The organism is Fenollaria sp. C0166D3, assembly GCF_056590255.1.
Genome location: NZ_JBWPVU010000007.1, coordinates 1 through 115343, shown reverse-complemented (window position 1 = coordinate 115343; position 115343 = coordinate 1). Strand labels below are relative to the sequence as shown.

The following is a 115343-nucleotide window of genomic DNA, read 5'->3' as shown; positions in this document are numbered from 1 at the left end:
CTATATAATAAGTATAGTCATTGATGACTACAAAAAGTATGGAGACATGATTAATGAACTATAGAAATTTTTTAAATGAAGTAAAAATGAATAATGTAAGCGGCGCTTATCTTTTCAAGGGCATAGAGTGCTACCTCATGGACAAGACCTTGGACGCGCTGATAAATACTTATCTTGACAGCAATCAAAAGCTTATGAACCTTGCAGATCTCAAGTACTCAGAGAATTTGATTAAAGATATTAAAAGTAATATCACTATGCTTCCTCTTATGGCTGAGAAAAAAATCACAGTTGTAAGAAAAGCAAATGAGAGTATCAAAGCGCTTAACGATGACGACTTACTTGGGGAGCTTGGGAAAATGCCAGAGACGAGCATAATCATATTTATGGATGAGGACGATAGTATAAAAAAGACGCTTAAATTTTACAAGCACTTCAAGAAAAATGACCACATAGTGAGCTTTGACAAGGAAAAGATAGAGGACCTTGTCAAGTGGACGGCGCGCAAATTTAACGAGCTGGGCGTAGAAGCGGGCTTTGCTGAAGCAAGATTTTTGATCGATAGACTCGGCTTTTATAGCGACGAGAGCGTTAATATGTATAGCCTTGAATCAGAAGTTGAGAAGCTTTCAAGCTACATAGGTAAGGGCAGACTCACTCGAGGTGCAATAGAAAAAGTTGTTAAGGAAAATACCATTGACAATATCTTTGCCATGATAGACGCGATAAATAAGAAAAATACAAAGGCGGCACTAAATGAGTATGAGAAGCTTCTTGCAAATGGCGAAGCAGATATAAAGACATCGTATATGATATTTAGAAATCTTAGACTTCTTTTAGAACTAAAAATTTGCGATATAGAGAAAAAAAGCGAAGTAGAGAAAAAAGATCTCTTGAAGATATCACCATACGAGTACAAAAAGCTATCAAGCCTAGCGTATTCATATGATTATAAGTTTTTGCTGAAGTTTATGAACGAGCTTAAAGATTTAGACATAAGTTTGAAAAACACAAGCAAAGATAGTACTATGATGATAAAAAATTTAATATATAAGATGACAGAATAAACTGTTTTATAAAGAGGGCTTAGGCTCTCTTTTTTTATAAGCCTTCTCTATAGTAAAGACATTATATATAGAATTTTATAAATTTACTATAAAAAAGTACGAAATCATTTGACATTAATAAATTTAAGGTATATACTTAAATTAAGTATAGTATTAAAATAGAAAGAATGATAAGGAGTGAGTATTAAATGAAAGAAAAGAACAATGCGGCTTGGGAAAGCCATGAAAAAAGACTTAACGATAAGATTTTTTTGATAGTATTAATTATAGTTTCACTAGCATTTGCATATAGAGTTTTTGTGTATGATCAATACTTCAATCCAGATACTTTATTTTTAAAAGCTGACAAAGTCATGTCTAATACCGATGCTATTAAGATTGATGATAAGATAATTAAGTTTAATATAGCATCAAGGATAATAGAAACGGAAAGAGCTGAAGATGAGTACAGTGATACAAAAGAAGTATTACTACTTAATGATGCTGGTAGAAAGATTGGAAAAGCAAAACTTTCTAAATTTAATGGCGAGGATGTAATTAGAGTCTTTAAAAATGAATTTAAAGTTGAATTATTAAATGAAAGTGCTAAACTTAATTTCTTATTACTTAAGGAAGCAATTTAGCATCAAATAAATTTAATATATATAAAAGTTAATAAGCCCATAGATATTAATGACTAGTGTAAAAGCTAGTCATTTTTCTTTTGCAATATTTTTAATAGCTCAAAAAATACTACTAAAGTAGTATTTTTTAGACATTTGTGTAACATGATTGTAATATTACTAGTAAAATGTATGAAAATGGTTTAAAATGGTTGTAAAGAAGCTAGAAATGGTTCGAAATGGTTATTAATGTTTAGAATAGCATTAAGAAGGTGTTATCAATGTTCATGGGTTTATTTAAACATAGTATTGATTCAAACGGGAGGGTTATCATACCCTCTAAAATGCGTGATGAACTTGGTAAAGACTTCATAATTACTAGGGGATACGACAGATGTATCTACATTTATAACCGTGAAACTTATGAGAAAAAGCTTGAGCAATTCGATGATTTACCTGATACTGTTCTAGAAAACAGAAAATTTGAACGTGAGATGTTCCTTTACATGAACGAAGCTAACATGGACAAGAACGGCCGTGTTATGCTGCCTGAGATGCTTAGAGATATGATGGATATAAAGGGCGACGTTTACATAATTGGCGTTAGAAAGAGAATTGAAATTTGGGATACAGAAGTTTATAAGAACTACAAAGCAACTGTTGCACCTCTTGAAGAGCTTGCAAATAACATAAAGAGAGATTAGTTATGGAGTTTAAGCACATACCTATCATGCTTTCTGAAGTGATAGACGGACTCGACATAAAGCCAAATGGCATCTACCTAGACGGTACCATTGGCGGAGCGGGCCACTCGCAAGAGATTCTTAAGAAACTTAATGAAGACGGCCTACTAATAGGTGTCGATAGGGACAGAGAAGCTCTTAATAAAGCAAACGAAGTTCTATCAAGCGTTGGCGGCAATTTTAAATTAGTTCACGACAACTATAGAAATGTCAAAGCCATTTGCCAAAATTTAGGCGTTGATCACTTAGATGGCATACTTCTTGATATAGGCGTATCGTCTTATCAGCTTGACAACAAGGATAGAGGCTTTTCATACAGGATGGACGCGAAGCTTGATATGCGCATGGACCAAGAGAGCGGCAAATCTGCTTACGACATCGTTAATACATATACTAAGGAAGAATTAGAAGAAGTAATTTATAAATATTCGCAAGAGAGATGGGCTAGACGGATAGCTGAATTTATCTGTGAATATAGGGCAGAAAAACCGATAGAGACTACATTTGAACTGACTGACGTAATTAAGAGGGCAATACCAAAAAAGGCGAGGGAGAACAAACATCCATCTAAAAAGACTTTTCAAGCCTTAAGGATAGAGGTAAATGATGAGCTTGGCGCATTAAACGCTGCCTTGCAAGACGCTATCGACATTTTAAACCCAGATGGAAGGATAGCGGTAATAACATTTCATTCGATGGAAGACAAAATCGTAAAAGATATATTTAAATTTAACACACTTGATTGCATTTGCCCACCAGAGAGCATTATCTGCACATGCAATCACAAGAGAAAGTTAAAGCTTGTGAACAATAAGCCACTTGTAGCAAGCGAAGAAGAATTAAAAGCTAATCCGAGAAGCGAAAGCGCTAAGCTTAGGATAGCTCAAAGAGTATAGGGGAGGTACACTATGTCATCTGCAGCGAGAAAATTATATGATAGTCCAGTTTATTCGCAAGAAAGGACAGTAAGCAAACCACTTGTAAAAAAGAACGTTAAGCATAAAGCCAAAGCAAAGGAGAGAGTCGTTAATGTTTTCTTCGTGAGAACTGTTTTGTGCGCTATAGCCATCGGTCTTGTATTTACTATGCTTGTTTTTTGTGCTGACAGAATCACTAGAGTGCAAAACTCCATTAACCATAGCAACGCTGAGATCAATAGGCTTAAGACTACTCTTATAGACGAGACTGCAAAGCTTGAAAGTCTTAAGAATGCTGGTGCGATTGAGTTCGAAGCTAGGACTAAGCTTGGAATGATCTACCCTAATGAAGCGCAAATACTAAATATAAACACAAACAGTAAAGAAGAAAGAGAGATTGACGATAAAGTTATTGTTAGTCTTGATTCAGACATTGACCAAAGTATAGAAGAAAGTGAAAGAAAATGAAAACGCCGACAAGCGATAGACATAGAAAGAAAAAGACAGGCAAATCTAAAATTCCTAACAAGTACAATAGGATTTTGGTTGTTCTGGCTTTTTTTGGATTTATAATTGCATTATTTTTAGTACAGCTATTTAAAGTTCAAATATTGGATGCAAAAGGCTATAAGGAGTACGCTGTAGGCCAATGGACTAAGGCGGTCAGCCTTGGTAATCAAAGAGGTTTTATATACGACAGGAACAACAAGCCCTTAGCAGTTAACAAAAACATAGTGACTTTCTGGAGCGTTCCATTCAAAGAAGAGGAAAATGAAAAGGAAGAAGCTAGATATAAAAGAGAAAAAAAATACAAAGAGATAGCTGAAGAGGTCGCTTCAAAGATAGCTGAAATGACTGGGGAAGACTCAAGAGACGTCTACGACAAGATTACATATGAGAGCAGAATCAGAGTAGTTGAAGAGATGGAGCTTGATGATTACAAAAAATTCAAGGAAGAGATGGGCAAAGTTAAGTTCAGAACAGTACTTGAAGTAGAAGAGAAGGCAAAGAGATACTATCCATTCAATGACCTTGCATCTCAGCTCATAGGCTTTAACAATATTGACAACGTCGGTATCAATGGTCTTGAAGTTAAGCTAAATGAAGCACTTGAAGGAAGAGAATCAAAAAAGGTTCAACAGCTTGAAGCCAATATGGTTAATGCGCTTCCTAATCAAGAAGAAAGAATTATTGAAGGCAAAAAAAGTGTCAACGTAGTTTTGACTATAGATGAAAAACTTCAAAGAGAAGTCGAAAAGATAGCGGATGAAGCAAGAGAAAAACAAAATGCTGAGTCAGTATCCATCATAGTTATGGATCCACGCGACTCATCGATACTTGCTCTAGCAAATACCGGTAGATACAATCTAAATGAGCCGAGAAAGAAGCCAGATGATGTTGATGAGAACGTTTGGGACGAAGCAAGTGATGAAGACAGAAACCAAATCCTCTTTGATAAGTGGCGTAATAATGCCATCAGTGACTCATACGAGCCCGGTTCCGTATACAAGGTAATTAACTTAGCAGCAGGACTTGAGGAGGGCAAGCTTAATGACAATATGAGCTTTTCATGCTCAGGCTCAATTGATGTTTATGGAAGAACCTTATCATGCGCAGATCACACTGCTCACGGCACTCAAGACATCTCTAAGGCACTTAACAACTCATGTAACGTTGCCTTCGTTCAAATAGGTAATATCTTAGGTAAAAACGATATACTTAGATATGCTAAAGCCTTTGGCTTTGGCGAAAAGAGTGGAGTCGATTTGCCAGGCGAAAGTTTAGGTATACTTCCGACAAATATTAACGCTATAGGTCCAGTTGAACTTGCGACTATGTCTTATGGTCATGGACTTGCAGTTACACCTATACAGATGGCGAACGCAATATGCGCGGTTGTTAATGGCGGAACGCTTTATAAACCAAAATTAGTTTTAAAAACTGTTGATGACTTTGGCAACGTTGTTGACACGCCAAAGAGCGTTGTCAGAAGAAGAGTTATTTCAGAAGAAACAAGTGAGCACATGAAGAAGCTTCTTGAAAGCGTTGTTAGAGATGGTTACATCAAAAGATCAAGGATAGATGGCTACAGAATAGGCGGTAAGACTGGTACAGCACAAAAAATTGTTGACGGCAAGTACAAGAAGAACGCTTATATATCTTCCTTCGTCGGAGCATTTCCAATTGATAAGCCGGAATTTGTTGTTTTAGCAATTGTCGATGAGCCAAGAAGCGGTGTAGCATATGGATCTTTGGTAGCGGCACCTATTTTCCAAGACGTAGCAAAATTCATAATCGACTACTACAAGATACCGCCAGCAAGTGCGGTTAGTGAAGTACAAAATGAAAAGGTACAAGTGCCAGACTTAAAGAACAAAACTATGGGCGAGGCAGGACTTGAGCTTGCGGACCTATCTTTAAGCTTTGACACTAAATATACAGAGTATACAGATGAGTCTTTAATCATTTCGCAAAGCATTAATCCTGGCGTCTTTGTTGATAAGGGCACGGTTATAACGCTTGACGTTGAAGCGAAGAAGGATGACATCATACTAACGCCTGACTTTAAGGGCATGACTAGAGACGAAGCCTTTGGTCTTGCTGAAAAAGTTGGACTTAAGCTAAAAATTGAGGGTGATGGCCTTGTTAAAGAGCAAAGACCTGAGCCGGACAAAGAAGTGAAGAAAAATTCTATAGTAGAGTTAAAATTGGGGGACTAAGATGTTTAAAAACATAAGTGCATATAGCGTAATCATTATATTACTAAGCTTTGCTTTAGTATGTTTACTTGCAAAGATAATTATACCTAAGCTTAGAAAGTACAAGCTTGGACAAAATATTAGGCAAGAAGGACCTAAGTCTCACTTAAAAAAGGCCGGCACACCTACTATGGGTGGCGTACTATTCATAATAAGTTCATTAATTGCAGTACTTGTATCGAGCCTAGCAGGTTTTGTCTTTACAAACGAAATCATCTTATTAGCCCTAGGCAGCACTGCCTTTGGCTTAGTAGGCTTTTTAGACGACTATATTAAATTTTTTAAACATAGAAATTTAGGTTTAAGAGCTTATCAAAAATTAGTTTTGCAAATGCTTTTCTCAGCTCTTATAGCATACTTCGCATATAAACTTGCGGGTACTATGGTCTATATACCATTCTATAAAGAAGTGGATTTAGGTAAGTGGGTAATCTTACTTAACTTCTTTATATTAGTAGCAAGTACTAACGCAGTCAACTTAACTGATGGACTTGATGGCCTTGCAACAGGCGTTATGTCTATCATATTACTCACACTTGCGATATACTCATTAAAGATCTCAAACATGACTACTTATGCTTACTCGATAATTATGTTTGCATCGCTACTTGGCTTTTTAATCTTTAATAAGTACCCAGCACAAATATTTATGGGAGACACTGGATCATTATTCTTAGGAGGCGTCCTAGCTATAATCACAATACTATTGGGGCTGCACTTCTATATGATTATATATGCACTTGTATTGATTATGGAAACGCTTTCAGTAATTATACAAGTAGCAGTATTTAAAAAGACAGGCAAAAGAGTTTTTCTTATGAGCCCACTTCACCATCACTTTGAGATGAAAGGCATGAAAGAGACTAAGGTTGTCGTGATGTTTTGCGCATGGACACTCATCTTATGCGCTGCATCGCTAGTAATATTTTTGAGGTGATATTATGGACTACAAGGACAAAAATATTCTAATTTTAGGATATGGAATATCTGGTTACGGAGCTTCTTTATATTTTATAAGTAAAGGGGCTAATGTTTATGTCTACGATGACAATATGGATCAAATCTTAAAGGACAGAGCAAATGAAAACCTTGATGATGTAAAGTTTTTAACAAGGACTGAGCTTGATGCAATCGATTTCGCTTTTGTATTAAAGAGCCCTGGAATAAAGCCTTCATCAGATATAATTCGCTACCTTGTAGACAAAAATGTCGAGATAGTCTCTGACATAGAAATCTTGTATAGAGATTTTAAAGATCATAAATTTATAGTTATCACCGGAACTAATGGAAAGACAACTACAACTACTTTTATCGGCGAAGTGCTTAAAGACCTTGGCTACAATGTCAATGTCATTGGTAACATCGGCGTTTCGCCTCTACTTGAAGCGGCGAACTACGATACACACGTGATTGAAGCATCAAGCTTCCAATTAGAGTACACAAAAGATTTTAAGCCGAACATCGCCATCATACTAAACATAACACCAGACCACTTGGATTGGCACGGCTCGTTCAAGGCATATGAAGAGGCAAAGAAGAAAATTTATCAAAATATGGACAAATCTTCATATTTGATACTTAATTATGACGATATTGCCTTAAATAAAGTTGATCAAGACACAAATATACTATATTTCACTTCAAAAGAAAAAGAGCTAAAGGACATGAGCTACATCGCTCCAAACATCGTTGATAAAGAGGGCGAAGTAGTGATTAATAAGGACGATATATTTATAAAGGGTCGCCATAATTATGAAAATCTCATGGCAGCGACACTTGCATTAGAAGTTTTTGGCGTAAAAAGAGAAAATATAGTTAAAGAGATAAAAGCTTTTAAGGGTGTTGAACATAGGATTGAGTTCGTTAGGGAGCTTGATGGGGTTGACTACTACAATGACTCCAAGGGAACTAATCCAGATGCGTCGCTTAAAGCGGTTGAAGCCTTTGATAGAAGCATAGTGCTTATAGCGGGCGGCTATGACAAGAACATACCGTTCGAGGACTTTGCATCTAAGACAAAGAACAAAATTAGGAGCCTAATACTATTTGGACAAACAAAAGATAAAATTAAAGAAGCCTTCACCAATATTGGTTATGAAAATATAACTATTGTTAACAATATGAGTGAAGCAGTAAAAGCAGCTAAATTAGATGCGCAAAAAGGCGATGTAGTCTTACTATCACCATTATGCGCGAGCTGGGGAATATACAAAAACTATAAAGAACGCGGACTTGAATTTAAAAAATTAGTAAATGAGTTGAAGTAAATGAACAAGAGTAAAAGTAATGCACCTGATTATCACATCTTAATATCTGTAGTATGCCTAATAATTTTAGGCATCATACTTGTGTATACGAGCTCTTATCCTTATAGCTACAGGCTTGAAGGGGGTAAATATGGCGGCGTATACTTCCTTACAAGGCACTTAGTCTTTGTATTAGCAGGGGCGATACTGTCTTTATTTGCATACAAAATCGATTATAAAAAGTATGATTCGAAATTTTTCATAGGCCTTATGATTGTATCGAGCATCGTCTTGGTTTTATTACTAAAGTTTACTTCATTAGGAACAGACTTCGGTAAAGGCTCAAGAAGATGGATAAATGTTGGCGGCTTTTCATTCATGCCGTCTGATATAATCAAGGTTGCGGCAGTTTTCTGCATGGCCTCATACATGAGCAAAATTAATTTGCGCAGGAGAAATTTTCAAAACATTGTTTTAGTTCCTGCAGCTATTATACTTTTCTTCACATTTTTAATATACATACAAAAGGACTTAGGTACAGCTGTTACAGTTGCTGGAGCACTATCAATCATGTACTTCATCGGAGGCGCGCCACTAACTGTGATACCGCCAGCCATTGGAGCTGCAATACTTGGCATATACCTAGCCATATATAGAAATGAATATAGAAGAAACAGGTTCTTTGCCTATAAAGACCCAATTAAAAACATCAGAGACACAGGTTGGCAGCCAGCGCAAAGCTTATTTGCTTATGCCAATGGCGGTCTATCGGGCGTAGGCATTGGTCACAGCACTCAAAAGTTTTTCTATATACCAGAAGTGTATAATGACTATATACTCGCTGTATGCGGAGAAGAATTAGGATTTTTAGGAATGATTTGCATTGTTGCCCTATTTTCTGTTATAATTATAAAAGGATACTTAACAGCTGCTAGGGCGAAGGATAGATATGGTCTTATGCTAGCAAGTGGCATCAGCTCCTTGATAGCTATACAATTTTGGATCAATGCAGCAGTATCAGTAAACTTGGTTCCTTCGAAAGGAATCACACTGCCGTTCATTAGTTATGGTGGTACATCCTTAATCATTTACATGATACTAACAGCGGTACTGTTAAATATATCTAAGAGTGCAAATTCAGAGGTGAAATAATGCGATTTATCGTAACTGGTGGTGGCACTGGTGGGCATATATACCCAGCCATGACCATAGCAAAGAAATTGATTGAAAATAATCACGAAGTTATATACGTCGGCAGGAATGGAAGTCTTGAGGAAAGGCTTGTTGCCAAAGAAGATATCGAGTTTAAAGGCATAGACATAGTTAAAATACCAAAGAAGAACCCGAAGGATGCTTTTAAGTTTTTGAGACTACTTTTTAAATCGCTTGACGAGTGCAAAAAGATAATCAAAGACTTTAAGCCTGATCTAGTAATAGGAACAGGTGGCTACGTTTCAGGCCCACTTGTTTATGCGGCTCAAAAGAAAAAAATCAAGTCGATGATCTTCGAGCTAAATGTTCATGCGGGTATAACTACAAGGCTTTTAAAGAAAAGAGCAACTAGGATATTAGTTACTAATGAAAATACAAAGAAGCTTCTTAAGAGAGAAGATATTACGGATATAGTTGGCATACCGATTAGAGAAGAGTTTGACGGTATTCATGACAAGGCTAGCCATGAGCCTTACTACGACTTTAACAATGGCAAAAAAGTTGTTTTATCATTTGGCGGAAGCGGTGGACAAAAGTCCATCAATGAAAATGTTCTTGCCATGATTAAGAAACATTATAAAGACATGGACTTCAACATCTTCCACGTGAGCGGAACTTATTCATACAATTGGTTTAAGGAAGAGCTCGACAAAGACGGTATTGATTATACAAAAAATAATGTTCGTGTAGGCGAGTACCTATATGACATGCCAAAGGCTTTGATAGATGCTGACATGGTTATCACAAGTGCTGGCGCGCTTACTCTTAATGAGGTTTCATGTGTAGCCAAGCCAGTTATAATCATACCAAAGGCTTATGTAGTTGAGAACCATCAAGAGTACAATGCACGCTATTTTGAGAATATGGGCGCTGCTAAGATGATACTTGAAAAGGACCTTAACGAAGAGCTACTATATGATGAGGTCAATAATATACTTCATAATGAAGATATTTACAAGTCTATGCAAAAGGGACTTAAGAATATATTTGTCAAGAATGCAATTGATGAAATATATGATATAATTATTAAAACTATTTAAAGGTGAAATTATGGAACCAATGAGTAAACAGGATATAAGGAGAAAAAGAATACAAAGAGAAAGGCAAAGAAGGAGAAGTCTTTTGAGATTCTTCGTAATCACTGTAATTGTTTTTGCGTTCATACTATTTATATTCAATACAAAGCTCTTTGGTCTAAAGCATATAAATGTTAGCGGCAACAAAAACTTATCTACTGATGATATAATAAAGGCGAGCGAACTTGAAATAGGTGAGAACATTCTTAAGCAAAGCCTTACTGAAGCAAAGGCTAAGATTAAGATGAATCCATATGTTGAGGACGCACATCTAAGTAGATCGTCAAAGGATACTGTAACGATTGAAATTAAGGAAAGATTAATCGCGGCAGAATTTTTTAGCGACTCAAAATACATTTACATAGACGAGAAAGGCACTGTCCTCGAGAACAGCAGTTCATATAAGGAAGGCTACCCGCTTATAAAGAATTTTGACAAGACTCATCTTGAACAAGGCGAAAATTTTTACAATACTGAGGTTGGTGCTTCACTTGAAGAGCTAATAACTGAGATAAGCGCGAATAATTTAGTGAAAGAAATCAAGACTATAGAGAAGAATCAGGACTTAGAAGTTTCTCTAAACTATAGGAGCGGCCTTGTCGTTCAGCTTGGTGAGCTTAAGGACGTTAGATACAAGATGAAGGTCTTAAATGCGACCATGACTAAGCTTAAGGAAAAAGGACAAGTACCTAGGATGATTATGTTTAATAAGGGCAAGGCGCCTGTTGTAGTTTTAGATACGGGTGAATAGATGAAAATTGATAAGAAAAAAATATTGCTATTCATAGCTAGTGTAATTATAGGTCTTTCGATAACGATGCAGCTTAAAACAGTGAAGAAAACTGTTGGCAACCCTCTAAATGTAAAGAGGGGGCAAGAGCTTGCTCAAAGAGTAAAATCATTAGAAGAAGAGAGAGACGGCTTATTGCAAAGGCTTGATGAGACAGAAGAAAAGCTTAGAGAGTATGAAAAACCTGGCTCGAGCAATAATGAGATAGCAAAAAAATTATACGAAGAAACTGAAAAATATAAGATGATAGCTGGCTACACAGATCTAAAGGGCAAGGGCATCATACTAACTATAGATGAACCAAAACTTGCCGATGGCGAAGTGAGCTTTGGCATACAAAACGATATAGATCTAATTCTTAGCGCCATTAGCGTTTTAAATAGCGCTGGAGCTGAGGCTATATCTATAAATGAAGAGAGATACACATCATTTACTGAGATAGTAAGTGCAGGTAAACATATAGAAGTTGGCGGAGTAAGTACATCTGCGCCCATAGTTATAAAGGCTATAGGCGACGCTGACACAATGCAATCGGCTATTGAGTTTAAAGGCGGAATTAAAGATGAGCTGCAAAACTATAACTACCAAGTCATTTTAACTGTAAGAGACGATATACTTATACCGAGATACAAAAAGAGCATCGACTTTCTATACGCAAAGCCTGCTAATGACGTGCAAGAATGAAGCATAAGATTAAACGCGTTGTGCTTGTTATAATTTATATACTTGTAGGAATTTTCCTTGGCTTATACTTAAAGACAGACAGAGAATTCTACGAGCCTTTAAGCATAAACAAGATGAAAGAGACAAGCATCAAGGTAAAGAATTTAAAAGCAGAAATCAAGAGCATTAATGAAGAGCTCGACAAGCAAGAGAAAAAGCTTGAGACTTTGGATAATCTAGTCAAGAACGATAGTGATTTTTTAGCATTTTTAAATGAAGAAAAATTATTTTATCAGATGATATCAGGAGACGTTGATCTTGAAGGCCCAGGCATAGTACTTACCATAAGTGAGGAAGCTGTCGATAGGCCGGTCAAGAGGACTGACGTGGTTCACGATAGCGACTTACTAAGGATAATTAACGACTTAAGGGATTCAGGCGCCGAAGCCATCAGCATAAACGATTTAAGAGTTTATTCAAGGACTGGCGTTAAGTGCAATGGACCAGTTGTTAGGCTCAACGGAAGAACTAAGGGAGCGCCATTTGTAATAAAGGCGATAGGCAACAGTGACAAGCTTTATTCAGCGATTAAGTCACCGGGTACTTTTGCTAGTATCTTAGAGACCATAAACCCAATTAAGCTTGATATAGAGCAAAGTGAAAATGTTCTTGTTAAGAAAAAGATAGACGAGGACAAGATTATATATTCAGAAAAATTGACGGGAGAGGATAAAAAATGATTATTGCACTCATTGGTATAATAATCGGAATAATAATCGGCTATGTACTGCCATATAGTTACAATCCATATTATTCCTTGTATATATCCATGGCGCTACTAGCTGCGATTGACTCAGTTTTTGGTGGTATTAACGCACACATGGACAACAATTTTAACAATAAGCTTTTTTTATCGGGTCTTATTGGTAACTCCTTAATCGCGGCGCTGCTTACTTGGCTAGGCGATATTCTTAGCATACCTTTATATTATGCGGCGATTTTCGTCTTCGGAGGAAGAATTTTTAACAATTTTGCGACAATTAGAAGAAAAATACTAAACAAAATGTAGATTTTGTGGTAGAATATAAGTAATAGAGTAAATAATTAAATACTTAGTATAAAAGGAGGATTCGTAAATGATTGATTTTGATGTAGAAATTGACCAATTTGCCAAAATTAAAGTTATAGGTGTTGGCGGAGCAGGTAACAACGCCGTTAACAGAATGGTTGATGCAGGCGTAAAGGGTGTTGAATTTATTGCAGTTAACACAGATAGACAAGCACTTGCATCATCAAAGGCACAAAACAAAATTCAAATAGGAGATAAGGTTACAAAAGGTTTAGGCGCTGGAGCTAACCCAGAAGTTGGTTCACAAGCAGCTCTTGAAGATAAAGAAGGCATCACTGAAATGCTTAAAGGCACTGACATGGTATTTATCACAGCCGGTATGGGCGGTGGAACAGGTACTGGTGCTGCACCTATCATTGCGCAATTAGCAAAGGAACAAGGCATACTAACTGTAGGCGTTGTAACTAGACCATTTGGCTTTGAAGGTATGAAGAGAGCTAAGAATGCATCTCAAGGAATTAGCCAATTACTTGAAGTAGTTGATACTCTAGTAACTATTCCGAACGACAGACTTCTTCAAATAGCTGACAAGAAAACATCATTAAAAGATGCTTTCATTATGGCTGACGAAGTACTTAAACAAGGTATACAAGGTATATCTGATCTAATCAGTGTACCGAACCTAATCAACCTAGACTTTGCTGACGTTAAGACTATCATGGAACAAAAGGGTATTGCTCACATGGGTATAGGCTTTGCTCAAGGAGACAACAGAGCTACTGACGCAGCGAAACTTGCTATCAAGTCACCACTACTTGAAACATCCATAGAAGGATCTAAGTCCGTTCTATTAAATATCACAGGTGGTACAGACCTTGGTATGTTCGAAGTAAATGAAGCCGCAGACTTAATCAGACAATCAGTTGCTGACGATGCAAACATCATCTTCGGTGCTGGTATCGATGAAAGCCTTGGCGATTCTATCAAGATAACTGTTATCGCTACAGAATTTGAAGATGGATCTAAACCTGCTAAAAAAGATTCAAATAAGGATTCTGATGTAGAAGAAGAAAAGTACGAAGAAAAGAGAAGTGAACCTACTTCAAGCTTCGACGATTCTTTATTAGTACCTGATTTTTTAAAGAATAATTAATTATGAAGTGTCCTTTTTGTTCTTACGAAGATTCAAAAGTACTAGATTCAAGACCTACTAATGAGGGTACTGCGATTAGGAGACGTAGAGAGTGTCTTCGCTGTAAAAAAAGATTTACAACATATGAAAAAATTGAAGAAACACCTTTAATAGTTGTCAAGAAAAACGGAGACAGAGAGACATTTGACAGAAGTAAGATATTAAAGGGCGTAATCAAATCTTGCGAGAAAAGACCTGTTAGCCTAAGTCAAATTGAAGGCTTGGCAGATAGTGTCGAAGAAAAGCTTATGAGCACGATGAAGAAAGAAGTTTCATCTACCGAAGTAGGCGAACTTATTATGCAAGGCCTTAAGGAGATAGACCAAGTAGCTTATGTAAGATTTGCTTCAGTATACAGAGAGTTTAAAGATACTCAATCATTTATGAAAGAGCTCCAAAAGATAATAGACGAACAAAACAATTAGTATAAGAAATGCCTTTCTTGTTTTACAGGAAAGGCATTTTTGTGATTTATTCAATACGATTAATATATAGAGGCTAGTCTTTATTTGACTAGCCTCTTTGTATCATTATTTCTTTTTGCTTACTTGTTTTTTATAAACATTGTCATACCACGCTTGCTTTGAAACTATTAATGTCTCTAAAGAAGCATTCTTGCTCTTATAAAGCTTTTCGTGAAGTGCTTGACAATCTCTCAAGTCATTTAATGTTAAATCTGGATAATCTTTAAGGCCATAAGTACCATTAACAAAGATGGCGTATTCAAGATCGCCGTTCTTTTTAATCCAGCTATTGCAAGTCGCTTCAACGCCATTTAGCATCTTCTTTATAAACTCAGTATTTACAGGCTTTTCTTTAAGAAGGTCTTCGTACATAAGAGCCTTTAAGCCCATTAGGTGATGGTTTAGTGAAGAGTGCGTCATGCCGATGTAGTACTCAGCGCCGTAGTCCATAACTAGGCAGGCATCTTCTTTATAAGGAATTTTGATTGCGTTTTGATTAGCGTATTTTTTGTAATAAGTCAAGACCTTATCGGCAAGCTCTAAATATTTTTCATCTTGAAACTTTTCATACATTCTTAAGCAGATGTAGGCGTAATCAAGATTCCACCTTGTATCGAAGTAGCCTTTCTCAATGTTGTAGTCAGCCTTTAGCCACTCACTTCTATATGGAATAGGATAGTAGCCTTCGTCATTAAGCTTCTTCGCTGTATCGTCTATAAGCTTTGCTGTCATTACTTGTGAAAATTTGCTGTCAATCGTATCTAGGTGAGTGTTTGCAATATATATAGCGCCTTGCAAAAAGAAGTAGCTCTCCTTATATGGCACCGAGCGCGGATTCATTTGATAGTAGTAGCCATCAGGAATGATACAGTGCTTATCAAGTCTGTACTTCATGTCGACAAGTTTAAACGCTTCTTGCGTTTGGAATGGTTTTTCATCCATGCTCGCGTAGCAAATGCTGTATTTAATGTCTTTATTCGTGTCTTTGATATCTTTTAGTCTTAATTTTATCTTTAGTTTTGTCTTGTCATAAGTAATTTCGCTCTCAATGTTCACCTTGTCAATAATATTGTCTTGAACATCTTTGTAAGCGTTGATGGCTGTGATCACGTAGTATTTTTCGCCGCTATGCAAAATGACTATGTTTGGATTTTTAATATTGAATTCTTTTTTCTCTATGCTAATAATTTTCGCAGCCTCATCAATGTATTCGCAGCTCGCATCTTTCATTTTTATAGGAAAATCAATATCTAAACTGTCCTTGCCATCAAAACTTCCCGTGATAAACTTAAGCTTGGCGCCTTTAAACTCAAAGCCATCTTCCTTAGCTTCCTCAGCTTCTTTGCCTTTTTCATCTTCTTTATTTTCTTTCGTTTCCTCAGCTTCTTTAGTCTCCGTAGTTTCCTCAGTTTTTTCAGTTTCCTTAGCAGCTTCCTCGGCATAAGCTGTATTTTTTGTGCTTAACACGAGTAAAAATACACTCAGCGTTATTAGCAAGACAAATATATTAAATTTTATTTTTATTTTATTTATTTTCATTACTTTCTCCTATAATTATAGTTTCTTAACTCTTAGCACTATAATTATACATTAAAAGACTTCGATTTACAAGAAATTTAACAGCTTTGTAAAGAAAAAAATCCTGGTCACATAAGTGATCAGGATTTGTGATGGGAATATTAGACTTATTCGATGATGATAGGTCCATTGCTTGTCTTTATATCACCGAATAGAGTAAGGTCTGAATCGTTATTAAGTACTGCTGTACTTAATTCGTCACCGTCTTCATCAAGCTTAAATCTGCTGTCGTCGAAGATGGCTGGGCATGTGTATTTACTTAGACCTCTTAGATTAAACTTGACATTTCTGCTAACGCTTTCTAATTCAACTGTGACAGGTCCATTACTATTAGTTATAATAATGTTTTCAGCGCAGTTGAAGACGTCTTTAACATCAACATAAGCGTTTGTTGTGTGAGCTTCTAGATTAACAAATGGTGTGTTATGCATAGTTATTTCAGCGTTTGTTGTATTTATAAGAAGGTCAGTGAACTTCGCGTCCTTTATCTTAACTGAATCGTTAGTAGTTTTAAGTTCTGATTTGCCAATGATTGAGTCTTCAATCTTGATCTTGTCATTGCTTGTTGTTAAGTATAGCTCGTCACAATTGACTGAGTCAAGAATTATCTTGTCATTGCTTGTCTTAACATCAACTTTAGCAAAGTTTAAAGCAGGTACTAAAACCTTTAGGCTAACTGCAAAATCTTTTTTAGTAAAACTTTCGTAGTTTGGCTCGATAAGTATTTCTTTATCATCGATAAAGCAGTTTATGAACTCATAATCGCCAGGAATAGTTTTTTTATCTGTGTAATAGATTTTGCCAAAGATTTCAATTTGATCTGAGCTCGATGGAAGTATCTCTACTTTTTCATTAGTATTATTTATTATTAAATCATATTTTTTATTCTTGTCTACATCAAGTTTAAGTGTTGCGAACTTTTTGTTTTTGAATCTATCATCAAAGCTGTAGCTTGCGTATATATGGCCGTCTCTCATGCCTTTCTCAGCAGTTTCTAATGACTTACTAACTATCTTGTTAACAAAGTTTGAGATTTTGTTAGCAAACTTATCTGACGCGTCAAAGACGTCAAAGTCGTCGCCTTCAATATGGATTTCATTTCTCTTTTTATTTGGCTTATAAGTTTTTTCGCCTTTCTTTTCACCAACAGCGTTAAGAAGTTTTAGCGCCTCTTCTTCATCAATCTTGCCGTCCTTTAACATTTTAAGGATCATAATTTTTTCTTCAGACATTTTAAACCTCCTTTAGTTCTAAAAGCATTTTTTCTGCTTCACTACTTGTTATTGTACCGCTATTTAAGAGCTCAAGTATTTCTTTTTCGCTAGTTGAACTCTTTTGATCAGAGATAATCTCGTTGATTTGATCAAGCTTTTTAATTACAGTGGGGTAGGATATACCCAAAGCTCTTTCAATCTCTTTAATATTGCCTCTTTTTAATAGAAAAGTCTTAATAAAGTCAATCTGCTCGCTATTAAGCTTGTAGAATGAGTTATTCTCGAATCTTCCTTCTATAGTCGTGTTGCAATTGTCGCAAACTAACCTTTCTATGTATAGTTTTGAACCGCAAACAGGACATTCATTTAATGCTTTATTAATCATAGCGTCCTCCTTTATTAAGATTATACATCTATTAATTAAATATGTCAATATATTTTTGAAAATATTTTAAATATATTTATTTTTTAATTAAATTTATTAATATTAAAATAATAAAAATTAATGTTGGACATCTTGCAGCTTATTTGATATAATAAAAAAGGTGAGAAAATGAATTTGTTTGACATGGAAAGAGAAAAAAATTTAAAATTATCTCAAAATTTAGCTGAACGCTTTAGACCAAAGAGCCTCGATGACTACATTGGTCAAGAGAAGGTACTTAATAAGAACTCTTTTCTATACAAGGCGATCAAGGCCGACAGACTTCCTTCGCTTATACTATATGGCCCAGCAGGCACTGGTAAGACTTCACTTGCAAACGTTATTGCTAACACTAGTAAGTCGAATTTCATAAAGATTAGTGCCGTGGGTAGCGGCGTAAGCGACTTAAAGAAGGCGGTAGAGGAGGCCAAAAGGCTTTTGGAAGAGAATAAAAAGACCATACTCTTCGTAGACGAGATACATAGGTTTAACAAGGCTCAGCAAGATTTTCTGCTTCCATACGTTGAAGATTCGACCGTTACGCTCATAGGTGCAACGACAGAAAATCCATATTTCGAGGTCAATAGCGCACTTATATCGAGATGCTTCATAATAAGGCTTGAAAAGATGAGTGAGGAAGACTTAACCCAGCTTGCGAAGAAAGCCTTAGCAAATGAGGTCAATGGACTTGCTTCACTAAAGGCGAGCATCGATGACGACGCACTTGAGTATCTAGTTAGAATTTCTAATGGCGACGCGAGAAATATGCTAAACTTTTTAGAGATAGCTGTTTTAAGTCAAGATCCAGAAGCTGATATGACTCGCCATATTAAGTACGAGGACGTCAAGGGACTTGTCTTTGAAAGAGCACACTCCTACGACAAGAGCTCGACTATGCATTACGACACAATCTCAGCTTTCATCAAGAGTATGAGAGGCTCGGATCCAGACGCAACAGTCTTTTACTTAGCTCACATGCTAAATAATGGCGAGGACCCATTATTCATAGCGAGACGTATAGTGATATTTGCTTCAGAAGACATTGGTCTAGCTGACCCAAACGCGCAAACGCTTGCGACGTCAGCCTTTTATGCGGTCAAAGCCATCGGCATGCCAGAAGCACGCATAATCTTGAGTAACGCAGCCATTTACATGGCGCTTGCAGATAAGAATAACTCGACCTATGTCGCCATTAACAAGGCGATGGCGGATGTCGATAAGATCAAAGAATTTCAAATTCCTCTGCACATAAGGGACGCTCACAACAATGACAAGAAGGTCTTTGGTGATCACGCGGACTACAAGTATCCGCACAATTATAAGGACAAAAAACCTGAGCAAAATTATTTGCCCGAGGGTTTAGAAGATAAAAAGTATTTTAATAATAATTAAGGAGGTCAACAAATGAAAGTTGGTATTAATGGTTTTGGTAGAATTGGTAGAGATGTAGCTAGGATTCTAGTTGAAGAGAACAATGGCCTAGAATTAGCTCACATCAATGCTTCAGGTGATTTAAAGACACTTGCGCATCTATTTAGAAATGATTCTCTATATGGTAGATTATCAGTTTCTTGTGAAGCTTGTGAAGATGGCTTCATGATCGATGGCAAGAAGGTTACAAACACTCAATTTAGAGATCCGGCAGAAATTCCTTGGAAGGACTATGGCGTAGACATCGTTATCGACTCAACTGGAGCATTTAAAAACAACGAAACTCTTTACAAACACATCGACAAGGGCGGCGCAAAGAAAGTTATTTTAACTGCACCTGCAAAGGGCGAAATCGATAAAACTATCGTTATGGGTGTAAACGAAAAAGAATACGACAAGACTAAACACAATGTTATCAGTAACGCATCTTGTACAACTAACTGTCTTGCACCATTAACAAAGGTTATTGAAGATAATTTCGGCATCAAGAGAGGCCTTATGACAACTATCCACGCTTACACTTCTGACCAAGTTTTACTTGACCACAAGCACAAAGACATCAGAAGAGCAAGAGCGGCAGCTATGTCTATGGTTCCTACAACAACAGGAGCAGCAAAGGCAGTTGCACTAGTTATCCCTTCACTAAAGGATAAATTAACTGGATACGCAGTTAGAGTGCCAGTTCCAACAGTTTCACTTACAGACGTTGTATTTGAATTAAATAAAAATGTAACTAAAGAAGAAATTAACGAAGCTGTTAAAAAAGCAAGTGAAAATGAATTAAAGGGCGTATTAAAATATGCTGACGAAGAGCTTGTTTCTGTTGACTACGTTGGTGACAGACACTCATCAATCTTCGATCCATTCTTAACTTTAGTTATAGAAGGCAACTTAGTTAAAGTAGTTTCTTGGTATGATAACGAATATGGCTATAGCCACAGAGTAGTTGACCTAGCAAAATACATTGCTGATCAAGAATAATTATTATAATATAAAAGGAAAAGATAATGAAAAAAACATTAAAAGATTATAATTTTGATGATAAAACAGTTTTATTGAGATGTGATTTTAACGTGCCAATGAAGGACGGCGTTATCACTGACAATAAACGTATATATGAGTCACTTCCTACTATCAAGCACCTTCTTGATAATGGTGCAAAAGTGATTATGATGAGCCACTTGGGTAGACCAAAGGGCGAATACAACTTAAAATTCACGCTAGAGCCAGTTAAGGAAGAGATAAAAAAGCTTCTTGGAAGAGATGTAAAGTTTATCTCTTGCCCTGAAGTAGTTAATGATGAAGTTAAAGATGCGGCTAAAAATCTTAAAAAAGGAGAAGTTCTTTTACTAGAAAATACTAGATTTAGAAAAGAAGAAGAAAAATGCGATGAAGACTTCTCTAAAGAGCTAGCAGAGCTTGCAGATATCTATGTTAATGACGCTTTCGGTACTTCACACAGAGCTCACGCATCAAACGTTGGCGTAAGCAAATTTTTACCATCGGCACTAGGCTTCTTAGTTGAAAAAGAAATGAATATCATGGCGAAAGAGCTTGACGAACCTAATCATCCATTCATAGCTATACTTGGTGGATCAAAGGTTTCTGATAAGATAGGCGTAATTGAAAATCTATTAAATAAGGCTGATAAGATACTTATAGGCGGCGCTATGGCATATACATTCTTAAAGGCAAAGGGCATAAATGTAGGCAAGAGCTTAGTTGAAGACGACAAGTTAGAGCTAGCACTTGAACTATTAAAAAAGGCTGATGCAAAGAAAGTTGATTTGGTTCTACCAGTTGACGCTCTATGCGCTAAAGAAATAAAAGAAGACGCTGAAGCTGAATGCTTTGAAGTAAATCATATACCAGAAGACATGATGGGTCTTGACATTGGACCAGAAACTATTGACGTATTTACTAAAAAGTTATTAGGCGCAAAGACTATTGTTTGGAACGGACCTATGGGCGTTTTTGAAATGGATAAATTTAAGAACGGCACTAACGCCATTGCCAAGGCACTTGCAAATTCTGATGCGACAACTATTGTCGGTGGAGGAGATAGTGCGAGCGCTGTTCAAAAAGCTGGCTATGAAGAAAAGATCACACACGTTTCAACTGGTGGCGGCGCTTCACTTGAACTAATGGAAGGAAAGGTACTTCCTGGCATAGCTGCTATAAATGATAAATAAGGAGACAAATTTGAGAAAATTTTTACTTGCTGCAAATTGGAAGATGAATATGGACGTAATGGAGACTGAAGGCTTCTTCAAGGACTTGAGTCTAAAGCCTAATGACTCGTGTGACGTTTATATCGCAGTTCCATTTACAGATATTTATTTAGCAAATAAAACTAAAAAGTTTAATGAGATTAAGATAGGTGCTCAAAACATCTACTTTGAAGACAAAGGCGCCTTTACTGGCGAGATTAGCACTTCTATGATTAAGTCATGTGGAGCGGATTTTGTTATCATTGGTCACTCTGAAAGAAGAGAGATCTTCGGCGAGTACGATGAGATGATTAACAAAAAAGTTCTTAAGGCGATTGAAGACGATGTTGAAGTAATTCTATGCGTCGGCGAGACTTTGTCAGAAAGAGAAGAGGAAAAGCACTTTGATAAGATCGAAAAACAATTAAAGGCTGACCTTGTGGACGTAGACGCAGCTAAATTAAATAGCTTCGCCATCGCTTACGAGCCAATCTGGGCTATAGGCACTGGCAAGAGCGCATCTAAGGAAGACGCTGAAGAAATGTGCCGTTTTGTTAGAGAAAAAGTTAAGGCGATGAACCCTAACCTTGAAGCAAAGCTTAGAGTACTTTATGGCGGCAGTGTTAAAGAGGCAAATGCAGCTGAATTAGCTAAAGAAGAAAACATTGACGGCTTCTTAATTGGTGGCGCTTCACTTAAGACTGAGTCTTTTGAAGCCATTGCTAAGGAGATATAATATGTCAAAGGCTATATTAATAATATTAGATGGCTTTGGAATAGGCAAGGATAACGACGCAAACGCTGTATATAGAGCCAAGACGCCGACAATAGATAAGTTATTTAATGACTGCCCTCACGCAAAACTTCAGGCGAGCGGCGAATATGTTGGATTGCCAGCGGGACAGATGGGTAACTCTGAAGTCGGTCACTTAAATATAGGCTCGGGAAGAGTTGTTTATCAAGACCTATCACTTATCAATAGAGATATAAAGACTGGAGATTTCTTTAAAAAAGAAGAATTTCTTAAGGCGATAGAGCACGCAAAGAAAAATAATACAAATCTTCATCTGATGGGTCTACTAAGCTATGGCGGTGTTCACTCGCACATTGATCACATCAAGGCACTTTTAGACCTTTGTAAAAAAGAGGGCATTGGTGAAAAAACATATCTACACGCAATTCTAGATGGAAGAGATGTTGATATACACTCAGGCGAGAGCGATGTGAGTGAAATTATTGCTTACATGAAAAACAATTCATGCGGTCAGCTTGCCTCCATCAGCGGTAGGTACTATGCTATGGATAGGGACAAGCGCTATGACAGAACTGAAAAATATTACAAAACTGTCACATCTAAGACGCCTGAACTTGTTTCAGACGATGCAATAGACACGATTAAAAAATCTTATGAAGAAGACGTCACTGATGAATTTATCTTACCATGCGCTATAAGAAATGATGGTAAAGTCACTGAAATAAAGTCTGGTGACAGCATTATCTTTATCAATTTTAGGCCGGATAGAGCAAGACAAATCACAGATGCTTTCACTAACAAAGACTTTGCTGGCTTTGATAGAAAGTTTTTAGATGACATATATTACGTGTGCATGACTAATTACGACTCAAGCTTTAAAAACGTTCACATTGCTTATGGTGATGAAACGATAGTCAATACACTTGGTGAAGTAATTTCAAAACACGGACTAAAACAGCTTCGTATAGCTGAAACAGAAAAGTACGCTCATGTAACATACTTTTTCAATGGCGGCCGTGAAGAAAAATTCTCTGGTGAAGATAGAATTTTAATCAATTCACCGAAGGTAGCGACATACGATTTACAGCCTGAGATGAGCGCTTATGAGCTAACAGATAAGCTAGTCAGCGTCATGGGTGACTATGATCTAATCATATTAAACTACGCAAACACTGACATGGTCGGACACACAGGAGTAGTTCCAGCCATAATCAAAGCCGTAGAAACAGTTGACACTTGCCTTGCAAAGCTATTAGCAAAGGCAAAGGAATGTGGCTTCACAGCCATAATCACAGCGGATCACGGTAACTGCGAGGCAATGTTTGATGATGAGGGTAAGCCAATCACATCGCATACGACAAACCCAGTCCCTGTAATACTTTATAACGACGGAAAGCATAAGCTTAAAGATGGCGTGCTAGCTGATTTAGCACCATCACTATTAGATATATTAAATATAGAAAAGCCAAAAGAAATGACAGGCGAGAGCCTATTGGTATCGGAGGAATAAAATGAGTAGAATTATTGATGTATTTGCTATGGAAGTCTTAGATTCAAGATCTAACCCAACTGTAGAAGTAACAGTTTTAGCTGAATCAGGAGCAATCGGATCAGCTATAGTCCCATCAGGAGCATCTACTGGCGAACACGAAGCCGTAGAACTTAGAGATGGAGACCCAAAGAGATACGCTAAGAAAGGCGTGTTGAAGGCAGTTGACAACGTAAATAATGTTATCGCACCAGAAATTTTTGATATGGAAGTAACAGATCAAGTATCAATTGATAAATTGATGATAAACCTTGATGGAACAGAAAATAAAGGCAAACTTGGTGCAAACGCTATGCTTGGCGTGTCACTAGCAGTTGCTAAATGTGCTGCAAATGAACTAAACATGCCACTTTATAGATACATTGGCGGAACTAATGCAAAAGTTTTACCAGTACCTATGATGAATATTTTAAATGGCGGTAAACACGCTGATAACAACGTAGACATACAAGAGTTTATGATTATGCCAATAGGCGCAGAAACATTTAGAGACGCGCTTAGAATGGGCTCAGAAGTTTATCATAGCTTAAAGAATGTTCTTAAAGAAAGAAAATTAGCTACAGGTGTTGGCGACGAAGGCGGTTATGCACCAGACCTATCAAGCAATGAAGAAGCTATAGAAACTATAATCGAAGCTATAGAAAAAGCTGGATACGAAGCAGGCAAGGACATCTACCTAGCTCTTGACGTTGCTGCGAGCGAACTATATAACGCTGATACTAAGAAATATTATCTAAAGAGCGATAACGCAGAGCTTACAGACGAAGAAATGATTGACTACTATGAAAAATTAGTTGACAAGTATCCACTTTACTCAATTGAAGACGGTTTAGACGAAAACGATTGGGACGGATGGAAGAAATTAACTGAAAGACTAGGAGATAAGATTCAATTAGTTGGTGACGACTTATACGTTACAAACACAAAGAGAATCAAAAAAGGTATTGAAACTCACACAGCAAACTCAGTTTTAATTAAGCTTAACCAAATCGGTACTTTAACTGAAACTATCGAAGCTATCGAAATGGCTCACAGAAATCATTACACAGCAGTTATTTCACACAGATCAGGTGAAACAGAAGATACAACTATCGCAGACCTATCAGTTGCACTAAACACTGGACAAATCAAAACAGGTGCACCAGCAAGATCTGAAAGAGTTGCGAAATACAATCAACTACTTAGAATTGAGTACATGCTTGACGATACAGCAGTTTACGCTGGTAAGAGCATACTAAGAAAATAATTTTAAAAAAATCTATATGGGATGGGCCCCGTGCTCATCCTTTTTTTGTGTCTGAAGAAGGCCATTGACTTAGTGGCAAGACTATATTAATAGCAAGGCAAAAACGATTTTTACAAAAGCCGATTTACGCGCAAATCGATATTTGCACTTCCATAAACATGGCCCAAAATGAATTACGCATAAATCGAAGTAAATGAGAAAAAATCATTGCAAAATAAATGTTCTTGTGGTAAAATAGATATGTTATAAGAGAGAATGGAGGTGTGTGTATGACTTACGTATTGTATGCACTAGTTGCAATTTCAGCTTTAGTATTAACTATATCAGTAGCAGCTACTGAGGGAGACGATCAAGGCTTACAAGCATTGGGCGGAGCTGAAAGCATTTGGGGTTCTAAAAATCCTACAAGAAATGTTCTTTTAAAAAGAATAACTACAGTTTCATCGGTTGTGTTTATGGTAACAACTTTGATATTAGCGGCTTTATAATAATAAAATAGGAGGAAGAAATGGACAAAATTTTAATCATAGCTCCTATAGTTGGAGCTGTAGCACTATTATTTGCTTTAGTAAAAGCTATGTATGTTTCTAAGCAAGATGCTGGAAACGACAGAATGAAGGAGATAGCTGGCTACATTCAAGAAGGTGCACTTGCATTTTTAACTAGAGAATACAAATATTTAGCAATATTCATTGTTGTATTATTTGCAATTCTAGCTCTATCAATCAACATCGGTACTGCCGTTTGTTATTTAATAGGTGCGGTATTCTCAATTTGTGCTGGATACATCGGTATGACAGTAGCTACTAAGGCTAACGTAAGAACTGCAAACGCAGCTAAGGAAAGCGGTATGGGCAAGGCTCTAAACGTTGCTTTCTCAGGCGGTACTGTTATGGGTATGTGCGTTGTAGGTCTAGGTTTACTAGGTACTAGCATTGTTTGGATGATATTCAAAGATGCTAACATCGTTACAGGCTTCGGTCTAGGTGCTTCATCAATCGCTTTATTCGCAAGAGTTGGTGGCGGTATCTATACAAAGGCTGCAGACGTTGGTGCTGACTTAGTTGGTAAGGTTGAAGCTGGTATTCCAGAAGACGACCCAAGAAACCCAGCTGTTATCGCTGATAACGTTGGTGATAACGTTGGTGACGTTGCTGGTATGGGAGCTGACTTATTTGAATCATATGTTGGAGCTATAATCTCAGCTATCACTTTAGGTGCATTAGCATTTAGCGACAACGGTATTGCATTTGCACTAGCTCTATGCTCAGTTGGTATTGTATCATCAATTATCGGTACATTATTTGTAAAAGGCGATAAGAACCCTCAAAAAGCACTTGATATGGCTACTTGGGGAAGCTCAATAATCACTATAATCGCTTCTTACTTCTTATCTACAAAGATATTAGGCTCAATCCAACCATTCTATGCTATAGTAGCAGGTGTTATTGTAGGATTAATCATAGCAAAAGTTACAGAATATTATACAGCTGCTGAATATAAACCAGTTCAAAAAGTTGCTGAAGAATCAGAAACAGGTGCTTCAACAAACATCATCGCTGGTCTATCAGTTGGTATGATGTCAACAGCTATCCCAATGATAGTTATTTCAATAGGTATATTAGCTGCATTCTTCTTAGCAGGTGGAGCAGCAAGCCCAGTAAATGGTCTTTACGGAATTTCACTTGCAGCAATAGGTCTACTAGCAACAGCTGCTACAACTATTGCAGTTGACGCATATGGACCAGTTGCTGATAACGCTGGTGGTATCGCTGAAATGTGCGGACTTCCAGAAAATGTAAGAGATATTACAGATAAGCTAGACTCAGTTGGTAACACAACAGCAGCAGTTGGTAAAGGTTTTGCCATCGCTTCAGCTGCACTTACAGCTCTAGCACTATTCGCTTCATATACACAAGCAGTTGGACTTGAAAAGATCGACTTAACAAATCCATTAACTATAGCAGGTGTCTTCATTGGTGGTATGCTACCATTCTTATTCTCATCATTAACTATGGATGCAGTTGGTAAAGCTGCTAACCAAATGATCGAAGAAGTTAGAAGACAATTTAAATCCATCCCTGGTATCATGGAAGGAACTGCAAAACCTGATTACGGCAAATGCGTAGACATTTCTACTAAGGCAGCTCTTAAGGAAATGGTTATCCCAGGACTTCTAGCTGTTGTATGCCCAGTACTTGTTGGTATACTTCTAGGAACAGAAGCTTTAGGTGGTCTACTTGCTGGTTCATTAGTAACAGGCGTTCTAATGGCGATCTTCATGTCAAACGCAGGTGGAGCTTGGGACAATGCTAAAAAGTATATTGAATCAGGTGTTCATGGTGGAAAGGGTTCAGATGCTCACAAAGCAGCAGTAACAGGAGATACTGTTGGTGACCCATTCAAGGATACATCAGGACCATCTCTAAATATACTAATTAAATTAATGACAATAGTAGCATTAGTATTTGCACAAGTATTTGTTAGCTACGGTGGACTTATTATAAAATAAGATAAAATTGTAATTGGACTCCCCTTGATTTTAATCAGCGATGCTATTAAATAAGGGGAGCTTCATTTATAATATGGGTGATTTTATGGAAATAACGATTGACAATATTAAAATAAATTACATAATAGAAGGCGATTCAGAAAAGCCAGTTCTTATACTTCATGGCTGGGGCGCTTCTATCGAAGCAGTCATGGGTATAGTGAACGCTTTGAAGGATACAAGAAAAGTTATTGCCATAGATTTGCCAGGCCACGGCAAGTCGTCTGAACCAGATAGAGTTTTTGGTGGAGAGGACTATGCAAATATTGTCAAGGCCTTTGTAAAGGAGCTCGGCATTGAGAAATTTGACGCGATCGGTCATAGCTTTGGCGGCAAAACTTTAATACAAATTGCTTCTGAAGGCTATGAAAGACTAGATAAGATGGTACTTATCGATGCATCAGGCATACTTCCTAAGAGAAGTCTTTCATACTACTTAAAAGTTTATACATATAAATTCTTTAAAAAGCTTTACAGGTTAATCTTTTTTTACAAGAGTGAAGAGGAGCTTATGAAGAAGCTTTCAAAGAAATTTGGCTCTGATGACTACAAAAACACAAGTGGCATCATGAGGAAGACCTTCGTTAAGGTCGTTAATGAGTCTCTTCTTGATAGGCTAGGGCTTATTAAGAATGATACTCTAATACTCTGGGGTAAAAATGACGATACAACTCCATTATATATGGGTAAAATAATGAATGAGAAGATAAAAAACTCTGCTCTGGTTGAGCTTGAGGGCGGACATTTCTCATATGCAGATGATTATCAAACATTCACACGCGTAATTAGATCTTATCTTAGTAAGGAGGAACTATGATAGCTATATTTATATTCTTGCCAATATTATTAACAGTTTTAATATATATACATTCTTTGGCGTATTTCCAAATTATGCAATTAAATATGTATATCTCAAGTGAGTACGAAGCTTGGCTTAAAAATTTTGGCTGGCTTAAAAATTCATTAAAGAAAATAAAACCGGGAGATAAAAAGCCGCTTGTTTTTACTGATAGGATGAAGAGAATGATGAAGATATTTGCTTTATTTAACACTCTTATCATGTTTACTTCAATCATCGCTTATTTATTATTCGGTGAAAAAATTGCTCTAGCATATTTATTGGTACTTGCTTTTATTTTGTACATCATAAGAGCAAGGAGCGTTAAATGCGCAAATATATTAGCACTACCGATTGAAAATAAAATCAATCACGGTTTTTATGTTGAGGCGCAAAATAAAATTAAAAAAGAAAAAGAAAATAAATTAAAAGTAGTTGGAATAACTGGCAGCTACGGCAAAACATCTACAAAACTTGTTTTAAATGATATAGTGAAAAATAATCTTAAGACATATGCAACACCAAGCTCATTCAACACACCTATGGGTATATCAAAGGTAATCAACAATGAGCTTGAGAGCGGAACTGAAGTTTTCATCTCTGAGCTTGGGGCTAGATATGTAGGCGAGATTAAGGAAGTGGCTGAACTAGTTATGCCTGACATAGCCATAATCACAAACATCGGTCCATGTCACATAGAAACCTTTGGCTCTATGGAAAACATTGTCAAGACTAAGTTTGAGCTGATTGATTCGCTTAAAGAAGGCGGCCTTGCAATATTTAATTACGACAATCCATACATCAAAGAAAAGGCTGCTGAAGTCAAGACTAGAAAGGTTTACATCTCACTTGAAGATGACGCTTGCGATTACTTTGCTAAAGATATAAGCGTTGGTGAGTTTGGTACTGAATTTACTCTTATATACAAAAATAAAGAGTACAAGCTAAAGACAAAATTACTTGGTAAGCACAATATTTACAATGTACTTTTATCTGTGGCTGCGGCTCATGAGCTAGGCATGTCCATGGAAGAGATAGTTAAAGCAGTTCTTGATGTTAATCAAGTTGAGCATAGACTTTCTCTAGTAGAAAATCCAAATAATCTCATCATCATAGACGACGCATTTAACAGTAACCCAAGCGGTGCACAAGCGGCTCTTGATGTTGTCGCTGAGTTTAAAGAGGGAAAGAAGATCGTTATCTCACCGGGTATGGTTGAGCTAGGAGATTTACAATACGATGAAAATAAAAACTTCGGTAAGAATGCTGCAGCTCTTGTAGATCACTTCATCATAGTTTCAGAAGTGAATAAAAAAGCAATCAGAGATGGTCTCGTTGAAGGCGGACTTGAGGAAGCAAAGATACATGAAGCGGCAAGTTTAGAGGATGCACAATTAATTTTACAAAAAATATGTCAAGCAGGCGACGTGATTTTATTTGAAAACGATTTGCCTGATAATTATTAGGAGTTGATAGAATGCTAAAAGTAGGCGTTATATTTGGCGGAAGAAGCGTTGAACATGAAGTATCAGTTATTACAGGTATGCAAGTGATTGAGAACATGGATAAAGAAAAGTTCCTTCCAATCCCAATCTATATTACAAAAGAAGGCAAGTGGCTAAGCTCTGAAGCCTTCAAAAATTTTAAGACATTTAAAGATGGTGACTTTAGCTCAGCTAAGAACGTTATGCTTGGCTGTGATTATGGCGATTTTAATCTGTATATAAATCCAGAGACAAAATCCATGTTCGATAAAAAAGTTTATGAAACATTAGATTTGGTTTTCTTTGCGCTTCACGGAACCAATGGTGAAGACGGCTCATGCCAAGGACTTGTAGAAACAGTTGGCCTTCCATATACAGGTACTAACGTTTTAAGCTCCTCAGTTGGTATGGACAAGGTTATAATGAAGGACGTTTACAGAGCCAATGGTCTTCCTGTAGTTAATTACAGATATTATTACAGAAGTAAGTGGAGAAGCTCTAAAGAAGAAGTCATGGCAGATATTGAAAAGAATTTAAAATATCCATTATTTATAAAGCCATCAAACCTTGGCTCATCTATCGGTATATCTAAGGTTAAGAACAAGGACAATCTTGAAGAAGCTTTGATGATAGCCTTTAGTTATGACAAAAAAGTCATAGTTGAAGAATCAGTTGAAAACGCTAGAGAAATTAACTGCGCTGTCATGGGCTACGAAGAAAATGTAGAAACATCAGAGCTAGAAGAGCCACTAGATTTCAAAGAACTATTAACATTTGACGATAAATACGTATCAAATAAAAAGACTCCTGGAACAAAAACAATGAGAAATTTACTTAAGAAGGACGAGCCGCTAAGAGATGAGCTAGAGAGCTTAGCTACAAAGGCGTTTACATCCATTGATGCGGCAGGTAATGCCAGAGTCGATTTACTTGTATCTAAGGATACTGGCAAAATCTATATCAATGAGATAAATACAATACCTGGTTCAGTTGCTTTCTACTTATGGGAGCCTAAAGGATATTCGTTTAAAGATCTTATAACAAAGATGCTCGAGATAGCTCAAGCAGTTGACACTATGAGAAAAGAAACTGTTTACTCATATGACGCTGAACTCTTTAAACGTATTCAATACGGAAAGAAATTATAGGTGATAAGATGAAAATTAGGGAACTTGTAATGAATTATTTTAATAGTGAGGATTATCTTCCTCAAAGCAAGAAGGAATTATTAAGAACTTTTAAGATTAATAAAAAAGATAAGAGGATGTTTGAAAAACTACTTAAGTCATTAGAGAAGGATAAAAAGATTATTTGCAGCAACAATAAATATTACACTTACAATAGTTCCCATATTATTACAGGAAAGTATGAGGCTAATAAGCGCGGCTTTGGCTTTGTTATCGGCGAAGACTTTGATGTCTTCATTAGATTTGAAAATTCGATGTACGCGATGGATTCTGATGAGGTCTGCGCTGTCATCACAGATAAGAAGCCTGATGGCAACTACGAAGGCAAAATCATTAAGATACTTAATAGAGCAACGAAGAGAGTCGTTGGTACTTATCAAGACAATGACAGCTTCGGCTTTATCACTTGTGACGATGTCAAGATAGTCTACGACGTCTTTGTTAACAAAAGCGCTTCTAAAGGTGCAAAGCATGGTGACAAGGTCGTTGCAGAGATTATTAAGTATCCAGACAAAAATAAAAATCCTGAGGGAAGGGTCGTTGAAATCATTGGTAAGATTGATGATCCAGGCATAGACATCACTTCGATAATCAAGTCATATGAGCTTAGAGAATATTTTCCAAATAGAGTTAAAGATGAATTAGAAGAGATAAATTATGATATAGATTCTGAGGAGATAGCCCGCAGAGTCGACTACAGAGACTTACTTACGATAACTATAGACGGCGTTGACTCAAAAGACTTGGACGACGCCATCAGCGTAGTGAAAGATGATGATAAATACACATTATATGTACACATCGCTGACGTAGCGCACTATGTTAGGGAGCACACTTACTTAGATAAGGAAGCTTATTTAAGAGGCAACTCTTACTATCTGCTTGATAGAGTGCTTCCAATGCTACCAAAGGAGCTATCGAATGGTATTTGCTCACTTAATCCAAATGAGGACAGATTAACTCTTTCAGTCAGGATGGACATAGATAAAAACGGTGAGGTACTTAGCCATAAGATATCTGAAGCAATAATTAATTCTGATCATAGGCTTAACTACCCACAAGTTTCTGACTTTTTAGAAGGAAAGAAGAAGGCTGAAGAGCTTGGACTTGAAGGCTTAGAAGAAACTTTAAAGAATATGGAAGAGCTAATGCATATTCTTAATGAAAAGAGAAATAAAAGAGGCAATATTGACTTTGATATAGTTGAGACAAAAGTCGTTTTGGATGAAAAAGGCAAAGTTGTCGACATAAGGCCAGATGAAAGGCGCGTCGCTAACAAGATCATAGAAGAGTTTATGATAGCTGCGAATGAAACTGTGGCTAAAGATTATTTTATGAAGGACATACCTTTCGTCTATAGAGTGCATGAGAAGCCAAAGAGGGAAAAGATGTTCTACCTTTCTGAGTTTTTGAAGCGCTTCGAGCTATACATCAATCCAGACAATGTCACTTCGGCTGATATAGCAAATGTACTTAATGAGCTTAAGGGCAAGAAAGAGTCAGAGCTCATCTCAAACATCATTCTTAGAACTATGCAAAAGGCGAGATACACATACGAAGAGCTCGGTCACTTTGGCCTTGCATCAAAGTATTATTCACATTTCACATCGCCAATCAGAAGATACTCAGACCTTATAATTCACAGAATTATTAAAGATTTTATGAATGGCAGACTTAAGGAAAGCAAAATTGTCTACTACGAAAAGAATCTTGACCAAATCACAAAACACATTTCTGAGACAGAGCTAGTTCAAGAAAAGGCAGAGCGCGATATAGTTCAAATGAAGTGCGCTGAGTACATGCAAGACAAGATTGGAAATGTTTATGTCGGAAAAGTTTCTTCACTAACATCCTTTGGTATATACGTTATGCTTTCGAACACTATAGAGGGACTTTGTCACTTCTCAAATATGGACGACGACTTCTATTACTTTGACGAAACAGAATACAAAGTCATTGGCAAAGACTCACTAAATGAATACAAGATAGGCATGAAGGTCAGAGTGGCAGTACTTGACGCATCGAAAGAGACGAGAACTATAGATTTTAAAATTCTTGGAGTGGTTGAATGAAAGATGAAGATATAAAACTTGTAGCCAATAATAAAAAGGCGAGACATGATTATTTTATAGAAAAGATATATGAAGCAGGCTTGGTGCTTAAGGGAACTGAAGTTAAATCCATAAGACAGGGCAGAGTGAACCTAAAGGAGAGCTACGTCATCGTGAAAGATGGCGAGGTCTTCGTCTTTGGTATGCATATAAGTCCTTATAAAGAAGGCAACATTTTTAACGAAGACCCATTAAGAACGAGAAAGCTATTATTAAATAAAAATGAAATTAGAAAGATTTCTCAGGACGTGAAGCTAGCAGGATCTACTGTAGTTCCCTTAAGACTATACTTTAAGAATGGCAGAGCCAAGCTAGAGATAGCACTTGCAAAAGGTAAAAAGCTTTATGACAAGAGAGAGAGTCAAAGAGAAAGAGATATTAAGAGAAGTCTTGATAGGAAGTATAAAATTTAGGAGGTAAGCGATGAAGATCGGCGAGTCAAGAGAAAATTATTTAGAGATGATATTGATGCTACAAAACAAAGGCATAAAAGTTAGAAGCACAGACGTTGCTAAAGCCCTTGATTTTTCTAAGCCAAGTGTAAGTAGAGCAGTTGGTATATTGAAAGAAGACGGATACATCGAGGTTCAAGACGACGGTGAGCTAACATTTACAAAAGAGGGCGAGAAGCTAGCAAAACTTGTATATGACAGACACTGCACACTTAGAGCGTTCTTTGAAAGCATTGGTGTTGACCCAGAGACAGCAAATGATGATGCTTGTAGAGTCGAACACGTTATTAGTCAAGTTACATTTGACAAGATAAAGGAATTAGTCAATAAAGATAATGAATAACATACTAGATAGATTAAACACGAGACAGAGGGAAGCTGTTTTATATAACAGCGGTCCCTTATTAATCATGGCCGGAGCTGGATCAGGTAAGACAAGAGTAGTTACTTACAAGATTGCCTTTCTTATTGAGAATGGTCTTGCGAGCGAAAACGAAATACTTGCTATAACATTTACGAACAAGGCGGCTAAAGAGATGAAAGACAGAGTAGCGTCCTTCTTAAATAAAGACGTAAGCCCAATGTGGATAGGCACCTTTCACTCGATAGCGCTTAGACTGCTTAGGAGACACGCAAACCTTGTCGGATACACAAACAGCTTCACCATATATGATAGAGACAATCAAATAACACTTATTAAGGACATACTAAAGGAGCTTGAATTAGATCCAAAGACCTATGTCCCATCATACTTTATTGCATTAATATCAAATTTAAAAATGCAAAATATGGACGCTGACGAATATGAAAGCATTTCTGATAGTTATAGAAAGAAAACTGATGCTGAGGTTTATAGACGCTATCAAAAGAAGATGCTTGAGTATGATGCGATGGATTTTGATGATATGATAGTAAATTGCGTAAGACTTTTAGAAGAAAGTGAAGACGTAAGGCAAATCTATCAAGAGAGATTTAAGTACGTTTTTGTCGATGAGTATCAAGATACAAACTACATGCAATATAAGATGGCAAAGCTATTCTCAGATATGTACAAAAACATCTGCGTGGTTGGTGACGCTGACCAAAGTATATATGGCTGGAGAGGCGCTGACATTAGAAACATCTTAAACTTCGAAAAAGATTATAAAAATGTCAAGACCATACTTCTTGAGCAAAACTATAGATCAACAAAAAATATATTAAAGGCAGCGAACAATATTATCAAGAACAATGACGAGAGAAAAGATAAGAATCTTTGGACGGATAATCAAGACGGAGACGATATATACTGCTACATAACACAAAGCAATGTCGAAGAGAGTTACTTTGTAGCGCAAAAGATAAAAGAGCTATTAGATGAGGGTTATAATGAGAGCGACATCGCCATTCTTTATAGAACGAACGCTCAATCAAGATCCTTTGAAGATATGTTTTTGAAATTTGGAATTAAATATAATATAGTTGGCGGAGTAAAGTTCTATGACAGAAAAGAGATCAAGGACATACTTGCCTACTTTAAATTTTTAGATAACACAAACGATTTTATTTCACTTAAGAGAATTATCAATACTCCTAGACGAGGTATTGGAGATAAAAGCGTTGAGAGCATCACTAGTGATATGATTAGTAAAAATATTAGCCTTTACGATGCTCTATCCATTAGCACGAATAAAAAGATAAAAGAATTTTACGAGACGATTGAATCAATCAGAAAGCTTAAAGACAATGTGACTCTGTCAGAGCTATACGATTTAGTTCTTGATAGGACTGATTATTTAAACGCACTTGAGAGAGAAAATACTGTTGAAGCAAGAACTAGGATAGAAAACTTAGATGAGTTCAGAAACCTTTTACTTGACTATGAAGATAATTATGATAATATCACTCTTAAGGACTTTTTAGGAGAAATATCACTTTTAACTGACCTTGATAAGACTGAGGACAAGAGCGGGGATGCTGTAACTATGATTACTATGCATAGTGCTAAGGGCCTTGAATATAACATAGTCTTCGTAGTTGGCATGGAAGATGGTCTCTTCCCGAGCGAAAGAGCCATAGAAGAAGGGAGCCTCGAAGAGGAGAGAAGACTTTGCTACGTAGCTCTAACAAGGGCAATGAAAAAATTATTCTTAAGTTTAGCAAAGGAAAGAAGAGTTTACGGACAAAGCATAATCTCAAAGCCATCGAGGTTCATTGATGAGGCAGAGGAAGCAATCAAAGTAGTTAACTATAGATCAGATAAGTTTGATGAGAGACCTATACTTGAAAACACTAGCATCAATAAGAGTATTCACCAAAACCACGGCTTTGACAAAACTGTTTCACGTTTTAAATCATATACGGGTAATGACGGCACTTCAAGTGACAAAAAAGACATCAAGGCAGGCGACAAGATTAAGCACAAAGCCTTTGGCGAAGGTATGGTTGTCTCTGTCAATGGCAAGAATCTTACTATAAGTTTTCCAAATAAAGGTATTAAAATTTTAAATATTGATTTTGCACCAATAAAAAGGATAGATTGATATGAATAGAATGGAAGAATTAATCAAGAAGCTTGAGGAATACAACTACCACTACTATGTTCTCGACGACCCAATAGTTTCTGATAAAGAATATGACAAGCTATATGACGAGCTAGTGAAGCTTGAGAATGAGACAGGCGTTCACTTGCCGTACTCACCAACTCAAAGGGTCGGCGACGCAATACTTGATAAGTTTGTTAAGCACACTCATCTTGGAAGGCTTTGGAGCCTTGATAAAGCTCAAAGCTTTGACGCGCTTAGAGACTGGCACGCGAGAAACCTTCGTTTTATAGATACTTACAATAGCACTCATAGTGAGAAACTGCCAAGTCCTGAGTATATACTTGAATATAAGTTCGATGGCCTTACCATTAACCTAACATACGATGAAGGCATTTTGCAAATGGGGGCAACAAGGGGCAATGGTGAAGTCGGCGAAGAGATTTACGAGCAAGTCCTAACGATAAAGTCGATACCCTTAAGAGTTAATTACAAGGGCAAATTTGAGGTACAAGGCGAGGGACTTATGCCGCTTTCAAAGCTTGATGAGTACAATGAAAAGAACGAAACACAGCTAAAGAACGCGAGAAACGCGGCGGCTGGCGCACTTCGTAACCTTGATGTCAAAGAGACTGAAAAGAGGCACTTAATCACTTATCTATATAATATTGCTTACATAGAAGGCAAAGAATTTAAAACGCAAGAAGAGATAGTCGCTTTTATAAAAGATAATGCACTGCCAGTTTCAAAATATCACAAGAAGTTTACGGATATAGAAGAGCTTTTAAAAGAGATAGACGCGCAAAAAGAAGAAAGACTTAAAGAGGACTTCCTTACAGATGGCATGGTTATCAAGATAAACGACGTTAAAACACAAAAGCTGATGGGCTACACAAACAAGTTCCCGCGCTTTGCGATTGCATATAAGTTCGAGGCGCTTGAAACATCTACTAGAATCATAGGTGTTGAGTGGAACGTCGGCAGAAGCGCAAAAGTTACGCCAACTGCACTACTTGAGCCAGTTGACATAGGCGGCGTTACTATAAAGAGGGCGACACTTAATAATTTGGATGACATAAAGAGAAAGAACGTTCATTTAAACGAGAGAGTTTTGATTAGAAGATCAAATGACGTTATCCCTGAGATTATGGGGCCACTAAAAACAGATGAAGAAGTTTATGACATAGAGCAGCCAGAGTTTTGCCCGTACTGTCACAGCAAACTTTATAAAGAGGGCGTTCATTATTTTTGCCCAAATACCTTGGGATGTAAACCGCAGCTAGTCAAAACAATCGTTCACTTCGCTTCGAAAGAGGCCATGAACATAGATGGCTTCAGTGAAAAAACTGCAGAACTATTCCTAGAAAAGCTAAATATTGACCAAGTATCAATGCTTTACGACCTAAAGGAAGAGGACCTACTTAAGCTAGAAGGCTTTAAAGAGAAAAAAGCAAGTAATATAATAAGTTCTATACAAAATTCAAAGACGGTAGAGCTTAAAAATTTTATTTACGCTTTGTCCATTGCCAATGTTGGCGTTAAGACAAGCAGGGATCTTGCTGAGCACTACAAAACCGTAGATAATTTCTTAAATGCGAGCTTTGATGATTTAGTAGCCATCGAGGACGTAGGCGAGATAACTGCTAATGAAATAGTTTCATTTTTAACAGACGAAACAAGTAAAAAATCTATACAAAGTCTATTTGACCATGGAATAAAAGTTTTAGATGTAGAAGATAGCGGCGATAAGTCACTCGAGGGACTTAAGTTTGTTTTGACAGGAACCTTAGAAAATTATACGCGTGATGAGCTTAAAAACATTCTTGAAGATAAGGGCGCCAAGGTACAAGGCTCTGTCTCATCAAAGACAGACTACGTAGTTGTTGGCGAAAACCCTGGTTCAAAATTTGATAAAGCAAAGACTTTAAATATAAAGATACTATACGAAAATGATTTGAAGGAGTTGATATGATGGAGAAGAAGGACATCGAAAATCTATGTTACACAGCTAGACTTGCCATCGACGAGTCGGACATGGATGCATTCACCAAAAAATTTAACGATATAATCAAAATGATATCTGTTGTTAACGAGCTTGATGATAAGGATATTCCAAAGACTTATCAAGTTAATGAGTACAAGGAGAGCTTATTAAGCAAGGACGAAGTCGACAGTGAATACTCATTATCAAAAGAAGACGCGCTTAAGAATGCGCCTGAAGAAAAATTTGGCTTCTTCAAACTAAAGAGAGTAGTAGAAGGGTAGTTATAGGTGTTATTTATGGATATTACGAATTTAAAAGCATGGCAGCTAAAAGAAAAAATCGCTAATAAAGAGCTAAAAGTTTCAGAGATAACAGAAGCCTTTATCAATAGAAGCAAAGATATAGACAAAGATATCAATTCATTCATATCAGATGACTATGAAGGAGCGCTAGCAAAGGCAAAGTCACTAGATGAGAAAGACCCAAGCGGTAAATTATTCGGCCTACCAATAGGCATTAAGGATAATATTTCTGTTAAGGGTATGAAAAACACTTGTGCATCGAAGATACTAGAAAATTACGAAGCTGTTTTTGATGCGAATTGTACAAAGCATATCAAGGATGAGAATGGTATTATTATAGGCAAATTAAATATGGACCAATTTGCTATGGGTGGCTCAAACGAAACATCATACTTCGGTCCAGTTCATAACCCGCTTGATCTAAAGAGAGTGCCAGGCGGCTCATCAGGCGGATCAGCCGCAGCAGTTTCATCAAGACAAGTACCTCTTAGCCTAGGTACAGACACAGGTGGATCGGTTAGACAGCCAGCAAGCTATTGTGCTTGCGTTGGATTTAAGCCAAGCTACGGAACAGTATCAAGAAATGGGGTTGTATCTCTATCAAACACACTTGACCAAGTATCAACATTTGCAAACGATGTAAAGGACGTAGCGCTTATAACAAGTACCATTGCTCATAAGGATCACAGAGACCTAACAAGTCTTTCCAATCCTGTTGACGAAATCACTTACACATATGACGACGCCATCAAGTATTTAAAAACACTTAAAGTTGGCGTGCCAAAAGAAGTTCTAGCAGATGAAAAAGACGATGAAGTCGAAAAAGCATATAGAGATAGCATCAAACTACTTAAGGACAATGGCGTAGAGATCGTTGAGATAGATCTTAAGGATCTTAAATACGCTGTTGCAACATACTACATCATCATGAATGCTGAAGCAAGCTCAAATCTATCAAGGTTCGACGGCGTGAAATATGGTCTTAGAGACTTTGACGCAGAAAGTCTTGAAGAGATGTATATTAAGACGAGAGCAGAAGGCTTTGGCCCAGAAGTAAAGAGAAGAATACTATTTGGCACATATATATTAAGTCAAGATAAGGACAGCGACTACTTCCAAAACGCATTAAAGGCAAGAACACTTCTTATAAATGATTTTAAACAAGCATTTAAAATGGTGGATACCATCTTGGTACCTACATCACCTGTAATGCCATTTGAAATTGGAACAAATATTAACGATCCAATCAAGATGTATAACGCAGACAAATACACAGTTCCCGTTAATATAGCTGGCAACTGCGCTATATCTGTGCCAAGTACTAAAGAATATAAATTAAATCCTGGTATGGAATTTATCTGTGACAATTTAGAAGACAATAAGCTTATAAAGATTGCTTATGCTTATGAAGGGTTGGTGAAGTAGATGGCTTACAAAACTATAATCGGGCTTGAGATACACGTCGAGCTAAAGACAAAGACAAAGATGTTCTGTCACTGCAAAAACGAATTCGGCGAAGAAGCAAACACAAACGTTTGCCCTATATGCCTAGGACTTCCAGGAGCTTTGCCACAAGTGAATGAAGAGGCAATCAATTATGCAATCAAGGCAGGACTTGCAATGAACTGCAAGATACATCAACACACTAGATTCGATAGGAAGAGCTACTTTTACGCAGACCTTGTTAAAGGCTACCAAATCACACAAGATGAGCTACCTCTATGCTACGAAGGTTATGTCAATATCGAAGACGAAGACGGCAACGACAAAAAGATCAGACTAATTAGGATACACGTCGAAGAAGATACAGGTAAGTCACTTCACACAGACAAGGGCGAAACACTTCTTGATTACAACAGAAGTGGCGTCCCTCTTATAGAGATAGTTACTTATCCAGACATGAACTCAGCTAAAGAAGCGAGAGAGTTTTTGGAAAAACTTAAAGCAACAGTCATTTATCTAGGCGTTTCTGATGGTAAGATGGAAGAAGGTTCACTAAGATGCGACGTTAATGTCAATGTAGTCGACACAGAGACAGGCGTTAAGACAAACATCTCAGAAATTAAAAACATTGGTTCATTCAGAGGCGTTGAAAAAGCCATAGACTTTGAAGTCTCAAGACACATCGCACTTCTTGAAAAAGGCGAAAACACTAAGAAAGAAACAAGGAGATGGGATGAACTTAAGGGCGAATCCATCTTGATGAGAGAAAAGATTAAAGCAAATGACTATAGATACGCACCAGATGGCGACATACCGCCAATGGATATATCAGATGAAATGATAGAGGCCGTTAGAAAAGAAATGTCAGAATTGCCAGATGAAAAAGTTGCTAGACTAATGAAAGACTATGGCGTAAGTAAAGACGATGCTAAGACACTTAGCCTTGATGTGAGCCTTGCAAATTATTACGAAGAGCTTGCAAAGAAAGTTGACGACAACGCTCTAGCGCTTAACTGGCTATTAGGTGACGTACTAAGAAGACTTAAAGAAGATAATAAGAGCATAGATCAAATGCCATTTGCAATAGAAGACCTAGAAAAACTACTTACACTTGTTAAGACAAATAAGATTAATAATAACGCTGGAAAGAAAGTTTTACAAGAGATGTTCAAGGCGCCAGAAGATCCTGAAGCTATCGTAAAGAGACTTGGACTAGTTCAAGTAACAGACGAAGGAGCCATAGAAGCAGTAGTTGATAAAGTTCTTGAAGCAAACCCACAATCAATAGAAGACTTTAAGAATGGTAAGAGTAGGGCCTTTGGTTTCTTAGTTGGACAAGTAATGAAAGAGATGAAAGGTAAGGGCAACCCACAAATAATAAACGAACTACTAAACAAGAAACTTAATTAATAGTTTATAGTATAGCGTGAAAGGCACAGCGAGAGCTGTGTCTTTTTTATATGCTCTGAACAATGGTCATCGAGACAAAATTGATTTAGACAATATGTCAAGAACAAAAGATTAGATAAACTTTAACATAATACTTGACAAAACAAAGTAAAAGAGTTATACTTAAATTAGAATAAATATTCAATGATGAATATTTTTTTTAAATAAGAATAAATTTTATAGTGAAAGGAGCAAATGAACTATGAATTTTTCTGAAAGTGAATTAACAGTATTAGAACTGCTGTGGGATGGTGAATGCTTAGATGAAAACGGAGAGATCATGGCATCAAACTTATCAAAGATACTGACAGAAAAGTATGGCTGGTCGAAAAGCTCTAACTATACATTCATAAGTAGACTGCTTGAAAAAGGAGCAATCACAAGAAGGTATCCTAAGTATACACTAAAGCCTGTAGTAACAAGAGAAGAAGTAGGTACTGCTCAAACAGAGGAAGTTTTAAACAATGTATTTAATGGATCTTTAATTAATCTTGTTTCAGCTTTTATGACAGAGAAAAAAGTAAGCAAAAAAGAATTAGAGGAAATGAAAGATTTAATCAATAGTTTTGACATAGAGGAAAAATATTAATGATAAACGTAGTAAGAGCTTCATATTTGGAGAAAAGTGTTAAAAGTATATTTATTATAGCTATAATACTTTTATTTAGACAGATCTTAAATGTAAAAAGTGTAAAGAGAGCAAATATGATTCTATGGTCAATACTTTTTATTTATCTAATTTTTCCGTATTTGCTGTTGATAAAAGTTGTAGATTTTAATCAATATGGAGTGTTAAGGTACATTTTAGAGCCTATAATGTTTGTAAGTAAATATGTAAGATTACTATTAATAGAGATAGGAAGCTTTTTAAATAGAATAAACCGTTTGTGTGTGTCAGTTTTACTTTTAACTTATGTATTAATACGAGTTATTAAAATGAATAAGGCACTGAAGAATTCTACAGAATTAGTAAATGATGCAAGAGTAGAAAAAGCACTCAATCTTTTTAATTTTAAAAGGAAAGTAAATATATTAATAAACGATAACGTAAAAGTACCAATAACATATGGAGTTATTAAGCCTAAGATTATTATACAGAGTCATATATTAGAAGATGATGAGTTATTGAAATTTGTTCTTGTTCATGAACTTACACATGTGAAAAAATTTGATATTGTATTTAAGCATATTAAAAATTTTATTGCTTGTATACATTGGTATAATATATTTATTTTAGCAAGCTTGAAGTTTATAGAAGATGATATGGAAATTCTCTGCGATAAGTTAGTAATTCAAAAATTAGGGGATACTATAGATAACAGAAAAGAATATTGTATGTCAATGTTGAAACTTATAGAGCAAAATCAAAATGTACAATATTCGGTATTAAATTTACACCCAACAAAAGAAAGAATGCTTCTTATTAAAAAGTGGAGAACAAGTTTTATAGGAGTCTGTGTGTTTGCACTAATATTAGTTTTATCTACATTACCATTTATAGATGTATATGCAGATGAAGGGAATAGAGTTATCTCGAGTGAGCCTGAGTCAAATATTGTGCTTAATATTGATAATAGAGTATCAGAAATAACAGAAGATGAATATAAGAATTTAAAATTAGGAGAGATACATTTTAATGAGTTAAGGTCTGCTGACATTGACAGTAAAGAAAGCTTAGAAGGCTTGGAACACAAATCTTATAAATTTAATACTTATTCATGGACTGAGACCAAATATGATGGATTTACTGTCAAAATGAGTGATATGTCATGTAATGAAGGAATAGATTATATAATAATAATACTAGAAAATGGAAGAGAGATATTTAATAAAAATTATGATAAAGCTGATACTTTGACAGTAAAAGCCTATCAGAATAATAGATATGAGGTTATTGTGCTTAATACTTCATTAAATATATTGAAATACAGAGTAAAAATAAACAGTTATAATAAATAATAAAATTCTAAAAGAAGGTTTTATAATGAAAAAAACAATAATGATTTTACTATGTGTTTTGCTAATTTCATGTGCACCAAAAGAAAGTAAAGATAATAAAGTGCATTCAAATGTGCTTTTAGAAAGTAGCATAAAAGAAAGTAAAAATCAAAATGAAAATGATGAAAATATTGTAAATAGAGAAAAAATTAAGAGGCAAGATATAGAAAAATTAATTTCTCCAGATAATTTAGAAAAAAATTTTAAAAAGATAACAAGTACACACAGAAAAAGAGGAACAAAAGAAAATTATTTAGCGGGAGATTACATTTTTTCAAAAATGAAAGAAAATGGATACAATGTTTATTTTCAAGATTTTAATGCTTATGATATTAAATTATCAGACTCTTTTAAAGCCGTCTCTAAAGAAAATATTATGCCAGCAGCTAAGAATGTGATTTTTAAAGGCAGAAACATAATAGCTAAAAGAAAAGATTTTAAAGAAAACACACCAATGCTAATTATTTCCGCTCATTATGATACTACAAAAGATAATATTGGAGCTATAGACAATGGAGCAGCTGTCTGTGCTTTGATTGAAGCATCAAGGATTTTAGAAAAGGCAAAGTTAAACTACGAGCCAGTTTTTGTGTTTTTTGATTCTGAAGAATATCGCTGCTTTGGTTCAAGATATTATATTTATAATCTTTCAAGTGAAGAAAGAGAGAACATTTATGGAAACTTTAATGTTGATATGATAGGCAATTCGAAAGCAAGAAAAATAATGATGGTTGATGGAAGTGAAGATGAATTTTATAAAAAAGCTTTAAAAATATTTCCAGATAAAGATATTGAAAAAACAGATTTAGGTCAAAGTGATGATTCAAGTTTTTACTACAATCATATAAAAAATGCAAGGTATACTACAGCGGATTTTAAAAGTAAAGAATTTAATAAAGATTGGCTAGGAATAGAAAGTGATACTAGTTCGATTGATTTATATTCATTACTAGAAGATGTAAGCTTTATTGCTAGTTATCTTAGTGAACTTGAATTAGAATAAAAAAAGGAGGCGAGTTATAAAAAGATTTTAATAAATAAAAGTATAGCGTCTTGAAATATTTTAAGACTGGAATCTATTAAAAATATAAATTTTATATTGTAAAAGGAGAAATTAAATGAAAAGTTTAAAAAACAAAAAAACATTAGTTTTTATCCTAGCGGTTTTTATGATGGCAACATTTTGTCTAACAGCTTGCACAAAAGATACTGATAAAGAAGTGCAAAATGAATCTAAAGAAGAAATGCAAAATGAAACAACTAAGTTTGAGAAAGATGAATCTCTTGATAAGTTTATAAAGGCAGATATACAAAATGAAGTTCTTGAAGCACCTCTTGGAGCAGTTGCTCCAAAGCTTATATTTGCTAATGATAAATACGCTGGTGTACTTAATTACAATGGCTTATTGATATATAAGCTAGATGATAAAAAATTAAGCTCAGCAATTGATATCAATGGTCTAGGATTTGATCAAATACAAGGTGACGGTGCTATAGAAATCACATCGAATGACGAATATCTTGTTCTAAATAAAATGGGCAAAACAGACGGATATGTATACTCTTTAGAGGGTAAATACCTATCTAAGGCTGATGATATAAGTAAGATCAGCGCAAGTAAGTCAGAATATCTTGAAAATGATGGAATTAATGAAATCAAAGCAAAGATAGATGAAAAAGATAAAGACATCGATGCGATTATGACTCAAAATGGATACGTAGTTTTGACACTTGATTATGACAATATAAAAGATTCAAAATTAAGTGTACTTGATAAAAATTATGAATTAGTAAATAGCTTTAATTTATCAGAGTAAATAAGTTAAAGCAAATCAAATTATTTATAATGATTAAGAGAAAATGAAATATACCCTCTTTACTATAAAGTAAGGAGGGTAGTTTTTTGAAGTATATCACGAAATAAAATTGAAAAGTGGATTATAAATATCGATTTTGAAGAGAAACAAATATTGTGATTATATAAGTACATAATTCGTTTTGCGCGTGCTACGGCTTATGCATTTACTAAGAGCACCTCAAACGATATGCACGCAAATCCATAAACATGGTTAAAACTGACGAGGCAAAGCCATTTACTATGTTAAATTTATGTAACAGTCTTTGAAATAAGTTGCAATTTACTCTCGTTGATGTTAATATAATACTAGGAGGCATAGCTATGAAAAAATTTATTTTAGGACTTCTTATTGTTTTATGCTTTTTATGTTCTGCGAATGTATATGCACAGAACATAAATATAAGGATAGCGAATAAGAATTATAAAGCAGCATTAATAAATGTAAAGGTCGATGGAGAGGATAAACAAAGCAAGGAGATGCCAAGTTTTATCTATCAAAGAAGGACGCTTGTTCCAATCAGATTCTTATCCGAAACTTTTGGCGCGAGTGTTGATTGGAATAGTAAAAGTCAATCGGCTATCATAACTATGTCTGACAAGAGCATAGTCTTGACTATAGACAAGGCTGAGGCAACGATTAATGGCGTAACTAAGCCTATAGAAAAGGCCTACACTCCAAGGCTTGTTAGGGTTAATGGCGGCGGAGCGAGGACTTATGTTCCTCTAAGGTTTATCTCTGAACTTTTTGGCTACGAGGTAGGCTGGGACAATAAATCTCAGACAGCTACTATCAATACGAATACGCAAGTTAGTGAAGAGCCAAGTGGTGATGATGACGCCATCATACTACCGAGCGGGGACGATGAGCCTGATCAAATCAAGCCTGACAATCCGAGCATAAAGCCGAACACTAGTGAGCAGCCAAGCATTAAGCCCAATACTGATGGCTACGCACACTTGACAAACATTGTCGCTATTAGACATAATGACAGGGACGCGATTTTATTCCAAGGGCTAAAGGGCAAGTATAAAGTGACTAAACTTGATGGTCCTGATAGGCTTGTGCTTGATTTTGAAAAAGCTATATTTGATGATCCAGAGCTATATAGGGAGTATAATATAGTCATGAACGGCATCAAAGGCGTTAGAGCTAGTCAATTTGCTGACAATGACAAGTCTAAGTCTGATATGAATGTTAGGATAGTTATTGATATAGAAGATGCAAATATTGATTATAAGATAGAAGAAACAAATGATGGTCTTGTATTTTACACAAAGAAGTCGATGAAGTCTTTCTACTCTTACGATAGCAGAATTTTTGCTATCAAAAACACTGAGGGAAGAGTTTCTGATTACGTTTATGATGATCTAAAGAAGACCATCACCATGAACGTAGAGACTAGTAAAGAGCTTGAGACTGGTACTGAAGATTTTAAGGACCCATATATAAGGTCGCTTGTTGTAGAAAAGGCGCAAAATGGCTACACTTACACTATAAACCTAGTTAGAAACGTATCTTTAGAGAAAGTGGATGCTGGAAGTGCTGACTACGCAATAAAACTTAGTAGAATTATTAATAACAAGCCATCTGATTACTTAATCATGATTGATCCAGGTCATGGCGGAAGGGATCCTGGTTCTGTATCTAAGATTGACGGATCAAGTGAAACTGACTATATTCCGTATGTAGCTAGGTCTTTGGAAGCGAAGCTTAAGGCGGCTGGTTACAATGTTTTGAAGACTAACGATACTGTCGATGAATACGTCGATATATTTGAAAGAGCAAGGATGGCAAATAGAGTAAATGCGGACATCTTTGTAAGTATTCACGTTAATAGTGCTACTTCACCATCTGCAGCAGGCATAGAAGTCTGCTATTCTAGCGATGCAAAGCACAGCAACAAGACAAGAAATCAAAAAGAGTTTGCTAATTGCATACTAAATGCTGTTGGCAACCTTATTGGCAACAAGGGACGTGGCCTTAAGGAAGGCGCCTACGTTGTTACAAGAAATACGAATATGCCGGCGGCTCTACTTGAGATGGAATTTTTATCAAATAAAAATACTCTTGCGCTATTAAAGAGTCAAGCCTACCTTGATAAGATGGTCGATGGTCTATATAACGGCATTGTAGATTACTTGAACAATTATTATTAGAGGTTGATTATGAAAAAAGTTATTGTTTCAACAAACAATGAAAATAAATTAAAAGAGATTAAATTAATATTTCACGAGTTAGGTTATGAAGTTTTATCTAAGAAAGAGGCTGGCATAGCTGACTTCGATGTTGATGAGACAGGCGCTACACTAGAGGAGAACGCCTACATCAAGGCAAAGGCTCTTCGCGATATGGTGGACTGCGCTGTTATTAGCGATGACTCAGGTCTTTTCTGCGACGGTCTTTATGGCGAGCCAGGTATTTACTCAGCTCGTTACGCTGGGGAGCATGGTGATGATCATGGGAACAACGAGCTCTTACTCAAAAATCTTGAGGGCAGAGACAGAACGGCTCACTTCAAGAGCGTCATCTGCTTTATAGATGAAGATAATAAAGTTTTTTATGGCCATGGCAATGTTGATGGCGAGATACTTTATGAATACAGAGGCACAGGCGGTTTTGGCTACGACCCACTTTTCTTACCAAAGGGTCATGACAAGACTTATGCCGAGATAGGTACCGAAGAGAAAAATAAGTTTTCGCACAGAAAGAGGGCTTTGGAAGATATTAAGGAAAAGATCTTACTTGAGGAAAAACACAAAGAGCTATATAAAAAAGTAGACTTTGCTTTGACGCTTGATGAGATGAAAAATATTTTAAGAGTAAATAAGATAGCTGACGGCTCGAGAAGAGAGAATGACGCAGAACACAGCTTTCACGCGGCGGTCCTTGCGCCAGTTTTTAAGGACATGGGTAAGTTTGAAGTTGACGCAAATAAGACGGCGGTACTACTTTTGTATCATGACCTGATTGAAATATACGCTGGCGACACCTATTGCTATGACAAAAAAGGCAATGAGGACAAGAAGCAAAGAGAGAGCGAAGCGGCAGATAAATTATACTCAAAGCTTGATTCCTTAGGCGCTGAGCTTAGAAAATATTGGGATGAGTTTGAGGCAGCTGAGACAAACGAAGCGAAGTATGCGAATGCACTTGATAGGTTCCAACCACTCTTGATGCACTTTGCCTTTAACTCGCACTCGTGGCAAGATCACAAGATTACAAAGGAAGCCGTTCTTAAGAGGATGGCGCCTATAAAGATATATTCAGACGAAATGTATGATTTTGTCTTGGATTATGTAGAAAGTCAATTTAAGAAAGAGGAGATGATTTAATGAAAATTACAGTAAACGAGAAAAAAGGTATCAAGGTTTTACCAGTATTTGAAGATGATTTGAACTTCTTCGAAAAATCAGAGGGCCTTGATGCTTTAGTAGAAAAAGAGTACTTTACAGGCAAGGCAAGCGAAGTATTTGCAAAGCTTGGCGAAGATGAGATAATTTATCTTGGCCTTGGCAAAAAGGATGAGATCACTACTAAGAAGATTATAGTAGCTTTCTTTGAATTAGCGAAAGCACTTAGAAAGTACAAGATTAAAGACGCAAACATCATTTTCAATAAGAAGCTTGATAATATTTGCTATAGAACTACTATGAAGGCTATAGTTGATGGTCTTGCATGCTTTGACTATGATTTTGATAAATATTTAGCTGAAGACAAGAGGCCTACTAAGCTTGGAACTATTAACATAGAAGTTATTGAAGACAAAAAGGATAAAGCTATGTCTGCCATAGAAGAAGGTATGAATATCGCTGAGGGCTATTCACTAACAAAGGATTTAGTTAACACTCCTGCCATTGACATGTATCCAGAAGTTTTAGCTAAGAGAGCTAAGGAAGACCTTGAGCCGCTTGGCGTTACTGTTGAAGTATATGGCAAGAAAGAGATAGAAGATTTAGGTATGAAGGCGTTCCTAGCAGTTGCAGCTGGTTCAGACAAAGAGCCTAAGCTAATTGTTATGAAATATATGAATGGAGAAAAAGATGATAAGCTTACTGCACTTGTTGGTAAGGGCTTAACTTATGACTCAGGCGGATACTGCATCAAGCACCCACAAGGTATGGCTACAATGCATATGGATATGGGTGGAGCAGGTGCTGTTATAGGCGCAATGCACGCTATTGCCAAGAACAAAGTTAAGAAGAATGTTGTAGCTGTCGTTGCATCATGCGAAAACTTAATTTCAGGAAAGGCATACAAGACTGGCGACTTAATCGGATCAATGTCAGGTAAGACTATAGAAGTAGCTAACACTGACGCTGAGGGTAGACTTACTCTTGCTGATGCTATCTACTACGCATCAGATGTGCTTAAAGCTGATAGGATAGTTGACCTAGCTACACTTACAGGCGCTTGTGTAGTTGCACTTGGTTCATATAGAACTGGTGTTGTTACAAATAACGACGAGTTTATGAATGAAATGAACGAAGCATCAAAAAGAGCTGATGAAAAGCTATGGGTAATGCCTAACGACGATGAGTACAAGGACATGGTTAAGGGCACTATGACTGATTTACTAAACTCAGTACCTGGTGGCGCTGGTATGATTACAGCTGGTATGTTCCTAGAAAACTTCGTTAAGGAAGGAACTCCATGGATACACATGGACATAGCGGGAACTTCAGATACTTCAAAGGACTACGCACAATATAAAAAAGGCTCAACTGGCGTTCCAGTTAAGACACTTTACTACCTAGTAAATACTGAACACATTTGCCAATAGCTTAATATAGACAAAGCGAAAGCTCTTCTCATTTTGATATGAGAAGAGCTTTTTTAATGCAAAACTATCTACTTAAATATTTTTTATATGCTTCTTCGTCTAAAACCAAATCGAACTCACCTATAAACTCGGTAAAGTCATCTTCGTTTAAGAAGCCTCTTTTAAATCTGTATAAACCATCTTCATCGTCAAGCTTAAATATGCCGCCGAAGTCGTAGCGAGTAGCACCATGTTCCTTCGCATAATTAATCATTTCCCACTGCATTTGATAGTTGGGCATATAGTTTCTGTGAAGATTGTTTGACGCGCCGTACATGTACCACGCGTAGTCCTTATACATAATGAGTATCGCACTCGATAGAGGAGTTCCTTCAAAGTCTGATAAGAATATCTTTGCGTCATAATTATCTATAAGTCTCTTAAAATACTCTTTCGGTCTATAAGTTATACCGTTGCGCTCAGCCATGACCTTAGTCTCTTCGAAGAAGGTATTTAGGTCCTCATCCATTTGTGAGATCCTTGTCGTAACGCCTTTTCTGTAGCTTAGGCGAATGTTGTAGCGCGTCTTTGAATGGAAGCCCCCCAGTATATCGTCTTCACTTTTACTTATATCGATGATGGCGTTTCTTCTTGGCTGAATAAAGCTGTGTTCATCAGCGCCTCTCGTTCTTATTTTTAATTCTGTATCTTTGTATAAATCTATAAGTTTTTCATCGTAGGGAATGGCTGGATCAAATCTTAATAAAAATGCGTCCTTAAACTTATCCAATTTTTTCACTTCATCTACTAAGGCTAAAACAGTATCTTTATCATATATATCACAGACAGGTCCGCGATTAGCATAAAGAAGCCACTTTCCATCTATTGCCTTGATTGATAGTATGCTCATTGCGGCAACTATCTCGCCATCATTTTCTAAATAAACATAGTCCTCAGACCAATTGTTTTTAATCTTAGCCCAAGCCATATCCTGAGTTAAAAAGCTATGTTGATTTGACTTCACGAAGTCATCGTAGCGTTTTAGCTCAGACGCGTTATTTGTATCAAGTATCATCTAATTCACCAACTTTTTCTTAAAAAATTCTTCAAATCTCTTGTCGTATCTCGAGTAATATTCATCCAAACTTGCTTTTCTCTTTGCGTTCAAGTCCTTTCTATAGTATAGCGCCATGTTTTCAATATCGTCACTGTAGCTACTCATCTTTTCCTTTGCGGCATCGCTTTCGATGTATTTTAATACAGTTTCGTATCTTGCTCCCAAGAATAAAAACTTATCCTTGCCAATGATTATCTCGTCATCCTTATGATAGACAAAGTCATTGACAAGCGCTTCAGCTAAGTTCGCGCCCGCAAGCGTTGAGAAGAAAGAGGAGCGTCCTTGTCTAAGATTGATTTCAAAAACCTTGTACTCTTTTGTTCTGTCATCAAGCTTGATATCAAAGTTTGCCAGACCACGATAATTTATTTTCTCCAAGAAATTTTTTATCATGGGGAAGATCTTTTCGTAGGCATCTTGACTTGCATCAGCTATGGCAAGGTAGTTACCAATAAGTAGTGGGGTAGGGTCCTCCATAAGAGCTCTTCCTAGGGAGAATAGTTTTAGCTTGCCATTGCTATCGACGTAGGCGTTAACCACGTGCATGTTTGAGTCAGCTCCTTCAATAAATTCTTGAGCTATCATGTAGTCGTCGTAGCCATTAGCATAAATATCATTAAGAGCCTTATTTAATTCAGCTTCATTTTTTAATATATATGCTTTTTTCTTGCCATCGAAGTCCAAAAAGAAGTACTCAACACTGTTCGATGGCTTTAAGACCATAGGAAAGTCAAAGCTTGTCTTGTAGCTCTTGTAATTATCCTTGTTAATGTATTCGCTCTTTGGATACTTAAGACCATACTTTTCGCATAAGTCGTAGAAGTTCTTCTTCAGTATTAGCTCATTAAGCATGGACTTGTCTGTAAATGGCAAATTATATCCACTAATCCTATCTTTGTTCATAATGACTCTTTCTGCATATGAGTCAGACGATGCTACTAGTATAAGCTCCTTATCTTGATGCGCTTCTTTAATTTTATTTAGCTCATCAAGCATGATAGCATCGTCATCTAAGTCCTTATTGATTATTATATCGACAATATCAGAGTTCTCAGTCATAAGCAGCCTTGCCTTACCTAAGACCAAAGACTTAATGCCGTATTTCATATGAAAGCTTCTCGCCATAGAGTAGCTGTTAACATCTGTTCCTAATATAACTGGTAAAAAATTCATAATTATCTCCTTTATATATATAACTATAATTATTATAACATAAACGAGGGCCACTTGCATAATAATAAAAATTTTAATCATTCTTTGTAATTCATGGTCAAAATATGTTATAATTATACAGGAGGTCTTTTTATGGAAAATAATTTTGATGATAATAATAAAAACATTGATATAAATGAAGAAGCAAAGGCAGCGAGCGAGAATGAAATTTTAGAAGCTGCTGAGGCGATGGCTAAGGCAAAGGAAGATGACATCAAGTCGTGGATATACTCGATAGTTATCACTGTAGCCATCACTTTATTCTTGGTGAACTTTGTCTTTGCTCTAACAAGGGTTGAAGGCATATCGATGGAGCCGACCCTACATACGGGCGACAGGGTCTTCGAGTGGAAGCTGTTTAAGTACTTCAAAGAGCCAAATAGAGGCGACATAGTCGTTATCAAGGGCGAGAAGACTAATAACGAGCACTATATCAAGAGGCTCATCGGACTAGCGGGCGACGTTATTGACATCATCGACGGCGATGTTTACGTCAATGGTAATAAGCTAGACGAACCGTACCTAGATAGAAAAACTAGCGAGCAAAACGGCAACCACTGGGTTGTGCCTGATGACTCATACTTTGTTATGGGGGACAATAGAGAAGGCGGTAACTCATATGACTCAAGGAGTTTCGGGCCTGTAGAGAAAAAATATTTACAAGGTAAGGCCGTATTTAGATTTTGGCCTTTGAATAAATTAAAAATATTTAGATAGGATGATAAGATGAATCAAAAATATATTCGTAACTTTTCAATCATAGCGCACATCGACCACGGTAAATCTACTTTGGCTGATAGAATCATTGAAAAGACTGGCTTACTTACTCAAAGAGAGATGCAATCACAAGTTTTGGATAGTATGGATCTTGAAAGAGAAAGAGGAATAACAATTAAATTAAAGGCTATACGCTTGATATATAAAGCAAATGACGGCCAGGACTATATACTAAACCTTATAGATACGCCCGGCCACGTCGATTTTAACTACGAAGTGAGTAGATCATTAAAGGCATGTGAGGGCGCGATACTTGTTGTTGACGCGACTCAAGGCGTTGAAGCGCAAACGCTTTCTAACGTCTATTTAGCTTTGGACCAAGACCTAGAGATACTTCCTGTTATCAATAAGATGGATTTGCCAAGCGCAAGACCAGATGAAGTTAAAGAAGAGATTGAAGATATCATCGGCCTTGATACGACTGATGCGCCACTAATCAGTGCAAAGAGCGGACTTAATATTGAAGATGTTTTAGAGGACATCGTTAAAAATGTTCCGCCGCCAAATGGCGATAAGGATAAACCTTTAAAGGCACTTATCTTTGACTCGATATATGATGCTTACAGAGGAGTTATCTGCTACATCAGAGTTTTTGACGGCGTTATTAAAAAAGGCACTCAAATAAAGATGATGCAAACAGGAACTACATTTGAAGTTGATGAAGTTGGTGTAAATAACACATCTTTATTAAAGAAGGAAACGCTTGAAGCAGGTGAAGTAGGCTACTTTACTGCACAGATTAAAAATGTGAAAGACGCCAGAGTTGGTGACACAATAACTTATCTAGACAATCCAACAGATAAGCCACTAAGCGGTTACAAGAAGGTCGTACCAATGGTTTACTGCGGTATATATCCAGCAGAGGGCGAGGACTTTAACAGCGTTAGAGAGGCTCTTGAAAAGCTTCAAGTTAATGACGCATCTCTTGTATTTGAAGCAGAAAATTCAGCCGCACTTGGCTTTGGCTTTAGATGCGGTTTCTTAGGCCTTCTTCACATGGAGATAATTACTGAAAGGCTTGAAAGAGAATTTAATCTAAATATAATCTCGACTGCGCCATCAGTTATTTACGAAGTTCATAAAAAAGATGGCACTATGATGATACAAAACCCATCGAATCTTCCTGACCCAAGTGAAATTGATTACATGGAAGAGCCTATGGTTAACGCAGAGATTATGACGCCAAAGGATTATGTTGGAGCAATTATGGACATCTGTCAAAATAGACGTGGCGAGTTCATTAACATGGAATACCTTGATCAAACAAGGGTTACGCTTCACTATAGAATGCCACTAAACGAGGTTATATACGACTTCTTCGATGCACTTAAGTCAAATACAAAGGGCTACGCATCGCTTGACTACGAAATCTCAGGATATCAAAGAAGTGAGCTTGTTAAGGTTGACATACTTATCAATGGCGAGCTTATCGACGCATTCAGCTTAATCTTACACGAGTCAAACGCTTATGAAAGAAGCAGATCCATAGTCGAAGGCTTAAAGGACGTTATACCAAGACATCAATTCCAAATACCTATACAAGCGGCTATCGGCTCAAAGATTATCGCGAGAGAAACTATCAAAGCTCTTAGAAAAGACGTTCTTGCAAAGTGCTACGGCGGCGACATTTCAAGAAAGAAAAAACTACTTGAAAAGCAAAAAGAAGGTAAGAAGAGGATGCGCCAAATTGGCTCTGTAGAACTACCTCAAGAGGCCTTTCTTTCAGTATTGAAGTATAAGGAAAAGAAATAATGAATAAATTAGGAATATATATACATATTCCTTTCTGTGAAAGAAGATGTAAATATTGCGATTTTACATCTTCTATTTTTAATCAAGACAGAATGAAGGATTATGTAGATTATTTATTATTAGAAATAAAAAATAATGAAGAGCTCTTAAAAAATTATATTGTCGACACTATATTTATAGGTGGAGGCACGCCATCTTTATTAAGTGTAGAGGACTTAAGACGCCTTGTTGATGGCTTAGCGGGGGTTATAAACTTAGATGAAAATTATGAATTTACTATAGAAACAAATCCAAACTCAATAAGCGAAGAAAAATTACTAGCTTATAGAGAGCTTGGCATAAACAGAATTTCTATAGGTGTGCAAAGCTTTAACGATAGGCTTTTACGCATCATAGGCAGGCTTCATACGTCTGATGAGGCGCGTGCAAAGATTAAATTAGCAAAGAAATATTTTGACAATCTTAGTTTAGATTTTATATTCTCACTACCGACAGAAACTTTATCGGATGTGATAGCATCAATAGATGAAGCAAGTGATTTAGGCGCCACACACATATCGCTTTACTCACTAATACTTGAGGAGGGTACTAAACTTAATGCACTTGTCGAGAAAGGCGTCTATAGGGTGAACGATCAAGTGACAGATAGGCTCATATATAGAAAGGCGACTCATCACTTAGAAAGCCTTGGCTACAAGCAATATGAAATTTCGAACTTTGCCAAGAACGGATGCTACTCAAGGCATAATTACAAGTACTGGTCCATGGATGAGTACCTAGGACTTGGCATGTCGGCGCATTCACTTATTAAAAATAAAAGATTTTTTAACGCGAGCACTTTTAACGAGTACTTTGCCGATGTGAAGAAAAATGTCTATCACGATGAAGAAATTTTAACTAGAGAAGATAAAATCACTGAGTATATAATTTTTAAGCTAAGGACAAACGAAGGCATAATTATAAACGAGATCAATAGAAAATACGATATAAATTTTGAAGATATATATAAGGAAGAATTAGCTAAGGCGATAAATGAAAAGCTGTTAAAAAAATGTGACGGCAGATACTTTTACACAGAGCTTGGCAGAGACCTTGCGAATCAAGTAGAAATACTTTTTGTATAAGGAGAGGCTATGGACGAAATAATTAAAAGAGCGATTGATTATCTTGAAAATATTTTTGATGGCAACTCAGATGGTCACGGCGCAGATCACAGCCTAAGAGTTTATAATAACGCGCTTAATATAAGAAAGTCTTATGAATGCAAAGAGCTTTATGTAGATTTAGGAGCTTTGCTTCATGATGTGGACGACCATAAACTATTCAAGAATAAAAATAATGAAAACGCAAGAAAATTTTTATGCGAAAATGATTTTGATAGTGAAGCGACTGAAGATATTATTGAGATTATCAATTCAGTTTCATTTACAAAGAATAAGGGGACTAAGCCAAAGACGCTCGAAGCATCTATAGTTCAAGACGCTGACAGACTTGACGCGATAGGCGCGATAGGCGTGGCGAGAACCTTTATGTATAGCGGCAAGAACGGCCGCGGAATAGCGGACTCACTTAAACACTTCGATGAGAAACTCTTATTACTAAAGGATATGATGAACACGGACGAAGCTAAAAGGTTCGCTGAAAAAAGAGATAGCTTTATGAAAGAATTTTTATCTGAAATAAATGATGAGCTTAATTATAAAAAATAGAATACTAAATGTAAAAGGCGATAATATCGTCTTTTTTTATGCATTTAGAGCAATGTTTTGCAAATATTTTGAAAAAAAGTAAATATTTTTGAAAAAAGCTTGATTTTTTTATTATTTTGGGTATAATAGAAATAGAGTTAGCACTCACCAGTGAAGAGTGCTAACAAAAATAATGGAAGGTGATCAATTGGATGAGAGAAAATTAAAGATTTTAAAAGCTATAATCAGCTCATACAATGAAACTGGTGAACCGGTTGGCTCGAGGCTTGTCGCCAAGAACGAGTCCATAGGTCTTAGCTCGGCAACTATTAGAAACGAGATGCAAGACCTTGAAGAAGCGGGCTACTTAATAAAAACTCATCTTTCTAGCGGAAGAGTGCCATCACAAAAAGCATATCGCTTGTATGTTGACATGGTAGTTCAAAAAGACTTCGAAAAGCTTTCGTCTACAGAAAAGAAAATTTTCTTAGATGATATAAATGACAAGTCGAAGAACTTAGATAGTATGATAGGAAAGATGTCAAAGCTATTGTCAAGCCTAACTGATTTTACATCGATTGCTTATATTAGGCACAAAGGCGAGACAAAGCTAAAGAGTTTAGAGCTTTTAAAAGTCGACGAAAACAAAATACTTGCTATCTTTGTCTACGAGAACTTTGCCATTGACAAGACATTAATTACGCTTAATGAAGAGATAAGTGAAGAGGAAGTAAATTACTTTAAGGAGATTTTAAATAAGAATCTTGCTGGCAAGTCCATAAACTCACTTGATTTCAATTCATTGAAGCATGAAAAGGACAGTCTAGTTAATTATAAGACCATACTAGAGAGCGTTTTGGAAAAGTTTTCACAAAAAGACGAGACAAATAGCGCAGACAAGATATTCCTTGAAGGAATAAATAAGATTTTGAATTATCCAGAGTATTCTGACTTTGACAAGGCTAGAGAGCTTATAGAGCTCTTAGAAGACAAAAGAGGTCTACTTAATATCTTAGAGAATGAAAATTTGGATAATGATCTTGTCATTAAGATAGGTAATGAGAATGAAATCGACATCTTCGACAACATTGCTCTAGTACTTAAGAACGTAAACATCTTGGATAATGAAGTTACTTTTGGTTTAATCGCTCCAATGAGAATTGATTACAAAAAAGTTCTTTCTATATTTGATGATTTTTATAATGATGATTTATTTTAGGAGGGATTAAATGGAAAAAGATAAAAAACTGAATGAAGATATGGAAGAAGAAAAGCTTATAAATGAAGAAGCAGTAGATGAAGCAGAAGAAGTTCAAGAAAAAGCTGATTCTGATGAGCAAGATAGCTTAGCATCTGAAATAAATGATCTTCAAACAAAACTTGTAAGATTACAAGCGGACTTTCAAAATTACAAGAAGAGAGTAGAGAAAGAAAAGGACGACTTGGTATCGATAGGTGTTGTAAGCATTGCAAATGAGATACTTCCTGTTATAGATAACTTCGAGAGAGCCTTGGAACACGAGGGCGAGAGCGGATCGTTTAAAGAAGGCATGGAGCTTATCTACGAAGGATTAAAAAATGCTCTTAAAGCAAAGGGCATAGTTGAATTAAAAGCACTAGGTGAGGACTTTAACCCAGACTTTCATCAAGCGGTATCTATGGGCCACAGCGATGAATACAAAGAAAATCAAGTCATAGAAGTTTTATTAAAAGGTTATGAATACAATGGCAAGGTTATTCGCCATGCCATGGTTATAGTAAATAAATAAGAAAATATATTAAGGAGGAATAAATTATGGGAAAAATAATTGGTATTGACTTAGGTACAACAAACTCATGTGTATCAGTAATGGAAGGTGGAGAAGCGATAATCATTCCTAACGTTGAAGGTAACAGAACTACTCCATCAGTAGTAGCATTTACAAAAGACGGAGAAAGATTAGTAGGAGAAACAGCTAAGAGACAAGCAATCACAAATCCAGACAGAACTATATCATCAATCAAAAGAGAGATGGGTAGCAACTATAAGATTGACATAGACGGAAAAGATTATACACCACAAGATATATCAGCAATGATATTACAAAAATTAAAAGCAGACGCAGAAAGCTATTTAGGCGAAACAATTTCAGAAGCAGTTATCACTGTTCCTGCATACTTCACAGACGCTCAAAGACAAGCTACTAAGGATGCTGGTAAGATAGCAGGACTTGAAGTTAAGAGAATCATTAACGAGCCAACAGCAGCAGCACTTGCTTATGGCATGGACAAAGAGCACGGCCAACACAAGATTATGGTATATGACTTAGGTGGAGGTACATTCGACGTTTCTATACTAGAAGTAGGCGACGGCGTTTTTGAAGTACTAGCAACTAGAGGTAATAACAAGCTTGGTGGAGACGACTTTGACCAAAGAATCATAAATTATATAGCAGATAATTTCAAAAAGGAAAATGGCGTAGACTTAACTCAAGACAAGATGAGCTTACAAAGATTAAAAGAAGCAGCAGAAAAGGCTAAGAAAGAGCTTTCTACTACAATGACAACAAACATCAACTTACCATTCATCTCTGCTACAGCAGCTGGTCCACTTCACTTGAATATGGACTTAACAAGAGCAAAGTTTAATGAACTTACTCATGACTTAGTTGATAAAACTACTGAACCAGTTAAGAGCGCTATCAAAGACGCTGGTATTAGTGCAAGTGAAATCGATAAGGTTCTATTAGTTGGTGGTTCAACAAGAATCCCAGCTGTTCAAGAAGCTGTTAAACAAATCATTGGTAAAGATCCTCAAAAGGACATCAACCCAGATGAATGCGTTGCTATCGGTGCATCAATTCAAGGCGGTGTATTAACAGGCGAAGTTAAAGACTTGTTATTACTAGACGTTACACCACTATCACTTGGACTAGAAACACTTGGCGGAGTAACTACAAGACTTATCGAAAGAAACACAACTATTCCAACAAAGAAATCACAAATATTCACAACAGCAGCTGACTCACAAACATCAGTTGATATACACGTACTTCAAGGTGAAAGAGAGATGGCAGCCGACAATACTACACTTGGTCGCTTCCAACTAGAAGGTATAGCACCAGCACCAAGAGGAATCCCTCAAATCGAAGTAACATTTGATATCGATGCGAACGGTATTGTTAATGTATCAGCAAAGGATTTAGGTACAGGTAAAGAACAAAAGATTACTATCACAGCTTCATCTAACTTATCAAAAGATGATATAGATAAAAAAGTTAAAGAAGCAGAAGAATTTGCTCAACAAGATAAGAAGAAAAAAGAAAATATCGAAGTAAAGAATAACGCTGATCAAATGGTTTACCAAACAGAAAAGCTTATGAAGGACCTTGAAGGCAAAATCTCTGACGATGAAAAGAAAGATATAGAAGCAAAACTTGCTGATCTTAAGAAAGCAAGCGAAGGCTCAGACTATGACGATATGAAGAAGAAGACAGAAGATTTAACACAAGCCTTCTATAAAGTTTCAGAACAATTGTATAAACAAAGTGCAGAAGCAGGTGCAGCTGGAGCTGAAGCAGGCGCACAAGGCTCTGAAGAACACAAAGGTGACGATGATGTAGTTGATGGTGACTACGAAGTAGTTGACGAAGACGATAAATAAGATTTATTAGATTTAGATTAAGAAGAATGGAGAGTGCCTTCATTCTTCTTTTTTACATATAGAAAAGAGATCTATTATACTTTTATTTTTCACACATATTTGGTATAATATAATGTATATGATAATTATTTTACATTTTAGAAAGGGTGTAAGTTTTGAAAGATTTATACGAAGTTTTAGAGATAGAATCAACTGCGACTGAAGCTGAGATCAAAACTCAATATAGGAAGCTTGCAAAGAAGTACCATCCGGACCTTAATCCAGGTGATGAAGAGGCCGAAGCAAGATTTAAGGAGATATCTGCCGCATATGAAATTTTAGGCAATGCTGAGAAGAGAAAGCAATACGACACATACGGCGAGTCTATGTTTCAAAATGGAGGCACTGGATCTGGCGGCTTCGGTGGTTTCACTGACGATATATTTGGCGACATCTTTGATATATTTGGAGGCGGCTTTGGTGGCTTCTCGTCATCTGCTTCGCAAAGCAAAAGGCCAATGTACGGAGAGGATGTAAGATATAACCTTACTATAGACCTAGAAGATGTTTTAAACGGCACTCAAAGAGAGATTGAGATAGAGAGAGTCGAAGAGTGCTCACATTGCCACGGAAGCGGAGCCAAGGACGAGAACAGCAAAAAGACTTGCCAAACTTGTTCAGGCAGAGGCACAGTTAGAAATGAGAGAAGAACAGCCTTTGGTGTCTTCGTTCAAACTGAAGTTTGTCCCGACTGTCACGGCACAGGCGAGATAATTACAGAAGAATGCCCACATTGCCATGGTAATGGTACTGAGAAGAAAAAGAAAAAAATACTTGTTAAGGTACCAAAGGGCGTTCGTGAAGACAGCGTAATTAGCATAAGAGGCGAAGGAAGTGTCGGCAAGAATGGCGGACCAAATGGTGATTTAAACGTTTACGTAGACATAAGAGAAAATAAAAAATTCAAACGTAGCGGAGATGATTTATACACAAGCGTTAGCATAAATTATTTACAAGCAGTTTTAGGCGACCAAATTGAAGTTGATACGCTTGATGGCAAGGTTAAATTAACAATACCTGAGGGAACTCAAAGCCATACTAAATTTAAAATTGCAGGCAAGGGACTATATCCACTACACAAGAATTATAGATGCGATTTATACGTTGTAGTCAAAGTTGATGTGCCTAAGAATTTGAGTGATGAGCAAAAAGAATCATTAATAAAGCACTTTAAAGACATGAATTTTGATTACGAACCAAAGAAGAAAAATATTTTTGAAAAAATAAAAGAAAAATTTTAGGAGTTAATATGAATTTTAGAGAAATTAAATTAAAATTTAAAAAAGAATATGAAGAAAAGGTCGAAATATTTTTATCAGACCTAGGCATTGACAATATGGCGATTGAAGATCCAGAAGATTTAAAGATTTTCCAAGAAAGGCAAAATGCTTGGGACCTTTACGATGATGACCTTATAAAATTAGAAAAAGGTTTTATTAGATTTACTATATACCTAGATGATATTCATGACAATGATGAGAGAGAAGCCAAGATTAAGGCTTACATCGAAGAGCTTGGTGGAGAATTTTCTAAGGAAATAATTGACGATAGCGATTGGAAAAACAATTGGAAGAAATTCTTCAAAATTTTAAAGCCAAACAAAACCATAGTCATAGTGCCAACTTGGGAAGAGTACGAAAAGAAAGATGGGGAAGAAATCATCAAATTAGAACCGGGCATGGCCTTTGGAACTGGCTCACACGAGACAACATCTTTATGCATAAAGAAGCTTGAAGAGTACATGAAGCCTGGTATGAAAGTTCTAGACATAGGTACAGGTAGTGGTATACTATCGATTGCTGCGTCAAAATTAGGCGCAAGCGAAGTTTTAGGCGTTGACATAGACCCGATGAGTGTATACATTGCTAATGAAAATAAAAAGTTAAATGAAGTTACTAACGCAGAATTTATAGTCGGCGACCTGCTTTCAAAGGTTAAGGACAAATACGATATAGTCGTTTCAAATATACTTGCAGAAGTCATAGTCACTATGACAGGCGATTTACACAAGTTTATGAATAAAGACGGAATTTTCATTTCATCAGGCATATTAAAAGTTAAGTCCGCCATGGTTATCGACTCACTTGAAGCAAACGGCTTTGATATATTAAACGTCGAAGACCTAAACGAATGGACTTCAATTGTAGCTAAACATGCATAGATTTTTCGCAGAAAGAAAGGACGAAGGTCTTTTATACTTAGCAAAAGAAGATATAAAGCACTTTAAGGATGTTTTAAGGATAAAGGATGACGAAGAAGTCGAAGTCTACATCGATGGTAGTGGCTATATCGCTGTTCTTAACTCATATACAAAGGATGAACTGTCTCTTAAGATAATTTCTGAGATAAATGAAAAATATGAATCAGATCTAAAAATTACCTTATTTCAATCATTAGTAAAGTCTGATAAGATGGACTTCATTATACAAAAAGCTATAGAAATGGGTGCTTATGGCATAGTTCCTATCGAGACGAAGAGATCTATTGTCAAGAAAAAAGATATAAAAGATAAAAAGCGAGATCGATATAGAAATATCGCAAAGGCCGCCGCGATGCAGTCAAAGCGCGAGTTTATTCCCTCTGTTTCTGATGCAATGAAGCTAGATGAAGCAAAAGAAATTTTAGATGGCTTTGATTTAGTTTTAATCGCTTATGAAGATGAGCTTGATAATAGCATAAAAAATTATGATATCAAAGACAAAAAGAATATCGCCATCGTCGTAGGACCTGAGGGCGGCTTTGACATAAGTGAAATAGATGAGCTCAAGAACTTCGGCTACAAATCCATTAGCCTAGGAAAGAGAATACTAAGAGCAGAGACAGCGCCAATAGTGCTACTAACTATGCTTTACTACGAATTTAATGGAAGTGGTCTTTTATGATGAAGGTTTATGTGCAAAACTTGGGCTGCAAAGTAAATTTATATGAGGCTCAAGCGATAAAAAATGCCTTTGAGCAAAAGGGCTACGAGGTAAAGGAAGATTTTGAGGATATTGATGTATATGTAATCAATACTTGTACTGTTACAAACAAGTCGGACTCGAAGTCAAGGCAGATGATATCTAAAGTCAAGAAGAAAAATCCTGATGCCATAGTTATCATTTGCGGCTGCTATAGCCAGATTAATGCTAAAGAGATAGAAGAGATGGATATAGCGGACATCATAGTTGGCACACAAGGCAGAAACAAGATAGTTGACTATTTAGAAGAGTATTTAGACCTTGGTGAGAAGAAAAATTATGTTGAGGACAATATCGACAAAAACTATGAGGAACTGCTTTTTGATAAAAATTTCGATAGCACCAGAGCTTTTATTAAGATAGAGGACGGCTGCAACAACTTTTGCTCCTATTGCATAATTCCATACGCAAGAGGAAGAGTGCGTTCGAGAAAGGCAGATAGCATTATTAAAGAGATAACTTCACTCGTTAAGGACGGCTACAAAGAATTTGTCATCACAGGCATACAGATTACCGACTATGAAGATAATGGTATTGATCTAATAAAGTTATTAGAGATGATAGATGAAGTGCCTGGCGCAGAAAGACTAAGACTTGGTTCAATACAGCCAAAACTATTGAAGGACGAAACAGTAGAGAGACTTGCTGAGCTTAAGCATTTGCAGCATCAATTCCATCTATCCTTACAAAGCGGCTCAAACAAAGTGCTTAAGCTAATGAATAGGAAATACACGAGAGAAGACTATATAGAAAATACAGAGAAGATATATAAGGCGATGCCAGACGCTGCCATCACTACAGACATCATAGTTGGCTTTCCTGGGGAAGATGATGAAGACTTTAAGGAGTCTATTGATATAGTTAAAAAAGTAAATTTCTTAAAGGTTCATGTCTTTAGATACTCAAGACGTAAGGGGACTAAGGCTTACGATATGCCTGGCCAAGTCGCTGAGAGTGTTAAGAAAGACAGAGCAGAAATTTTAGAAGAGTATCAAGAGGCGTCGAGACATATATTTATAAATAAATTTATTGGCGATGAGTTTGAAGTTTTGTTTGAAGAGAAAAAGGATGAGTATTTTGAGGGCTACACATCAAATTACATTAGAGCTTATCTTAAAACAGATGAAGATCTTCATAACCATATAATAAGGGTAAAGGCAGTAGAAAGATTTAAAGACGGAGTATTAGTAGAAAGGATTTGATTTTATGGATTGTTTATTTTGTAAGATCATAGAAGGATCTATTCCTTCTGAAAAAGTTTATGAAGACGATATGATGCTTTGCTTCAAAGACATCAACCCAACATGCCCAGTGCACGTGCTAATGGTGCCTAAAAAGCATATTGCGTCCCTTGATGAACTTACAGGCGATGACAATGAAGTCATAGCTCACATGATGCTTAAAGTTAAGGATATAGCTAAGACTATGGGCCTTGACAATGGCTACAGACTAGTCATTAATACAGGCGAAGACGGTCAACAAAGTGTCAAGCACTTACACATGCATTTAATAGGCGGCAGAAAACTTAATTGGCCAGCAGGTTAAAATCAAGAAAAATAGCAAAAAATAGCAAAAAAAACTTGAAAAAGCTTTAGATATGTTGTATAATATTTGTAACTTAGTCATAAATGATAGTAATTGTTTTATGAGGGGAGGGATACTATGACAGAAATAAGAGTTAGAGAAGACGAATCACTTGATAACGCACTTAAGAGATTCAAAAGACAATGCGCAAGATCAGGCGTCTTAGGAGAAGTTAGAAAAAGAGAACACTATGAAAAACCAAGTGTAAGACGTAAACTAAAATCTGAAGCAGCTAGAAGGAAAAAACATCAAAAGTTTTAACTTAAATTTATTTGAAAGAAATGAAGGTGTATGATGTCCCTTAAAAACGAATTAAAAAGTAGATATATAGAATCTATGAAAAATAAAGATACGATCATTAAAAACACTATCATGATGGTTAACTCAGCAATAAAACAAAGCGAAGTTGACCAAAGAAAAGAACTAAGTGACCAAGACATTATAGCAATAATACAAAAGCAAATAAAGGAAAAGAAAGGCGCTCTACCAGAATTTGAAAAAGGTAATAGAGCGGACCTAGTTGAACAGACTAAAAAAGAAATAGAAATTCTTATGGAGTACGTACCAAAGGAACTTTCTGAAGAAGAGATTAAAACTATAATCAATGAAACTTGCGAAGAGCTTGGAGACAAAGGAGCTAACTTTGGCTTAGTCATGAAGACTGTTATGTCTAAAGTTAAAGGCAGGGCAGATGGATCATTAGTTACAAATCTTGTTAAAGAATATCTAGCCGGTGCAAAATAGCATCGGTTTTTTCTTGTGATGGGCCTTAGCCCACGATATTTTATACAAAGGGAGGATATTATGAAATTTGTAAAAACTTTAAGCAAAAGAAACTTATTAAAAACAGCTAAGCACGGCGGATGCGGCGAATGCCAAACTTCATGCCAATCAGCTTGTAAGACATCTTGCACAGTTGGCAACCAAAAGTGCGAAAATAAGAAAAATCATAAATAGGCTTTGATGTACGATATTAATTTAATACATAAGTTCTATCTTAATGATAAGTATGTAATCTTAGACATATACAGTGGTGCTGTACACGTAGTAGATGAGATTGTATACGACTTAGTAGATTATATGTCCAAAGGCTTAGATGAAGCTTTAAAAGGACTATCTAATAAGTATGAAGCTTGTGATATTAAAACTGCTTTTAAGGAAGTAGAAGAATTACACAAAGAAGGCTTGTTATTTACTGAGCCTATTAAAGAAACTGAACTAGACTTAAGTAAATACAACATAGTAAAGGCTCTTTGCCTACACGTTTCACACGACTGTAACCTTAGATGCAAGTACTGTTTTGCATCTCAAGGCGATTTTAAGGGCAAAAGAGAGCTTATGAGCGTCGAAGTAGGTAAGAAGGCTTTGGACTTTTTAGTTCAAAACTCTGGCAATAGAAGGAACTTAGAGGTTGACTTCTTCGGAGGAGAACCATTAATGAACTTTGATGTTGTCAAAGAGCTTGTTACTTACGGAAGAAGCTTAGAAAAAGAATACGATAAGAATTTTAGATTCACTTTAACTACAAACTGCGTCTTATTAGATGATGAAATTATTGATTATTTAAATGAAAATATGTCAAACGTCGTTCTAAGTATAGACGGAAGAAAATCTGTTAACGATGAAATGCGTCCAACTACTAATGGAAAGGGTTCTTATGACCTAATCGTTCCAAAGATTAAACGCTTTGTTGAAAAAAGAGGCGATAAGGACTACTACATTAGAGGCACATTTACATCAGAAAACTTAGACTTTTCAGAAGACGTATTAGATTTCTACAATAACGGTTTTAAGAAGACATCTATGGAGCCGGTTGTAACAGACCAAAATGAGCCATATGCAATAAGACCAGAACATGTAGAAAGAATAAAAGAAGAGTACGAAAAATTATCCAGAGAATACATCAAGATTAAGAAAAAAGATGATGATTTTTTATTCTTCCACTTTATGATAGACCTAGATCAAGGACCATGCTTGATTAAGAGATCCATAGGCTGCGGAGCGGGATGCGAATACCTTGCTGTAACACCTAAGGGAGATCTTTATCCTTGTCATCAGTTTGTAGGTGAAGAGCAATTTAAGATTGGAACCGTTTTTGACGGCGTTACAAAAACTGATTTAAGAGAAGAATTTAAAAAGTCAAATGTATTTAATAAAAAAGACTGCCAAGAATGCTGGGCAAAGTTCTACTGCTCAGGCGGCTGTCACGCTAATTCATACTACAATACTGGCAATATCAACGGAAACTTCGAGATCGGTTGTGAATTAGAAAGAAAAAGAATAGAATGTGCAATCTCAGTTATTGCAAATTTAGATTAGGAGGCCAAAATGAAAAAGTTAAGCACACTTAAGATTGTGATAACAGTCATTTTAATTGCCTGCTTTGCATTAGTAGCTGTATTCGGTTTTAACTTTGCTGGATACGAAATAAAGAGCGCTAAAGACTCTATTAACTTAGGTCTGGACTTAGCTGGTGGGGTATACGTACTTCTTGAAGCTGATACAGACAAAACAGGTGAAGAGCTTAGCAAAGCTATGGAACAATCAAAGGCAATTATACAACAAAGAGTTGACGGTTTAGGAATTTCTGAACCTAACATATCTATAGAAGGTTCAAACAGAATTTCAATTGAACTAGCAGGTGCTAAGAATGCACAAGACGCAATCGAAACTATAGGTAAAACTGCACAATTACAATTTATCGATCCAGATAATAATGTAATTTTAACAGGTAAAAACATTAAAGAATCAAAAGTTGTTTACACACAAGATAATCTTGGTAAATCAACACCAGTAGTTTCAATGGAGTTTGACGAAGAAGGAACTCAAAAGTTCGCTGAAGCAACTACTAAGCTATATAATGAAACAGAACCAGAAAAGAAAATCCTTAAGATAGTTCTAGACGGTGAAGTTATTTCTGCACCTATAGTACAAAATTCACCTATAACAGATGGTAAGCCAATCATCGAAGGTGGATCAAAGGGATTTACAGTTGAAGAAGCATCAAAACTAGCTACACTAATCAGAGCAGGTGCACTACCTATCGAACTTAAAGAAGTTAGATCAGAAATCATCGGCGCTTCACTAGGTATAGACGCATTCGACAACTCAATGAAAGCAATAGTAATTTCTATATTATTAATAAGTATACTACTAATCATAGTTTATAAGATTCCTGGTATAGTAGCAGCAATCTCACTAGTTGCATATACATTACTAGTTATGCTAGCATTTATCATATTCCATATCAAACTATCACTACCAGGTATATGCGGTTTACTACTATCAATAGGTATGGCAGTAGATGCTAACTGTATCATCTACGAAAGAATTAGAGAAGAATTACTTAATGGTAAGACAGTAAGATCATCTGTTGATGCAGGCTTCAAGAAAGCCATCGCAACTATCATGGACTCAAACATCACAACTATCATCGCAGGCGTTGTACTTTATGTTTATGGTATCGGTTCAATCAGAGGTTTTGGTATTACACTTATCATAGGTATAGTCGTTTCATTATTGACAGCAGTTGTATTAACAAAATTCTTATTAAAGAACTTTGCTCAAATCACAGCTAATGACAATAAAAAGGCATATGGAGCATAGGAGGTAAATATGATTAATTTTAACAAATTGAAAAAGTTTTTTGCTCCAATACCATTCATAGTTATCATCGCAGGTATCATAGGATTCTGCATCAATGGTTTTAACTACGGTATCGACTTCTCAGGTGGTACTATCATGAGAATCAATGCTGGGCAATTTATTGAAGAAGAAAAAGTTTATGATATAGTTAACAAAGTTGACAGTGGAGCAAGCGTTGTATATGCAGGTGCTAACAAAGAAACTGTAGTTATCAAGTCTACACTTGCTTTAACAAACGAACAAAAGAACCAAATCAGCCGTGCATTTGTTGATGAATACAAGGTTGACAGAAACAATATCGAAGACACAACTACTGGTCCATCAATCAGTAGAGAAATTAGACAAAAAGCTGTTATATCCATCATCATCGCATCAATCTTAATGCTTATCTACGTAACATTTAGATTTGAATGGAAATATGGTGTTGCAGCAGTATTTGCTCTAATCGTTGACGTTCTTGTTATAGTAGCAACATACGGCATATTTAACCTACAAATCGATTCATCATTAATCGCAGCTACACTAACTATCGTAGGTTACTCAATCAACGCGACTATAGTTATCTTTGATAGATTCAGAGAAAACAAAAGAATGTATCCAAGGATGGAAAACGCTGAATTAATTGAAACATCACTTAACTCAACATTCAGAAGAACAGTATTAACAACAATAACAACACTTATCGCAGTTGTTGTTCTATACATCACAGGTGGCCACGTAATCGAAGCACTTTGTATCCCGCTACTTGTTGGTATCGTTGAAGGTATGATTTCATCTACATTCATCGCACCATATACTTGGGGACTACTTGAAAAGAACTTTGGCCATGGCGCAAAGAGCAAAAGAGCTTAATTAAACTTATATAAGGGGAGACGAGAAGTCTCCTCTATTTTTATGAAAATATTAATTAAGTATTATAATTATTGTGAATTGGGTATTAATGTATTAAGTTAATGAATAGTAAATAGTTTTGATATAAGAACTATTAATATCATAAGGAGGTAATTATGACAGAGATTTTAAAGGGTAAACCCGTAGCAGATATGATTAAGGCTGATATGAGTAAAAAGATTGAGGACTTCCGTGCAAAAGGCATTGCACCAAAAATAGCAATAGTAAGACTAGGCGAAGACCCAAGCGACATATCATATGAAAAGGCGATACTAAAGGTTAGTGCAAACTTAAATATCGATTCAGAAGTATTTAACATTGCGAGAGAATCAACAACTGAGGAGCTTCTTGCCCTTATGGACAAGCTAAACAAGGACGATAAAGTGCACGGCATACTTGTATTTAGACCACTTCCTAAGCAAATAGATGCAGAAAAAGTTGCTGCCTTCATCAATCCAGATAAGGACATTGACTGCATGAACCCAATTAATCTAGAAGCAATATTTGAAGGCAAGAAAGATAGCTTTGAACCAGCAACTCCAAGAGCAGCTGTAGAGATACTTGGCAGAACTGGCTATGATTACGCTGGCAAGAACGCTGTTATAATCAATCGTTCCATGGTAGTTGGTAAGCCACTTGCTATGATGCTACTTAATGAAAATGCCACAGTTACTATCTGTCACTCAAAGACAAAGGATCTAAAGGCAGCTTGCAAGAACGCAGATGTAGTATTCACAGCACTTGGCAGAGCGAAGATGCTTGATAAGTCTTACTTCAATGAAGACTCTATCATTATAGACGTCGGCGTAAGTATGGACAAGGAAGGAAAGATTAGTGGTGACGCTGATTATGACAATCTCCTTGATTATGTAGCAAAGATCACACCAGTACCAGGCGGAGTAGGTAGTATAACAACTACAATACTTCTAAATCAAGTACTAAAGGCAGTAGAAAAACAAAACAAATAGTAAATAAATACTAGAGTTAAAAATAAGTGCTAAGCAAAATTACATGCTTAGCACTTTTTCATATGCAGATTAAATTATTTGAACGAGAAAAGATATATCTCTTCGCTAGTCACATCTGGATTTATTGCCATAGTGATGGCATATACCTTGTTTAATCCATCTTCTTCTTTTGTTAATACTTCTTTTAGGACCACTGGATTTGCGTCATAAATCGTTATTCTATCTTCATCATCAGTAGAAAATTCTTGCTTTCCTACTTTCCATTCGTCTCTGTTCTTCCAGTATATAGCGCCGTGATACTTATCATTTTCATCCAGTCTTACAGTTTTTACATATACACTTGGCGCTAAAAGACTGTTTCTAAGATTGATACCAGCATCATGTTCAAGCGGCTCAGTAATATCAACGTAGCCCTTCTTTACAAACTTTTCAATGCTTGGCTCTTCAAGCGAGGCAAAGTCTTTTATCTCTTTCGAAACTTTAGCTAAATCTATTTTATTTGATTTAGATATAAAATATATAGCTAGCGCTGCTACAATCAGTACTATAGCAAGTATTAGCCAATACTTTTCTAATGATTTTTCATTTTTCATAAGCTCATCTCCATAAATATTAATTCTTATCTATTAATATATTACCCATAATCTTAATGTATTATCATTGTAAATTCTTATATAAAAAGGTGAAAGTATAGATTACATAAAAAAACAAGGCCTAATTTAAGCCTTGTTTCTTCTATTTATAGCTATGGTAATATTTTTACATCGCCTTCATTATTTGAATTGTTATCAGAATTTGTATCATTTTCCTTAGGTTCTTTTTCGCCGTTGTCACCATTACTATGATCAATGATATCTGTAATTATCTCGTTCCAATCCGTATTGCCATCAGGGTTATTTGGATCGATGCCATGCTCTTGATTATACTTATCTAAATCCTCTTGAGTATCCGACTCGATAGGAGGGTAGTAGCTGTAGTCCTTAGGTATGATACCATTGTGTTCAGCAGGATTGTATGCTGGGTTTAGTGCAGTGAAGACCTTAGTAATCTTTAGCTCTTCCGGTGTAAACTCGGTTGCAATCTTATTATTTGATGAGTTTACCTCTAATGAAACGTGAACGTCACATGTATCTTTTGGCTCGGTTCCTTTGGCAAATATCTCTTGTTTAACGACGCCTCTTGGGTCAGAGGAGCAAAGCGAGCTTGGCTTTTTACCTGATTTAGTACATACATAAGCCTTGACTATGCCATCTGGCTCAGCGAATTGAGGTTTGCTTTCTTTATCTTGATGTATCTTCGTCATTATGTGGCCCCAAAGTTTTGCTGCTAGCCATGAGCTTTGAGGTATAGTAATTTTAGGCGAGTCATTACCCATCCATGTGCCAGTTGCGTAGTAATTAGAGAAACCTACAAACCAGAAGTCTGCCTTGTAGTCAGTTGTACCAGTTTTACCAGCTGTGGCTTGTCCTTTTACTACTGCGTTTCCGCCAGTATGTTCGTAAGCAGTTGATCTAAGTACATCCTTCATGATATAAGCAATTTGTGGGCTTACAACTCTTCTTTGCTTAGGCTCTTTATCAAGGACTACGTTTCCGTCCTTATCTAAAACCTTAGTGTATATAGTCGGTTCGATGTAAACACCGTCATTAGCGATTGCAGCATAAGCAGCAGTCATCTCAAGTGGGCTAACACCCTTTGTCATACCACCAAGAGCTAGAGCAGCAAGGTTTTCATCGTTGTGAGTTTTGTTTTCACTAGCCTCTACAAAATTATCTTTACTTGGATTTTCTTCGTCAATTAGGCCTAGTAGCTTTAGATATTTTATAGAAGTAGGTATGCCGATCTTTTTCAAAGTTCTAGCAGAACTTACGTTTATGGAGTAGATTATTGATTCTCTAAGAGTTGTGATACCTTTAAAACCAGTATAAACGTTCTTTGGCCATACCTTGCCTTCACCTGTTACCAATGGCACATCAAGTATTGGCGATGCTGCTGTAAAGCCATTGTCAAGAGCAGGTAAGTATACTGCTATAGGCTTTATAGACGAGCCTGGTTGTCTAGTCGTGTCAGTAGCTCTATTCAAAATTCTATTGCCTTTTACGTCACGTCCGCCTATCATGGCAACGATGTGACCAGTTCTGTAGTCCATAACTACAGTTGCTGACTGTGGTTGAACTAGACCAGTCTTATTATTATAGAAATAGTCTGGGCTTATGAATAAGTTGCCAGCTTCATTAACTTTATAGAATCCAGCGTTATTTTCAAAGAATCCTGCTTTAATAATTAAGCTGTGTTTAGCTTGTCTTAAGTAGTAAGCATCAGGCACTGCAAGACCGCCAACTCTGTGAGTTAGAAGGTTCTTCGCATCGTCAATAGTGTAGTAGTCTTGTATATCAGTTGATTTATTATATGCAAAGACCCTTGGGCTCGTGATAGTTAAATCACCGTTATCAGCTATGCTAAACTCGCCCTTTGGTATGAATAGGTAGCCATCGTCAGTAAGTAGATTTGCCTTCTTTAAATAAACCATATTACCGTTCTTATCAACAATATTACCAGCCTTATCAAGGGTTCTGTCAACAAGCAGTGGAGCCTTGTATCTTGATACGTCGCCAAGAAGTATGCCGTTGAAGTTTCTGTTGACCTCGTCAAGATCCTTTTGCATCTTGGTGTCAATAGTTGAGTAAATTCTTAAACCGCCTGTGAATAGTCTTTCTTGAGCCTTTTGCTTAGTAATTTGATACTTTTCCATCAAGTCTTCAACGACTTGATTCTTAACGTAGTCGCTCGCGTAGCTTGTGATCTCAGTTTGCTTCTTTTCACTAGGTTTTAAGCTTGCTACTATATCGAAATTAATCGCTTCATCGTATTCAGCTTGAGATATTTTTTCAAGCTCAAGCATCTTTTTAAGAATAACCTTTTGTCTTTCAACAGATTTTGTGTTAAATACAAGGATGTATTTTTCACCTAATATTTCAGTTTCGCCAACCTTTCTCATAGTCGCCTCATCAAACTTAAGTGGACTGACTCTGTAGAACGGTTGATATATATTTGGCCCTTTAACAACGCCAGCAAGTAGAGCGGCTTGAGCGATATTTATCTCATCAACATTCTTAGAGAAATATGTTCTTGAAGCCTCTTGTACACCATAGGAGTTTTGGCCAAGAGAAATCATGTTTAAGTAAGACTCAAGTATTTGATCCTTGCTAAGCTTTGTCTCTAAGTTAAGGGCAAGATATATTTCCTTAAGCTTTCTTGTAAGCGTTTGCTCGTTAGATAGGTAAGTATTTTTGATTAGCTGCTGAGTGATAGTTGACGCGCCACGTACAACGCCACCAGCCTTAAAGTTTTCATATAGAGATGACATAATACCCTTAGGGTCAACGCCTGGGTGATCGTAGAATCTTTCGTCCTCGATGCTTATAAAGGCATCCTTCAAATATTGAGGCACCTTCGATAGCTTAACAAAAGTTCTGTATTCAGCAGTCTCAACCTTTTCTAGTAAATTATTATCCTTATCAAATATAAGAGACGTCTCTTCAAAGCCACTGTTAATCTCATATGGATTAATCTCTGGGGCAGTAGTAAGTATATTAACAAAAGCGAGGCCAACAGAGCCAGCAAAAAGAGTTAGCGATATAAGCACAGTCATCAGCGTAATGACTATTAGCTTCTTAAGCGTAAACCTCGGCTTTCTTCTTCGTTTATTATTAGACATATTATCACTCCTAATATAATATCTACATGTATTATACCACATATTAAAGCTTTTGGTATATAATTTAAGAAAAATTTAATATTTATCTGGCCATTGTGATATAATCATGGTGAATGGAGGAGTGAGTAGATGATAAGCATAAAAAAGAATCACTTTCATAAGAAAAACATATATATAGATTTTGATTTAGACGATATGAAAAATATAAATAGAGATAGCTTTAAAGCCATAAGCGAAGAAAATCATGCACCGCTACAGATGATGATAGATGGGGATGATACTAAGAAGAAAGACTTCATCGAGGAAAATGGTTTTAATAGAGTGAGGACCTGTTATGGCATGAGTGTTAGAAGAGATGATCTCATCAGAAAAGAGACAGCTAAGATAAATTTGTTTTTGGCAAAAGAGGGTGATGAAAAATATTTTGAGCTGGCAAAAATATATTTTGAATATTATAAGAAGACACATGAGAGCATTAATCCACTGTCAGTAGATTTTGATGAATTTAAAAATATTTTAACCAAGGACGTTTATTATAACGATGAAGATGGCATGGCGCTAGCCTTTATAGAAGATAATGAAATTGCCTATGTATATGCAAGCGATATAGCTAAGGCAGATGACTTTTTCAAAAGCCTTTGTGAAAAGCTTTTTAATGATTATGAAGAAATATTTTTCGAAGCAGATGATGTAGATGAAAGTGCTATGAGATTAAAGAATATTTTTAGTGGCGGAGTAGATGAAATTACAGAGACTTGGATATATAGGCTCGATGATAAATAATTTTGCACAAGAAAAACGATTAGCGTAGATAAATTTGTCTACGCTATTTTATATACAATAAATATATTTTGACTTTTAATCACGGCTTTGGTATAATTACAAAAGAGGTGCTATATGGAGAGAGCAATTATATATACAATTGAATTTGATTCAAAGACTGACGAGTATCTTGATGAGCTTGAAGCGCTTCTTGAGGCGTGCGACGCTGAAGCCATAGTCAGAGTGAAGCAAAGTAAGGACGTTTTAAACCCTCGCTACTACATGGGCAAGGGTAAGCTTAACGAGATTAAAACGCTTATTGAAGCGAATGACATTGACCTTCTTGTTGTTAATGACGAGCTAAGCGGCGTTCAAACAAGAAACTTAGAGGATGAACTTGACATCAAAGTGGTTGATAGAACTAATCTTATCTTGGATATTTTTGCTCTAAGGGCTGAAACTGTTGAAGCAAAGCTACAAGTGGAGCTTGCTCAGCTATCGTATAGACTGCCAAGGCTTGTCGGTATGAATAATTATCTATCAAGAGAGGGTGGCGGCATCGGCACAAGAGGACCCGGTGAACAAAAGCTTGAAACAGATAGACGTCACATACAAGAACAAATCGATAGAATTAAGAATAAATTAAAGGAAGCTCAAAAGTCTAGGGACAATATCTCGAGAAAGAGAAATGAGAGTGATGTGCCATATGTAAGCATCATCGGCTACACTAACTGCGGCAAATCTACTATATTAAATAGTATGATTAGGCTTTCCGAGAGCGGAGCGAGGGAAGTTTTGGCTAAGGATATGCTATTTGCCACATTACAAACTTTTGTTAGGAAGATAAAATTCTCCACTGGATCAGAATTTATCGCCTCAGACACTGTAGGTTTTGTATCGAACTTACCAACAAAGCTAGTCGAAGCCTTTAAAGGCACTTTGGAAGAGCTAAAATATGCGGATTTGATACTACATGTGGTTGATATATCTGACGAGAACATGGATTTACAGATTGAGACGACACTTGAATTAATGAAGTCCTTAGGACTTATGGACAAAAAAGTTTTAAGGGTATATAATAAGGTAGACAAACTTGACGAGCATAGAAGGGCCACTTTAAATGACACAGATGACATCATCTATATATCAGCAAAAAATGATGAAGACGTTAAAAAGCTTATAGATAAGATAGAGTCAGTACTTAAAGAGGATCACAAAGAAGTCACAATGAAAGTTCCTTTCAAGGACAGCGCCCTTGTGGATAGGCTAAAAAAGAGCTATGCAGTAGAAGTTACAAAGTACGACGAAGCTTCAATGTACATAAAAGTGAAGCTTTCACAAATAGATTACAATAAATATAAAGACTATGTCTGTGAATAATGAATATAAATCAGTTCTGGAGCTAGTAAGCGCCGAGGACCTGATTAATAAATCAAAGTTCATAGCAAATACAAAGCATGTTACGAGCGAGGACGAGGCCATAGCCTTCATTAATGAGATGAAAGAAAAGTATAAGGACGCGACTCATAACGTTAGCGCCTACATTATTAATGGCAGCATACCCATAAAGCGCTACGATGAGGACGGAGAGCCACAAGGCTCATCGGCAAGACCTATACTTGGCGTTATGGATGTGGAGGGACTATCAAACATAGTCTGCGTCGTAACTAGGTACTTTGGAGGTATTAAATTAGGTGTTGGCGGCCTTGTAAGAGCTTACTCAGGCGCATTCAAGAAGAGCATCGACGGCAAAATTTATGACTACGGCAGCTTTCTTAAGTACAGACTGACATTTCCATACGCAGAGTTTGACAAGATTAAGAATTATTTATCACATACAGTTTATGACTTAGACAATTTAGAGTATATGGAAAATATTAGCGCGGACATATATATAAAGGAAGAGGACAGCGAAGAACTTTTAGAAACGCTCAAAAATCTTGCCAATCGAGAGCTTGATTACGAGTTTGAGGATGAATATATAAAAGCGCATATTGATAAAAGGATAGTGAAATAATTGAAAGATTATGAAAAGATAGTCCAAGATATGGTATCTTGGCTAAGAGATAAAAGGGACAAGACCGGCTTAAAAGGAGCGGTTTTCGGGCTTTCAGGCGGCGTTGATTCAGCTGTAGTCGCAGGCCTATCGAAACTTGCCTTTGGGGATGATCACTTAGGCATAGTGATGCCGATACACTCACTTGAAGAAGACGAAGTAGATGCAAAATTAGTAGCAGATAAGCTAGGTATTAAAACTGCGAGAGTTGATTTAACAAGTACTTATGATGACTTTGTGAAAAATGCTAAAGCAGAAGGATTTTCAAAGATGAGCTTATCTAATGTAAAGCCAAGGCTTAGGATGACAAATCTTTATCTATATGGACAAAATTTATCATACATGGTAGTCGGCTCATCAAACAAGAGCGAGTATCTGGTCGGTTATTTCACCAAATGGGCGGACAGCGCTTGCGATATATATTTACTTAGAGATTTTTACAAGAGTGAGGTATATGAAATTGCCAAAGTTTTAGGCGTGCCAGATGAAGTCATAAATAAAAAACCATCGGCAGGGCTATGGAAGGGCCAAAGCGATGAGGACGAGCTAGGCGTTTCATATGACGATATAGAAAAATATTTCGAGGGCAAGGCCATTGACCCAGAAAAAGAAGAAAGAATAAAAAAGCTATATAATTCAACTCAGCATAAGAGAGTGGATATAGATTATTTTAAAAACATTTATTAGGAGGAATAAAATGTCAGGACATTCAAAATGGAAAACAATAAAAGCTAAAAAGGGTAAGGAAGACCAAAGAAGAGCATCAGTATTTACAAAACTAGCTAGATACATCACTGTAGCGGTTAAAGAAGGCGGTTCAAATCCAGAATTTAACCCATCACTTAAGTCAGCTATTGAAAAGGCTAAGGCTGAGAACATGCCTAACGACAACATCGAAAGAGCTATCAAGAAAGGTGAAGGTGGCGAAGGCGATGCTAACTACGAAAACGTTACTTACGAAGGCTACGGCATAGGCGGCGTTGCTGTTATCGTTGAGTGCTTAACAGATAACAGAAACAGAACTGCTTCAGACGTGAGACACGCCTTTGATAAGCACGGCGGAAACTTAGGAACAACAGGCTGCGTATCATATCTATTCGATAAAAAAGGCTTTATCGCTATAGAAAACGACGGATCAGTTGATGAAGATACCTTAACTATGGACGCAATTGATCTAGGAGCAGAAGACTTTAAATCATATGAAGAAGGTTATGAAATCTACACAGCTGTTGAAGACTTTAACCAAGTTGTTGAAGGCTTAAAGGATAGAGGATACAAGCTAAGTGATTTCGATTTATCAAACATACCTCAAACAACAGTTAAACTTGACGAAGAGCAAGCAATTAAGTTTGAAAAGATGGTTGATGACCTAGAAGAATCAGACGACGTTCAAAGCGTTTCACACAATTTAGAAGATTAAAATGAAGAATATGAAATTATCAGTTGCTATTATATTAACCCTTAATATAATAGCACTTATATTATGTCAAGCAATACAAACAGTTTCCTACGATGAAAATGCTGTATTTTTGTGCGCCAAACGCATGGATAGCTTTGATTACATCGACAGATCTGAAGATGAAGTCTTAGTTGCTTCAAAAGTTATAGCAGGCTATCTAAGAGGGCTTAATGGTGATGAGCACCTAAGCCTTATAGGTTTAAATGATAAAGAGATAAGCCACATGAGAGATGTAAGAGGCATATATAAGACAATAAACACAATAAAGATAGTGGCTGCAATAATAACTTTAATCATTATAATGCTATATGCTTGGAAGAAAATTAATGTATTTAAGTTTAAAGAGCTAAGAAACACTTTGTTTATCGGATATTTAGTACCAATATTCTTTGGCATCTTGTATCTAACAGACTTTCAAGGAGCCTTTATAAAGTTTCATGAGATCTTCTTCAAAAACGATTTGTGGCAGCTTGATCCAAAGACAGATTTTTTAATAAGATTAATGCCAGAAGAATTCTTTGTATCTGGCTTTATAAAAATCTTAGCTTACTACACAATATCGATATTTGTAATTCATATTTGTAGCTTTTATTACGTAGCAAGGTGTAGTAGTAAAATGAAGAAGAAGGGAGTATAAAATTCATAAATGTTAGGTATAGCTAAATTTATAGATCAAACAAATTTAAAACAGGACGCAAGTGAGGCTGATATTATAAAGCTTGTGGAAGAACAAAGAAAATATGAATTCAGATCCATATGTATAGCACCATCGTTTTTGCAAGTCGCTCGTGAAAACTTGCAAAATATGTATCTCACTACAGTGATATCATTTCCTAATGGATATGCATCTACAGAGGCAAAAATTTATGAAGCAAAAGATGCGATTAAAAACGGAGCAAACGACTTAGATATTGTTTCGAACATCGGAAGAATCAAGATGAGAGACTATGACTATCTAAGTAAAGAGGTAAATGCTCTAAGAGAGATTACTAAGTCACATATATTAAAATTTATAATAGAAACTTCTTTCCTTAATAACGAAGATATATTATATATAACAAAGATATTGGCTGAGAATGGCGTAGATTACGTGAAGACATCAACAGGATTTACGAAATCTGGAGCAAAATTAGATGACGTAAAATTTATAAAAGAAAACTTCGATGGAAAAATAAAAATAAAAGCCTCGGGAGGAATTTCTGATTACAAAACTGCACTAGAGTTTATCGAGGCAGGTGCTGATGTTATCGGCACTTCACACGGTTTAGAAATTATAAATTACAAAGAAAATTAATAGTAGATAAATAATAATTGCAAGCTCATTTTTGAATTTTTATAAAAAAAGCTTGCAATTTTTTCAAAAATGTTGTAATATATATGTAACATATAGCCGTTATTATATGAAAAAAATTTAAGGGGGAATATTAATGAAACTTAAAAAGACATTAGTGTTTTTACTAGTACTTTCTATGGTATTATCAGCTTTCGCATTTGCATGCGGTAAGAAGACTGATGAAGAACCAGAAGAACCAGGTACTGAAACAGACGCACCAGCTGAAGACGAAAATTCTGATGAAGAACCATCAGATGACGAAACAGCTGAAAGACCAACTGAACCAAGTGGCCAATTAATCATTGGTACTACTACTGAAATGAGTGGAGACTTCTCAGGAGTATGGCAAAACAACGCATCAGACGCTGACGTTAGACGTTTAGTATCTGGTTACGGTACAGTTGATCAAACTGACGAAGGTGAATACGTAATTGATGATTCTATCGTTGAAAAGTATGACACTGAAGAACACGAAGACGGATCAAAGACTTACACATTCACAATCAAACAAGGTCTTAAATTTGCTGACGGTAAAGAAATCACAGCAAAGAACTATGTAGCAGGAACTTTACTATGGGCTTCAAGACTTATCGGTCCAGACTTCTGCGGTGGTAAAAACACTTCAGGTATCGACCTAGTTGGTTACGATGCATTTAGTAAAGGTGAAAAGAAAGAATTTGAAGGTGTTCACCTAATTGATGATTACACTTTCTCAGCAACTATTAATCCTGAAAATACACCATATTTCTATGAATTAAACTCTGTATCAGCAGGTCCAGAAGATCTAGAATTTTGGTTAGGTAAAGAAGTAGACATTAAAGATGACGGCGATGGATGTTACTTTGTTGAAGATATTAATACAGAAGAGTTCAAGAATGCAGTTAAAGCTGCAAGAGACAGAAAGACTCTACCTTCAAGCGGTCCATATATGTTAGAAAAATACGACGAAGCACAACAATTAGCAACATTGGTTATCAACCCTAACTTCCAAGGAGATAGAGTGGGTAGAAAACCTCTAATTTCAAAAGTTATTCTTAAGAAGATAACTCAAGCAACTCAAATCGACGACTTAAAGACTGGCGGTGTTGATATAATCAAGAACATCGGTGATGGTAAGACTATCAACGCTGGCATGGACTTAACAGAAGACGAAGGATTTGCTTACACTGACTATCCAAGAGCTGGTTATGGTAAGATCGCATTCTCTTGCGACGTTGGACCAACTCAATTCCCAGAAGTAAGACAAGCACTTGCTTACTTACTAGACAGAAACGATTTCGCTAAACAATTTACAGGTGGATACGGTTCTGTTGTAAACGGACCTTATGGTACAGCTCAATGGTTCTATCAAGAAACTCAGAAAGAACTTGATGAAAAGCTTAACTCATATCCATATGACCCAGCTAAGGCTGTTGAATTATTGGAACAAGTTGGCTTTACTCTAAACGAATCAGGCGCTGAATACAAAGAAGGCGACGGAACAAGATACAAAAAGATGGATGACGGTACTTTAATGCCACTTGAAATCAAATGGGCATCTACTGAAAACAACGAAGTATCTGACTTACTAGTTGTTAAACTAGCTGAAAACCCTGACCTTGTAAAAGCAGGTATCAAGATTCAAAGAGACGCAATGAGCTTTGACGAATTACTAAACTGGTTATACAGAGACGCATCACAAGATGCTAAATACGGAGTTCCAACATATAACATGTTCAACTTAGCTACAGGCTTCACTCCATGGTATGACCAAAAATACACTTACTCAACTAAGGAAGAAATGATCAAGATGGGTTACAACACTAACTTCATCTTCGATAAAGAACTAGAACAAGCTGCTACAGACATGGTAATGATTTCTCCAGATCAAAGAGATGTATTTAAGGACAACTTCGTTAAATTCGTAACTAGATGGAACGAAATGCTTCCTGACCTACCACTATACTCTAACCAATACCATGACTTCTACAACTCAAAACTTCAACATTGGGAAACTTCAGAAATGAAGGGATTAACAGCAACTATACTAGATGCTTGGGTAACAGAATAGTAAACATTAAAATTAAAAAAAACATTTTGTGGAAGGCAATAGAAATATTGCCTTCTATAAAAATACAGATAAGGTGGATGATGATGGGAAAATACGTTATAAAAAGAATACTTTACATGGTATTCGTATTCTTTGTTATGTCTATTTTGCTTTTCTTCTTGTATAATATGATACCTTCAGACCCGGCAAGAGCTGAGCTTGAACCAATGAAGGCACAATTAAAAGTAGAAGAGTACAATAAGAGATATCAAGATTTAAGAAAACAATATGGTCTTGACGATCCTATGATAGTTAGATATGGAAAGTGGCTTGGTAGATTATTACAAGGCGACTTAGGTGACTCAAGAGTTTATAAAGATAAGGTTGTTAACGTTGTACAAGAACCTTTAAAACTTACTATATTTATTAACATTTTTGCAATAATTATAGGTCTTGGCATAACTATACCACTTGGTATAGCATGTGCGGTTAAAAAGAATTCAGTTTTTGACCAAGTAACACAAGTATTAACTGTTATAGGTTATTCTATACCAGTATTTATTACTGCACTATTGTTTATTTACATCTTTAGTGTTAAGTTACAATGGTTCCCTGTAAGTGGTATGAGAACTGCAGGAAAGAATTATACAGGTATTAAAGATACACTTGATATCTTTAAGCATATTGCACTTCCTCTAATAATCATGACAGTAGGCTCACTAGGCGGTATGACAAGATATGTCAGAGCTGCTATGGATGACGCTTTAAGCATGGATTATATTAAGACAGCAAGAGCAAAGGGCTTAAAGGAAAAGACTGTAATTTATTCGCACGCGTGGAGAAATGCTTTATTACCAGTAGTTACACTTATAGTTGGTTGGTTTATGAGTATATTCTCAGGATCACTAATTATTGAATCAATGTTTAATTTAAATGGTATGGGTAAGTTCTACATAGACGCTTTAAATAAAAAGGACTATGACTTAGCGCTTGCTATTCAGTTGTTCTATATCATAATAACTCTATTAGGCAACTTAATTACGGACTTGACATACGGCTTAGTTGACCCTAGAGTTAGAGTAGAAAATTAGGAGGTTAATATGGAAAAAGATAATAAAGACTTAAAAGACACAAAACAAATACCTCCTAAAAAAGAAAAAGGATTATTTAAAAAGAAAGATAAAAAGAAAGATGTTATGATTGAGGATGATATTCAAACTCCTTTTAGAACCATACTAAATGTATTCATTTCAAATAAAGTAGCAATGACTGCATTTTTTATCTTCTTAAGTATATTCTTATTAGTTTTAATAGGACCACTTTTCAATCCTTTAGATTTATCATATGTTGAAACAACACAAGCAAACATTGCTCCAGGTTTTGACATACTTCCATTGCCAGACGGTCTTAAAAATATTAAGACATTAAGCGTTGGATCTACATTTAGCGCTGCTGTTGATGACAATGGTAAGATTTTTGTTTGGGGTAAAACTAATATCTCTAAAAAGGTAGATATTAGAAAAATACCTAAGGAAGTTAAAAAAGAAGGAAAGAATATTGTTAAATTAGCTTGTGGTACTGACCATGTAATTGCACTTACTGAGGACGGTAAAGTGCTTGGTTGGGGTAATAACAGACTTAAACAAGCTAAAGCTCCAGCAGAATTAATGGGTACTAAGATTGTTGACATAGCAGCATCTGACCAAGTATCTTATGCTATAGATGAAGATGGAGACACATATGCTTGGGGTAATATGGGTGTTAATGACTACAAAGAAGGTCATGAATATCAAGGGAACATCGCTAAGATTGCTCCTAACCCTAATACAGCTTGTGCTATCACTAAAGATGGTAAAGTTGTTCACTTAGGTGCTCAAGAATCAGGTTTATCAAAGATTCCTGAAATAGATGAAAAGATCGTTGACCTTGCATCTTCATACAATACATTCGTTGCTGTTGGAGAATCAGGTAAAATTTATATGTGGGGTAACCCAACTACTACTGGTGAGTGGGAAGTTCCTGAAAATATTGATGGTAATGTAAAGAATATTTATGGACAAAGATATTCATACTTAGCAAAGCTAAAAGATGATACTATTCAAGAATGGGGTTCAAACTCATTAGGACAATTAGATGTTCCAGCTGATTTAAGAGGCAAAAAAGTAGATGAAATATACACAGGATTCTATCAAACTCACGTTAAAGATCAATCAGGTAAGATGCACAGCTATGGTCACAAAGGTTACCTATTAGGTACTGACGACCTAGGTAGAGACATCTGGAACAGAATTCTTAACGGTGGTAGAAAATCTATGACTATAGGTGCTATCGCAGTTATAATCTCAACTATCATCGGCGTAATCGTTGGTGGTATTTCAGGCTTCGTTGGCGGCTGGGTTGATAACGTTCTACAAAGGGTTGCTGAAATGATAGGTTCACTACCATTCCTACCATTTGCGATGATACTATCAGCACTTGTTGGCCAAACAATGACTGCCGACCAAAAGATCTTTATGATCATGATTATACTTGGTTTACTATCTTGGACAGGACTTCAAAGACTTGTTCGTGCGCAAGTACTTTCAATTAGAGAGCAAGAATATGTTGTTGCTGCAAGATCACTAGGTATTAAAGAAAAGAACATTATATTTAAACATATATTGCCAAACACTATATCTATAATTATAGTTAACGCTACATTATCATTCGCATCAAGTATGCTTACAGAAGCATCACTTTCATTCCTAGGCTTTGGTGTTCCAGCACCATATCCAACTTGGGGTAACATGCTTAACGGTGCTAACAACTCTATAATTATTCAAAGATACTGGTGGAGATGGGTATTCCCTTCTATCATACTAGGTGTTTGCGTAATTTGTATTAACTTAATAGGTGATGGCTTAAGAGACGCTATCGACCCTAGATCAGCTGAAAGATAGGAGGTAAGATTAATGGCATTATTAGAATTAAAAGACTTGCATACCTTTTTTACAACAAAAAAGGGAATAATCAAAGCTGTTAATGGCGTTTCCTATTCAGTAGAACAAGGTAAAACATTAGGAGTAGTAGGAGAAAGTGGTAGTGGTAAGAGTGTTTCTGCCATGAGTATCATTAAACTACTTGATGGTAATGGATATATTGACAGTGGTGAAATTTGGTTTAACGGAGAAAATATTACTGATATACCTAAAAATAAGATGGGTCATATCAGAGGTAATGATGTTTCTGTTATATTCCAAGAGCCAATGACTTCACTTAACCCAGTATTTACTGTAGAAAAGCAAGTAAGTGAACCGTTCATTATTCACCAAGGTATGGATAAAAAGCAAGCAGCTGAAAAAGTTGTTGAAATGCTTAGCATGGTTAAGATACCTAATCCAGAAACTGTTGCTAAACAATATCCTCACCAATTATCAGGTGGTATGAGACAAAGAGTTATGATTGCCATGGCACTTGCTTGTGTCCCTAAGCTTCTTATAGCTGACGAACCAACAACTGCTCTTGACGTTACTATTCAAGCTCAAATACTAAGACTGATGAATGACTTAAAGAAGAGAATTGGTACTTCTATACTATTTATCACTCATGACCTTGGCGTTATTAACCAAATGGCTGACGACGTTGCTGTTATGTATTGTGGACAAGTAGTTGAAAAGGCACCAAGAGAAACAATTTTCGAAGGAAAGAGCATTTACATGCATCCATATACTGAAGGACTTATGGTATCTATACCTAGATTGGATACTCCTCAAGGCACAAAGCTTGATGCTATACCTGGTTCAGTACCGCATCCACTAAACTTACCTAAGGGCTGTAAATTTGCTCCTAGATGTAAGTATAGAACTGAAAAATGTGACAACTATCAACCAGATTTAGTTAAAGTAGATGAAAATCATGAAGTAAGATGTTTCTATCCTGAAAAGGGGGTAAGATCCAATGGAAAATAAAGAGTTATTATTTAGAATACAAAACCTTAAACAATACTTCCCAGTACAAAAAGTAGGTAAGGAAGTCCAATATGTTAAAGCTAATGATGATATCTCATTGGATATTTACAAAGGCGAAACTATAGGTCTAGTAGGTGAATCTGGTTGCGGTAAATCTACATTTGGTAGAACTTTACTACAATTATACAAACAAACTGACGGTAGAACTATTTATTACGGAAGAACTAGATGGGAAGTTAACCCTAAATACGTTTATAAGCTTATAAATGGGTTTGCTAGTCACAAGAGTAAGATTAAAGAGCTTGAAGCTGAACTTGAAAAGGATAAAGCAGCTTATGAAGCACTTCCTGATGGTAAGGAAAAGGGCGAAGCTCTTAACAAATTTAGAGATACTGAAAAGAAACATAGACTTTTATATCAAGACCTTGCGCAAATAGCAGGTGCTTTGATATATCATGATAACGAAAGTGAAGTTAAATCTTTACTATTAAAGGAACAAGAACTTAACGCTAAGATCTTTGCAGCAAAGAAAGATGGCAAAGAAGACTCTTCAGCAGAAAGCGCTTTAAAAGATGTTGAAGCAAAGCTTGATGCGCTTAGAGAAGACGTTAAGGGCAATCCTGATTATGAAAAAGCAGAAAGCTATAGAGACGCTGGTATAAACCTAGCTGAACTTGAATATGAAGAAATGAGACACTTGAGAAAAGATATGCAACTTATCTTCCAAGACCCATACTCATCACTTAACCCTCGTATGACTGTAGGTCAAATCATATCTGAAGGTTTAGTAGCTCACGATATCTACAAACAAAAAGATAAGGCTCTACAAGATTACGTAGTAAAAGTTATGCAAGACTGTGGTCTAGCTCATTACTTTATACACAGATACCCTCACCAATTCTCTGGAGGTCAAAGACAAAGAATTGGTATCGCAAGAAGTGTTGCTTTAAAGCCTGACTTCATCGTTTGCGACGAAGCGGTATCAGCTCTAGACGTTTCTATTCAATCACAAATTATAAACCTATTGATTGACTTAAAAGAAAAAGAACACTTAACTTATCTATTCATTTCACATGACTTGTCAGTTATTAAATATATATCTGATAAGGTTGGTGTAATGTATTTAGGAAATATAGTTGAGTTTGCTGACTCTAAGGAGTTATATGCTAGACCAGTGCATCCATATACTGAAGCACTTCTAGGCGCAATACCAACTACAGATTCTAAGAAAGAAATTCAAATTCTAGAAGGGGATATACCAAGTCCTATCAATCCACCTAAGGGCTGTAAATTCCACACTAGATGTAAGTACGCTACTGAAGAATGTAGAACAATAGTTCCAGTATTTGAAGAAGTAAAACCTGGACACTTTGTTGCATGTCATCACAAGCTTAACTTGGATAAGTAATGTTTTTTCAAAAGAAAATAGATCGCGCGTTTGAACACCTTAAGAAGACCTCAGGTAAGTATGATGAAAAGGGTAATTTAATTAATAAAGACAAAGAAGATACTGAAAAAGGTGACTTCGCTGCTATGTTTTTAGCAGCAGCAAAGGTATTCGGACCGATATTCATAGTTTTGATTATAATTTTAATATTAACTAGACCAAGATAAAGAGTAAAGCTACGAGCAATCGTAGCTTTATTTTTGTCTCTAATAGATGAGTGGTTAAAATGAATGGTCAATAAAGATTAATCAGTGTTGAGTGGGGGGTTACGGAGCATTGGATAGGTAGAAAAAATAATCAAGAATAAGTAATAAAAATTGTGTATTGAATAATTAGTAATTAGTAATGTAAATTACAATTAGAAGTGAAAATTAAAATAGAAATGAAAAATGAACAATGAACAATGAATAATGAATGTGTAATAATGAATAAGGTGCAATTAGCTATGATAATTGAACAAATATATAAAAATATTAAATCAATTATAATTTAAATACTTTATTAATTCTTGTTTAGTTTAACGCGCTTAAGGGTAAATAGAGAGTAAGGATAAAGGAGGTTTTCTTATGAAAAGAAAAGTATGTTTATTATTAATATTTTTACTTATGCTTACAAATGCCGCATATGCAGCAGACTTAAAGGTTAGTACACCAAATGGATATGTATTAAGTGACTCAGAAGTAGAAAGACTAAGCTTAGTCATCAATAACAAGATGAAAGAAGAGAACAACGAGAGAGAAAATTTAGTTGGCTATGTAATACCAGTTTACAATCTTTCAACAGAGTACTTATTTAACAACGCTAACAAGACATTAGAAGATTCCTTTGTCAACAAGGGAAATGCAATTATGATTATTAAAGATAAAGTTGGTCCATTCATGCAAGCTGGGCTAATAAAGTCAAACAAGGGCCTTATAGTTGAAACATATTCAGATATAAGCGATGGTCTACTTGAAGCAATTACACTGCTTAAAACAAAAAGCATGACTAATGCAAGATACCTAAGCATAGATCAAACAAGTAAGCCAAGCATAATACTTGCTAATGAAGGCAAAGTACCTAAGGCGATAGCTATAGATTTATTAAACGATAGAGAGAAAAATGATTCAAAACTTGAAGACGCCATACTTGACACAGAGGATGTATATGAACAAATAAAGCAAAACAAGATAGCTGACATGGAACTAACAGTTGAAAATCTTAAGAAGGGCGAGCCATATAAAACTGATCAAATATCCTTATTTAAGCCAGTTGAAGTTCAAAAGACTGAAAAGAAGAGCCCAATCAAAATTATTATCATCATACTTATAGTAATACTACTAATACTAGGAACTTACTTCATCTTGATGCAAAAATCTTCAAAGAAGACAGCATTTAAGAAGAAAAAATCAAAGAAGACAAAAGATGATTATGACGATATTGATGACGATGGAGATTATTTAGTATAGAGCTTCTTTTACCAATAAAGAAAGGTGATATAATTGTTTAAAGTAATTATGCTTATATCAGTGGCTTTTATTCCACTTTTACTGATAGTATTAGGAAAGATATTTGAAAAATATCCGATCAAAGAGCCAAACATAGCTATAGGCTTTAGAACAAAACTTTCAATGATGAATAAAGAAACTTGGGACTACGCACAAAGACTATTCCCAAAGGTGTGGATAAGCCTAGGAAGAATAATGCTTCCACTTAGCCTCATCATACTTTTCTTACTATATAGCGAGGATAAGGACTATACAGGAAACTTAGCTCTAATACTTATTCTAGTACAAGTAATTCTGATGTTAGGCTCGATACTTTATGTAAACTTAAAACTAAAAGCAGCTTTCAACAGCGACGGAAGCCGCAAAGAAATTCAATAAAAAACAAAGGTCAAAGTTTTAACTTTGACCTTTTCTTATGGCGTTAGCTCTTAATTTCGTTTATAAATGGACTTATATCGTAGTCCGTGTTGTTTCTTTCCTTAAAAGCAAAGATATATAGATTCTCTCTCGCTCTAGTCATTCCAACGTAGAAGATTCTTCTTTCTTCTTCAAGTTCTGCATCACTCGCGTTATTTGAGCCAGGTATCTCCTCATCGACTATATCTATCAAAAATACCGTGTCAAACTCAAGCCCTTTAGCGCCGTGTATAGTTGAGAGCACCACATTAGAATCATTTTGGATATAGATTTTGCTTCTCAAAACATTGAGCCTTAACTTAAGCTCATCCATGCTCTTAGCATAGAGAGCGATTTGCTTCAAAAAGTAGAGCATAGTAAGCAGTTTATTGAAGGATTCACTGTTGTCGCGGCCCTTTGTCCTTAAGTAGCCTCTGTAATTCATATCATTTTCAATATAATCAATGACATTTGATGGCTTCATCTTTCTTATGGCTTTGAAGTCTTTCATTAATTCAAGAATATAATCTTTTTTGTAGCTTTGAATAGATTCAGACCTATATAAGGTCTTTAAAACATCGACATCTGTTAAAGTGCTTATCTCACTTATATCTTGCTTCGATAAATAGCCTTTAATCTTGTAGTAAATCTTTCTAAATAGGGCAGCGTCATTCATATTTTGCGAAAAATTATATATATCGAAGATGTCTTCTATAATCCAGTGATTAAAAAATCTGTCTTTCTTATCATAGGAAGTGAAGTTAATCATGTAGCGCTCTAAGTACTCAGCAAGCGGTATCTGAGAGATGTTGTTCCTATACAAGACGGCTACAGTGCCAGTGGCGTCCTTCAAGTATTTTGCTATGTAGCGGTACTCGTCAAGGTCCTTGTTAAAGAGCTTTACATTGACAGGTGCGCTTCCAGATTTGTGTGCACTTAAGTCTTTAGTGTATCTTAGTTTATTGTTCTTAATCAGTCTGTTAGATGCAGTGATTATGCTGGGCGTCGACCTATAATTTTCGCTAAGTCTATAGATATGGGCGCCTTTATAATGCTTCTCAAAATTAAGTATCCTCTCAGGGCATGCGCCTCTAAACCTATATATAGATTGGTCGTCATCAGCTACCACGAAGAAGTTATTATCCTTATTAATAAGCTTATCGAGTATCATAAACTGAATGGACGAAGTATCTTGACCCTCGTCAAGAAGGATGTACTCGTACTTATCCTTAAATTTTGAAATTATATGCCTATCCTTTTCAAGTAAGTCGTTTGCAATCACAAGCATATCGTCAAAGTCGATAAGCCTCTTTTTCTTTTTATAAGCTTCGAAGTCATCGACAACGACTTTGTATTCAAAAGGCCCGTCCGCATCGATATAGTCCTCGTTTGTGTTCTTGATGTAGCCAAGTATAGACTGTATCTGATCTAGCTCTTCTTCGCTTGGATAGGTTTTTAGCTTATCCATATATATATTTCTAAGTATGTTTCTCGATTTTGGTGCATTTTCAACGTCAAGCAAGGTGTATTTAATTTTTTTGTATCGCTCGTACTCTCTGATTATCTTGTAGGATAGGGCATGTATAGTCAAAACGCCGACTTCCTTCGCATAGTTTTCATCAAGCGCCTCAAGTATCCTTTTTTGCATATCAAGTTGCTGGGACTTGGCAAATGTTATAGCGAGTATCTTATATGGGCTTACGCCTTTATCTTCAATAAGATGCTTTATACGATTAACTATAACGGTCGTTTTACCAGAGCCGGGCACAGCAAGAACAAGAGCAGGACCCTTGTCATGCCTCGATGCTTCGAGCTGATTTGGATTTAGTTTCATTTCATCACCACAGATATTATATAACAAATTTAAAGAAAAATAAAGGTTTGCTAAGTAGTTCTACATGTGGTATAATATAGACGTAATTCAATTTATTTTACATATTATTCTAAGGGGGAGATATATTTTGTTAATGAATAACTTTCTAAAATCTAGAAAATCAGTTAGAGATTTTAAGCTTAAGGATCTAAGCGACGACACACTTATTAAAATCAAAGCAATTTGCAGTGAGGTATCTAAGGAAGACGGACAAAATTCTGTAAGCTTCAATATTGTTAAAGATGGTAAGATGGTTTATGAAGCGCTAGACGGCATCGCAGGCTACTCAGGCGTTATGATTAAGTCACCTCACTACATCGTTATCAACAGAAGCGATGATTCAGCAAAATCAATGATCTTACAAAGCTACTACACAGAAAGCTTAATTACAAAACTACATGCACTAGACATCGCAACTTGCTGGGTTGGTCTATTCAATGCGACTGAAGACACTAAGAGAAAAGTTTTTGATATGTACGCAAATAATCTTGACTTTATCTTGGCAATAGGCTACGAAAAACCATCGAACCCATTTGATCTTGATAAATATTCTGAAAGAAAAGCTGTTGAAGATATCGTTTTTGATGGCAGCTTTGCTAATAGCATGGACATAGAAATGCTTGAAAACCTTGGTTTAGACGATGTTTTTTACTACGCAAGATTTGCACCATCAACATCAAACCTTCAACCATGGAGATTTGTAATCAAAGGAAGCTACGTTTATTTATATATTGAAGATAACAATGGAAAGCCATCATATGTTGACGCAGGTATCATGATGTACTACTTAAGAAGTATGCTACTTATGAGAAATGACAAGAACATGTGGGAACTAGCTGAAGACGAAGAAATCGTTGACGGCTACAGATTGATAGCAAAGATTAGGCTATAGGAGGTCATATGAAATTATTTATTGATACAGCTAATGTTGACGAAATTAAGGAGATTGCTGAATGGGGCGTGGTTGACGGAGTTACTACAAACCCAAGCCTTATAGCAAAAGAAAAAAGAGATTTTAAGGAAGTTGTTACTGAAATCACTGGCATTGTAGATGGACCTATATCTGCAGAAGTTGTTTCACTTAAACATGATGAAATGGTAGAAGAAGCAAAGGAACTTGCTAAGATACACAAAAACATCATCATCAAAGTGCCAATGACAGAAGAAGGACTTATAGCTGTTAAAGAATTACACGCTATGGGCATAAAGACTAACGTAACACTTGTATTTACATCAACACAAGCACTTTTAGCTGCAAAAGCTGGAGCTAGCTACGTGAGCCCATTCTTAGGAAGACTTGATGATATATCAACAAACGGACTTAATTTAATCGAAGAAATTATGGACATATTTAACAACTATAGCTATGATACTGAAGTTATCGCCGCATCTATTAGACATCCAATGCATGTAGTTGAATGCGCTAGACTAGGCTGTGACATAGCTACAGTGCCATATAAGGTGTTTAAACAAATGCTACATCACCCATTAACAGATAGTGGTATAGAAAGATTTTTGAAAGATTGGGAAAGCGTTAAATAGGAGAGAATTATGGATAGAAATTTAGTAATGAATTTAGCCAGAGTTACAGAAGCGGCTGCACTAAAGTCTGCTCCTTGGCTTGGCAGAGGAGAAAAGAACGCCGCTGATGGCGCTGCAGTTGAAGCAATGAGAAGGATGTTCGATACTGTTGACATCGACGGTACTGTAGTTATAGGTGAGGGCGAGATCGACGAAGCACCTATGCTATATATAGGCGAAAAGATCGGTGATCGCAAGGACGGAGCACTTAAGGTTGACATCGCAGTTGACCCACTAGATGGAACGAACTCCATTGCCAATGGTATGCCAAACGCAATATCAGTAGTTGCTGTTGCACCAGCTGGATGCTTGTTACACGCTCCTGATATGTATATGAACAAAATTGCTGTTGGACCTAAGGCAAAAGGCGTTGTTGACATAGAAAAGTCTGTTACAGAAAACTTAAAAGCCGTAGCAAAGGCGCTTAACAAAGAAGTTAGTGAAACTACTGTAGTTATGCTAAACAGACCAAGACACGACGCTATAGTTAAAGAGCTTAGAGAAAATGGCGCTAGAATTAAATTTATAAACGACGGTGACGTTATCGCTGCTATACAAACTTGCTTTGAAGACACTAACGTTGATATGCTTCTTGGTAGCGGCGGTGCACCTGAAGGCGTTTTAGCTGCTGCAGCACTTAAGTGCATGGGCGGCGAAATGCAAGGTAAACTTTTACCAAAGGATGAGAAAGAAAAAGAAAGATGCATCAAGATGGGCATAAATCCAGACAAGATACTTCACCTTGATGACCTTGTTAAAGGAAACGAAATTGCTTTCTCAGCAACAGGCGTATCTCACGGCGAACTTCTTGATGGCGTTAAATTTATTAAGAAAAACGTTTGCGAGACAGAAACACTAGTACTAAGAGCTGAAACAGGCACAATTAGATTTATCAAAGCAACTCATATACTAGACAAAAAGCCGGAGTATGCTAAATGATTGTAGATAATCACTTAGATGATTATAAACTAGTAGAGCTACAAAATTTTGCAAAAAACTACGGGCTTAAAAACTTTACTAAGTATAAAAAGCTTGAGCTTATTGAATATATTCTTAAGAGCATCCGCGCGAATCATGATGAGGATGCTTTTAAGTCGTGTAAGAGCTTAGATGATTTTCTTCATATGGTCAATGGGGACAGTAGTAATTCCAAAAACGATATGCCAAAAGAAAGAAATAATCTTAGTGAGGCAAATGGCGGAGAAAAAACTACAAAGACTAGTTCGAGCTCTATAGATGGGCTTGAAACTGTTGAAGCAAGCGGCATCTTAGAGATACTTCCTGATGGCTTTGGCTTTTTGAGGAGAGAAAATTATTCCCAAAGCGACAATGATTATTATCTGTCACCAACATATATAAAGAAATTCCTTTTAAGACAAGGCGACGAAATCACAGGTAAGGTTAGAAAAAAAGACGAGACAAGCGAAGAAAACTCGAAAAACGCTATAGTCTACATCAACAAAGTTAATGGTGACAGCATAGACACATGCTTTAAGAGAGCTGACTTTGATGACTTAGTTCCTGAATATCCAGATGAGCTAATTAAGCTAGAGACTACAAAGGATGAACTATCGACAAGGTTCATTGATCTAATCTCGCCTATTGGCAAGGGTCAAAGAGGACTTATCGTTGCCCCACCAAAGGCGGGTAAAACGACTCTTATAAAAAAGATAGCCAACGCCATTAACATAAATCATCCAGAGATAGAACTTATAGTTTTATTAATTGATGAAAGACCGGAAGAAGTTACTGATCTTAGGAGATCGATTAAGGGTGATGTCATTTACTCGACTTTTGATGAAGACCTTGAAAATCACATAAAGGTATCGCAAATGACTCTTGAGAGGGCGAAGAGACTTGTTGAGCACAAGAAGGATGTAGTAATACTACTTGATAGCATCACAAGACTTGCAAGAGCATATAACATGATGATAACGCCAACTGGTAGGTCGCTATCGGGTGGCTTGGATCCAGGCGCGCTATTTGGGCCAAAGAAATTCTTTGGAGCGGCAAGAAACTTCAAGGACAAAGGCAGTTTAAGTATACTAGCAACTGCTCTTATCGATACTGGCTCGAGGATGGATCAAGTTATATACGAAGAGTTTAAAGGCACTGGCAACATGGAGCTCTACCTTGATAGGGATCTATCGAACATGAGGCTCTTCCCAGCTATTGACATATTAAACTCAGGTACGAGGAAGGATGAACTGCTTCTAGACGAAAAGACTTTGAACATACAAAGGAAGTTTAGAGCGATGATGACTAAGAACGGCAATGAATACGCCGTTGAATACCTTCGCAAGTTTATGATGAATACTAGATCTAATAAGGAGCTTATTGACAGTTTAGATAAAGCTCTCGTTAAGAACGATTAATTTGATAAAAGACTTGTAAATAGTCTTCTTATATGATATAATATATAAGGTAATATTTTTGCATTGAAGAGTGGCTCGCCACTCTTTATTTTATAAGAGGGGTGAGAGATATGAATTACAAAAGTTTAAAAGAAAAGCTTAGTCCTAAGCTAGCTAAGGCACTTGAGGACTTAAAGGCGGAGCTCGTTGATATTGGATTTACAAGACACAAGGGCGAGATGACGGTAAGTGTATACATATACAAGAAGGAAGGCCTTGACATAGACCTACTTCAAAAGGCGACAGAGAGATTAAATCCAATATTCGATTCAGTAGAAGAACTAAAGGACAAGTATTACTTAGAAATATCATCTCCGGGCATAGATAGACCCATCAAGACGGATGATGATTTCAGAAGAAACATGGACATGAAACTCGATGCAAAACTAAAGAACAATGAAAAGTATATGGGCATACTTAAAAATTATGACGATGAGTCATTCACACTTGATTGTGATGGCGAAACTATTGATATAAAGAGGGCCGATGTAAAGAAACTTACTCAGGCTATAGAATTTTAGGGGGTTATGATGAACAAAGAGTTTATAGAAGCTTTAGATGAGCTAGAAAAAAGCAAGGGTATATCAAAAGATGTAATTTTTGATGCTTTGGAGACTGCACTAGTATCAAGCTTTAGAAAGAATTTCCAAAGTGAACAAGATGTTTTCGTTGACATCAACAGAGAGACAGGCGATATAAAACTATATTCACAAAAGACTGTTGTTGATGAAGTAGAAGACGATGTTAATGAAATTTCATTAGAAGAAGCTAAGAAGATCAACTCAAAGTACCAAGTAGGCGATACTGTTAACTTTGAGGAAGCTCCAAAGGAATATGGCAGGATAGCTGCTCAAACAGCTAAGCAAGTTGTAATACAAAAGATTAAGGACGCTGAGAGAGAAAAAATTCACGATGAATTTATAGTAAGACAAGGCGAAATAATCACAGGTCAAATACAAAGAATCTCAAATAAGAACATCTTTATAGACATGGGCAAGGTAGAAGGCATAATTCCACCAAACGAACAAATACCAAATGAAGTCTACAAGATGGGCGACAGACTTAAATTAGTTATCTCTGAGATAAGAAAGACTAATAAGGGACCACAAATAGTATTATCAAGATCAAAAGCACTTTTAGTAAGAAGACTTTTTGAGCTTGAAGTACCTGAAATAACAGAAGGACTTATCGATATCTACTCTATAGCTAGAGAAGCTGGATCAAGATCAAAGATTGCTGTTTACGCAAAAGATGATAGTATAGACCCATTAGGAGCTTGCGTTGGACAAAAGGGTCAAAGAGTTAACTCCATCGTTGAAGAGCTTAACGGAGAAAAGATAGATATAATTATCTACAATGAAAATCCAGAGATATTCATCAAGAATGCTCTATCACCAGCTGATGTAGTTAGCTGCGAAATTAACGAGGAAGAGAAATCTGCCATTGCCGTAGTACCAAACTCACAAATCAGCTTGGCCATCGGTAAGCAAGGCCAAAACGTAAGACTTGCAGCTAAGCTTACTACTTGGAAGATAGATATTCATCCAGAAGATCCTGACACATTCACAGGACCAACAAGCGAGCCATACTACGATGCGGACAATCAAGAGATATTAAATGATTCATTAATTGATTTATTCAGAAATGACGAAGAATAAAACTTTTGATAGAAAATGTGTTGCATGCAGAAATTTTCACAATAAATACGAGATGATTAGGCTAGCTAAGACTATGGACGGCGTATTTATCGACAAGGAGCAAAAGATACAAGGCAGAGGAAGCTATGTGTGCAATAATGAAGAATGTATAAATAAAGCGATTGAAAAGAATTTACTCAAAAAATCTTTAAAATGCAATATAGATAATGAAACCTTAGAGGAGCTAAGAAATGTAAAGAAGGAGTGATTATATGAAGACAAGAGTTTACGAATTAGCAAAAGAATTGAATATGGAAACAAAAGAATTACTAGATAAACTCCAAGAACTAAATCTACCGCCAATGACTCACTTAAGTGGTGTAGATGAAGAAACAGCTAATATGGTAAGAGATCTTTTCCTAGAAGAAGATAAAGTAGAGGTTAAAGAAAGACCAAAGAAAAAGATCCGTAAAGCAAAAGAAGATACAGAAAGTATAGATAAAAATGCTAATAAAGCTAAGAAAAACGCAAAACCTGAAGCGAAAAAAGCTAATGTAAAAGAAGATAGAAGAGAAGAAGTTAAGAAGGAAAGCGCTGAAAACAATAATCAAGCAAGAAACAAGAAGAATAAAAACAATAAGAATAACAATAATAACAACAACAATAATAATAATAATTATAATAATCAAGCAAATAATAAAAAAGGCAAGAAAAACAGACAAAACAATAAAAAGAATGACAATAAGGCTCAAGAAGTAAAAGAAGAAAAGCAAGAAGCAAAAAAAGCTAAAGACGAAGTAGTTTATATCCAAGATCCAATCATAGTTAAGGATCTTGCGGAAAAGCTAGGCGTTGGCGTAAACGAGCTAATTACAAAGCTTATCATGCTAGGACTAATGCTTAACCAAAACCAAAGCGTTGACTTTGATACAGCTTCTTTAATGGCTGATGAATTTGGTGTAAAAGTAGAATTAGAAGTGCCACAAAGTGAAGAAGAAGCACTTGAACTTGACTTCGAAGACAGTGAAGACACTCTAGTTACAAGACCACCAGTAGTTACAGTTATGGGTCACGTTGACCACGGTAAGACATCACTTCTTGATGCTATCAGAGAAACAAAGGTACAAGCAGGTGAAGCGGGTGGTATCACTCAAAGAATTGGTGCCTACAGCATCAACGTTAAAGGCAAAAAAGTAGTTTTCCTAGACACACCAGGTCACGAAGCTTTCACACAAATGAGAGCCAGAGGAGCTCAAATCACTGATATATCTGTAATAGTTGTCGCAGCAGATGACGGCATCATGCCACAAACAAAGGAAGCCATCTCACATAGTAAGGCGGCTGGCGTACCCATCATCGTAGCGATAAACAAGATAGACAGACCAGAAGCAAATATTGAAAGAATATACCAAGAGCTAGCAGATAACGATTTACTTCCAGAAAAGTGGGGCGGCTCAACTATAACCGTAGAAGTATCTGCTAAGAAAAGAATTAATATAGATGAATTACTTGAGATGATTACACTAGTTGCTGAGATGGAAGACATCAAGGCAAACCCTAATAGAAGAGCCATGGGTACTGTAATTGAAGCTCAACTAGACAAGGGCCAAGGACCTACAGCGACTGTTTTAGTACAAAAAGGAACTCTTAAGAAGGGCGACTACGTTGTATCAGGAACTGCTTGCGGCAAGATTAGGCTTATGGTTGATGACAATGGTAAGGGCATCATGAAGGCGGCTCCTAGTACACCAGTTAAGATTATGGGCTTAAGCGAAGTGCCTGAAGCTGGTGAATTCTTCTACGCAGTTGAATCTGAAAAGAAGGCTAGAGCCATAGCTGATATGAGAAAAGAAAAACAAAGAGAAGAAATGATTACAGCAACTCAAAAAGTTTCTTTGGATAATCTATTTGACAGAATCAAAGAAGGTGAGTTAAAGGATCTAAACATCATAATCAAGGCTGATAACAAGGGTTCAATCGAAGCCATCAGTTCATCACTTACTAAGCTTTCAAACGATGAAGTAAAGGTAAGCGTTATACACAGCGGCGTAGGCGGAATAAGTGAATCAGACGTTATGCTTGCTAGCGCATCAAACGCCATCATCATAGGCTTTAACGTAAGACCAAATAACGGAGCAATGGACCTTGCAAACGCTGAAAGCATTGAAGTTAAGACATATAGAGTTATTTATGACATTATTGACGATATAAAGAACGCTGTTAAGGGTATGTTAAAACCTAAGACTAAGGAAACTGTTTTAGGTAGAGCGACTGTACGTGCTACATTTAGACTACCTTCTGGACAAACTATAGCAGGTATCTATGTTGATAACGGTAAGATTACTAGAAACTCAAGCATAAGACTTCTTAGAGACGACGTGGTTATTCATGACGGAGGCATCTCTTCATTAAAGAGATTTAAAGATGATGCTAAAGAAGTTGCTACTGGTTATGAAGCTGGTTTAGGCCTTGATAATTACAACGATGTCAAGGAAGGCGACGAAATGGAAGCCTACATCATTGAAGAAATAAAAGCATAATTAGGTGATACTATGGACAAGAAAAGATTATATAGATTGCAAGCTGAGATACAAAGAATTGTATCAGAGTTATTAATTGAAGGACTTAAGGATCCTAGGATTGATCCAATGACTAGCGTATCTAAAGTTGAGCTAAGTAACGATACATCGGTTGCTACTATATATTTTTCAATATATGGTAGTCAAAAGACTAAAGAAGACACTCTTGATGCTTTAGAAAATGCTAAAGGCTATATAAGATCTCGTCTTGCAAAGGTTTTAGAGATAAGACAAGTGCCTGAATTAAGATTTAAAATTGATGAGAGCGTTGAATATAGTATTGAAATACAAAAGATTTTAAATAAATTAAATTCAGAGAGCAAAGAAAATGTAAACGAAGAGTTGGATGCAGATGAAGAATAATCACAGCATAAAAGATATTGGCCTAGCTGTAGAAGAAGCTAATAGCATAAATATAATCTCTCATAAGTCTCCAGACGGGGACAACATGGGATCAACGCTTGGCCTTTATCTATCACTAATAGAAAAGTATAAGAATAAGACTAAGACTATAAATATAATAAAGCCAGATGACATTCCTAGCAAATACATCTTTATTGAGGAGAAAAAGTATTACAAAGAATGCATGAGTGAGTGCGATTTGCTCATGGTCATTGACTGCGCGGACGAGAGAAGGCTTCTTAATGAAGATAATTTAAAACTTGCTAAGAAGGTCATTAACATAGACCACCACAAGAGCAATAAGTATTTTGGTGATATAAACTACGTTTTAGAAGAGTATTCATCCAGCGCAGAGATAGTATACGACATCATAAAAGAGCTTGAGCTTCCTATGAACAAGGAAGTGGCCACTATGCTCTACATTGGCATAGATACTGACACTGGCAGGTTTATGTACTCATCGACAAGTGACGATACTATGCAAAAAGTTTCTAAGCTTATGAGCTACGGCATCGATATAAACGAAATCAATATCAAGCTTTATAGAAGCATGAATAAAAATATTTTTGAGCTATATAAGCTTGCAATAAACAAGATTAATTTCTACAAGGATTTTGCCTATCTTGTCTTAGATAATGATGATTTTAACAAGACAAAGACTAGTAGGGACGATACAGATGATATACTTGCGTTTTTACAAGGACTTGAAGATTATGACATGATAGCCATAATCAAAGAAGTAAAGGACATTTACAAAGTTTCTTTAAGAAGCAAGTATAAATACGATGTAGGCAGCATTGGTGAGGACTTTGATGGCGGTGGACATAAGTACGCTGCGGGTTTAACGTACAAGGGAGAGCTTGACGAGCTAATTAAAAAGCTGAAAGGATATGTAGACGATGCAAATTAGTGGCGTAGTCAACGTGTTTAAGGAGAAGGGAAAGTCCAGTAGATACTACACAAACAAGGTGAAGCAGCTTAGCAAGATGAAGACTGGACACGTAGGAACCTTAGACCCCATGGCCTTTGGCGTCTTGCCTATAGCGCTTGGAGAGGCAACTAAGTTTATAGATTACTTAGGCTTTGATATAAAGGCCTATATATATAGAATAATTTTTGGTAAAACTACAGAGACCTTAGACGCCGAGTCAGAGATTAGCGATGAAGAGGCATGGAACTTTGAAAAGAATGATTTACTAAGAGTATTAGAAGAGATGAAAGGTGCATACGAGCAAGTTCCACCAAAGTACTCAGCAAAGAAGATTGATGGCGTTCCTATGTATAAGCTAGCGAGAGAAAATATTGACGTAGACACAGCTTCAAGAGCAAAAACTGTTCAAATTTATAAGAACAGACTATTGAAGTTCAATAAGGAAAAGTCATACGCCATAGTCATGAGTGAGGTTTCTACCGGAACTTATATAAGGACTCTTGCCTTTGATATAGCGCAAAGACTAGGGACTATATCGTATATCGATTACCTTATGAGGTACTACAGCGGCCCATTAAATATTGACGAGGCCATTTGCATAGACGATATGGATGAAGATGATCTTATTCCAGTCGATACGCTTATAGATTTGCCGGTCATAAAGCTTCACGAAAAGAGGTTTAAGGCGGTTCAAAACGGCATGAACTCATACGTAAGCGATGACTTCAATGAAGAGCAATACAAGGTTTACTGTGCTGATAAATTCTGCGGCATTGGCTATGTGAAAAAAGATGAGAATGGCAGAAAGAATATTTATATGAAAAAGGTTTATAAATATGAGGATAATTAATTTAAAAGATGAGTTTAGAAGTGAAGAATGCTATATAGCGCTTGGCTACTTCGATGGCATGCACTTAGGTCATTTAAAAATAATTAAGAGCTGCATAAGCGATGCAAGACGCGATAAAGTAGAGTCAGCTGTTTTATTGCTTGACTTTAAAGGAGCTAAGAGCATCACGCCAATTGATGACAAGATTAAGATACTTGAAGAGCTTGGTATAGATACTGTTTATGTTATTGATTTTACGGATGAGCTTAAAAGAACTGATCCAAAAGCCTTTGTTAAGGAGATATTACTAGATAGATTAAACACGATAAGGACTTACTCGGGAGAGGATTATACTTTCGGTATAGATAGACTTGGGGACACTGCACTTCTTAAAGAGATGATGAAAGAGGCAGGCGGTGAAGCAGTAGTATTAAATTTTGAACTTGATGAAGAGATGCAAAAGATTTCATCGAGCAATATAAAAAAATTAATACTGTCAGGCGAAGTGATGAGTGCAAACAAAGACTTATCGAGGCACTACTCAATCAAGTCAAAGGTTATTCACGGCAAAAGATTTGGCTCATCGGTCGGCATACCAACTGCAAACCTCAATATTAATACAGGCTACATCATTCCATATCAAGGCGTATATGTAACAAAGATTAAGATTAAGGACCGTATTTATAAATCAGTTACTAGTGTAGGCAAAAACCTAAGCTTTAACGAAGACTTTGTTAGTGTTGAGACTAACATATTTGACTTCGATGATGATATATATGATGACACAGTTAGATTATATTTCATCTATAGGATTAGAGATATGTTAAACTTTGCTGACAAGGATGATTTACTTAAACAGATTAGAAGCGATATTGATTTTGCGAAAAATTTTGAAGATTATTTATAATTATGAGTATAAAATGCTTTACAAATGCTAAAGTTCATGATATACTAATATAGGTACCTTATGCTACGTATATCGTTCCCGTCGATACACTTGGCTGAGGCAAATATTATTAAGGGGGAAACATTAAATGTTAACAAAAGAAGAAAAATCAAAAATCATTGACGATTTTAAAATGCATGAAGGAGACACTGGTTCTACAGAAGTACAAATAGCTATACTTACTAAGAGAATTAATGATCTTACAGAACACTTAAAGACACACAAGAAAGACCATCACTCAAGAAGAGGTTTATTTAAAATGATCGGTAAGAGAAAAGGTCTTCTAAAATATTTGTATGACACTGATATTGACAAATATCGTGAATTGATAGAAAGATTAAATATCAGAGGATAAAGAGGGCGGGGCTATCCCGCTCTTTTGTTAGATTAAAGGAGATGTGAGATGCAAGAAAATTTTAAAACTACCTTAGCAGGTAGACCTTTAGAAATTGAAACAGGAAAGATGTGCGAGCAAGCTGGTGGTTCTTGCTTAGTTAAGTATGGAGATACTTACGTTTTAGTTAATGCGACAAGCACAAAAGCACCTAGAGAAGGGGTAGACTTCTTCCCACTAAGTGTAGACTACGAAGAAAAGTTTTATTCTGTTGGTAAGATACCAGGAGGATATATAAAGAGAGAGGGAAGACCTTCAGAGAAAGCAGTTTTAACTTCAAGGCTGATTGATAGACCAATTAGACCTTTATTTCCTGAGGGCTTTTTTAATGATGTACAAGTTATAGCTACTGTATTATCAGTAGACCCAGATAATAGCCCAGAAATCGCTGCGATGATTGGTTCATCAGTAGCTCTATGTATTTCTGACATACCATTTAACGGACCAACTGCAGCAGTTTACGTTGGACTTATAGATGGAGAATATGTAATCAACCCAACACAAGAAGAGATGGATAAGTCAGATATAAACCTATGTATATCAGGAACAAAGGACGCCATCATGATGGTTGAATCAGGATCAAATGAAGTTTCTGAAGAAGAAATGATTAAGGCTATACTAAAAGGACATGAAGCTATCAAAGAAGTATGCGAATTTGAAGAAGAAATCATTAAAAAGATAGGCAAAGAAAAATATTCGTTCGAAAAATTTGAAGCTAAAGAAGAAATATTTAAAGAAATAGATGAAGAATTCAGAGAAGACATCAAAAACTCAATATTCGAAGCTGATAAGGTTCAAAGAATTGAAAACAGTGAATCTCTTAAGGATACTATAGTAAATAAATATCTTGAAAAGTATCCAGATGATCAAAAGAGCATACTAAAGACTATTGACGATATTACAAGTGAAGAGTTCAGAAAAGGTATACTTGAAAGAAACTTAAGACCAGATGGAAGAAATACTGAACAAATCAGACCACTTTCTGCTGAAGTTGGCTTATTGCCAAGAGCTCACGGCTCAGGACTATTTAAGAGAGGTCAAACTCAAGTATTAACTATAGCTACACTTGGCTCATTCGGCGACAGCCAATCACAAGACGGCCTAGTTGAAGAAGGCGAAAAACACTATATGCATCAATACAATTTCCCACCATATTCAGTAGGAGACGTTAGACCGCTTAGAAGCCCTGGTAGAAGAGAAATTGGTCACGGAGCACTTGCTGAAAGAGCTCTAGTTCCAGTTATACCTTCACTTGAAGAGTTCCCATACACAATTAGACTTGTATCAGAAGTACTAAGCTCAAACGGCTCTTCATCACAAGCAAGTATCTGCGGTTCAACACTAGCTCTTATGGATGCGGGTGTACCTATTAAAAAACCAGTAGCAGGTATTGCTATGGGACTTATTAAGTCAGATGAAACTACTAAGATATTAACAGATATTCAAGGCCTTGAAGACCACCTTGGAGACATGGACTTTAAAGTAGCTGGTACTAAGGACGGTATCACAGCTATGCAAATGGATATCAAGGTTCAAGGTATAGACGAAGAGATAATGAAAGTTGCTCTAGAACAAGCAAAGGCAGCAAGATTCCAAATACTTGATGTAATCAGATCAGCTATCGATGCACCAAGAGCAGAATTATCAGAATACGCTCCAAAGATTGCAACTATCAAGATTGACCCAGACAAGATTAGAGACGTTATCGGCTCAGGCGGAAAGGTAATTAACAAGATTATCGAAGAAACAGGCGCTAAGATTGATATCACTGATGACGGTGACGTATACATCTCAGCTGATACTATGGATGGCGTTAACGGCGCTAAGAAGATGATTGAAGACATCGTTAAAGAAGTAGAAGTTGGCGAAGTTTACTTTGGTAAGGTTAATAGAATAACTAATTTCGGTGCCTTTGTTGAAGTATTAAACGGCAAAGAAGGCTTACTACACATCTCACAAATCTCTAAGGAAAGAGTAAATAAAGTTGAAGATGTATTAAAGCTAGGCGACGAAATCATGGTTAAGGTTACATCTATTGACGAACAAGGTAGAATCAATCTTTCAAGAAAAGCCTTAGTAGAAAATTCTGATGAAGAATCTAAATAATTAGGATAAAAAGATGGCAACTATTAAAATAATAAATATGAGCAAAAACGATATACCAAAATACCAAACTGAAAACTCTGCTGGCGTTGATATAAGAGCTTCACTTGATGAGAATCTTGTATTAAAGGCAGGCGAGTTCAAACTAGTAAGTACAGGTATCTATCTAGAGATACCTTCCTCTTACGAAGTTCAAATCAGAGCAAGATCGGGCCTTAGCATTAAGCACGGCATTGGTCTTGTCAATGGTATTGGCACTATAGACAGTGATTACAGAGGCGAAATAAAGGTGCCTCTAATAAACTTTTCTAAAGAAGATTTTACTATTGAGAATGGTATGAGAATCGCTCAAATGGTTTTATCTAAGTACGAAAAGATAGATTTTGAAGAAGTAGATGAGCTTTCAGACTCTGAAAGACAAGATGGCGGCTTTGGCTCGACAGGAGTAAAATAATGACATTACTTAAAGCAATAATACTCGCTATCGTACAAGGCATAACAGAGTTTTTACCAATAAGCTCATCAGGCCACTTGGCCATACTACAAATATTATTCAATATAAAAGAAGGTAATGTGTTTTTCTCGCAAGTTTTACACTTCGGAACATTGCTTTCTATTTTGCTTGTTTATCATAAACAAGTTATAAACATGATTGTGGAGTTTTTCAAAATGCTTGGCTCTTTAATAAAAAGAGAAAAGATCAAGCTAAACCACTATCAAAAACTAGCTCTATACATTATATTAGCGACTATACCTACAGTTATCATCGCTTTGTTTATAGAGAAGTATTTGGATCAATTATATATGTCTTCATTAATCATAGGACTATGCTTTATAATAACAGCCTTTATGATATACTTCATCGACATCAATATTCATGGTAAAAATACTATGAGGATAACTGATGCTGGCATGCCTAAAGTGCTTGCTATAGGAGCAATTCAAGGTGTTGCAGCACTACCAGGTATATCAAGATCAGGCTCAACTATATTTATATCTCATATATTGGGAATAAATAAGAAGGATGCGGTAGATTTTTCTTTTCTACTAGCTATACCAGCCATGCTTGGCGGCTTTATACTAGGTTTAAAAGACATATTTAAAGAAGGATCACAAGTAAGCTTCGACATCAATGCAATTGTTGGACTTATTGTGAGCTTCATAACTGGAGTTTTAGCAATCAGATTAATAAAAGTGCTTATTAAGAAGAAAAAATTCCATGTATTTTCATATTACTTAGTTGTACTAGGTATTATTTGTATAGTATTAAATTTTATATAAAAGATATATAAGCGAAGGGATTGTATGAGAACTACAAATAAAAGAACAAACAAAAGAACTAAGAGTAAAACAAATAAAAAGGTAGATAAGAACGAATCTTTATTGATATCTGGTCTTATAATACTTTTTGCGTCCATATTTTTGCTAATTTTTGCAAATAGTGATGCAACAGGTGTTTTTGGCAGATGGATAAAGAGCAGTCTTGTCTACCTTTTTTCAATTGGATACAATATATTTTTATTCTACTTATTGGCTATATCTTTGGTATTATTAATTCCAAAGTCAAGGAAATATGCTAGCAAATTGATTATATCATTAAGCATAGTCTTCCTAAGCCTTTTAGTTATATTCGACTCATCGACAGTAGTCATGAGCTCATTCTCTTCGCACGTATCTCAAGCGACAGAGCTAGCAAGTGAATTAAACTCAGGCGGCCTTATAGGCGGAGTAGTTGGTTACTTGTTCTACAGGCTTTTTGGCGGTGTTGGAACAGTTATCGTTCTAGTTATTATCAACATAATTAACATATATAGCTTAACTAGCATTAACAGAGCTGATATAGTTAAAACAACTGACAATACTATGAATAAGCTTCAAGATGGCGTTGAAAATAGCATAGAAAAAATAAAAGTAAAGAGAGAAGAGAAGAAGAATAGAAAGATAATGTCTTCTGATGACATATTTAATGACGAAGATGATGTAAAAGCTATAGACAGTGTTAATAATAATACATCAAATCATAACGATATTAAGATTGAAGGCCTTGATGATGATCTTTTCGATATAAATATTAATGACTCATCAAGAGCTAATAGCCTTGACACAATTGATAAGCCTAGTGAAGATAAAAAAGCAAATGAGGATAAAAAGCTTGAGAGGAAAGCTAAGCCTAGTAAAAAAGAAAGTGAAAAGACAGAAGATACTGGTGAAGAAATTGATATAGAAAAAGAAATTCATAATGAAGACATAATTCATTACGAATTCCCATCATTAAATCTTCTAAAAGAAGTAGAAGTGACTAACACAAACTCAAAGGGCAGAGAGATTAAGGACAATATCAAAATTATTCAAGATACACTTAATAACTTTGGCGTCGACGCCAAGGTAATTGGCGTTAACAGCGGTCCAACTATTACCTCATACGAGATAAGTCTTGCTGCTGGAGTAAAGGTAAGTAAGATATTAAGTCTATCAGATAACCTAGCTCTAGCACTAGCAACGACTGATATAAGGATACTTGCGCCTATACCAGGCAAGAGCGCAGTCGGCATAGAAGTGCCTAATAAACATAAGGATACACTTCTACTAAAAGAGATTTTGGATAGCGATGAATTTAGAAATCTTAAGTCAAAATTGCCGCTTGCTCTAGGAAAAGATGTTACAGGCAATACCATCATCAGCTCCATTGCCAATATGCCTCACTTACTTATTGCAGGTGCAACAGGTTCAGGTAAGAGTGTTTGTATCAATACCATAATCATGAGTATACTTTATAAGGCAAGACCTGACGAAGTTAAATTAATCATGATTGACCCGAAAGTTGTTGAATTAAACGTTTATAACAATATACCTCATCTATTGATACCAGTAGTGACAAACGCTAAAAAAGCGCAATTCTCACTAAATTGGGCAGTTCAAGAGATGGAGAGAAGATACCAACTATTCGCAAAGAACAATGTTAAGGACATGCAAAGCTATAATGAGCTTGATACTATCACTGAAAAGATGCCTCAAATCGTTATAATTATAGACGAGCTTGCTGACTTAATGATGGTTGCTGCAACAGAGGTCGAAGACGCTATCTGTAGACTTGCTCAAATGGCGAGAGCGGCCGGCATGCACTTAATTGTAGCGACACAAAGACCATCGGTCGATGTTATTACAGGAACGATAAAGGCAAATATACCTTCGAGAATTTCCTTCCAAGTTTCCTCGCAAATAGACTCAAGAACTATACTTGACATGAGCGGCGCGGAAAAACTACTAGGCAAGGGCGATATGCTTTACTATCCATCGAATCTATCAAAGCCAATCAGAGTTCAGGGCGCCTTTGTCAGCGATAAAGAGGTTAAGAGTGTTTGCGACTTCATCAGAAATCAAGGTGAAGCAAACTACAATCAAGAGGCGGTTGAATCCATCACAACAAATAACACTAGTCAAACAATGCAAGACGATAAGGACGAGTTATATAATGATGCGGTTAAGTTAGTTGTAGCTGATGGACAAGCGTCGATATCATACTTACAAAGAAAGCTTAAGATAGGCTACTCACGTGCCGCAAGAATTGTCGATCAAATGGAAGAGATGGGCGTTGTGAGCGGCTACGATGGATCAAAGCCAAGAAAAGTACTGATTGAAGAAGAAGACTTAGAAAATTTATACGGTGAAAGCGGTGACGGACTTGAATAAAGTATTTATACTTACTATGGGCTGCTCAAAAAACGATGTAGACTCAGAGACTATGGCATATAAATTAAAGAACAGTGACTATAGTATAATAAATAATCCAAATGAAGCTGATTATATAATCATAAACACTTGTTCTTTTATAAATGCAGCTAAGGAAGAGTCGATAGAGGCTATCTTTGATATGATTAATCAAAAAAAGGAAGGCGCTAAGATTATAGTTAGCGGCTGCCTTGCTCAAAGGTACTCAAAAGAGCTAAAAGATGAAATTCCTGAGATAGACATCATAGTTGGTACAGGTAATTTTCAAAATATTTCTGAAATAATTAAAGAATACGAAGAGAATAATAAAGACGATGTTTATATAGACAACATCAATGCTGATATTGAATATATAGAGAAAGATGCTGCGGACATCACTGAATATGTTAAAATTGCTGAGGGCTGTAACAATAACTGCTCTTACTGCATCATACCAAAGCTTAGAGGCAGACTTAGATCGAGGTCCATTGATGACATAGTTAATGAGATTAATCATCTATATAAGCTTGGCACGAGAGAAGTCATTCTTATCGCACAAAATACAACAGATTATGGCATGGATATATACTCAAGGCCATCACTGGCTATGCTTTTAAAAGCAATACTTGAAAGGACCAAGATGCCTTGGATCAGAATTATGTATTTATATCCTGATAATATCACAGATGAATTAATCGACACATTTAACTCATCAGATAGAATACTTAAGTACATGGACATACCTCTACAACACGCATCAGACCACGTTCTTAAGATGATGAATAGACACATCAATAAAGACGAAATACATGAGTTAATCACAAAATTGAGGACTAATATAGACGATTTAGTTTTAAGAACTACATTCATAGTCGGTTTCCCTGGCGAAAGAGAAGAAGATTTCGAAGAGCTTCTTGATTTTATTAAGAAAGAAAAATTCGATAAGCTTGGCGTCTTTGAATATAGTGATGAAGAAGGCACAAGAAGCTACTCTTTTAGCGAGAAGCTTGATGAAAAGACTAAGAGAAGTAGAAGAGATGAGATTATGGACGCGCAAATGGATATATCGAGAGAAAGTCTTGAGAAGAGAGTCGGAACAGTTATGAAGTGCTTAGTTGAAGACGGCGATGCTGGTGAATACACTCTAAGAAGCTTTATGGACGCTCCTGATGTCGACGGAGTAATTTACTTAAGTAGCGATGAGGAGCTAAGACCCGGTAGCTTTGTAGATGTCAAGATTACAGAAGCACTTGATTATGACTTAAGAGGTGAAATTTATGAACCTAGCAAATAAAATTACAATGTTTAGGATATTCTTATTACCATTTTTTGTAATAAGCTGTTACTATGATCAAAGCGGTATATCAAGTCTAGCAATATTCCTTTTGGGATCTTTTAGTGACTTTTTAGATGGCTACGTTGCTAGAAAGTACGATATGATTACTGATTTTGGTAAGTTTATAGACCCAATAGCTGATAAGATCCTTGTACTAAGCGCCTTCATTTTGTTTATAGAAAGGGGCTTCGTTGAGCCATGGGTAGTCATAGTAGTTTTGTTTAGAGAATTACTTATCTCGGGCTTTAGGATGCTTGCTGCGAAGAAAAATATATCCATAGCAGCTGACATCTTCGGCAAGCTTAAGACGACAACACAGTTCTTCTCAGTAATATTTTTCTTCTTAACAATTATTTTAATAAATAGAAATATGTATATAATAGGAAAGGTGTTATTATACATTTCCGTAGCACTAACAGTTTTATCGATGATAAACTATCTATATAAAAACAGGGAAGTATTCAATGGAACAATGCAATAAGATTATTGAAATATTAAAAGAAAATAATTTAAGCATATCAGGCGCTGAATCAATAACAGGAGGCCTTGTATCGAGCAAGCTAGTTAAGGTAGCTGGCGCATCTGATGTCTTTCGCGGAACATTAGTTTCATATCAGTCATCGGTTAAGATAAATACACTGAAGGTAGATAGCGAATTGATTGATAAATACACTCCAGTATCTATCGCAGTACTATCTGCCATGCTAGATGGAGCTAAGAGACTCTTTGATACGGATATAGTCTACGCTATAACAGGAAGCGCTGGACCCACATCATATGACGGGATACCAGTTGGACTCGTTTACTATGGACTAAGCTATAAAAATCATCAATATTTACATAAAAAGATTTATAGCGGCTCAAGATGTGATATAATAGAAGAAGCGAAGAATGATTTAATCGATTTAATATTAGAAATAATAAGTAAATAATAGAGGTGAAAAAATGGACATGAACGAAAAAGAAAAAGCTCTTAATGAAGCTTTGAAAAAGATTGAGAAAGATTTTGGTAAGGGCTCAATAATGAGACTTGGCGACCACGCTAAGCTAAATATTGAAAGCATTCCAACTGGCTGTTTGTCACTTGACATGGCTTTAGGCATTGGCGGTATACCAAAGGGTAGAATCATCGAGATCTACGGACCAGAATCAAGTGGTAAGACTACTTTAACACTACATGTAATAGCAGAATGTCAAAAGAAAGGCGGTACAGCTGCTTTCATAGACGCAGAACATGCTTTGGATCCTCAATATGCAAGAAACCTAGGGGTTGACATCGATAAGCTCATAGTGTCTCAACCAGACAATGGTGAACAAGGCCTTGACATTGCTGAAGCACTTGTTAGGAGCGGCGCTGTTGATTTAGTTGTTGTTGACTCAGTTGCAGCTCTTGTACCTAAGACTGAAATCGAAGGAGCTATGGGTGATGCGACTATAGGTCTACAAGCAAGACTTATGTCACAAGCGATGAGAAAGCTTTCTGGTGTTATATCAAAAACAAATTCAACAGTAATATTTATTAACCAATTAAGAGAAAAGATTGGTATCATGTTCGGTAGCCCTGAAACAACTACTGGTGGTAAGGCATTGAAGTTCTATTCATCAGTTAGACTTGATATAAGAAAGTTTGATGTAATCAAGCAAAAAGAAGAGACAGCTGTTGGTAAGAAAGAAGACGTTATCGTTGGTAACAGAGTTCGTGTAAAAGTTGTTAAGAACAAAGTAGCTCCTCCATTTAAGGTAGTTGAATTTGATATCATGTATGGAACAGGTATCTCCAGGGAAGGAGACATCTTGGACGTTGCAGTTGATAGAGGCATAGTTGATAAAGCTGGTGCGTGGTTCTCATACAACGGTGAAAAGCTTGGCCAAGGAAGAGAAAATGTTAAACAATTATTCAAAGAAAAACCTGAGCTTATGGAAGAGATAGAATTAAAGGTAAGACAAGCTTACAAGAAAGAAGACGAAGAAGCTGCAGAAGAAGCAGAACAAAACACAGAAGAATAAAGTTGATATAATGAAATTTGTATTTATAACAGATACACATATAAAAGAAAAAAATCCTATAAATAGACTTGATAATTATTTTGAAACGGTAATTAATAAGATTGACGAGGCTGCTCACTTTGCAGTTGAAAACAATGTTAATTTTATAGTTCACGGTGGAGATCTTTTTGATACTCCAACCGTTTCAACTATTTGTCTTGTCAAATTTAATAGGATTCTTTTTTATTTAAAAGAGCATAATATAAAGTTTTACATCGTTAGTGGCAACCACGACATCTATGGCCGCAATCCTGATACGCTTCCTAGAACACATTTAGGCCTACTCGAGTCTTTTGGAGCGGTTAAGATGCTTGATAGAGAAAGTACCATTGAAGAGAACTTTGCTAATGGTAATAGCGTTAAAATCATAGGCACACCATATATATACAAGATGGACGCTGAAGATAAAGAAGCCTATTTACTAAGTGAATACGACAAGAAAGATGGAGAATTCCTAATCAATGTTGTTCATGGTATGCTATTAGAAAAGCCATTTATAAAAGAGATAGAACACACGGTAGTTACTGATATAATTAACACTAAGGCCGATCTTACTCTTTCAGGTCACTATCACACAGGCTTTGGAGTGATTAGTCTCAATGGCAGGACGTTTTTAAATCCAGGCTCACTTACAAGGTGCTCAAACACTACTGAAGAGTACAAGAGGATGCCTCAGTATGCCTTAATCGAGATCAATGATGACTTAAAGCCAAAGATTGAGCTCATCGATGTGAAGTGCGCAAAACCTGGATATGAAGTTTTAGACAGGGAATACATTGAAAAGCACAAGAATGATAAATTAGAAGTTCTTAATTTTGAGAACACCATAAAAAAAGCGGCTGACTTTGATAAGTATGATTACTATAGCGTTTTCGAAGAGATAATCAAGGCTGAAGGCGTTGAAAAAGAAGTCATAGATGAGGCGAAAAAGCGTTTAGAGAAAGCGGAGGAAGATATTCATGGTCAAGATTAATAAGATAGATCTAATAAATTTTCAGTCGCATAAATTCACTTCGCTTAACTTTGATGATGGATTAAACGTCATTGTAGGACCATCTGACAATGGTAAGACAGCTATACTAAGAGCGATACGCTGGGTACTTTTTAATGAACCGCAAGGCATGGGTATGCTTAGAAATAACGAAGACTTTGTATCAGTAAGACTTTATTTCAACAATGACTACTCAGTTGAGAGAAAGCGCTCGAAAAAAGAAAATCTATACATTATTTACAATGAAAAGACTGGCGAAGTTCAAGAGTTTAACAGCTTAAGGACAGGACTTCCGCCTGAAGTATCAAACGTGATGAAGATAAAAAAGATCACGCTTGATAAGTCTAATGACATAAACTTCAATATACAGTTCCAGCACGATGGACCCTTTATGTTTAGCTTCACGGCGACACAAAAGTCGGCTCTTATCGGCAAGATGTATAATCTAGATGTCGTTGACAAAGCTATTGACGATACGAATAAGGATATAAAATCGCAAAAGTCTGACATCAAGAGGATAAATGAAGAGATTAAAGAGCTTGATGAAAAGATATTAGCATATAAGGATATTGAAAAGGAAGAAAAATTACTTAAGGATAGAGAGACGCTTACTAAAAATATAGAAGACTCAGTAGAAAAATTAAAGCTGATAAACTCACTTAAAGCTAGACTTGACGAAAATAAGAAAAATAAAGACTATTTACTTGATAGAATAAAGGACTTCGACAAAGTGTTATCAAACGAAGCACTTATATCGAGCACGGCGAAGGCTTATGAAGTTTTAGAAAGCTACAAAACTTACAAGACAAGGCTCGATAAGATTAAAAATGAAATTAATAATACTGAGGCTATTTACAAGAAAAGTAAAAATATAACAGAAAAGCTCGACATTGACAATACCATAGCGAGGAACTTAAACGCTTTTACTAAGCTAAATGAACTCAAAAAACGTTTGAGTGACGTATCGGCATCCATTGACAAGGGTAGATACTTTATTAAGGACAACGATGAAAATTTAAACAGAGACTTAAAAGAGTATACAGAGCTATTAATAAAGCTAAAGAAGTGCCCATATTGCAACTCGGATGTTGATAAGGCGCACATTGACATGATAGTTAAAGAATATTTATAAAGGTGATATTATGGATTATACAAACAGACTTGAGGCCTTGAAGGACAGTTTAGACAAGGCAAAACTGAATAAGGTTAAGTACGAAGAAAGGCTTAATATACTTCTTAATGATAGGGAGAATATCATTAAAGAGATAAAAGCTCTTGGTATTGAGCCAGAAAATCTTGAAGCAGAGATAAAGAACTTAGAAAATAAAATAGCTACAGACATAACTAAGGCTGAGGAGCTTTTGAAAGACAATGAATAATTATGCTTTAGAGATAGACAGAATTAAAAAATTTAATAAGTCTCTAGAGAACAAGATTTTGCAAGACAAGACCAAGAAAGAGATGCTACTTGAAAAGAAGGCATCGCTTGCGAAAGAGGCAGAGCGCCTTGACGAGAAGAACATGATTTTCGAAAAGACTAAGCTGCTTTTAGAAAAGACGAGTGACTACGCTAGAAAAGAGGCTATAAAGAGCATTGAGAATATGGTTACGGGCGCACTTCATGAGATATTTGCTTCGCAAAGCAAGTTTGTGATTGAAGAGAAGAGCATAAACGGCAAGGTTGCTGTTGACTTTTTTCTAGAAGACGAGGTCGATGGCGAGAAGATAATGACTGATCCACAAGAACAAAGAGGCGGTGGCTATGTTGACATCATCTCACTTGCGCTTCGATTTGCAATGATAGAAGTATTTAATCCCAAGATTGAAGGACCAATACTGCTTGACGAGCCAGCAAAATTCGTTTCAGAAGATTATATTTATAATGTTGCAGAGTTTTTATCCAAGGTGAGCGAAAGCTTTAAGAGGCAGATAATTATGGTTACGCACTCAAAATATCTATCAAACATAGGTGATAAGACCTTTGAAGTTATCAAGCGTGACAACGTTTCAGAAGTAGTGGAGAAGTAGGCTTATGATTATTAAGATGCTAATTGGTTTAGTAAAGATAATCTTTATGATAGCGTTTTTCCCTATAATATTACTTTTATCTTTATTTAGTGATAAAAAGGATAGAAATAAAAATAAAAATAAAAAGCAAGCTAAGAAAGATGATCTTGCTTGGATAGATAGACTTGAAGAGCTTGATGCGCTTATAGACGATTAATTGAATATTAAAAAATGTCCTATATAAAGCACAAAATTGTGTTTTATATAGGATTTTTTATGAAATATATTTAAATCCACCAAAAAAGATACAACAATATAGCTAAAACATCATTAAATTTTAAGACTTCTAACCAAGTTATAAAAGATATTTTTCGAAGTGTAACATATGTCTTGACAATTAAGAGATATATGTCTTATCGTGATAGTTTTTGTTGTGTGGTATAACATATGTTACAAAAACAAATAAAAAAAGAGAGGTATTCTGATATAATAGGTTTGACAACAAAAAAAC

Annotated in this window: 111 protein-coding genes (1 of these 111 running past the window's edge); 103 read left to right on the top strand and 8 right to left on the bottom strand. The window is 36.1% G+C overall.

Annotated features, from left to right (window positions below):
* From AC1EJ0_RS06310 to nrdR, 17 genes are all read left to right on the top strand, one after another.
* Positions 1-64, top strand: partial view of a DNA internalization-related competence protein ComEC/Rec2 gene (locus tag AC1EJ0_RS06310; RefSeq protein WP_480023666.1) — the final stretch only. 2324 nt of this gene lie to the left of the window's left edge; 64 of the gene's 2388 nt are visible here — the last part of the coding sequence; its start codon lies beyond the left edge, outside the window; it ends in the stop codon at positions 62-64.
* Positions 54-1067 carry a DNA polymerase III subunit delta gene (gene holA / locus AC1EJ0_RS06305; RefSeq protein WP_480023665.1) on the top strand — a complete coding sequence of 338 codons (1014 nt, stop codon included), beginning with the start codon at positions 54-56 and terminating at the stop codon, positions 1065-1067. Before AC1EJ0_RS06310 ends, holA begins: the two co-directional genes overlap by 11 nt.
* A 188-nt stretch (positions 1068-1255) precedes the next feature.
* Positions 1256-1690: a hypothetical protein gene (locus AC1EJ0_RS06300; protein WP_480023664.1), complete on the top strand. Its 435-nt coding sequence runs from the start codon at positions 1256-1258 to the stop codon at positions 1688-1690.
* Positions 1691-1950: 260 nt separating this feature from the next.
* Positions 1951-2373: a division/cell wall cluster transcriptional repressor MraZ gene (gene mraZ, locus AC1EJ0_RS06295; RefSeq protein WP_058260130.1), complete on the top strand. Its 423-nt coding sequence runs from the start codon at positions 1951-1953 to the stop codon at positions 2371-2373.
* A gap of 2 nt (positions 2374-2375) precedes the next feature.
* Entirely contained in the window at positions 2376-3308 is a 933-nt protein-coding gene (gene rsmH / locus AC1EJ0_RS06290; protein ID WP_480023663.1) for a 16S rRNA (cytosine(1402)-N(4))-methyltransferase RsmH, read from the top strand.
* Between the two features lie 12 nt (positions 3309-3320).
* Complete coding sequence (locus AC1EJ0_RS06285) at positions 3321-3797, top strand: hypothetical protein (RefSeq protein ID WP_480023662.1); 477 nt, start codon at positions 3321-3323, stop codon at positions 3795-3797.
* Complete coding sequence (locus tag AC1EJ0_RS06280) at positions 3794-6049, top strand: peptidoglycan D,D-transpeptidase FtsI family protein (protein ID WP_480023661.1); 2256 nt, start codon at positions 3794-3796, stop codon at positions 6047-6049. Before AC1EJ0_RS06285 ends, AC1EJ0_RS06280 begins: the two co-directional genes overlap by 4 nt.
* A 1-nt stretch (position 6050) precedes the next feature.
* On the top strand, positions 6051-7025 hold the full coding sequence (gene mraY, locus AC1EJ0_RS06275; protein ID WP_480023660.1) for a phospho-N-acetylmuramoyl-pentapeptide-transferase: 975 nt from the start codon (positions 6051-6053) through the stop codon (positions 7023-7025).
* A 4-nt stretch (positions 7026-7029) separates the two neighbouring features.
* Positions 7030-8355: a UDP-N-acetylmuramoyl-L-alanine--D-glutamate ligase gene (gene murD / locus AC1EJ0_RS06270; protein WP_480023659.1), complete on the top strand. Its 1326-nt coding sequence runs from the start codon at positions 7030-7032 to the stop codon at positions 8353-8355.
* A complete protein-coding gene (locus AC1EJ0_RS06265; protein WP_480023658.1) occupies positions 8356-9486 on the top strand; it encodes an FtsW/RodA/SpoVE family cell cycle protein in 1131 nt (376 codons plus the stop codon). It abuts the gene before it with no gap.
* A complete protein-coding gene (gene murG / locus AC1EJ0_RS06260) occupies positions 9486-10586 on the top strand; it encodes an undecaprenyldiphospho-muramoylpentapeptide beta-N-acetylglucosaminyltransferase (protein WP_480023657.1) in 1101 nt (366 codons plus the stop codon). The genes AC1EJ0_RS06265 and murG overlap by 1 nt, the downstream gene beginning before the upstream one ends.
* Positions 10587-10596: 10 nt before the next feature.
* Complete coding sequence (locus AC1EJ0_RS06255; protein WP_480023656.1) at positions 10597-11373, top strand: cell division protein FtsQ/DivIB; 777 nt, start codon at positions 10597-10599, stop codon at positions 11371-11373.
* Complete coding sequence (locus tag AC1EJ0_RS06250; protein ID WP_480023655.1) at positions 11374-12096, top strand: DUF881 domain-containing protein; 723 nt, start codon at positions 11374-11376, stop codon at positions 12094-12096.
* A complete protein-coding gene (locus tag AC1EJ0_RS06245) occupies positions 12093-12815 on the top strand; it encodes a DUF881 domain-containing protein (RefSeq protein ID WP_480023654.1) in 723 nt (240 codons plus the stop codon). Before AC1EJ0_RS06250 ends, AC1EJ0_RS06245 begins: the two co-directional genes overlap by 4 nt.
* Complete coding sequence (locus AC1EJ0_RS06240; RefSeq protein WP_058260141.1) at positions 12812-13144, top strand: small basic family protein; 333 nt, start codon at positions 12812-12814, stop codon at positions 13142-13144. The genes AC1EJ0_RS06245 and AC1EJ0_RS06240 overlap by 4 nt, the downstream gene beginning before the upstream one ends.
* Positions 13145-13211: 67 nt before the next feature.
* Positions 13212-14297, top strand: coding sequence for a cell division protein FtsZ (gene ftsZ / locus AC1EJ0_RS06235; RefSeq protein ID WP_294796882.1), 1086 nt, complete (start codon positions 13212-13214; stop codon positions 14295-14297).
* 2 nt (positions 14298-14299) lie between these two features.
* Positions 14300-14761, top strand: coding sequence for a transcriptional regulator NrdR (gene nrdR, locus AC1EJ0_RS06230; RefSeq protein WP_058260143.1), 462 nt, complete (start codon positions 14300-14302; stop codon positions 14759-14761).
* Between the two features lie 105 nt (positions 14762-14866).
* Here nrdR and AC1EJ0_RS06225 read toward each other — a convergent pair whose 3' ends face one another.
* From AC1EJ0_RS06225 to AC1EJ0_RS06215, 3 genes are all read right to left on the bottom strand, one after another.
* Positions 14867-16339 (bottom strand): hypothetical protein, encoded by a 1473-nt coding sequence (locus AC1EJ0_RS06225; protein WP_480023653.1) that lies wholly within the window; start codon positions 16337-16339, stop codon positions 14867-14869.
* 146 nt (positions 16340-16485) lie between these two features.
* The gene (locus tag AC1EJ0_RS06220) at positions 16486-17610 is read right to left on the bottom strand and encodes an SHOCT-like domain-containing protein (protein ID WP_480023652.1); all 1125 of its coding nucleotides are present in this window, start codon (positions 17608-17610) and stop codon (positions 16486-16488) included.
* Position 17611: 1 nt separating this feature from the next.
* Positions 17612-17977, bottom strand: coding sequence for a DUF2089 domain-containing protein (locus tag AC1EJ0_RS06215; RefSeq protein ID WP_196792486.1), 366 nt, complete (start codon positions 17975-17977; stop codon positions 17612-17614).
* A gap of 168 nt (positions 17978-18145) precedes the next feature.
* Between AC1EJ0_RS06215 and AC1EJ0_RS06210 the strand changes: the two genes are divergently transcribed.
* The 26 genes from AC1EJ0_RS06210 to AC1EJ0_RS06085 all read left to right on the top strand — a co-directional run bounded on the left by AC1EJ0_RS06210 (position 18146) and on the right by AC1EJ0_RS06085 (position 50166).
* The gene (locus AC1EJ0_RS06210) at positions 18146-19408 is read left to right on the top strand and encodes a replication-associated recombination protein A (RefSeq protein WP_480023651.1); all 1263 of its coding nucleotides are present in this window, start codon (positions 18146-18148) and stop codon (positions 19406-19408) included.
* Between the two features lie 12 nt (positions 19409-19420).
* Complete coding sequence (gap, locus tag AC1EJ0_RS06205) at positions 19421-20428, top strand: type I glyceraldehyde-3-phosphate dehydrogenase (RefSeq protein WP_480023650.1); 1008 nt, start codon at positions 19421-19423, stop codon at positions 20426-20428.
* A gap of 26 nt (positions 20429-20454) precedes the next feature.
* Complete coding sequence (locus AC1EJ0_RS06200; protein WP_480023649.1) at positions 20455-21639, top strand: phosphoglycerate kinase; 1185 nt, start codon at positions 20455-20457, stop codon at positions 21637-21639.
* A 10-nt stretch (positions 21640-21649) separates the two neighbouring features.
* Positions 21650-22393 carry a triose-phosphate isomerase gene (gene tpiA, locus AC1EJ0_RS06195; protein ID WP_480023648.1) on the top strand — a complete coding sequence of 248 codons (744 nt, stop codon included), beginning with the start codon at positions 21650-21652 and terminating at the stop codon, positions 22391-22393.
* A gap of 1 nt (position 22394) precedes the next feature.
* Positions 22395-23921, top strand: a complete 1527-nt coding sequence (gpmI, locus tag AC1EJ0_RS06190; protein ID WP_480023647.1) for a 2,3-bisphosphoglycerate-independent phosphoglycerate mutase — start codon at positions 22395-22397, stop codon at positions 23919-23921.
* Position 23922: 1 nt separating this feature from the next.
* The gene (gene eno, locus AC1EJ0_RS06185) at positions 23923-25206 is read left to right on the top strand and encodes a phosphopyruvate hydratase (RefSeq protein ID WP_480023646.1); all 1284 of its coding nucleotides are present in this window, start codon (positions 23923-23925) and stop codon (positions 25204-25206) included.
* A 269-nt stretch (positions 25207-25475) separates the two neighbouring features.
* A complete protein-coding gene (gene secG / locus AC1EJ0_RS06180) occupies positions 25476-25694 on the top strand; it encodes a preprotein translocase subunit SecG (protein WP_058260152.1) in 219 nt (72 codons plus the stop codon).
* 20 nt (positions 25695-25714) lie between these two features.
* Positions 25715-27718, top strand: a complete 2004-nt coding sequence (locus tag AC1EJ0_RS06175; RefSeq protein WP_294984759.1) for a sodium-translocating pyrophosphatase — start codon at positions 25715-25717, stop codon at positions 27716-27718.
* 85 nt (positions 27719-27803) lie between these two features.
* On the top strand, positions 27804-28574 hold the full coding sequence (locus tag AC1EJ0_RS06170) for an alpha/beta fold hydrolase (RefSeq protein ID WP_480023645.1): 771 nt from the start codon (positions 27804-27806) through the stop codon (positions 28572-28574).
* Positions 28571-30061, top strand: coding sequence for a UDP-N-acetylmuramoyl-tripeptide--D-alanyl-D-alanine ligase (locus tag AC1EJ0_RS06165; RefSeq protein ID WP_480023644.1), 1491 nt, complete (start codon positions 28571-28573; stop codon positions 30059-30061). Before AC1EJ0_RS06170 ends, AC1EJ0_RS06165 begins: the two co-directional genes overlap by 4 nt.
* 11 nt (positions 30062-30072) lie before the next feature.
* A complete protein-coding gene (locus AC1EJ0_RS06160) occupies positions 30073-31227 on the top strand; it encodes a D-alanine--D-alanine ligase family protein (RefSeq protein WP_480023643.1) in 1155 nt (384 codons plus the stop codon).
* An 8-nt stretch (positions 31228-31235) separates the two neighbouring features.
* Positions 31236-33338 carry a ribonuclease R gene (gene rnr / locus AC1EJ0_RS06155; RefSeq protein WP_480023642.1) on the top strand — a complete coding sequence of 701 codons (2103 nt, stop codon included), beginning with the start codon at positions 31236-31238 and terminating at the stop codon, positions 33336-33338.
* Complete coding sequence (gene smpB, locus AC1EJ0_RS06150) at positions 33335-33790, top strand: SsrA-binding protein SmpB (protein ID WP_058260158.1); 456 nt, start codon at positions 33335-33337, stop codon at positions 33788-33790. The genes rnr and smpB overlap by 4 nt, the downstream gene beginning before the upstream one ends.
* A gap of 10 nt (positions 33791-33800) precedes the next feature.
* Complete coding sequence (locus AC1EJ0_RS06145; RefSeq protein WP_294984749.1) at positions 33801-34172, top strand: metal-dependent transcriptional regulator; 372 nt, start codon at positions 33801-33803, stop codon at positions 34170-34172.
* Positions 34165-36351, top strand: coding sequence for an ATP-dependent helicase (locus AC1EJ0_RS06140; protein ID WP_480023641.1), 2187 nt, complete (start codon positions 34165-34167; stop codon positions 36349-36351). The genes AC1EJ0_RS06145 and AC1EJ0_RS06140 overlap by 8 nt, the downstream gene beginning before the upstream one ends.
* Position 36352: 1 nt before the next feature.
* Positions 36353-38323 carry an NAD-dependent DNA ligase LigA gene (ligA, locus tag AC1EJ0_RS06135; RefSeq protein WP_480023640.1) on the top strand — a complete coding sequence of 657 codons (1971 nt, stop codon included), beginning with the start codon at positions 36353-36355 and terminating at the stop codon, positions 38321-38323.
* Positions 38320-38616: an Asp-tRNA(Asn)/Glu-tRNA(Gln) amidotransferase subunit GatC gene (gatC, locus tag AC1EJ0_RS06130; protein ID WP_082244095.1), complete on the top strand. Its 297-nt coding sequence runs from the start codon at positions 38320-38322 to the stop codon at positions 38614-38616. The genes ligA and gatC overlap by 4 nt, the downstream gene beginning before the upstream one ends.
* 15 nt (positions 38617-38631) lie before the next feature.
* On the top strand, positions 38632-40062 hold the full coding sequence (gene gatA, locus AC1EJ0_RS06125) for an Asp-tRNA(Asn)/Glu-tRNA(Gln) amidotransferase subunit GatA (protein WP_480023639.1): 1431 nt from the start codon (positions 38632-38634) through the stop codon (positions 40060-40062).
* On the top strand, positions 40063-41490 hold the full coding sequence (gene gatB / locus AC1EJ0_RS06120) for an Asp-tRNA(Asn)/Glu-tRNA(Gln) amidotransferase subunit GatB (protein ID WP_480023638.1): 1428 nt from the start codon (positions 40063-40065) through the stop codon (positions 41488-41490). It begins immediately after the preceding gene.
* A 241-nt stretch (positions 41491-41731) separates the two neighbouring features.
* Entirely contained in the window at positions 41732-42118 is a 387-nt protein-coding gene (locus AC1EJ0_RS06115) for a BlaI/MecI/CopY family transcriptional regulator (protein WP_480023637.1), read from the top strand.
* The gene (locus AC1EJ0_RS06110) at positions 42118-43488 is read left to right on the top strand and encodes a M56 family metallopeptidase (RefSeq protein WP_480023636.1); all 1371 of its coding nucleotides are present in this window, start codon (positions 42118-42120) and stop codon (positions 43486-43488) included. The genes AC1EJ0_RS06115 and AC1EJ0_RS06110 overlap by 1 nt, the downstream gene beginning before the upstream one ends.
* 25 nt (positions 43489-43513) lie before the next feature.
* Positions 43514-44530 carry a M28 family peptidase gene (locus AC1EJ0_RS06105; protein ID WP_480023635.1) on the top strand — a complete coding sequence of 339 codons (1017 nt, stop codon included), beginning with the start codon at positions 43514-43516 and terminating at the stop codon, positions 44528-44530.
* A 115-nt stretch (positions 44531-44645) separates the two neighbouring features.
* Positions 44646-45344, top strand: coding sequence for a hypothetical protein (locus tag AC1EJ0_RS06100; RefSeq protein WP_480023634.1), 699 nt, complete (start codon positions 44646-44648; stop codon positions 45342-45344).
* 362 nt (positions 45345-45706) lie between these two features.
* The gene (locus tag AC1EJ0_RS06095; RefSeq protein WP_480023633.1) at positions 45707-47542 is read left to right on the top strand and encodes an N-acetylmuramoyl-L-alanine amidase family protein; all 1836 of its coding nucleotides are present in this window, start codon (positions 45707-45709) and stop codon (positions 47540-47542) included.
* 9 nt (positions 47543-47551) lie between these two features.
* Positions 47552-48718 (top strand): RdgB/HAM1 family non-canonical purine NTP pyrophosphatase, encoded by a 1167-nt coding sequence (gene rdgB, locus AC1EJ0_RS06090; RefSeq protein ID WP_480023632.1) that lies wholly within the window; start codon positions 47552-47554, stop codon positions 48716-48718.
* A complete protein-coding gene (locus tag AC1EJ0_RS06085; RefSeq protein WP_480023631.1) occupies positions 48718-50166 on the top strand; it encodes a leucyl aminopeptidase in 1449 nt (482 codons plus the stop codon). The genes rdgB and AC1EJ0_RS06085 overlap by 1 nt, the downstream gene beginning before the upstream one ends.
* A gap of 64 nt (positions 50167-50230) precedes the next feature.
* Here the strand turns inward: AC1EJ0_RS06085 and AC1EJ0_RS06080 are convergent, their stop codons facing one another.
* Entirely contained in the window at positions 50231-51220 is a 990-nt protein-coding gene (locus AC1EJ0_RS06080; protein WP_480023630.1) for a lipid II:glycine glycyltransferase FemX, read from the bottom strand.
* Entirely contained in the window at positions 51221-52435 is a 1215-nt protein-coding gene (locus AC1EJ0_RS06075) for a carboxylate--amine ligase (protein WP_480023629.1), read from the bottom strand. It lies immediately after the preceding gene.
* Between the two features lie 132 nt (positions 52436-52567).
* Between AC1EJ0_RS06075 and lepB the strand changes: the two genes are divergently transcribed.
* The 19 genes from lepB to AC1EJ0_RS05980 all read left to right on the top strand — a co-directional run bounded on the left by lepB (position 52568) and on the right by AC1EJ0_RS05980 (position 70421).
* Positions 52568-53191 carry a signal peptidase I gene (gene lepB, locus AC1EJ0_RS06070; protein ID WP_480023628.1) on the top strand — a complete coding sequence of 208 codons (624 nt, stop codon included), beginning with the start codon at positions 52568-52570 and terminating at the stop codon, positions 53189-53191.
* Between the two features lie 9 nt (positions 53192-53200).
* The gene (gene lepA, locus AC1EJ0_RS06065) at positions 53201-55003 is read left to right on the top strand and encodes a translation elongation factor 4 (protein WP_480023627.1); all 1803 of its coding nucleotides are present in this window, start codon (positions 53201-53203) and stop codon (positions 55001-55003) included.
* Positions 55003-56127 carry a radical SAM family heme chaperone HemW gene (gene hemW / locus AC1EJ0_RS06060; RefSeq protein ID WP_480023626.1) on the top strand — a complete coding sequence of 375 codons (1125 nt, stop codon included), beginning with the start codon at positions 55003-55005 and terminating at the stop codon, positions 56125-56127. The genes lepA and hemW overlap by 1 nt, the downstream gene beginning before the upstream one ends.
* 9 nt (positions 56128-56136) lie before the next feature.
* The gene (locus AC1EJ0_RS06055; protein WP_480023625.1) at positions 56137-56712 is read left to right on the top strand and encodes an HD domain-containing protein; all 576 of its coding nucleotides are present in this window, start codon (positions 56137-56139) and stop codon (positions 56710-56712) included.
* 187 nt (positions 56713-56899) lie between these two features.
* Positions 56900-57910, top strand: coding sequence for a heat-inducible transcriptional repressor HrcA (hrcA, locus tag AC1EJ0_RS06050; RefSeq protein ID WP_480023624.1), 1011 nt, complete (start codon positions 56900-56902; stop codon positions 57908-57910).
* Between the two features lie 10 nt (positions 57911-57920).
* Positions 57921-58460, top strand: a complete 540-nt coding sequence (gene grpE / locus AC1EJ0_RS06045) for a nucleotide exchange factor GrpE (protein WP_480023623.1) — start codon at positions 57921-57923, stop codon at positions 58458-58460.
* A 26-nt stretch (positions 58461-58486) separates the two neighbouring features.
* Positions 58487-60334: a molecular chaperone DnaK gene (gene dnaK / locus AC1EJ0_RS06040; RefSeq protein WP_480023622.1), complete on the top strand. Its 1848-nt coding sequence runs from the start codon at positions 58487-58489 to the stop codon at positions 60332-60334.
* 155 nt (positions 60335-60489) lie between these two features.
* Positions 60490-61614 (top strand): molecular chaperone DnaJ, encoded by a 1125-nt coding sequence (dnaJ, locus tag AC1EJ0_RS06035; RefSeq protein WP_480023621.1) that lies wholly within the window; start codon positions 60490-60492, stop codon positions 61612-61614.
* A gap of 8 nt (positions 61615-61622) precedes the next feature.
* A complete protein-coding gene (gene prmA, locus AC1EJ0_RS06030; protein ID WP_480023620.1) occupies positions 61623-62534 on the top strand; it encodes a 50S ribosomal protein L11 methyltransferase in 912 nt (303 codons plus the stop codon).
* Positions 62527-63255 (top strand): RsmE family RNA methyltransferase, encoded by a 729-nt coding sequence (locus AC1EJ0_RS06025; protein WP_480023619.1) that lies wholly within the window; start codon positions 62527-62529, stop codon positions 63253-63255. The genes prmA and AC1EJ0_RS06025 overlap by 8 nt, the downstream gene beginning before the upstream one ends.
* Positions 63252-64535 carry a tRNA (N(6)-L-threonylcarbamoyladenosine(37)-C(2))-methylthiotransferase MtaB gene (gene mtaB / locus AC1EJ0_RS06020; RefSeq protein WP_480023618.1) on the top strand — a complete coding sequence of 428 codons (1284 nt, stop codon included), beginning with the start codon at positions 63252-63254 and terminating at the stop codon, positions 64533-64535. The genes AC1EJ0_RS06025 and mtaB overlap by 4 nt, the downstream gene beginning before the upstream one ends.
* 4 nt (positions 64536-64539) lie before the next feature.
* The gene (locus tag AC1EJ0_RS06015; RefSeq protein WP_480023617.1) at positions 64540-64878 is read left to right on the top strand and encodes a histidine triad nucleotide-binding protein; all 339 of its coding nucleotides are present in this window, start codon (positions 64540-64542) and stop codon (positions 64876-64878) included.
* 117 nt (positions 64879-64995) lie between these two features.
* Positions 64996-65178, top strand: coding sequence for a 30S ribosomal protein S21 (rpsU, locus tag AC1EJ0_RS06010; RefSeq protein ID WP_058260186.1), 183 nt, complete (start codon positions 64996-64998; stop codon positions 65176-65178).
* A gap of 33 nt (positions 65179-65211) precedes the next feature.
* Positions 65212-65661 (top strand): GatB/YqeY domain-containing protein, encoded by a 450-nt coding sequence (locus AC1EJ0_RS06005; RefSeq protein WP_058260187.1) that lies wholly within the window; start codon positions 65212-65214, stop codon positions 65659-65661.
* A 60-nt stretch (positions 65662-65721) separates the two neighbouring features.
* Positions 65722-65874, top strand: a complete 153-nt coding sequence (scfA, locus tag AC1EJ0_RS06000; protein WP_019213752.1) for a six-cysteine ranthipeptide SCIFF — start codon at positions 65722-65724, stop codon at positions 65872-65874.
* Between the two features lie 6 nt (positions 65875-65880).
* On the top strand, positions 65881-67236 hold the full coding sequence (gene scfB, locus AC1EJ0_RS05995; RefSeq protein ID WP_294986026.1) for a thioether cross-link-forming SCIFF peptide maturase: 1356 nt from the start codon (positions 65881-65883) through the stop codon (positions 67234-67236).
* 9 nt (positions 67237-67245) lie between these two features.
* Positions 67246-68523, top strand: coding sequence for a protein translocase subunit SecD (gene secD, locus AC1EJ0_RS05990; RefSeq protein WP_480023616.1), 1278 nt, complete (start codon positions 67246-67248; stop codon positions 68521-68523).
* A 9-nt stretch (positions 68524-68532) separates the two neighbouring features.
* Positions 68533-69414, top strand: a complete 882-nt coding sequence (secF, locus tag AC1EJ0_RS05985) for a protein translocase subunit SecF (protein WP_480023615.1) — start codon at positions 68533-68535, stop codon at positions 69412-69414.
* A gap of 155 nt (positions 69415-69569) precedes the next feature.
* Positions 69570-70421, top strand: coding sequence for a bifunctional 5,10-methylenetetrahydrofolate dehydrogenase/5,10-methenyltetrahydrofolate cyclohydrolase (locus AC1EJ0_RS05980; protein ID WP_480023614.1), 852 nt, complete (start codon positions 69570-69572; stop codon positions 70419-70421).
* Positions 70422-70495: 74 nt separating this feature from the next.
* Here AC1EJ0_RS05980 and AC1EJ0_RS05975 read toward each other — a convergent pair whose 3' ends face one another.
* The gene (locus AC1EJ0_RS05975) at positions 70496-71014 is read right to left on the bottom strand and encodes a hypothetical protein (protein ID WP_480023613.1); all 519 of its coding nucleotides are present in this window, start codon (positions 71012-71014) and stop codon (positions 70496-70498) included.
* Positions 71015-71166: 152 nt separating this feature from the next.
* Complete coding sequence (locus AC1EJ0_RS05970; RefSeq protein ID WP_480023612.1) at positions 71167-74139, bottom strand: penicillin-binding protein 1A; 2973 nt, start codon at positions 74137-74139, stop codon at positions 71167-71169.
* A gap of 129 nt (positions 74140-74268) precedes the next feature.
* Here AC1EJ0_RS05970 and AC1EJ0_RS05965 point away from each other — a divergent pair, with 129 nt between their 5' ends.
* The 15 genes from AC1EJ0_RS05965 (at position 74269) to AC1EJ0_RS05895 (ending at position 89037) form a co-directional block, all read left to right on the top strand.
* Positions 74269-74922 carry a hypothetical protein gene (locus AC1EJ0_RS05965; protein WP_480023611.1) on the top strand — a complete coding sequence of 218 codons (654 nt, stop codon included), beginning with the start codon at positions 74269-74271 and terminating at the stop codon, positions 74920-74922.
* Positions 74923-75036: 114 nt separating this feature from the next.
* Positions 75037-76281 carry a GTPase HflX gene (hflX, locus tag AC1EJ0_RS05960; RefSeq protein WP_480023610.1) on the top strand — a complete coding sequence of 415 codons (1245 nt, stop codon included), beginning with the start codon at positions 75037-75039 and terminating at the stop codon, positions 76279-76281.
* Positions 76274-76918 carry an IMPACT family protein gene (locus AC1EJ0_RS05955; protein ID WP_480023609.1) on the top strand — a complete coding sequence of 215 codons (645 nt, stop codon included), beginning with the start codon at positions 76274-76276 and terminating at the stop codon, positions 76916-76918. The genes hflX and AC1EJ0_RS05955 overlap by 8 nt, the downstream gene beginning before the upstream one ends.
* The gene (gene nadE, locus AC1EJ0_RS05950; RefSeq protein ID WP_480023608.1) at positions 76919-77644 is read left to right on the top strand and encodes an NAD(+) synthase; all 726 of its coding nucleotides are present in this window, start codon (positions 76919-76921) and stop codon (positions 77642-77644) included. It begins immediately after the preceding gene.
* A 10-nt stretch (positions 77645-77654) separates the two neighbouring features.
* Positions 77655-78377, top strand: a complete 723-nt coding sequence (locus tag AC1EJ0_RS05945) for a YebC/PmpR family DNA-binding transcriptional regulator (RefSeq protein ID WP_480023607.1) — start codon at positions 77655-77657, stop codon at positions 78375-78377.
* Between the two features lies 1 nt (position 78378).
* A complete protein-coding gene (locus AC1EJ0_RS05940) occupies positions 78379-79053 on the top strand; it encodes a TIGR01906 family membrane protein (protein WP_480023606.1) in 675 nt (224 codons plus the stop codon).
* A gap of 9 nt (positions 79054-79062) precedes the next feature.
* Positions 79063-79710 carry a deoxyribose-phosphate aldolase gene (gene deoC, locus AC1EJ0_RS05935; protein ID WP_480023605.1) on the top strand — a complete coding sequence of 216 codons (648 nt, stop codon included), beginning with the start codon at positions 79063-79065 and terminating at the stop codon, positions 79708-79710.
* 133 nt (positions 79711-79843) lie between these two features.
* On the top strand, positions 79844-81799 hold the full coding sequence (locus AC1EJ0_RS05930; protein ID WP_480023604.1) for an ABC transporter substrate-binding protein: 1956 nt from the start codon (positions 79844-79846) through the stop codon (positions 81797-81799).
* 83 nt (positions 81800-81882) lie between these two features.
* On the top strand, positions 81883-82869 hold the full coding sequence (locus tag AC1EJ0_RS05925) for an ABC transporter permease (protein ID WP_294795210.1): 987 nt from the start codon (positions 81883-81885) through the stop codon (positions 82867-82869).
* Between the two features lie 9 nt (positions 82870-82878).
* Complete coding sequence (locus AC1EJ0_RS05920) at positions 82879-84717, top strand: ABC transporter permease subunit (RefSeq protein WP_480023603.1); 1839 nt, start codon at positions 82879-82881, stop codon at positions 84715-84717.
* A gap of 12 nt (positions 84718-84729) precedes the next feature.
* Positions 84730-85725, top strand: a complete 996-nt coding sequence (locus tag AC1EJ0_RS05915) for an ABC transporter ATP-binding protein (protein ID WP_480023602.1) — start codon at positions 84730-84732, stop codon at positions 85723-85725.
* On the top strand, positions 85715-87133 hold the full coding sequence (locus tag AC1EJ0_RS05910; protein WP_480023601.1) for an ABC transporter ATP-binding protein: 1419 nt from the start codon (positions 85715-85717) through the stop codon (positions 87131-87133). The genes AC1EJ0_RS05915 and AC1EJ0_RS05910 overlap by 11 nt, the downstream gene beginning before the upstream one ends.
* Entirely contained in the window at positions 87133-87339 is a 207-nt protein-coding gene (locus AC1EJ0_RS05905) for a hypothetical protein (RefSeq protein WP_320604274.1), read from the top strand. The genes AC1EJ0_RS05910 and AC1EJ0_RS05905 overlap by 1 nt, the downstream gene beginning before the upstream one ends.
* Positions 87340-87738: 399 nt before the next feature.
* A complete protein-coding gene (locus AC1EJ0_RS05900) occupies positions 87739-88620 on the top strand; it encodes a hypothetical protein (protein ID WP_294985048.1) in 882 nt (293 codons plus the stop codon).
* 33 nt (positions 88621-88653) lie between these two features.
* The gene (locus tag AC1EJ0_RS05895) at positions 88654-89037 is read left to right on the top strand and encodes an SdpI family protein (RefSeq protein WP_480023600.1); all 384 of its coding nucleotides are present in this window, start codon (positions 88654-88656) and stop codon (positions 89035-89037) included.
* 43 nt (positions 89038-89080) lie between these two features.
* Here AC1EJ0_RS05895 and AC1EJ0_RS05890 read toward each other — a convergent pair whose 3' ends face one another.
* Positions 89081-90889, bottom strand: a complete 1809-nt coding sequence (locus AC1EJ0_RS05890) for an ATP-dependent helicase (protein ID WP_480023599.1) — start codon at positions 90887-90889, stop codon at positions 89081-89083.
* A gap of 133 nt (positions 90890-91022) precedes the next feature.
* Here AC1EJ0_RS05890 and AC1EJ0_RS05885 point away from each other — a divergent pair, with 133 nt between their 5' ends.
* From AC1EJ0_RS05885 to AC1EJ0_RS05760, 26 genes are all read left to right on the top strand, one after another.
* The gene (locus tag AC1EJ0_RS05885; protein ID WP_320604266.1) at positions 91023-91820 is read left to right on the top strand and encodes a nitroreductase family protein; all 798 of its coding nucleotides are present in this window, start codon (positions 91023-91025) and stop codon (positions 91818-91820) included.
* Positions 91821-91828: 8 nt separating this feature from the next.
* On the top strand, positions 91829-92470 hold the full coding sequence (gene fsa / locus AC1EJ0_RS05880) for a fructose-6-phosphate aldolase (protein ID WP_304016172.1): 642 nt from the start codon (positions 91829-91831) through the stop codon (positions 92468-92470).
* 9 nt (positions 92471-92479) lie between these two features.
* Positions 92480-93448 (top strand): class II fructose-bisphosphatase, encoded by a 969-nt coding sequence (gene glpX, locus AC1EJ0_RS05875; protein WP_320604263.1) that lies wholly within the window; start codon positions 92480-92482, stop codon positions 93446-93448.
* Entirely contained in the window at positions 93448-94884 is a 1437-nt protein-coding gene (gene rho, locus AC1EJ0_RS05870; protein ID WP_480023669.1) for a transcription termination factor Rho, read from the top strand. Before glpX ends, rho begins: the two co-directional genes overlap by 1 nt.
* Positions 94885-94994: 110 nt before the next feature.
* The gene (locus AC1EJ0_RS05865) at positions 94995-95444 is read left to right on the top strand and encodes a hypothetical protein (RefSeq protein ID WP_480023598.1); all 450 of its coding nucleotides are present in this window, start codon (positions 94995-94997) and stop codon (positions 95442-95444) included.
* A 9-nt stretch (positions 95445-95453) separates the two neighbouring features.
* The gene (nusA, locus tag AC1EJ0_RS05860; protein ID WP_480023597.1) at positions 95454-96581 is read left to right on the top strand and encodes a transcription termination factor NusA; all 1128 of its coding nucleotides are present in this window, start codon (positions 95454-95456) and stop codon (positions 96579-96581) included.
* Positions 96568-96828 carry an RNase P modulator RnpM gene (rnpM, locus tag AC1EJ0_RS05855; RefSeq protein ID WP_480023596.1) on the top strand — a complete coding sequence of 87 codons (261 nt, stop codon included), beginning with the start codon at positions 96568-96570 and terminating at the stop codon, positions 96826-96828. Before nusA ends, rnpM begins: the two co-directional genes overlap by 14 nt.
* A gap of 4 nt (positions 96829-96832) precedes the next feature.
* The gene (gene infB, locus AC1EJ0_RS05850) at positions 96833-99100 is read left to right on the top strand and encodes a translation initiation factor IF-2 (RefSeq protein WP_480023595.1); all 2268 of its coding nucleotides are present in this window, start codon (positions 96833-96835) and stop codon (positions 99098-99100) included.
* A 12-nt stretch (positions 99101-99112) separates the two neighbouring features.
* Complete coding sequence (gene rbfA, locus AC1EJ0_RS05845) at positions 99113-99502, top strand: 30S ribosome-binding factor RbfA (RefSeq protein WP_480023594.1); 390 nt, start codon at positions 99113-99115, stop codon at positions 99500-99502.
* Positions 99492-100451, top strand: coding sequence for a DHH family phosphoesterase (locus tag AC1EJ0_RS05840; RefSeq protein ID WP_480023593.1), 960 nt, complete (start codon positions 99492-99494; stop codon positions 100449-100451). Before rbfA ends, AC1EJ0_RS05840 begins: the two co-directional genes overlap by 11 nt.
* Positions 100441-101322, top strand: a complete 882-nt coding sequence (truB, locus tag AC1EJ0_RS05835; RefSeq protein WP_480023592.1) for a tRNA pseudouridine(55) synthase TruB — start codon at positions 100441-100443, stop codon at positions 101320-101322. The genes AC1EJ0_RS05840 and truB overlap by 11 nt, the downstream gene beginning before the upstream one ends.
* The gene (locus AC1EJ0_RS05830; protein WP_480023591.1) at positions 101309-102208 is read left to right on the top strand and encodes a bifunctional riboflavin kinase/FAD synthetase; all 900 of its coding nucleotides are present in this window, start codon (positions 101309-101311) and stop codon (positions 102206-102208) included. The genes truB and AC1EJ0_RS05830 overlap by 14 nt, the downstream gene beginning before the upstream one ends.
* Before the next feature lie 127 nt (positions 102209-102335).
* Entirely contained in the window at positions 102336-102602 is a 267-nt protein-coding gene (rpsO, locus tag AC1EJ0_RS05825; RefSeq protein ID WP_294797107.1) for a 30S ribosomal protein S15, read from the top strand.
* A gap of 48 nt (positions 102603-102650) precedes the next feature.
* Positions 102651-104747: a polyribonucleotide nucleotidyltransferase gene (locus AC1EJ0_RS05820; protein WP_480023590.1), complete on the top strand. Its 2097-nt coding sequence runs from the start codon at positions 102651-102653 to the stop codon at positions 104745-104747.
* Between the two features lie 13 nt (positions 104748-104760).
* Positions 104761-105198, top strand: a complete 438-nt coding sequence (gene dut / locus AC1EJ0_RS05815; protein ID WP_480023589.1) for a dUTP diphosphatase — start codon at positions 104761-104763, stop codon at positions 105196-105198.
* The gene (locus AC1EJ0_RS05810; protein WP_480023588.1) at positions 105198-106025 is read left to right on the top strand and encodes an undecaprenyl-diphosphate phosphatase; all 828 of its coding nucleotides are present in this window, start codon (positions 105198-105200) and stop codon (positions 106023-106025) included. Before dut ends, AC1EJ0_RS05810 begins: the two co-directional genes overlap by 1 nt.
* Positions 106026-106049: 24 nt before the next feature.
* Positions 106050-108434, top strand: a complete 2385-nt coding sequence (locus tag AC1EJ0_RS05805; RefSeq protein WP_480023587.1) for an FtsK/SpoIIIE family DNA translocase — start codon at positions 106050-106052, stop codon at positions 108432-108434.
* Positions 108427-109746, top strand: a complete 1320-nt coding sequence (gene rimO, locus AC1EJ0_RS05800; RefSeq protein ID WP_480023586.1) for a 30S ribosomal protein S12 methylthiotransferase RimO — start codon at positions 108427-108429, stop codon at positions 109744-109746. Before AC1EJ0_RS05805 ends, rimO begins: the two co-directional genes overlap by 8 nt.
* Positions 109730-110269 (top strand): CDP-diacylglycerol--glycerol-3-phosphate 3-phosphatidyltransferase, encoded by a 540-nt coding sequence (gene pgsA, locus AC1EJ0_RS05795; protein ID WP_480023585.1) that lies wholly within the window; start codon positions 109730-109732, stop codon positions 110267-110269. Before rimO ends, pgsA begins: the two co-directional genes overlap by 17 nt.
* Positions 110253-110720: a CinA family protein gene (locus tag AC1EJ0_RS05790; protein ID WP_480023584.1), complete on the top strand. Its 468-nt coding sequence runs from the start codon at positions 110253-110255 to the stop codon at positions 110718-110720. The genes pgsA and AC1EJ0_RS05790 overlap by 17 nt, the downstream gene beginning before the upstream one ends.
* Before the next feature lie 19 nt (positions 110721-110739).
* Complete coding sequence (recA, locus tag AC1EJ0_RS05785) at positions 110740-111795, top strand: recombinase RecA (protein ID WP_480023668.1); 1056 nt, start codon at positions 110740-110742, stop codon at positions 111793-111795.
* 10 nt (positions 111796-111805) lie between these two features.
* A complete protein-coding gene (locus AC1EJ0_RS05780; protein WP_480023583.1) occupies positions 111806-112807 on the top strand; it encodes a metallophosphoesterase family protein in 1002 nt (333 codons plus the stop codon).
* Entirely contained in the window at positions 112794-113957 is a 1164-nt protein-coding gene (locus tag AC1EJ0_RS05775; RefSeq protein ID WP_480023582.1) for an AAA family ATPase, read from the top strand. Before AC1EJ0_RS05780 ends, AC1EJ0_RS05775 begins: the two co-directional genes overlap by 14 nt.
* A gap of 10 nt (positions 113958-113967) precedes the next feature.
* Complete coding sequence (locus tag AC1EJ0_RS05770) at positions 113968-114204, top strand: hypothetical protein (protein ID WP_480023581.1); 237 nt, start codon at positions 113968-113970, stop codon at positions 114202-114204.
* Positions 114197-114853 (top strand): P-loop NTPase family protein, encoded by a 657-nt coding sequence (locus AC1EJ0_RS05765; RefSeq protein ID WP_480023580.1) that lies wholly within the window; start codon positions 114197-114199, stop codon positions 114851-114853. Before AC1EJ0_RS05770 ends, AC1EJ0_RS05765 begins: the two co-directional genes overlap by 8 nt.
* Positions 114854-114857: 4 nt before the next feature.
* Entirely contained in the window at positions 114858-115049 is a 192-nt protein-coding gene (locus AC1EJ0_RS05760; protein WP_480023579.1) for a hypothetical protein, read from the top strand.
* The last annotated feature ends 294 nt before the right edge of the window (positions 115050-115343 follow it).

Excerpts from the sequence above, each read along its gene's own strand:
- holA (WP_480023665.1), top strand. The coding sequence starts at position 54 with ATGAACTATAGAAATTTTTTAAATGAAGTAAAAATGAATAATGTAAGC.
- AC1EJ0_RS06300 (WP_480023664.1), top strand. The coding sequence starts at position 1,256 with ATGAAAGAAAAGAACAATGCGGCTTGGGAAAGCCATGAAAAAAGACTT.
- mraZ (WP_058260130.1), top strand. The coding sequence starts at position 1,951 with ATGTTCATGGGTTTATTTAAACATAGTATTGATTCAAACGGGAGGGTT.
- rsmH (WP_480023663.1), top strand. The coding sequence starts at position 2,376 with ATGGAGTTTAAGCACATACCTATCATGCTTTCTGAAGTGATAGACGGA.
- AC1EJ0_RS06285 (WP_480023662.1), top strand. The coding sequence starts at position 3,321 with ATGTCATCTGCAGCGAGAAAATTATATGATAGTCCAGTTTATTCGCAA.
- AC1EJ0_RS06280 (WP_480023661.1), top strand. The coding sequence starts at position 3,794 with ATGAAAACGCCGACAAGCGATAGACATAGAAAGAAAAAGACAGGCAAA.
- mraY (WP_480023660.1), top strand. The coding sequence starts at position 6,051 with ATGTTTAAAAACATAAGTGCATATAGCGTAATCATTATATTACTAAGC.
- murD (WP_480023659.1), top strand. The coding sequence starts at position 7,030 with ATGGACTACAAGGACAAAAATATTCTAATTTTAGGATATGGAATATCT.
- AC1EJ0_RS06265 (WP_480023658.1), top strand. The coding sequence starts at position 8,356 with ATGAACAAGAGTAAAAGTAATGCACCTGATTATCACATCTTAATATCT.
- murG (WP_480023657.1), top strand. The coding sequence starts at position 9,486 with ATGCGATTTATCGTAACTGGTGGTGGCACTGGTGGGCATATATACCCA.
- AC1EJ0_RS06255 (WP_480023656.1), top strand. The coding sequence starts at position 10,597 with ATGGAACCAATGAGTAAACAGGATATAAGGAGAAAAAGAATACAAAGA.
- AC1EJ0_RS06250 (WP_480023655.1), top strand. The coding sequence starts at position 11,374 with ATGAAAATTGATAAGAAAAAAATATTGCTATTCATAGCTAGTGTAATT.
- AC1EJ0_RS06245 (WP_480023654.1), top strand. The coding sequence starts at position 12,093 with ATGAAGCATAAGATTAAACGCGTTGTGCTTGTTATAATTTATATACTT.
- AC1EJ0_RS06240 (WP_058260141.1), top strand. The coding sequence starts at position 12,812 with ATGATTATTGCACTCATTGGTATAATAATCGGAATAATAATCGGCTAT.
- ftsZ (WP_294796882.1), top strand. The coding sequence starts at position 13,212 with ATGATTGATTTTGATGTAGAAATTGACCAATTTGCCAAAATTAAAGTT.
- nrdR (WP_058260143.1), top strand. The coding sequence starts at position 14,300 with ATGAAGTGTCCTTTTTGTTCTTACGAAGATTCAAAAGTACTAGATTCA.
- AC1EJ0_RS06225 (WP_480023653.1), bottom strand. The coding sequence starts at position 16,339 with ATGAAAATAAATAAAATAAAAATAAAATTTAATATATTTGTCTTGCTA.
- AC1EJ0_RS06220 (WP_480023652.1), bottom strand. The coding sequence starts at position 17,610 with ATGTCTGAAGAAAAAATTATGATCCTTAAAATGTTAAAGGACGGCAAG.
- AC1EJ0_RS06215 (WP_196792486.1), bottom strand. The coding sequence starts at position 17,977 with ATGATTAATAAAGCATTAAATGAATGTCCTGTTTGCGGTTCAAAACTA.
- AC1EJ0_RS06210 (WP_480023651.1), top strand. The coding sequence starts at position 18,146 with ATGAATTTGTTTGACATGGAAAGAGAAAAAAATTTAAAATTATCTCAA.
- gap (WP_480023650.1), top strand. The coding sequence starts at position 19,421 with ATGAAAGTTGGTATTAATGGTTTTGGTAGAATTGGTAGAGATGTAGCT.
- AC1EJ0_RS06200 (WP_480023649.1), top strand. The coding sequence starts at position 20,455 with ATGAAAAAAACATTAAAAGATTATAATTTTGATGATAAAACAGTTTTA.
- gpmI (WP_480023647.1), top strand. The coding sequence starts at position 22,395 with ATGTCAAAGGCTATATTAATAATATTAGATGGCTTTGGAATAGGCAAG.
- eno (WP_480023646.1), top strand. The coding sequence starts at position 23,923 with ATGAGTAGAATTATTGATGTATTTGCTATGGAAGTCTTAGATTCAAGA.
- secG (WP_058260152.1), top strand. The coding sequence starts at position 25,476 with ATGACTTACGTATTGTATGCACTAGTTGCAATTTCAGCTTTAGTATTA.
- AC1EJ0_RS06175 (WP_294984759.1), top strand. The coding sequence starts at position 25,715 with ATGGACAAAATTTTAATCATAGCTCCTATAGTTGGAGCTGTAGCACTA.
- AC1EJ0_RS06170 (WP_480023645.1), top strand. The coding sequence starts at position 27,804 with ATGGAAATAACGATTGACAATATTAAAATAAATTACATAATAGAAGGC.
- AC1EJ0_RS06165 (WP_480023644.1), top strand. The coding sequence starts at position 28,571 with ATGATAGCTATATTTATATTCTTGCCAATATTATTAACAGTTTTAATA.
- AC1EJ0_RS06160 (WP_480023643.1), top strand. The coding sequence starts at position 30,073 with ATGCTAAAAGTAGGCGTTATATTTGGCGGAAGAAGCGTTGAACATGAA.
- rnr (WP_480023642.1), top strand. The coding sequence starts at position 31,236 with ATGAAAATTAGGGAACTTGTAATGAATTATTTTAATAGTGAGGATTAT.
- smpB (WP_058260158.1), top strand. The coding sequence starts at position 33,335 with ATGAAAGATGAAGATATAAAACTTGTAGCCAATAATAAAAAGGCGAGA.
- AC1EJ0_RS06145 (WP_294984749.1), top strand. The coding sequence starts at position 33,801 with ATGAAGATCGGCGAGTCAAGAGAAAATTATTTAGAGATGATATTGATG.
- AC1EJ0_RS06140 (WP_480023641.1), top strand. The coding sequence starts at position 34,165 with ATGAATAACATACTAGATAGATTAAACACGAGACAGAGGGAAGCTGTT.
- ligA (WP_480023640.1), top strand. The coding sequence starts at position 36,353 with ATGAATAGAATGGAAGAATTAATCAAGAAGCTTGAGGAATACAACTAC.
- gatC (WP_082244095.1), top strand. The coding sequence starts at position 38,320 with ATGATGGAGAAGAAGGACATCGAAAATCTATGTTACACAGCTAGACTT.
- gatA (WP_480023639.1), top strand. The coding sequence starts at position 38,632 with ATGGATATTACGAATTTAAAAGCATGGCAGCTAAAAGAAAAAATCGCT.
- gatB (WP_480023638.1), top strand. The coding sequence starts at position 40,063 with ATGGCTTACAAAACTATAATCGGGCTTGAGATACACGTCGAGCTAAAG.
- AC1EJ0_RS06115 (WP_480023637.1), top strand. The coding sequence starts at position 41,732 with ATGAATTTTTCTGAAAGTGAATTAACAGTATTAGAACTGCTGTGGGAT.
- AC1EJ0_RS06110 (WP_480023636.1), top strand. The coding sequence starts at position 42,118 with ATGATAAACGTAGTAAGAGCTTCATATTTGGAGAAAAGTGTTAAAAGT.
- AC1EJ0_RS06105 (WP_480023635.1), top strand. The coding sequence starts at position 43,514 with ATGAAAAAAACAATAATGATTTTACTATGTGTTTTGCTAATTTCATGT.
- AC1EJ0_RS06100 (WP_480023634.1), top strand. The coding sequence starts at position 44,646 with ATGAAAAGTTTAAAAAACAAAAAAACATTAGTTTTTATCCTAGCGGTT.
- AC1EJ0_RS06095 (WP_480023633.1), top strand. The coding sequence starts at position 45,707 with ATGAAAAAATTTATTTTAGGACTTCTTATTGTTTTATGCTTTTTATGT.
- rdgB (WP_480023632.1), top strand. The coding sequence starts at position 47,552 with ATGAAAAAAGTTATTGTTTCAACAAACAATGAAAATAAATTAAAAGAG.
- AC1EJ0_RS06085 (WP_480023631.1), top strand. The coding sequence starts at position 48,718 with ATGAAAATTACAGTAAACGAGAAAAAAGGTATCAAGGTTTTACCAGTA.
- AC1EJ0_RS06080 (WP_480023630.1), bottom strand. The coding sequence starts at position 51,220 with ATGATACTTGATACAAATAACGCGTCTGAGCTAAAACGCTACGATGAC.
- AC1EJ0_RS06075 (WP_480023629.1), bottom strand. The coding sequence starts at position 52,435 with ATGAATTTTTTACCAGTTATATTAGGAACAGATGTTAACAGCTACTCT.
- lepB (WP_480023628.1), top strand. The coding sequence starts at position 52,568 with ATGGAAAATAATTTTGATGATAATAATAAAAACATTGATATAAATGAA.
- lepA (WP_480023627.1), top strand. The coding sequence starts at position 53,201 with ATGAATCAAAAATATATTCGTAACTTTTCAATCATAGCGCACATCGAC.
- hemW (WP_480023626.1), top strand. The coding sequence starts at position 55,003 with ATGAATAAATTAGGAATATATATACATATTCCTTTCTGTGAAAGAAGA.
- AC1EJ0_RS06055 (WP_480023625.1), top strand. The coding sequence starts at position 56,137 with ATGGACGAAATAATTAAAAGAGCGATTGATTATCTTGAAAATATTTTT.
- grpE (WP_480023623.1), top strand. The coding sequence starts at position 57,921 with ATGGAAAAAGATAAAAAACTGAATGAAGATATGGAAGAAGAAAAGCTT.
- dnaK (WP_480023622.1), top strand. The coding sequence starts at position 58,487 with ATGGGAAAAATAATTGGTATTGACTTAGGTACAACAAACTCATGTGTA.
- prmA (WP_480023620.1), top strand. The coding sequence starts at position 61,623 with ATGAATTTTAGAGAAATTAAATTAAAATTTAAAAAAGAATATGAAGAA.
- AC1EJ0_RS06025 (WP_480023619.1), top strand. The coding sequence starts at position 62,527 with ATGCATAGATTTTTCGCAGAAAGAAAGGACGAAGGTCTTTTATACTTA.
- mtaB (WP_480023618.1), top strand. The coding sequence starts at position 63,252 with ATGATGAAGGTTTATGTGCAAAACTTGGGCTGCAAAGTAAATTTATAT.
- AC1EJ0_RS06015 (WP_480023617.1), top strand. The coding sequence starts at position 64,540 with ATGGATTGTTTATTTTGTAAGATCATAGAAGGATCTATTCCTTCTGAA.
- rpsU (WP_058260186.1), top strand. The coding sequence starts at position 64,996 with ATGACAGAAATAAGAGTTAGAGAAGACGAATCACTTGATAACGCACTT.
- AC1EJ0_RS06005 (WP_058260187.1), top strand. The coding sequence starts at position 65,212 with ATGTCCCTTAAAAACGAATTAAAAAGTAGATATATAGAATCTATGAAA.
- scfA (WP_019213752.1), top strand. The coding sequence starts at position 65,722 with ATGAAATTTGTAAAAACTTTAAGCAAAAGAAACTTATTAAAAACAGCT.
- scfB (WP_294986026.1), top strand. The coding sequence starts at position 65,881 with ATGTACGATATTAATTTAATACATAAGTTCTATCTTAATGATAAGTAT.
- secD (WP_480023616.1), top strand. The coding sequence starts at position 67,246 with ATGAAAAAGTTAAGCACACTTAAGATTGTGATAACAGTCATTTTAATT.
- secF (WP_480023615.1), top strand. The coding sequence starts at position 68,533 with ATGATTAATTTTAACAAATTGAAAAAGTTTTTTGCTCCAATACCATTC.
- AC1EJ0_RS05980 (WP_480023614.1), top strand. The coding sequence starts at position 69,570 with ATGACAGAGATTTTAAAGGGTAAACCCGTAGCAGATATGATTAAGGCT.
- AC1EJ0_RS05975 (WP_480023613.1), bottom strand. The coding sequence starts at position 71,014 with ATGAAAAATGAAAAATCATTAGAAAAGTATTGGCTAATACTTGCTATA.
- AC1EJ0_RS05970 (WP_480023612.1), bottom strand. The coding sequence starts at position 74,139 with ATGTCTAATAATAAACGAAGAAGAAAGCCGAGGTTTACGCTTAAGAAG.
- AC1EJ0_RS05965 (WP_480023611.1), top strand. The coding sequence starts at position 74,269 with ATGATAAGCATAAAAAAGAATCACTTTCATAAGAAAAACATATATATA.
- hflX (WP_480023610.1), top strand. The coding sequence starts at position 75,037 with ATGGAGAGAGCAATTATATATACAATTGAATTTGATTCAAAGACTGAC.
- AC1EJ0_RS05945 (WP_480023607.1), top strand. The coding sequence starts at position 77,655 with ATGTCAGGACATTCAAAATGGAAAACAATAAAAGCTAAAAAGGGTAAG.
- AC1EJ0_RS05940 (WP_480023606.1), top strand. The coding sequence starts at position 78,379 with ATGAAGAATATGAAATTATCAGTTGCTATTATATTAACCCTTAATATA.
- deoC (WP_480023605.1), top strand. The coding sequence starts at position 79,063 with ATGTTAGGTATAGCTAAATTTATAGATCAAACAAATTTAAAACAGGAC.
- AC1EJ0_RS05930 (WP_480023604.1), top strand. The coding sequence starts at position 79,844 with ATGAAACTTAAAAAGACATTAGTGTTTTTACTAGTACTTTCTATGGTA.
- AC1EJ0_RS05925 (WP_294795210.1), top strand. The coding sequence starts at position 81,883 with ATGGGAAAATACGTTATAAAAAGAATACTTTACATGGTATTCGTATTC.
- AC1EJ0_RS05920 (WP_480023603.1), top strand. The coding sequence starts at position 82,879 with ATGGAAAAAGATAATAAAGACTTAAAAGACACAAAACAAATACCTCCT.
- AC1EJ0_RS05915 (WP_480023602.1), top strand. The coding sequence starts at position 84,730 with ATGGCATTATTAGAATTAAAAGACTTGCATACCTTTTTTACAACAAAA.
- AC1EJ0_RS05910 (WP_480023601.1), top strand. The coding sequence starts at position 85,715 with ATGGAAAATAAAGAGTTATTATTTAGAATACAAAACCTTAAACAATAC.
- AC1EJ0_RS05905 (WP_320604274.1), top strand. The coding sequence starts at position 87,133 with ATGTTTTTTCAAAAGAAAATAGATCGCGCGTTTGAACACCTTAAGAAG.
- AC1EJ0_RS05900 (WP_294985048.1), top strand. The coding sequence starts at position 87,739 with ATGAAAAGAAAAGTATGTTTATTATTAATATTTTTACTTATGCTTACA.
- AC1EJ0_RS05890 (WP_480023599.1), bottom strand. The coding sequence starts at position 90,889 with ATGAAACTAAATCCAAATCAGCTCGAAGCATCGAGGCATGACAAGGGT.
- AC1EJ0_RS05885 (WP_320604266.1), top strand. The coding sequence starts at position 91,023 with ATGAATAACTTTCTAAAATCTAGAAAATCAGTTAGAGATTTTAAGCTT.
- fsa (WP_304016172.1), top strand. The coding sequence starts at position 91,829 with ATGAAATTATTTATTGATACAGCTAATGTTGACGAAATTAAGGAGATT.
- glpX (WP_320604263.1), top strand. The coding sequence starts at position 92,480 with ATGGATAGAAATTTAGTAATGAATTTAGCCAGAGTTACAGAAGCGGCT.
- AC1EJ0_RS05865 (WP_480023598.1), top strand. The coding sequence starts at position 94,995 with ATGAATTACAAAAGTTTAAAAGAAAAGCTTAGTCCTAAGCTAGCTAAG.
- nusA (WP_480023597.1), top strand. The coding sequence starts at position 95,454 with ATGAACAAAGAGTTTATAGAAGCTTTAGATGAGCTAGAAAAAAGCAAG.
- rnpM (WP_480023596.1), top strand. The coding sequence starts at position 96,568 with ATGACGAAGAATAAAACTTTTGATAGAAAATGTGTTGCATGCAGAAAT.
- infB (WP_480023595.1), top strand. The coding sequence starts at position 96,833 with ATGAAGACAAGAGTTTACGAATTAGCAAAAGAATTGAATATGGAAACA.
- rbfA (WP_480023594.1), top strand. The coding sequence starts at position 99,113 with ATGGACAAGAAAAGATTATATAGATTGCAAGCTGAGATACAAAGAATT.
- AC1EJ0_RS05840 (WP_480023593.1), top strand. The coding sequence starts at position 99,492 with ATGAAGAATAATCACAGCATAAAAGATATTGGCCTAGCTGTAGAAGAA.
- truB (WP_480023592.1), top strand. The coding sequence starts at position 100,441 with ATGCAAATTAGTGGCGTAGTCAACGTGTTTAAGGAGAAGGGAAAGTCC.
- AC1EJ0_RS05830 (WP_480023591.1), top strand. The coding sequence starts at position 101,309 with ATGAGGATAATTAATTTAAAAGATGAGTTTAGAAGTGAAGAATGCTAT.
- rpsO (WP_294797107.1), top strand. The coding sequence starts at position 102,336 with ATGTTAACAAAAGAAGAAAAATCAAAAATCATTGACGATTTTAAAATG.
- AC1EJ0_RS05820 (WP_480023590.1), top strand. The coding sequence starts at position 102,651 with ATGCAAGAAAATTTTAAAACTACCTTAGCAGGTAGACCTTTAGAAATT.
- dut (WP_480023589.1), top strand. The coding sequence starts at position 104,761 with ATGGCAACTATTAAAATAATAAATATGAGCAAAAACGATATACCAAAA.
- AC1EJ0_RS05810 (WP_480023588.1), top strand. The coding sequence starts at position 105,198 with ATGACATTACTTAAAGCAATAATACTCGCTATCGTACAAGGCATAACA.
- AC1EJ0_RS05805 (WP_480023587.1), top strand. The coding sequence starts at position 106,050 with ATGAGAACTACAAATAAAAGAACAAACAAAAGAACTAAGAGTAAAACA.
- pgsA (WP_480023585.1), top strand. The coding sequence starts at position 109,730 with ATGAACCTAGCAAATAAAATTACAATGTTTAGGATATTCTTATTACCA.
- AC1EJ0_RS05790 (WP_480023584.1), top strand. The coding sequence starts at position 110,253 with ATGGAACAATGCAATAAGATTATTGAAATATTAAAAGAAAATAATTTA.
- recA (WP_480023668.1), top strand. The coding sequence starts at position 110,740 with ATGAACGAAAAAGAAAAAGCTCTTAATGAAGCTTTGAAAAAGATTGAG.
- AC1EJ0_RS05780 (WP_480023583.1), top strand. The coding sequence starts at position 111,806 with ATGAAATTTGTATTTATAACAGATACACATATAAAAGAAAAAAATCCT.
- AC1EJ0_RS05775 (WP_480023582.1), top strand. The coding sequence starts at position 112,794 with ATGGTCAAGATTAATAAGATAGATCTAATAAATTTTCAGTCGCATAAA.
- AC1EJ0_RS05770 (WP_480023581.1), top strand. The coding sequence starts at position 113,968 with ATGGATTATACAAACAGACTTGAGGCCTTGAAGGACAGTTTAGACAAG.
- AC1EJ0_RS05765 (WP_480023580.1), top strand. The coding sequence starts at position 114,197 with ATGAATAATTATGCTTTAGAGATAGACAGAATTAAAAAATTTAATAAG.
- AC1EJ0_RS05760 (WP_480023579.1), top strand. The coding sequence starts at position 114,858 with ATGATTATTAAGATGCTAATTGGTTTAGTAAAGATAATCTTTATGATA.